We start from the raw sequence: 115343 nt of genomic DNA, 5'->3' as shown, positions 1-115343 counted from the left end.
AACTCAAAATGGGGAGCTTTGCGTGCCGAAATGGGCCATCCCCAGCCTTTTAATCTTAAAATGATTGGTATAGGAAATGAACAATGGGGTCAAGAATATTTTGAGCGTTACGAGAAAATTTCAAAAGCCGTAAAAGCTAAATATCCTGATGTGAAATTAGTATCGGGAACGGGTCCTGCTTCTGATGGAGAGTTATTCGAGCAAGCAGAAAAAGCTTTGCCAAAGTTAAATGCTGAAATTGTAGATGAGCATTATTACAAAGACCCAAAATGGTTTAGAGACAATGCAAAACGCTATGACAACTATGATAGAAACCGGTATAAGATTTTTGCTGGTGAATATGCGGCTCAAAGCCATGCCATAGTTAGTCCCGACAACAAAAACAATTGGGAATGTGCTTTGTCAGAGGCTGCGTTTATGACAGGTTTGGAACGCAATGCTGATGTGGTTTATATGACATCGTATGCACCACTTTTTGCACATGTTAACCGCTGGCAATGGACGCCCGACTTGATTTGGTTCGATAATTTAACAGCCTTTGGTACAGCCAATTATCAAGTTCAAAAACTATACGCCACAAACGCTGGCTCAAGTACTTTGTCTATCAAATCCAATGGAGAAAATTTAACCGGACAGCAGGAGCTGTATGCTACGGCCGCTTTCGATGCTAAAACCAACGAGGTAATCATTAAATTAGTAAACACTTCAGCCACAAATAAAGCTTTGGAGCTAAATATTAAAGGTTTGGCTAAAACCACCTTTGGAAAATCTATAATATTGGCAGATAAAGACCTGAAAAACTTCAACACGATAGACAAACCTAATAAATTTATACCTATTGAATCAACCTCGAGTGTTTTGAATGGTAAAACATTGGTAAATTTGGATGGATATACTTTTCAAATTATTAGAATAAAAAAATGAGTATTAAATATACAATTGGACTAGACTACGGTACGGATTCTGTAAGGGCACTTTTAGTAGACACTAACGGAAATGAAATCTCCTCTCATGTTCACTATTATGCCCGTTGGAAGAAAGGTTTATATTGTGATCCCACCAATTCACAATTCCGTCAACATCCATTGGACTATTTGGAAGGCTTAGAGAATGCCATAAGGGGTGCTTTGCAAGATCAAAGCCAAGGAGTTATCCAAAACATAGTAGGAATTTCGGTAGATACAACAGGCTCAACACCAGTTGCCGTAGATGCAGAAGGAACGCCTTTGGCACTTTTGCCAGAATTTTCCGAAAATCCCAATGGCATGTTTATTCTCTGGAAAGATCATACAGGAAACCACGAAGCCGAGCAAATCAATAAGCTGGCACATGGCTGGAAAGTGGATTATACCAAATACGTTGGTGGCATTTATTCTTCAGAATGGTTTTGGGCAAAAATCTTAAGAACACTCAGAGTTGACCCTAGTATTCGTGAAAAAGCCTTTTCTTGGGTGGAGCATTGCGACTGGATTTCGGCGGTGTTGACCGGAAACACCAATCCGCTAACATTGAAAAGGAGTCGTTGTGCAGCTGGCCACAAAGCCATGTGGCATCCAGAGTTTGATGGCTTGCCATCTGAAGAGTTTCTAAGCACTTTGGATCCTCTTTTGGCAGGTTTAAGAGAAAGATTATTTTCGGAAACCTATACTTCTGACCAAGCCATGGGCAATATATCTGCCGAATGGGCTGAGAAACTAGGTTTACCTAAAAACGTAATTATTGGTGTAGGGGCGTTTGATGCCCACATGGGCGGCGTGGGTGCCGAGATTGAGCCTTACTCACTTGTTCGTGTCATGGGGACATCCACTTGTGATATGTTGATAGCTCCTAATGACGAAGTCGGTCATTTGTTAGTAAAAGGAATTTGTGGTCAGGTTGACGGTTCTATAATACCAGGAATGTTGGGCATGGAAGCGGGTCAATCTGCTTTTGGAGATGTGTATGCTTGGTTCCAGAAAATGATTCTCGGACCAGTTTTTGATTTGTTGGAAAGCCAAGAAGAAAAAGACAAATTGTCAGAAAAGTTAATTCCACATTTATCAGAAAAAGCCGCCCAAATTGTTTTAACAGAAAATGATCCAATCAGTTTGGATTGGTTTAATGGCCGGCGAACACCAGATGCAAATCATACTTTGAAGGGTGCTATTTATGGTCTAAATTTGGGCTCTGATGCAGGTCAGATCTTCAAAGCATTGGTGGAGGCAACAGCCTATGGTTCAAAGGCCATCGTTGAAAGATTTATCAATGAAGGTGTGCCAATCAACCAAGTAATCTCAATTGGTGGTGTAGCTAAAAAATCAACTTTCGTGATGCAAACCCTGGCTAATGTCCTAGATATGCCAATCAAAGTCGCTAGTTCGGATCAAGCATGTGCACTAGGTGCCGCCATGAATGCCGCTACTGCCGCTGGAGTATTCACAAACATAAACGAAGCTCAAAAGGCTATGGGCTCAGGTTTTGATGCAACCTATTTCCCTGAGAAAGAGAAAGTAGAGATTTATAAGAAGCTTTATGAAAAATATTTGTCGTTTGGGCAGTTTATTGAAAATAAGGGATAAGGCATTCAGGCACAAGGGACAAGACCTGAGGCACAATTAAAGATAGAAAGATAAAGAATTTTTAGAATACGATGGATAAAATATTAAGCTACAGGGATTTATTAATATGGCAGAAGTCTATGGATTTAGTTACGGACATATATAGAGCATCTGCTAGATTTCCAAAAGAAGAAGTTTACGGTCTGACTTCCCAAATTAGAAGATCCTCTATTTCTGTACCAAGTAACATAGCTGAAGGTTATGGTAGACGTTCAACTGGTGATTATAAAAGATTCTTAAGTATTTCATTAGGCTCACTTTATGAATTCCAGACTCAATTAGAAGTTTCCAAAAGGTTAAATTATTTAGAGGAAAGTGAATTTGAACCCCTGAATAATCTAAGTAAAGAAATCGAGAAAATGACAAATTCACTAATCTCAAAACTATAGTTAAAAAAAGATTTCTTTAGGTATGACTAAAGCCTTTTGCCTTAGTGCCTAAAATAAACAAAAACATTCACTTATGCCTAATGCCTTTTGCCTTAGTGCCTTTTAAAATAAAAAAAATGATAGACTTAAAACAATACGAAGTTTGGTTTGTAACTGGCAGCCAACATCTTTATGGAGAAGAGACCCTTCGCCAAGTAGATGAGCATTCTAAAATTATTGCTGATGCATTAGATGCTTCTGGTGATATTCCTGTAAAAATAGTTTTTAAGCCTGTTGTTAAAACTCCAGAAGAGATTCTGACGATTTGCAACGAAGCCAATTACGCCAAAAATTGCATTGGAATTATTACTTGGATGCATACTTTTTCTCCATCTAAAATGTGGATAAAAGGACTAACAGCACTTCAAAAACCCCTGCTTCATCTTCATACTCAATTTAACAGAGACATTCCTTACGCAAGTATCGACATGGACTTTATGAATCTTAACCAGTCGGCACATGGCGACCGTGAGCATGGATTTATATTGACCAAAATGAACATTAACCGCAAAACGGTGGTGGGCCATTGGGATGCCCCAAGTGTAAAAGCCAAAATTGGGGTTTGGACAAGGGTGTGTTTAGGTCGCAACGAAATGAAAAATCTCAAAGTGGCTCGTTTTGGTGATAATATGCGTCAGGTGGCGGTAACTGATGGTAACAAAGTATCAGCCGAAGAAAAATTCGGGATGGCTGTAAATACCTATGCAGTAGGAGATTTGGTTAAAATAATCAATCAGTTTTCAGATGCTGAAATAAATGCATTGGTAAAAGAATATGAAGAAACTTATGTGATGATGGATTCTTTAAAGTCCAATGGAAGCATGAGGTCCTCGTTGATAGAAGCGGCCAGAATCGAATTGGGAATCAAGGCGTTTTTGGAAGACGGCGGTTTTGGAGCCTACACCAATACATTTGAAGATTTGCATGGAATGCGTCAATTACCCGGCATTGGCTCGCAACGTATGATGGCCGCAGGTTACGGTTACGGTGGCGAAGGCGACTGGAAAACTTCGGCCATGACCCGTGTAATGAAAGTGATGGCAACAGGATTGAAAGGCGGGACTTCGTTTATGGAAGACTATACCTATCATTTTGACCCATCCAATCCTATGGTTTTGGGTTCGCACATGCTCGAAATATGCCCAAGTATTGCGGTCGATAAAGTAAGTTGCGAAGTACATCCTTTAGGAATTGGTGGTAAAGAAGACCCGGTAAGATTGGTATTTAATGCTTGTGCCGGACCATCGATAAACGTGAGTTTGATAGATTTGGGTAGCAAATACAGATTATTGGTAAATGAAGTGGAGGCAGTTTCGGTAACAGAGAGCTTCCCGAAACTTCCTACCGCAAGAGCACTGTGGAAACCCCTTCCAAACATGGAAACTGGCTTGCAAGCATGGCTTATGGCGGGCGGAGCTCATCATACTGTATTTAGTCAAAACTTGACTACTGAATATCTTGAAGACTTTGCAGAAATGTTTGATATAGAGTTAGTTGTGATAGATGCCGATACTAAGATTCGTGATTTGAGGAATCAGTTGAGGGGATGAGTTTGGCACACGGATTTAAAGGATTGGACACAGATATAGATTAAATTAAGCTAAAAACAATATCGGTGTCAAATCTATCAAATCCGTGTTCTATTAAATATTTAATATCCAAATGAATAATTACAAAGAACTTAAACAAGAATGCTTCGAAGCCAATATGCAACTTCCAAAACTGGGTCTGGTGCTGTTTACTTTTGGTAATGTAAGTGCGGTAGATAGAGCAAATGGCGTTTTTGCCATTAAACCCTCTGGAGTGCCTTATGAAGAATTGAAATGGGAAGATATCGTAATCATGGATTTTGATGCCATGGTAGTTGAAGGTAAAATGCGACCATCTTCTGATACCAAAACCCATGCCTTACTTTATAAAACTTGGGACGATATTGGAGGCATAACGCATACCCACAGCACACATGCAGTCGCTTGGGCTCAGGCGGGTTTAGATATCCCGATTTTCGGAACCACTCACGCCGACCATACCCACCAAGATATCCCTTGTGCACCAGCACTTTCTGACGAAATGATTCAGGGCGATTATGAACACGAGACTGGTAACCAAATTTTTGGTATATTTGAGCAAAAAGGGTTAAGTCATAAAGAAGTAGAAATGGTGCTTTTGCAGAATCACGGGCCGTTTACATGGGGAAAAGACGCTGCAAAGTCTGTTTACAATGCAGCGGTTTTGGAGGAAGTGGCCAAAATGGCAATGTTAACGTTACAAATAAATCCGAATACCGCCAGATTGAAGGATTCTTTGAGAAAAAAACATTATGAAAGAAAACACGGCAAAGATGCTTATTATGGACAAGGATGTTAGTTTTGGAAAATGTAATTATTTAATCGGAACCGTAATGCCAGATTTTCAATTCACTCATAACTCATAACTCATAACTCATAACTATTTTAAAATCAACCCTAAATAAAAACGTATGAAACTTGGATTGGAAACGCTCGATTATCTTATTTTCTTGGTCTATTTTGTGATTGTGGCCAGTTACGGCTATTGGGTCTACAAAAACAAAGGCAAACAAACCGCTGACTCAAAGGACTTTTTCTTGGCCGAAGGCTCTCTTACTTGGTGGGCAATTGGAGCCTCATTGATAGCTTCAAATATCTCCGCAGAGCAGTTTATTGGCATGTCGGGACAAGCTTTTCAACTTGGTTTGGCCATTTCGGTATATGAATTATTGGGCGGTGTGTCATTAATTATTGTGGCAGTATATTTCTTGCCCATGTATCTCAACAACAAGATTTTTACAATGCCTCAGTTTTTGGCTAAACGCTATGATACTCGTTTGGCTACAATAATGGCTGTTTTTTGGTTGTTTCTTTATATTACCGTTAATCTCACTTCAATCATATACCTTGGAGCTTTAAGTTTAGAAAAAATGACTGGCTTTGGTTTTATGCCATGTGCATTTTTCTTGACTATTTTCGCAATAATTATTACTCTTGGAGGCATGAAGGTAATTGGCTACACAGATGTGATTCAGGTAGTATGTTTAGTAATTGGAGGATTGGCTACTACCTATTTGGCTTTGGATTTATTGTCGAATAGGGTAGGTTCTGGCTCGGGAGTATTAGAAGGACTAAGCTTGATTAAAGAAAAAGCAGATAGCCATTTACACATGATGTTTAGTCCTGGGCAATACTCGGTTCATGATGGGAAAGGCGGCTTTATAGATGCATACAAGCAATTGCCGGGTATCATGATGTTTGTCATTGGTGGTCAGTGGGTAAATAATCTTAACTATTTCGGATGTAACCAATACATTACTCAGCGAGCTTTGGGTGCAGATTTGAAAACAGCTAGAAATGGACTTCTTTTCGCTTCTGGTTTAAAAATGTTAATGCCGTTTATTGTGGTGTTGCCTGGTTTGGCGGCTTATGTTTTGTTTCAAGAAAATGCCGATCCTGCCATAGTCAATGGTATTACTCAAAATGGAATAGTTAAACCTGACAATGCCTATCCAGTTTTGTTGAATATTTTGCCTACGGGTCTTAAAGGATTAGCTTTTGCAGCCCTTACGGCGGCTATCGTGGCAAGTTTGGCGGGTAAAGCCAACAGTATATCCACCATTTACGTATTGGATATTCATCAGAAGTTTTTCAACAAAAACATGAGCGAAAAGCAAACGGTGCGTACGGGAAGAATCGCAATTCTAGTTTCTTTTGCTTTGGCCTTGATGATTAGTCCCTTGTTAGCTAATTTCGGGCAAGCTTTTGAATACATTCAAGTGTACACTGGATATATTTCTCCGGGCATTTTGTCCATTTTCCTTCTTGGATTCTTCTGGAAAAAAACCACAGCAAACTCTGCATTGGTTTCTGCTATTTTGAGTATTGCTTTGAGCAGTTTGATAGCCTATGTGTGGCCAGAGTTTCCTTTTATGAACCGTATGGGAGTAGTGTTCTGGATTTGTGCTTTAGTCATGATTGCCATGAGTTTGGTAGAATCTAAGGGCAAAGAAAGTAACAACGCCTTTGAAGTAAACAAAGAATGGTTTAAAGTTACGCCGGAATTTAGATATGGTACAATCGCTATTGTCACAGTATTTTGTATCATCTACTATATATTTTGGTAGAACTCACTAATTTTAAAACAATTTCAACCATAAACATAAACAATGAAAAAATTATTAATCGCAATAACTGCTCTAGCGGCCGTTGCATGTAACAACAATAAAACAAACGAAACGAGTATGTCGGAAACTAATATTTCTGAAGCACCATTTGGTGTTTTGGCATCAGGAGATAGTGTGAAACTTTACACTTTAAAAAACGCCAGCGGAATGGAAGTAGCCATTTCGGATTTGGGTGGAACCATTATCAAATGGACTGCTCCAGACAAAAACGGTAAATTTGAAGATATCACATTGGGTTCAAACAATCCAGAAGATTATCTTTCAAATACCAAATACCTTGGTGCTTTAATAGGTAGATTTGGAAACAGAATTGCTAAAGGAAAATTTTCGTTAGACGGCAAAGAATATACACTAGCCATAAACAATGGTCCTAATTCTCTACATGGAGGCTCGAACGGTTTCAACGCAGCCATTTGGACAGCTACGCCCATCGAAGGAGCAGAACCAGCATTGAAACTTACTTATTTGTCTAAAGATGGAGAAGAAGGTTATCCTGGAAACTTAAATGTGGAAGTGGTTTATACTTTGAAAAATGACAATTCCCTTTCCATTGATTACAAGGCTACAACTGATAAGAGCACAGTGGTGAATTTAACTAATCATGCTTATTTCAACTTGAAAGGCGAAGGCAATGGCGACATTACGGATCACGAAATCACCATTAATGCTGATAAGTTTTTGCCAACTGATGCAGGATTGATTCCGACAGGTGAATTGAAACCAGTAAAGGGAACGCCATTTGATTTCACAACAGCTCATTTGATTGGAGAAAGAATCAACGACACCACAGATATTGATATTAAATTGGGTGGAGGTTATGACCATTGCTGGGTATTCACAGATCAAACCAATAAGCTAAAGTCTGTTGCCAATGTTCTTGAGCCAGTTTCAGGAAGAACAATGGAAGTATTTACTACCGAGCCTGCAGTTCAGTTTTATACAGGAAATTTCTTAAACGGAAAAGCAACAGGAAAATCAGGCAAAAAGTATGAATTCAGATACGGTTTTTGCTTGGAAACCCAGCATTTTCCAGATGCTCCAAACCAATCAGCATTCCCAACAACAACCTTGAAGCCAGGCGAAACCTATACTTCTACGACTGTTTATAAGTTTGGAGTAAAGAAATAAAAATACGGTCAGACGATAGTCGGACCCGAAATCAAATACTTGCCACGATAACGCGAAATTATTTTCAGTTGTCGTGGCTTTTTTTCATTAGTGCGGTCAGACGCTAGTCGGACCTGAAAATATATTTTCTTATCATCCTAGAACTCAACTCCAAAAGCTCTCAGTTCATTCCAGAAAAAGCTTAAAAACAAAAAAAGCAGTAGAAATATAAATCTCTACTGCTTTTCATATAAACTTTATTATCTAATCAATGACCTCCTTTCACATTGGCTACTTCCTTGTCAAAATCAATATTTTGTTTTCTGAGTACTTGTTGTACTCTAATGCCAAACCAGAAAAGGTAAGCAAAACAAGCTACAGCTAACAAATACGAAGTTTGAATACCCACAGTATCAGCAATAACTCCTTGTAAAACAGGAATAATCGCCCCCCCCAAAATCATCATAATCATAAATGCCGAACCTTGGTTGGTGTATTTTCCGAGTCCTGCAGTTCCTAGTGAAAATATACTTGGCCACAAAATAGAACAGAAAAGTCCACCACTTATCAAACTAAACAATGCAATTTTTCCTTCTGTAAAAACACCAATTAAAGTCATAATCGCTCCAACGCCGGTATAAATCAACAAAGTTCTAACTGGCTTTTCTTTTGCCATAAAAAACGATACAATCATCACAATAACGCAAAAACCGTAAGGATATAGGTCGCTCACATCGCCACTCATAATAGAGTTTACATACAATACTATTCCAAAAGCTACAAAAGGCACCACTACCCAAAGAATTTTCTTTATACTATCTGATAACCCAAAGTTTCCAACCGATGCGGTCCAGCGACCCACCATCATACTTCCCCAAAAAAGCGAAACATATTTAGATACTTGCGAAGAAACCAAGCCCTGCGTTTCTTTTAAATACTCAGGTAAGTTACTCCCAATCGTTACCTCCACACCAACATAGACAAATATGGCACTCATACCCAATATCAACTGGGGATATTTTAACGCACCAAGTCCAGCTTCCACATGTTCATCGTTGGTTATTCTTGGTAATTTAGAAATCCAAAAAAACACCGCTACCAAAACAAACAAGCCGCCAAGTAACAAATAAGGCACTTTTACCGACTCTATGGTTGCACTCAGGGCCGCCTCAGGCGAAATAGACCCGAAAATGGCGTAAGAAACAATCAGTGGCCCAATGGTACCTCCAAAGTTATTTACTGCACCTCCAAGGTTGATTCTTGTAGCCCCTGTTTCTGGAGGTCCTAAGGCTATCATGAACGGTTGAGTTGCTGTTTGTTGTAATGAAAATCCTAAACCAACCACAAACAAAGCTGTCAAAAGTAAAAAGTAAGATTTTGTTTCTGCTGCTGGATAAAATATCAATGAGCCGACAGCTGAAATTATCAAACCATAAATAATTCCGTTTTTGTAACCAATTTTGTTCAAAATGTCGGTTTTCATTATGCTAGATAGTAACAAATAGAGCACCGAGCCCACAAAATATGCTGCATAAAAAGCAAAATCTACTAGCTGAGCTTGCCATTGTTGAAGTTCAAATTTTTCTTTAAAAAGCGGAATCAATATTCCGTTTGATGCTGCCACAAAACTCCAGAAAAACCAAACGGTCATCAAAGTATAAAGTGCAGGTAAATTGGTTGAGTTGCTTTTGTTCTCCATTGTTTAGGGTTATTATTAGTTTACTTCTGATTCATCTTGCCATTCATAAAACACGTTTTTTGCAGCGTCCCAATTGGGGTAAATCTCAAAATGCTTTTCTTTTACAAGTTTAAAAATTACGTCTCGCAATTCTGCAATATTTTCATTTTTTGTAGCTGAAATAAAAACAACATTTTCTGCGTTTTTCTTCAAATATCCAGTCTTAAGTCTTTCAAGATTTATTTTCAGGTCTTCTTCAGTTGCTAAGTGCCTGTCTAATCCTTCCACAGATAAAGGTTTAAACTGGTCTAATTTATTAAAAATGATAACTGTAGGTTTGTCTTTGGCTTCGATATCAGCCAGTGTTGCGTTTACAACATCTATTTGTTCTTCAAACGAATCATGTGAAATGTCTACAACATGCAACAAAATATCGGCTTCTCTTATTTCATCTAAAGTAGACTTAAAAGATTCTATAAGGGTAGTTGGCAGTTTTCTAATAAACCCAACCGTGTCAGTTATTAAAAAAGGGATATTCCCCAAAACCATTTTTCTAACAGTAGAGTCTATAGTTGCAAATAATTTGTTTTCCGCAAAAACTTCGGTTTTAGCAAGTTTTTGCATCAGTGTAGATTTACCAACATTGGTATATCCCACTAAGGCCACTCTTACTAATTGACTCCTTTCCTTTCTTCGTGTGGCCGACTGTTTGTCTATTTTCTCCAATTTTTCTTTTAGAAGAGCTATTCGATCTTGAACTATCCGCTTATCCGTTTCAAGCTCTTTTTCTCCTGGGCCTCTCATACCTATACCTCCTTTTTGCTTACTCAAGTGCGACCACATTCTAGTTAGTCTTGGCAACAAATATTTATATTGAGCTAACTCTACCTGTCTTTTGGCCTGATCTGATTGTGCTCTCTGCGAGAAAATATTTAAAATCAATAAGCTCCTATCTAAAACTTTAATATTTTCGAAAGCTTTTTCAAGGTTTCTCACTTGCGACGGGCTCAACTCATCATCGAAAATGATGGTATCAACTGGATTTATGGTTATCCAAGCCTGTATTTCTTCCAATTTGCCCTTACCCACAAAAGTCTTTTGGTCGGCGTAGTTTAACCTTTGAACAAACACTTTCATAGTTTTCACACCAGATGTTTCAGCTAAAAACGCCAATTCATCAAGATATTCTTTTGTCTTTTCGGCATTTTGCTTTTGTGAAATTAATCCCACCAATATGGCAGTTTCTTGCGGTTTAGTAGTAGATATAAGAGGTTTGTTTTGCAATTCTTGAGTTTTTATGTTTTGTCTGAGTCCAAATGCTCGCGTTTATGAAAATATAGCTTTGTTAATGTCATTATTCAACAACATAACTTAAAATGAAGTTTTCCTATGAATATTTCTAATATTGAGTTGAGAAAGAAGAAATCATTCGATTTTATTTTTTAATACAAATTAAGACAATATTAGCGATTTTTTTGTTCAACTGGTAATTCTTCACTCTCTAAACTTTGGCACAGGACATTCGCAAAGCTTTAAAAATCTAAGAGTCAAATCTAATGATTTTTGTAAAGTGTTATAAATCAATCTTTTATTTCTTTAGAGTAGATTTTTTTTATTTTTTTTAATGATTTACAAAAATACTGGCACAGTATTGGTAATGCATAATAGCATAACGCAAAGTTATTAAACGGATAGAAACATCGTCATAAATACTTTGTAATGTTAAAAAACGTAGATTTGATTGGAATTTTATTTTTCGCTTTTTACATTTGCTAACTAGAATCAAACACGACCAAAGATATTAGAGCTTAGCTCTTAAAGATTTAATCCCTCGTAACGGCCAGTGGCCAGCACATGGATTATTAGGAAAGCACGTAAGTCGGAATCCCTGTCACTATCATTGAGGCAGGGATTTTTTTTGTTACTTTTGTATCCCAATTATTTTTCTATTGCAATGAAGTTCGTCAAAACTACAGACATATCTAACAAAAAAGCCCGCTTCGAGTTTTTCTTTCTTGAAGAATATTCCGCAGGTATGGTACTCTCAGGGACCGAGATAAAGTCTATCAGAGAAGGGAAAGTGAGCATGGCCGATGCCTATTGTTTTTTTCAAAAGAACGAACTTTACGTTAAAAACCTCAACATATCTAAATACGACAATGGCACTTATAACAACCATGAGCCACTACGTGAGCGTAAATTGCTCCTCAACCGAAAAGAGATAAAAAAACTAATCAATAAACTTACCGACAAAGGCCTCACCATCATACCAACCCGAATCTACATAAACGAAGGTGGCCTTGCCAAGCTCGATATAGCCTTGGCAAAAGGCAAAAAACTCTACGATAAACGTGAAAGCATTAAAGAAAAAGACGTTTCAAGAGACAGAAGTAGAGGCGAATAGGTTTTATAGAACTATATACCTAACACTCTAGTATTTAAAGAATTGACCACTCAATATTATTTTCTGATTAATTTCATTTCTTAGGTTCATATTTCAGAAAGAATTCATTAAATTGCCTGACAATTAGTCTATTATTCAAAAACCTAATTGTTTATGGGGCGGAAAGTGTTAATCCTAAATGCCGACTACAGAGCCATCAGTATCTGTACAGTTCCAAAGGCATTCTTGTTGGTATATCTTAATAAAGCAGAAATGGTAGCTGAAAATCCAAAAGATAAAATCAGAACTATTAATAAAAACTACCCCCTTCCATCCATCATTCGTCTTAATTCTTATGTCTCAGTGCCATTTCGAAATGTGGTAATGACCCGTCAAAATATATTTAAACGTGACAACAACACATGTGCTTATTGTGGTAAGCAAAATGATTTAACATTAGACCACGTAATGCCAAAATCCCGTGGAGGCAAAACACATTGGGAAAACCTAGTCACTGCCTGCAAACGTTGCAATTCCGAGAAAGGCAGCTACACGCCCGAAGAGGCAAAGATGCACTTAAAAGTGAAACCTTTCAAGCCCACCTTCCTGATGTTTGTAAGAGATTGCTCGGGTAACTTGGAAGAAAATTGGCTGCCGTTTTTGAGTAAGAGTAGATAGGCTTCTGCCAGAATGCTCCAATTACAAGTTGTTCTGGTAATCAGACAATTCCCTTTGTGCAACTTCGTTGAATTTTGTGTATTTTCTGCAATAGTTTTTCAAAGGTATTCAATACGGCCGGATTTTGACGAAATCTCACAATAACCGAGAGTTGGGCCAATGGTGGCTGAGCGGAGTCGATGATGGCTAAGCGGAGTCGATGGTGGTTGAGCGGAGTCGATGGTGGCTGAGATAGCTAAGGTAATTACAAATAAAACTGCAATTATTATGCTACCTTTTTGTACTGAAAAGACTCGTCATACTGAATTCCTGTTCTCACTACCGAAAATACGGTTTGAACAAGTTTATTCTTTATGTTATTCATTATGACAAAACCTTTTTTACCTTCTTTTTTCTTTTTTATATGATATTCTTTTATTCTAGAACTGGATTTTATAGCAGACATTGCAGCTGAATGGAGTATGCCTTTCAAGAACTTATGTGCATGGTTGCTCACATGTGTCCCTTTTCTTACCGAACTTCCAGAGCTTTCCTCGAAAGGTGCTATTCCAACCAATGAAGCAAACTGCCTGGCGTTGATTTTTGAGCTAAAGTTTTTCGTATAAACCATCATCCAAAGACCAACAATTTTACCTATTCCTTTTACCGAGGTCACCAATTCCATTCTTTCTTTCCATCCCTCAACTTCTTCTATAAGCTCGTCAATCATTTGCTCGATTTCCTTAATGGATTTCATTAAACCATCGATTGCAGACTTGCAAGCTTTTAGAAGCATATCATACGATTCTTTACCTCCATGTTCCTTCATTTCGTTAATTGGCGTTGTAAGCCTTTTAAGGTCTACTACGAGTCGATTTCTGGTTGTCATTAAATCATGTAACTTTATGATATTCAAATCATAATGCTCTGCAATCTTTAGTTTAAACTTGTTACTGAGTGCATATTCCGCTATTCTGTACGCATCAATTTTGTCATTCTTCCCTTTTAAAATACCACCAGAGTGCTTGATAACATATCCAGATTCCATACACACCGAAAAGCCTTCATCTTGTAAAAACATACTTAATAATCGACTATAAATGCCAGTATGTTCTAAACAAAAGATTACTTGACCATCTTGGTAAAACTCCCGCAACCACTCTAAGCAAGAATCAAAACCAAATTGATTATTTGTAAATTTTCTATGCCCAATTTTTTTACCAAAATCGTTTATAATTGCGGAGTCAATAGTTTTCTTAGATACATCAATTCCAATAAATAATTTGTAATTCAATTGCTCTTCTAACTTCATAATGTTTAAATTTACAGTGAAAAGAAAAACTTGGCCTAAGTAAACTCAATTCTGCGAAAGCCTTTAATAGGATTATCGTCTACCAACGATTCCTCAATAGCTAAATAGCGTTGAATAGAGTGAGGGAAGCAGGGCCTTAATCTCAGTATAAGTTTATTCTTACGGAGTCGAATAGGTTTCTCCTGTTTCCCACTTAGGACAAATTACCGTCGTAAAATTATCCTAATTACTCAATAGTTTTTTCATCTCACAAATCTAAAGGCGGAGTCGAAGCCTGATTTTTAACTGTTTACCCAAAAAATCTCCGCACTTTCCTTGCATATTTTCTCAAATTCCCTACCTTTGCACTCCTTTTTAACGAGGAATTATCAATTTTTAATCAATTTCAGTAGAAAAGCTCGGTCTATTGATGTAATAATGAGCATTTTAATTCATTTATGACAAATCAAACATTTCCTGATTTCGATTGGGAGAAAGTAACAAAAAAAGGCATTGGTGGAGGATACACCGCTGCCGAGAAAGCAGATTTAGAAGCAGTTTACGGTGAAACTTTCGCCGCAATTGAAGAAAAAGACGTAGTAGATGCCCTAGTGGTAGGTATTACAGACAGAGAAGTTTTATTAAACATCGGATTCAAATCAGATGGTATCGTTTCTCGTTCAGAATTCCGCGATTTGCCTGACCTTAAAGTGGGTGACAAAGTGGAGGTTTTTATCGAAAAACAAGAAGATGCTCTAGGACAATTGGTTATTTCTCGTAAAAAAGCCAGAATCCTTACAGCTTGGTCTAAAATTGAAGGTGCTCTTGAGACTGACATTATAGTTGATGCTTTGATTAAGCGTCGTACAAAAGGTGGTCTTATTGTAGATATTTTTGGTATTGAGGCATTCTTGCCAGGTTCACAAATCGACGTTAAACCTATCAGAGACTTTGATGTGTTTGTAGGAAAACGTATGGAAGTGAAAGTGGTTAAAATCAACCATACCAACGACAACGTAGTAGTATCACACAAAGTGTTGATCGAGAAAGACCTTGAGTCGCAACGTCAGCAAATCCTTACTAACCTTGAAAAAGGTCAAGTATTGGAAGGTGTGGTTAAAAACATCACTAACTTCGGTGTATTCATCGACCTTGGTGGCGTAGATGGTTTACTACACATCACGGATATCTCGTGGGGTAGAGTAAATCACCCGAACGAAGTATTGAATCTTGACGATAAAATCAAAGTGGTTGTTCTTGACTTTGATGACGACAAGAAACGTATTTCATTGGGTATGAAACAATTGGAGTCGCATCCTTGGGATTCATTAGCTGAAGGCCTAGAAGTAGGTTCTAAAGTGAGCGGAAAAATCGTAAACATCGCTGATTACGGTGCATTCCTTGAGCTTAAGCCAGGTGTTGAGGGTCTTATCCACGTTTCAGAAATGTCATGGTCGCAACACTTGAGAAACCCATCAGATTTCTTGCAAATCGGAGACGATATCTCAGCTGTAGTATTGACTATGGACAAAGACGAAAGAAAAATGTCATTGGGTATCAAGCAAATGACAGAAGATCCTTGGACAAAACAAGATCTTTTGGCTAAATATGCTATCGGTACAAAACATAAAGGAACAGTTCGTAATCTTACCAACTTCGGTTTATTCTTAGAACTTGAAGAAGGTATCGACGGTCTAGTTCACGTTTCTGACCTTTCTTGGACAAAGAAAATCAAGCATCCGTCTGATTTTGTAAAAATCGGAGAAGAACTTGAGGTTATCGTTCTTGAATTGGACGTTGACAACAGAAGATTGGCTCTTAGCCATAAACACCTAGAAGAAAACCCTTGGGATACTTTCGAAACAGTATTCGAAGTAGGAACAGTACATGAGTGTAACATCGTTGGTAAAAACGAGAAACAAGTTACCTTGGAACTACCTTACGGTATCGAAGGACAAGCTGGCTTAAAAGCTATCGCTAAAGAAGACGGAACACTTGGCGAAATGGGCGAGAAACTTTCTTTTGAAGTAATCGAGTTCAATAAAGAAGAGAAGAAAATCGTTCTTTCTCACTCAAAAACTTGGGAAGTTCAGAAAGAAGAGCCTAAAGTAGAGAAGAAAAAAGCTCCAGTAAAAGCTACAGATAAAGTAAAATTGCCTGAAATGGAGAAATCTACATTAGGTGACTTGTCAGCTCTTTCGGCGTTGAGAGATCAACTTGAAAGCGAAGAAGCTTCTCCAAAAAAGAAAGTAGTAAAGAAGAAAACAACTGACGAGGCTTAATCTCAGTTTTTCTTAAAAATAATTTTTCTTCAGAAATGGCTGTCTATAAGGCAGCCATTTCATTTTTTAAGAAAAAATTAAGAATATTCTAAAATAATTTTGGCAAAACAGCTATTTGGTCATAAATTTGCATTCCTTTAAATAAGAGGGTCCTGTGGCCGAGCGGCTAGGCAGAGCTCTGCAAAAGCTTCTACAGCGGTTCGAATCCGCTCGGGACCTCAATTTTTGAAAAAGTTCAAAAACTAAAATTAGTACCATTTGATAGGTTAGTACAAACTACTTTTCAAATGGTATTTTTTATTCTAAATAATTCATTTTCAATAAGTTGTATTCTTATTTAAAATGATTCTAAATTTTTTGAATTCAAAAAAAATCACATTACATATTTTGATAAAAAGCATTCCTCCCTTAGCTTTGTAGTCTCAAAAATTGCAATATTATAATTTAAAATGATAAATAATATTTCGAAAAAATTACTCACTCTCGTAGCCCTCGTTTTTGTTCTTACATTAAACACTTTCGCCCAAGATGGTGATGCCGCTGCAGGGGAAACTCTTTTCAAAAATAACTGTGCTCAATGTCACGCTACTGACGCTTCTGTAGTTGTAGGTCCTGGTTTGGCTGGAATCGAAGACAGAAGAGATGCGGCTTGGTTGAAAAAATGGATTAACAATCCAGCTGCTGTTATCTCTAGTGGAGACAAATACGCAGTTGAATTGTATGAAAAATTCAATAAAACGCAGATGACGGCCTTTCCTGCTTATGGTGATGCGGAAATCAAAAACATTCTAGCTTATGTGAAAACGGCGAATGCAGCTCCCGCAGCCGCAGCTCCTGGTGCAGCAGTTGCTGCTCCGGCTCAAGAAACCTCAGGTGGCAAATTTTTCAACATTGTTTTAGTGGCGTTGTTGGTAATCATGGCATTAGTACTTGTGGCATTGTTGGCAGTGTTAAGATTGCTTTCGACAGTAGCAAAGGGCGAGTCATTAGAAGATGTGCCATCTGCTATGGACAGTTTGAAGTCTACATTGAAAAGCTTGTCGGCTAACAAAACCATCGTAACAGCCGTTATTTGGATGTTTGTTTTGTTAGGCACAAAAGCAACATTAGACGGATTGTACAAAATAGGAGTTCACCAAGGATATGCACCAACACAGCCTATCAACTTTTCTCATAAGCTTCACGCTGGAGATATGGAAATCAATTGTGCGTACTGTCACACAGGAGTTTACAAAGGAAAACAATCGGGTATTCCTTCTTCAAGCATTTGTATGAACTGCCACAATACCATTAAGAGAGAATCGCCTGAAATTCAGAAAATATACACTGCGATAGAGAAAAATCAACCGATTGAGTGGGTACGTGTTCACAACTTACCTGACTTGGCTTATTTTAATCACTCTCAACATACCAACGTGGCTGGTCTAGATTGTGAAAATTGTCACGGAGATATCAAAAATATGGAAGTAGTACAACAACGCCATACACTTACTATGGGCTGGTGTATAGATTGTCATAGAAAAACTGATGTGAACTCAAAAGGAAATGCGTACTATGATGCGTTGCTGACAGCTCACAACAGCACTTCGAAAGAGGCTATGAAAGTAGAAGACATAGGCGGCTTAGAATGTGCTAAATGTCATTATTAATTATTTTTTTCAAGTAATAAAGAGAATTTTATATATACATACTCATGGAGAATACTAATAAAAGGTATTGGAAAGGTATTGAAGAGTTGAAAAACGATATCAGCGTTGTTAAAAACGCAGATAAAGAATTTAATTTAGAGGGATTGGAAGGCGGAACTTACCGTCGTGATTTCTTGAAGATGTTGGGATTTGGAGTTGCTGCAGTTTCTTTGGCCGCTTGTAATGCTCCAGTTAGACATACAATTCCATATTTGAATAAGCCTGAAGACATCGAGCCTGGTATTCCTAATTATTATGCTTCAACTTTTGCTCAAGCGGGCAGCTACTGTAGTATTTTAGTAAAAACAAGAGAGGGCAGACCTGTTAAAATAGAAGGTAACAAAATGTCAGGTGTGACCAAAGGTGGCGTAAATGCCCAAGTTCACGCTTCTTTATTGTCTTTATATGATAACGAAAGATTAAAAGAGCCCACCAAAGGCGGAAAGAAAATAACTTGGGCTGAATTAGATAAGGAAGTTTCTGCGGCTTTGGCTTCTTCATCTAACATCAGAGTGGTTTCAAATACCATTCTTTCTCCAAGTACTAAATCAGTCTTAGCAGATTTTGCTTCAAAATATCCTTCTGCAAAACATGTGACTTATGATTCTAACTCAGCTTCGGCTTTGATAGAGGCTAATGGAACAAGTTTTGGAAAAGCGGCTATTCCTTCTTATTTGTTCAATAAGGCTAACGTTATTGTTGGTATCAACTGTGATTTCTTAGGAACTTGGCTTTCTCCAATCGAGCATGCAGCACAGTGGGCAGAAACAAGAAGATTGAGCAGTGCCAAAGGGGGTAAAAAAACTATGTCAAGACATTATCAGTTTGAAACTGGAATGAGCATGACAGGTGCAAATGCTGACTACAGAGGAATGTTCAAACCTTCTCAAGAAGGAGTTTTTGTAGCAAACCTTTACAATAGGATTTCAGGTATTATGGGAGTTGGTTCTCAACTTTCTGTTGCCAAAGGCGATTTTGAAAACATTGATAAATGTGCCAAAGACTTGGTTGCTGCTAAAGGAGCTAGTTTAGTGGTTTCAGGTTCTAATGATGTGTCTGTTCAGACGATTGTTAACGGTATCAATAGCCTTTTAGGAAACTTAGGAAACACAATAGATTTCGGAACAACCGTAAACTACAAGCAAGGTAGTGATGCTGCAATGAACCAATTCGTTGCTGAATTGAAATCAGGTGCAGTAGATGCAGTTATATTTTTAGATTCAAATCCTGTTTATGACCATTTATTGGGTGCTGACATTGCAGAAGGTTTGAAAAAAGCGAAGTTGAGTGTAGCCATTGCTGATAGAGCAAACGAAACGGCTTCATTGTGTACTTATTTAGCCCTCAATACACATTACTTAGAGTCATGGGGTGATGCCTCACCAAAGGCAGGTTATTATTCACTTACACAGCCAGTAATTTCTAATATTTTTAATTCTCGTCAAGGCGAGTCCAGTTTATTGGCTTGGGCTGGCAAGTCTTCAGACTATCAAGCTTATGTGAAAAATGTTTGGAGTTCAGGCATTTTGAATGGCAAAACTTGGATTCAGGCTCTTCACGATGGAGTTTATGAGTCGCCAAATACAACTGTAGCTGGTGCTTCTTTCTCTGGAAACTTGGCTGATGCAGCTGCAAAAGTTTCTTCAGTAAAATCTTCAGGAATCGAATTATATGTTTTTGAAAATGTAACTATTGGTACAGGTATTCAAGCAAACAATCCTTGGTTGCAAGAAACACCAGATCCAGTTTCTAAAGTTACTTGGGAAAACACCGCAGCATTTTCGCAAAAAACTGCAGCTGATTTAGGTTTAGAAGTCGGAGATTGGGTAAATCTTACTATCGGAGTTAACACTGTTGAGCTTCCAATATTGATACAACCAGGTCAGGCAAACGATACCGTTACAGTAGCGATGGGCTACGGACGTACTGCTGCTGGAAAAGCAGGTAATGTAGGTGTCGCCATGTTGCCATTACTAAAAGGTGCTGCCACAGCAAGTAATCTTTGGGTGGGAGGAGCAAAAATTGAGAAAACTAAAAGCGGATATACATTAGCACAAACACAAACACACGAAACATACATGGGTCGTGAGGCAGTTGTACAGGAATCTGTGTTGAGCGAATACGTGAAAAATTCTAAAGCTGGAAGATTTGAGCCGATGATTGCTACCTCGGATGGTTTGAAAAAACCATATTCAATTACGCTTTGGAACGGGCACGAGAAGAAAAACCATAGTTGGGGTATGGTAATTGACCTAAATACATGTACAGGTTGTGCTGCTTGTGTGGTTAGTTGTCAGGCTGAAAACAACGTTTCAGTTGTAGGTAAAGCTGAAGTGGCTCGTGCAAGAGAAATGCATTGGATTAGAATTGATAGATATTATAGTTCAGACGCTCCAGAGGAAGAAGGATACAGTGTTTCTGGTTACAAGGCTATGGAAACAGCTTCTGCAAATCCTGAAGTAGTATTTCAGCCATTGATGTGTCAGCATTGTTCAAATGCACCTTGTGAGACTGTTTGTCCAGTTTTGGCAACAACTCACAGCTCGGAAGGATTAAATCAAATGACTTACAACAGATGTGTGGGTACAAGATATTGTGCAAACAACTGTCCATACAAAGTAAGAAGATTCAACTGGTTTAAGTATTTTGAGAACGATAACTTCGATTTCCACTTTAACAATGAGTTGGGAAGAATGGTAATCAACCCAGACGTAACAGTTAGATCGAGGGGAGTTATCGAGAAATGTTCAATGTGTGTTCAGAGAATTCAGGCAGGTAAACTTACTGCCAAGAAAGAGAAGCGTCGTCCGGTGGATGGAGAGATTGAAACTGCATGTTCTCAGTCTTGCCCAACCAACGCCATTACTTTTGGAGACATGTTGGATCCTGAATCGAGAGTTTCTAAACTTTTGGTACAAGAAGAAGAAGGAAGAAGATTCCAATTGTTAGAAGAAATCAACGTAATTCCGCAAGTAAACTATCTTGTTAAAATCAGAAACAAGGATGGTGTGAAAAAAGCAGAAGCTGTGGCACACACAGACCATGCGGAGCATGCAGGTCATTGATTTTGATATTTTTTGTAATTAATTTTTAAATAAATAAAGTTCCTAAATATTTCTAGGATATAATTATGTCAGTAGTTTCACCAATAAGAGAACATCTAGTAACCGGGGGCAAAACCTACCACGATGTTACTGAGGATATTTGCAGACATGTAGAATCTAAGCCTACCAAAGAATGGAAGATAGCTTTTGCTATATCTGTTTTAGTTTTGCTTTATGGCGGTGGTTGGGTTTTATGGACATGGTGGGAAGGCCTTGGTGTATGGGGTCTTAACAAAACAGTAGGTTGGGCATGGGATATCACCAACTTTGTATGGTGGGTTGGTATCGGCCATGCTGGTACACTTATTTCTGCCATTCTATTATTGTTCCGCCAGAAATGGAGAACATCCATTAACCGTGCTGCTGAAGCGATGACTATCTTTGCGGTTCTTTGTGCGGCTTCGTTCATTTTGATGCACATGGGTCGTCCTTGGTTAGCCTACTGGGCTTTGCCACTTCCCAATACTTTTGGTTCTTTGTGGGTAAACTTTAACTCACCTTTGGTTTGGGACGTTTTTGCGATCTCCACTTATTTTTCGGTTTCATGTTTGTTTTGGTTCATAGGTTTGATTCCTGATTTGGCTACGATTAGAGATAGAGCTACGGGTATTCGTAAAACTATATATGGTGCACTTTCATTAGGGTGGACAGGTGGAGCAAAAACTTGGGCTCGTTATGAAGACGTTTCTTTGATACTTGCAGGTTTGTCTACACCACTTGTACTTTCAGTACACACTATTGTATCATTTGACTTTGCTACTTCAGTTATTCCAGGATGGCACACTACCATCTTCCCTCCATATTTTGTTGCGGGTGCTATTTTCTCAGGCTTTGCGATGGTTCAAAACTTGATGTTGGTTACAAGAGTTGTTTACAAACTTGAGGATTACATCACTTTAGAGCACATTTCTTTAATGAATAAGATCATTACCTTAACAGGGTCAATTGTTGGGGTGGCATATATAACTGAGTTTTTTATAGCCGCTTACTCAGGTGTAGAATACGAAAAATATGCTTTTATCAATAGAGCAACAGGTCCATTGTGGTGGTCATATTTTGGTATGATGTTTTGCAATGTGATGTCACCTCAGGTGTTTTGGTTTAAGAAATTAAGAGAGAACATAGTTGTATCGTTTGTTATAGCAGTAGTGGTAAACATAGGTATGTGGTTTGAGCGTTTTGTAATTATCGTTACTTCATTGCATAGAGATTACCTACCCTCTAGCTGGACATATTTTACTCCTAGAATGGGTGATATTGGAGATTATTTGTTCTCGTTTGGATTTTTCTTTACTTGTTTCTTCTTATTCTCTAAGTTTTTGCCAGTGATAAATATGGCAGAGGTGAAGGCAGTTTTGAAATCATCATCAGAAAAGAAATCTAACCATTAATTAATTCCGAATAAGATTAATTGTTCTTAAAATGACAGATAAAAAATATATAGTAGGCATTTTTAACGACGAAGACGTGGTTATGGATGCAGTTCAAAAAATCAGAAGTAAAGGAATTAAAATCCACGAGGTTTTTTGTCCATATCCTGTTCATGGTCTTGACCATGCTTTAGGATATGAAAGACCAAGAATGGGGGTTCCAGCTTTTTTATTCGGTATTACTGGTACTTGTTTAGCATTTTTGCTTACATTTTGGACATTGGGGATAGACTGGCCTATGAACATTGGTGGTAAGAATTTCTTTCCTTTTCCAACCAACATTCCAATCGTGTTTGAATTAACAGTACTTTTGGCTGCATTTGGTATGTCATTTACTTTCTTTTTTATGGAAGGATTGGGACCAAGTGTAAAGCCAATTATATTTGATATTAGAAGTACAGATGATAAGTTTGCAATGGCTATTGATTTAAACAAAAACACTGTTTCTGATTCAGAAATTAAGGCGTTTTTAAGCGAGGTCGGTGCCAAAGAAGTAAATGTTAAGGAAGTTTAATAAAATCTTAAAATGAAAAACAGTAAAATATATTTTAAACTTGTTTTAAGCGGAATTTTAGGTCTTTCCTTGGTTTCATGCGATTCTAAAAACGATACAGGTTGGGAGTTTGCTCCTAACATGTATAATTCTTTGGGCTATGAAGCTCAAACCCAGATTGAGCCAAATGCTATCAATCCAAACGGAATGAACATGCGTTATCCAGTAGCTGGAACGGTTTCAAGAAGAAATTATAAGACAAGTTTTGTTCAAGACGATAGTACGGTCATCAACGATTTGATGATTTATGGTTTGGGAAAAGATGATTTGGCAGCCGCTGAAACACTTAAAAATCCAATTCCATGGTCTGAAGCTGCTGAAGAAGAAGGAAAGGTTCTGTATGAAAGAAATTGTCAGCATTGTCATGGTGCTGGTGGTGCTGGAGACGGAAAAGTAGCGGCTAAATACAAAGGTGTTCCTAATTACGCCGCTGATGCTTATAAGAATATGACGATGGGTCATGTTTTTCATGTAATTACACATGGGAAAGGAAGAATGTGGTCGCATGGTGCTCAAGTGTTGCCAGAAGAAAGATGGAAAATAACCCATTATGTACAGAGATTACAGATTGGTGGTTAATATAGATAAGTTTTAATTGTAAATAATAATAATATAATGGCTCACAAGCACGAAACACCTTCACTAGACGAATCGTTTGATTTTAGTCCTGAATTAAGGAAAAAGCTTATTATTTCAGCAATCATTGGTATAGCTATGGTTGCTTTGGGTGCCTTTCTGATAAAAAATCATTGGAGTATTGGAGTATGGGATGCAGGACATGGAGCTGAGCATGCGGCTGAAGGACATGGAGGTGGCGAACATCACGGTGCAACACTTTTTTCTAGAATTGTTGCTAATCTTTGGATGAATAGCGTATATTTTTTAGGTATTTCCGTAGTTGGGGTTTTCTTTTTGTCTTATAACTATGTTGCTAAGGCTGGTTGGTATGCTTCGTTTAAAAGAGTTCCTGAGGCATTTCCTTCATTTATTATAGTTCCGGCTTTGGTAATGTTAGCTTTATTTTTGTATCCAGATACAAGAAATATTATATTTCACTGGACACATCATGGTATCATGGAAGTAGGCAGTGAAAATTATGATAAAATTATAGCTGGAAAGTCGTGGTACTTAAATTTTCCTTTCTTCTTGGTAAGAATGGTTGCTTATTTTGGAGTTTGGTACTACTTGTGGACTCAAATCAGAAAATACTCTTTGTTGGAAGACGAAACAAACGATTTGGCTTATTACTACAAGAGCAGAAACTATGCAAAAATGTTCTTAATCTTTTTTGCTGTAACATCATCTACTGCTGCTTGGGATTTCTCTATGTCCATAGATACCCACTGGTTTTCGACAATGTTCGGATGGTATCATTTGGCTTCATGGCACGTGGCTGGTTTAGCTGCTATGATGTTGACTATTCTTCTACTAAAAGATAAAGGTTACTTGAAAGCAGTTACTTTCAGTTCAATCCATGATTTGGGTAAATTGATGTTTGGTTTCTCTGTATTCTGGACTTATGTTTGGTTTAGCCAATTCCTATTAATTTTCTATGCTAACCTTCCAGAAGAAACAATTTACTTCCGTGAGAGGTTTAGTGGACATGGGGGTAGATATTTTGCTCCGTTTATTATAAACCTTATTCTTAATTTCGTGTTTCCATTTTTGATACTAATGGCTCGTGAATCTAAAAGAAATATGACATTTTTGAAGTTGGCTTGTGGTTCAATACTTGTTGGTCACTGGTTTGATTTTTACCAGATTCAAATGCCAGGAATAGCCAAGGATCAAGGAGGTATAGGTATAATAGAGTGGGGTACTACCTTGACATTTGCATCATTGTTTATATACTTTGTTGCTAATCAGCTTTCTAAAGCAAACTTGATTCCAAAGAATCATCCATTTATTGAAGAAAGTTTACATCACGACATTTAATTTCATTAAAAAGATAATATATTAAAAAATGACTTTATTAATAGCTATTCTATCGATACTGTTTATTGTTTTGACCTTCTTGGTTGTTTCAAAAACACAGGCTATATTAAAAGGACTTACTAAATCAGAGGGCGAAGAGTCTGAATATTTAGGAGCACCAGATAAGTTTAACTCTGCAAATGGAGTAGGGCTGTTTGCTTTTTGGATAATAAGTATTGTTGGCATTGTGTGGTCTTTTATTATCTATAAAAAAGACTTTTTGCCGGAGGCTTCTTCAATTCATGGTAGAGAAACTGATTATTGGTTTTGGGTTTCTATGATAGTGATAATGATTGGTTTTTTCATTGTTAATACATTTTTGTTTTTGTTTAGCTACTTATACCGCTACAAAAAGAATAGAAAGGTTACTTTCTATACCCATAACAATAATTTGGAAATTATCTGGACTACTGTTCCTGCGATTGTGATGGCTGGTTTGGTATTTTCAGGTTTGAGAGTTTGGACTAAAATTACTTCTGAAGCTCCAGCGAATGCTGAGCAAATAGACATAATGGGTAAGCAGTTTGGATGGACAGTGAGATACGCTGGTGTGGATGACAATCAGTTCGGTAAGTACAATTACAAACTAATGGACGATGCAGGCGGAAACCCTATGGGAGTTGATTTCTCTGATCCAAATTCGTTCGACGATTTTGCAAATGCAAGTGAAATGCACATTCCAAAGGGTAAGCCGGTTTTGTTGAAAATCAGAGCTCGTGATGTATTGCACAGTGTATTTATTCCTCACATGAGAGTGAAGATGGATGCTGTTCCTGGTATGCCAACTAAGTTTTGGTTTGTGGCTGATAAGTCTACAGCAGATATGAGAACTGAATTAGGAAAGCCAGACTTTAACTATGAGATAGCGTGTACTGAAATTTGTGGGCGTTCACATTTTGGTATGAAGTTGCTTCTAGTTGTAGATGAGCCTGCTGATTATGAAAAGTGGAAAAAGAGCCAAAAGCCTCTTCTTACCGAGAATCCTGATTTGCTAAGTAAAGTTCCTGATAATCTGAAAGCTAAGGCACAAAAGTATTCTGAGCCTGTTTCTGTAGAGGTTACTCCAGAGGTTGTTGCAACAAATGTTTTAGGAAATTCAAGTAAAGTTTTAAAATAATAAAAATATGTCAGCTGTTTCTCAAGTAGAAGTACACGAACATAGTGAGCATGCTCACGAAGAACACCACGAGTTGGGATTTATCAGGAAGTATATATTTTCTGAAGATCACAAAGTTATAGCAAAACAATATTTGATTTCAGGTATAGTTTGGGCTGTTTTGGGTGCTTTGATGTCATTGGTTTTCCGTCTACAACTGGGTTTTCCAGAAATGGATATGGCTTGGATGAAGCCTTTTTTGGGTGATTGGATAAGCCTTGATGACAAAGGATTGGGTAAATTGGATCCTAATTTTTACCTTGCCTTAGTTACCATGCATGGTACAATTATGGTTTTTTTTGTATTGACTGCCGGTTTGAGTGGAACATTCTCAAACTTTTTAATTCCTCTACAGATTGGTGCAAGAGATATGGCGTCTGGGTTTATGAACATGTTGTCATATTGGATTTTCTTTATTTCAAGTGTGATCATGTTTGTTTCTTTGTTTGTAAAAACTGGGCCAGCTGGAGGTAGTTGGGTTATTTACCCTCCCCTTAGTGCTTTGAAGCAAGCGAATCCAGGTTCTGGAGATGGTATGACACTTTGGTTGGTTTCAATGGCTCTTTTTATAGTTTCAAGTTTGCTGGGTGGTATAAACTATGTGACCACTGTAATAAACCTAAGAACAAAGGGTATGTCTATGGACAAACTGCCTTTAACTATTTGGGCGTTTACGTTTACAGCTATTTTGGGTATTCTTTCTTTCCCTGTGTTGTTATCTGCTGCTTTGTTGTTGATTTTTGATAGAAGTTTTGGAACGAGCTTTTACCTTTCTGATATATACATTAATGGTCAGGCATTGCCTAACCAAGGCGGTAGCCCAATTTTATTCCAGCATTTGTTCTGGTTCTTGGGGCATCCGGAGGTATATATTGTGATTTTACCAGCTTTGGGTTTAACATCAGAAATTATAGCTACAAACTCGAGAAAGCCGATTTTTGGTTATAAAGCTATGATTTTCTCTATGGCGGGTATTATGTTCTTGGCATTTATCGTTTGGGCTCATCACATGTTTATTACTGGTATGAACCCATTCTTGGGCTCCGTATTTATGTTATTGACATTGATTATAGCAGTGCCTTCAGCGGTGAAAGGATTTAACTACATCACCACTTTGTGGAAAGGAAATATCATCTTTACTCCAGCCATGTTGTTTGCTATTGGTTTGGTTTCATTCTTTATTTCGGGTGGATTAACAGGTATAATTTTGGGTAATTCTGCTCTAGACATTCAATTGCACGATACTTATTTTGTAGTAGCACACTTTCACTTGGTAATGGGATCTGCGGCTATATTTGGTATGTTGGCGGGTGTTTATCACTGGTTTCCAAAGATGTTCGGTAGAATGATGAACAACGCCTTGGGCTATATTCACTTCTGGATTACATTCATAGGTGTTTATTTGGTCTTTTTCCCAATGCACTATATTGGTATTGCTGGTTTTCCACGTAGATATTATCAGTGGTCTGGCTTTGAGACATTCAGTACTTACATGGATTTGAATGCCTTCATAACAATTGCGGCTATAATAACAGTATTTGCACAAGCGGTATTTATTTTTAACTTTATTTATTCTATTTTCTGGGGTAAGAAAGCTACTCAAAACCCTTGGAAATCGAATACTTTAGAGTGGACTACTCCTATAAACCCTGGTCATGGAAACTGGCCTGGTGAAATACCAACGGTTTACAGATGGCCTTATGATTATTCTAAACCAGGTGCTCCTGATGATTTCATTCCTCAGAATGTTCCTTATTCAGCTACTCCAGAGTCTAACTTGCCTGAAGAAGAAGAATTGGTGGCTAAAGAGAAAGAAATCAACAGTATCAAATATGATACTTCGCTTCACGATTAAGAAAATAATATTTTAATGAAGTACAATGAGGAGATTCTCTTCATTGTACTTTTTTTGCATAAAGTGGTTCAATTATTTAGAAAATTTGGTTTATTGACAATTTTGGCCGTAATAGGTCTCATATTTGTTGGAGGATTCGTGAGAGCTTCTGGAGCAGGTATGGGTTGTCCTGACTGGCCAAAATGCTTCGGAATGTGGATTCCACCTACCTCTATAGACCAACTACCAGTAGATTATCAGACTATTTTTGGGGCTAAACTAAAAGGAGAAGTTGAGTTCAATGTGGTGAAAACTTGGATTGAATACATTAATCGTCTACTTGGTGTTTTGGTTGGATTTTTTATATTTCTGACCTTGATCTTTTCTTATAGAGCTTATTTTAACTCCAATCGTTCTGTTTTCCATTTGAGTTTTGCGGCTTTTGTTTTGGTTCTATTTGAAGGTTGGTTGGGAGCTAAAGTAGTTTCTTCAGAATTATTGCCAGGCTTGATTACCGTTCACATGATAGTGGCGGTTCTTATTTTGGGTATTTTGGTTTTTGCTATTCTGAAAACATATTTTTTAGAGGGATTTATTAAAGAATTGGATAACACCAGAGACATCAGATTTTTAATTTTTATAGTGTTATTGCTCAGTATAGGACAACTGATTTTCGGAACGCAGATCAGAGAAGGAATAGATTTGGCTCAAAAGTCTTTAGGATATAATAATCGACATTTATGGATAGACTCAGTAATTGGGAAAGTAAATTTTCATGCTTTGCTTGGTTTAATCATATTGGTTTTACAGTTTTTAATAAACAGTAAAATTAAGGGACGTTTTGAAGGCATGATGATAAGTTCTTTCTCCACTAAGACATTAATTTTTATTGTATTGAGTATATTTACAGGAACCATATTAAGATTCTTTGGTTTCCCGGCTTTTGCACAGCCACTTCATCTCACTTTGGGTGTAGTAGTTTTAACGTTTCAATTTGTGTTGTTATTCCTTACTAAACCTCAAATTGCTCAGTATGGAAAGTAGTATGAAAATTTCTCTCGCTCAAAAACTAAGAGCATATTTCGATTTAACAAAGTTTCGGTTATCGTTAACGGTTGTTTTCTCTAGTTGTTTTGGATACAGTTTATTTTCCAATGATATAAATTTTTCTTACCTCGCAATTTTTGGTTTGGCAGCATTTTGCGTTACAGCGGCAGCCAATATTATCAATCAAATAAAAGAGATAGAACTGGATAAACTGATGACTAGGACTGAAAATCGTCCATTGCCATCTGGTAAACTGAGTATTTCTGAAGCTGCTCTTTTTGGGTTTGTTTTGGGGGCTTTTGGTCTAAGTACCATTGCTTTTTTGTTTAATATTTCTGCTGGTTTATTGTCGTTATTGTCTTTGATTCTTTATGGATTTGTTTATACACCATTGAAAAGGGTAGGGCCTATAGCCGTTGCGGTTGGTGCTTTGCCGGGGGCTTTCCCTCCAATGATTGGTTGGGTGGCGGCTTCAGGACACTTTGGACTTGAACCAGGCATTTTGTTTGCTATACAGTTTTTTTGGCAGTTTCCCCACTTTTGGGCGATTGCTTGGGTTTTGGATGATGATTATAAAAAAGCTGGCTTTAAATTGCTTCCGTCAAAAGGCGGAAAGGATTTAAACTCGGCTATCCAAATAATGATTTATACTTTGTTTTTATTGCCTCTATGTTGGGTACCCTACTATTTGCAAATGACAAGGATAGACTCTGCCGTGATAGCTATGCTTTGTAGCATTTTGTTTCTAGCTCAGACACTTTATTTGATGAAAGAACGAACGAAGAAAGCAGCGATGGGTTTAATGTTTGGGTCATTTTTGTATTTGCCTATTGTGCAAATAGCTTATTTAATGAATAAATTTTAATGAAAAAAGATATAGAAATTACTAAGCCTATATTGACGGTAAACAAATGGAAGTTTATTGTTTGGCTTTTTATTGTTACAATCATCATGTTTTTTGCTGCTTTTACAAGTGCTTATTTGGTAAGGAGAGCAGAGGGCAATTGGACAGAATTTGAAATACCCACCATATTTTATTACAGCACAGCCGTTTTATTGATAAGCAGTGTTTTCATGCATCTTGGCTTTAAAGCTGCTCAGAAAGATAACTTTGGGAGTCTTAAGGTGTATATTTCTGTAACATTTGTGGCTGGGGTTATTTTCCTGATCATGCAATATTTCGGCTGGACTATTTTGCAGAAAGAAGGCGTATTTTTAAAGGGTAATCCAGCGGAGTCTTTTTATTACATACTGACAGGATTACATGGTTTTCATTTAATAACAGGACTAGTAGTTTTGTTTTTCTCTTTTCTAGAAGCTTTTAAGATGAATATTCACTCTAAGAACCTGATTAGAATAGAGGTATGTGCCACTTATTGGCATTTTTTAGATATTCTCTGGGTTTATTTGCTTTTGTTTTTGGTGTTTTTTAGATAAAAATTTCAAGCAGATTCAATTTTTATAAGACTTTTACGAAATCATTTTTTAAATTTGTTCGATAATTTAAACTAATTTGTTTTTATGGCTGTTGCGAATGCTCCTGTGAATCCGGATCATCTTACTTGGCAAGGTGGTACTCAACCAATGAAAGTTGGTTATGGAAAGTTAATGATGTGGATATTCTTGTTATCTGACACATTTACTTTTTCAGCATTACTTATCTCTTATGGCCTAGTAAGGTTCAGTTTTCCTACTTTTAAAGATGTCATTCCTGACATGACTTATAAGACTTTTGAATTGTCACAGCAATATTGGCCAATTCCAGAGAGGGTATTTGAATCAGTTCCTTTTTTACACGGTATATCCCTTCCCTTGGTGTTTGTGGGTTTGATGACTTTCATTTTGATATTTAGTTCTGTTACTATGGTATTAGCCGTTGAGGCTGGTCATAGAAAAGATAAAGCCGATGTGGAAAAATGGATGCTTTGGACTATTCTTGGAGGCTTTATGTTTTTGGGTTCTCAAGCATGGGAATGGGCTCACTTCATACATGGTTCTGAAGGAGGATTAACTTTGGCTAATGGAGCAAAGATTTTTGGAGCAAATTTGGTTCAAAATGAATATGGACCAGCTGCATTTGCAGATTTCTTCTTTTTCATAACAGGATTTCACGGTACACACGTTCTTTCGGGAGTAGTTTTGAATATCATGATATTTTATAACGCCACAAATGGAGTTTATGAGAAACGTGGGCACTATGAGATGGTAGAAAAAGTAGGTCTTTATTGGCACTTTGTAGACTTGGTTTGGGTGTTTGTATTTACGTTTTTTTATTTGGTTTAAATTTTTTTAAAAGATATTTAAGATGGGACATTCAGTAGAAAATTCAACAGAAAGACAAAAACCACAAACCAAGGAATTGTGGAAAGTATTCTGGATTCTTTTGGCCATAACGGCGGTAGAATTTATCATAGCATTTCAAATAAGTTCAGATAATAATTTCGGGAAGTGGCTTAAGATAACTTTGTTTATATTGTTAACTTTCGTGAAATCATTCTACATTGTAGGAAACTTTATGCACTTACGTCATGAGGTGAAGTCTATGATATGGACGATAGTGATACCTGTTGTGTTTGTAGTTTGGCTGTTGGCTGCGTTGGTTTATTTTGAAGGTGGTTACATAGGAAGCGTTAGATAAATGCTAAAAAAATATATTAAGACCGGAATACTCCTCATTGTTTTGGGTGTTCCGGTTTTTGTTTTTATCTTTTTGAAGGTTTTCGGAGAAAATAAATTCGATTTGCCACATTATTTTCCAGAGTTAGATGCCTCTGGTGAAGTTAAAGTCGTGAATGGAGATACTACATTTATTGTTATTCCAGATTTTAAATTCACAGATCAATCGAGTAAGAGTTTTGAATATAATAAAGAGAAATTAACGGTTGTAAGTTTCTTTTTTAGTAGATGTGGCACCATTTGCCCAATCACCAATAAAAATCTACTTAGAGTGGCTGAAACATTCAAATTGAATGATTCTATACAGATTTTATCATTAACAGTTGATCCTGTATATGACACGCCTGAAGTTTTGAATAAATATGCAAACGAGTTGGGAGGTATTTACAAAAATTGGAGATTTTTGACCGGTGACAAAAAGTATACTTACGACTTGGCTATTAAGGGTATGAAATTGCCTGTATCAGACGCATCTGATTATGACAAAAATATTGTAGACATTGACCAAACTTTTATTCACTCTGACAAGTTATTACTTATAGATACCAAGGGAAATATTAGGGGTATTTACGAAGGTACAAACAAGTCTGATATAGAAAGATTGGTTGTTGAAATAAAGGTTTTATTAAAAAATAAGTGAAAGTGCAGAAAAAGGGTTTGTTTAGTACAATTAATGTCATTTCAGTAGCAATTCCTTTGGTGGTGGCTATTTTGTTGGGAATAAGGACTAAGTTAGATTTGGGCTCTTGGACGCAAAATTTACCTTTTGTAAATGCCATTATCAATTCTGCGACTGCCATATTGTTGATTCTGGGACTGGTACTTATTAAAGGTAGAAATATAAATGCCCACAAATCTGTAATGTCTTTGGCATTTGGTCTAGGAGGTTTGTTTTTAGTTTTTTACGTAATTTATCATATAAGTAATCAGTCTACACCATTTGGTGGTCAGGGTTTTATAAGATATTTCTATTATTTCAATTTGATTACGCACATAGGTGCCTCTTTGATAGTTTTGCCGTTTGTATTGCGAGCTTATTATTTCGGATGGAACAGAATGGATACAGAGCATAGAAAAGTAGTAAAAATTGCTTACCCGATTTGGCTTTACGTTTCCATAACAGGTGTTTTGGCTTATTTGATGATTTCGCCTTATTATAGTTTTTGAGATGAAAAAAGTATTTGTATTTACATTTATCGTACTTTCTCTATTGTCAGTAGAGAGTTTTGGCCAATGTGCCATGTGTAGAGCCACAGTAGAAAGCAACCTTAGCGAAGGCCGTGGTACTATCGGAACTGGCTTAAATTTTGGTATTTTGTATTTACTTTCTACCCCATACATATTGGTAGCTGCCTTGATATTTTTCTGGATTAGGGTGGGAAGAAAAGAGCTAAAGGCTCGACAAGAGTTAGAAAACAGATTGTCTGAAATTTATAAAAAGTAAATCGTCGCTTTTTGTTTACAGCCTCCTTTATTTAGTGTTTGTTTTACCTTACTAGGTTCTAAGTATTATTCAATTTCCCTTTTTCTTAAAAACATTGCTTAACCACTTAAGCAAATGCAATATTTTTTGATATTTATTAAAAAATATTATTAATTTTAAAGGTCTCTTTTTGTATTTATTAAAGAAGAAATTGTACATGTTGATTTTGCAATTTTGTTTCTTTTCCGATTTTTACAGATTGAGTTATTTTCAATTTGCCAAATATTAGATCATTTGGTTTTGAAATCATTTATTCAACCTTTAAAATCTTACTGTGAAACCAATCGTTCAAATTTCACTTGACCTCACCAATATTGATGAGGCTCTAGAGACTGCTGCAATGGCTCTAAGAGCTGGTGTTGACTGGCTTGAAGCGGGCACTCCGCTTATTTTGGCTGAAGGGCTGAACGGTGTAAGAAAACTCCGAGAAGCATTCCCAAGAATTCCGATTGTGGCCGATTTAAAAACTATGGATGGCGGTTATCTTGAGGCTGAAATGATGGCCAAGGCCGGAGCCACTCACGTGGTGGTTATGGCTCGTGCACACGAGGAGACTATTAAAGTAGTGGTGCAAGCGGGAAAGGATTATGGAATAAAAGTGATGGGAGACAATCTGGGTTGCCCTGATATGGTTGCAGGTGCAAAATGGTTGGAAGATTTGGGCTGCGATTTTGTAATCCATCACATCGGGTATGACGAAAGAAGAGGAATAGCCGTCCAAGGACATAGAATGCCAAGTCCAATGGATCAATTGCGAGAAGTTGTGAATGCCGTAAAAGTACCCGTGCAAGCTGTGGGAGGCTTAACACTGGAACAGGCAATTGCTTGCCCAGCCTACGGAGCACCTTTGGTAGTTTTGGGAGCTCCTTTGACTATTGACGCTGATTCATTCAAAACGGCCGAAGGAGATTTGGAAAGCTCATTGAGACTTATTTGCCAGAAAATTCATGCCTACGTCGAAATTCCAACCAAAATATAATATGAAAAACGCCGCAGTAGTAAATTATTCTATAGAAAAAGGAAGTGTAGAAATACGAGAAATAGAAAAGCCAATAATTGGAGAAGATGATATTTTGTTAGAAGTAGCAAATGTAGGAGTTTGTGGAAGTGATTTACATCAGTGGACTTCAGATCACAGCTGGCCAGTAAATTATCCAGTGGTTTTGGGACATGAGTTTGGCGGAAACATTGTTGAGCTTGGAAAGAATGTAAAAACTTGGAAAGAAGGAGATAGGGTAGTAAGCGAAACTGCAGCTATAATCAATCCATTTAGTCCAATGTCGCGGCAGGGTTTATATAATCTTGATCCAAGTCGGAAAGGATTTGGTTACGGTGTGAATGGAGCAATGACCCGCTTTGTGAAAGTTCCTGCACGCTGTCTTCATGCTGTACCTGACAATTTATCTTTTGAGCAAGCTTGTCTCACTGAGCCGAGTTCTGTTGCTTATAATTCTGTGGTGGTAAATTCCAACATTAAACCTGGAGATAGAGTAATTGTTTTAGGTCCAGGTACAATCGGCATTTTGTGTGCTGCTATGGCTCGATTGTGTGGAGCTCAAGTAGCTGTAGTAGGTTTAGAAAGTGATAGGTCCAGACTTGAAATTGCTAAGCAGTATGGTTGTGAAGGAATAATAGGAGATGCCTCAGAGTGGGCATTCAGACAGGATGGATTGGGTGCGGATACGATAATTGATGCTGCAGGTGCTAGTATTACATTAAAAATGGCTTTAGATTTGGTTAGACCAAACGGACAGATAACTAAAGTAGGCTGGGGGCCGCAACCGCTTGGATTTTCACTTGATCAATTGGTGCAAAAAAACGTGAGATTACAAGGTAGTTTCAGTCACAATTGGCCGATTTGGGAAAAAGTAATTACGTTAATGAGCAGCAACCAACTTGACGTAAAACCAATAATAGGCGGAGTATGGGCCATCACAGATTGGAAGGAAGCATTCGAACAGATGCATTCAGGTAAAGTAGTAAAAAGCGTTTTAAAACCCGTTTAAAATGCAGTTAAAAGATAAAGTAATAATTGTGACTGGTGCTTGCACTGGAATAGGAAAAGCAATTGCAATAAAATGTGTAAATGAAGGAGCAAAAGTAATTATCAACGGTCTTGAAGAGACTCAAGGAAAACAATTGATAACATCTTTGGGAGTTGAAAACGCGGCCTTGCACATAGCTGATATTACCCACAATGAAACTCCGAAAGCATTGGTTGAGAAAGCCATACAAACTTTTGGAAAATTAGATGCAATTGTGAACAATGCAGCTTTTATAGCCACGTCAGACATTGACAATACTGTTTTGCCGTTTTTTGAAAAAATGTTAAGCGTAAACACCATAGCTCCGTTCTCTATTATCCAAGCAGCTACTCATGAGCTTTCAAAAACCAAAGGCAATGTTCTCAATATTGGCTCTATTAACGCTTGGGGTGGTGAACCACATCTTTTGGCTTACAGTGTTTCCAAAGGGGCACTTATGACTTTAACCAGAAACTTGGGTGATTCGCTTTTCAGACAAAAAGGAATTCGAGTTAATCAGATAAATCCAGGATGGGTTTTGACAGAGAAAGAAAAACTCAATAAAAAGGAACAAGGAATGAAGGAAAACTGGTACGAAGACATTTCGGATTATTTTGCTCCATCTGGTCGAATTTTCAAACCTGAAGAGATAGCTAACATGGCCGTGTTCATACTGAGTGACAATTGTGGACCTATCAGCAGTCAAGTATTTGACATGGAACAGTTTCCAATGATTGGCAGAAACATGCCAAAGGATATAAATATTTCATAAAAGTAAAAAATAAAATATGCCAAGGTTAGCTGCATTTCCAAAAGCATTTATGCAAGAGCTTTGCAAAGACGGCTCTATGAAAGTTTTTGAATGGATAGAATTGGCCTCTAAGCTCGACATTGAAGGTTTAGAATGGTACGCTGGTTTTTTGGAAATGGCTGATGAACAAAACTGGGGAAAATTTAGAAAAGAAGTCGCATCAAAAGGAAAGCAAATACCAATGTTATGTTGCTCACCTGATTTTACACATCCTGACATAGATTTCAGAGCTAAAGAGGTAGAAAAACAGAAAACTTGGATAAAAATGTGCAACACTTTAGGTGGGCAATTTTGTAGAGTTTTGTCTGGGCAACGACGCCCTGAACTTAGTCCTGAGCAAGGAATTTCCTATGCTGTTGAATGTATTGAGCAATGTTTGCCGTTTGCAAAAGAAAATAATGTAACTTTAATTATCGAAAATCATTATAAAGATGATTTTTGGGAATTTCCAGAATTTGCCCAAAAGATGGATGTTTTTTGTGAATTAGTAAGCCGTATTCACCATCCAAACTTTGGAGTAAACTATGACCCAAGCAACACTTTCTTAGCCGGAGAAGATCCACTAGAATTATTATACAGAGTATCGGATAGAGTAGTAACTATGCACGCAAGCGATAGATACTTAATAGAAGGAACCATAGAAGATCTCAGGAAAGAAGAAGGAGGGTCTGTAGGATATGCTAAAAGACTACGTCATGGTGAAATTGGTAAAGGATTAAACGACTACGACGCTATATTTGCGGAGTTAAAGAGAGTTGGCTTTGATGGTTGGATTAGTATAGAAGATGGAATAGAAGGAATGGAGCAATTAGAACGAAGTGTAGCATTTTTGAAAAAGAAAATTGCGAAATACTGGCCCATAAATAATTAGGTAAAAATTTAGTTTGTCATTTTATATTCAAATAAATAATATATTTTTTAAAACGTATTCAATCAAAATAATACAATATGAGCAAAAAAGAAAACTCTAGGAGGTCTTTTATAAAGAATGGAGCTATTGCTTCGTCGTTTTTTATAGTGCCCCGAAACGTACTAGGTGGTTTAGGTTTTATTTCCCCAAGCGATCAATTAAACATTGCAGCAATAGGAGCTGGAGGTAAAGGAAGAAGCGATATTAAAAATGCCTCTGTTAATGGACGCGAAAGAGTAACAGCACTTTGTGATGTTGATTTTTCAGGCTCAGCCGCAGAAAGCGTTAAACTTTTCCCCAATGCCAAACGATTTGCTGACTATCGAGATATGCTTGACAACATGAAAGATATCGACGCAGTTACAATTTCTACGCCAGACCATGTGCATGGGCCAGCTGCCAAATACGCTATGGAAAGAGGCAAGCATGTGTATGTGCAGAAACCCATGACGCATAATATTCGTGAGGCTAGATTGCTTACTCAAATGGCTAGAACTAACAAAATAGTGAGCCAAATGGGTAATCAAGGAGCATCTAATCCATTATTAAAAACTGTACAAAAATGGGTGGATTCTGGCAAACTCGGCAAAATTGGCAAAGTTCAAATTTGGACGAACCGTCCAGTTTGGCCGCAAGGAAATGCAATGCCGAGCCCCGATGACAGTTTAAAACCAAAAGACCTAGATTGGAATTTGTGGCTTGGGCCGTCGGAATTTAAACCTTATACGCCTAACATGCATCCATTCAATTGGCGTGGATGGTGGGATTATGGCACAGGAGCTTTAGGAGATGTAGGCTGTCACTTGATAGATATTCCTTTCAGAACTTTGGGTCTTAAATACCCAACCGATGCGGAGTGCAGTGTGGCTTCGGTATATTCAAAAATGTGGACGGCCGATTATAATCCTGAAGGTTGTCCAGCGTCGTCGTTTATTACACTTCACTTCGGAGAAACAGTAAAGAGCAAATCTAAAATAGAAATGACTTGGAGTGATGGAGGTATAAGGCCTTCGCATCCTGATATTATTCCAGCCAATGAAGACATAGGCGGTACAAATAGTGCCAACGGCGTAATGATTATTGGTGAAAAAGGAATAATCACGACCAATATCAATGATAGCTCTCCAATGATGCCGAAACTGTTTTTAAACGATGGCACGAAAGAATTGGGTCCTGATTTGCCAAAAGACATGGAGTCTGAGTATGGACACCAGCGTTTATGGGTAGATGCATGTAAGGCAGGTTTTAAAAGCAAAGAGCATTTGGCATTGACTTCATCATTTGATTATGCCGGGCCTATGACAGAGACGGTATTAATGGGCAATTTAGCCATAAGAAGTTATATGCTTAGAAAAGAAGATAGCAAAGGTAAATTGGAGTTTTTTGCTCGTAAGAAATTGCTTTGGGATGGAGAAAACACAAGAATAACCAATCTTGAAGAGGCTAACCAATTTGTAGGAAGAAACTATCGCAAAGGCTGGGAAGTTTAGTCCGCTTCTTTTTGTATAATCAAAAGCGTCTTAAAGAAATTCAAGACGCTTTTTTGTTGTGTTTATTTTAAATTTTGAAGAATTGATAGGCATAAAAAAAGCGACTCGAAAGTCGCTTTTTTCAATATCTTTAGAGAGAATATTACTTCAATAAGAATTCTGTTCTAGAACCAGATTTAGCTCCAGTAGCATTGGTGTAAGAAGCATTAGGGTCTTCATCACCAAAACCATCATAAGACATTCTAGCTTTAGAAACACATTTTTTCTTCATGAAATAAGTATATATAGCACAAGCTCTAAGTTTAGCCAATCTTATGTTTTGAGAGCTGCTTCCTCCATCATTGTAAGTATTGATAGTCAAATTAGCATCTTTACATCTTCCAAGTACATCACAAACTCTTTGTAGAGATTTGTAAGATGATGGCTTCAATTTATTTGTTCCAGGATAGAACTCAATTCCCTGAGCTGCAAAGCTCAACTGCTCAAGTTCTGTAGCAGTAATAATACATCCACTTGCAGATTTGTAACCTCTCATTGGAGCTACTCCATTCACATATCCTTCTGGACAACCTTGGTTGCTCATTAGGCCGGGTACAGAAGGGCACAAATCTTTATTGTCAGGCACACCGTCTCCATCGCTATCTGGACATCCGTTTGCCGAAGCTAAGCCTTTTACATTTATACAATCATCATTTGTATCTGCAATTCCGTCACCATCTGTATCTGGACATCCATTAAGGGCAGCAGGACCTGCAGCGTTTGGACAAGCATCGTCTTTATCTGCAATGCCATCACCGTCAGTGTCAGGACAACCTTTAAGTTCTTTTACACCAGCAACATCTGGACAAGCATCATCTTTATCAGCAACACCGTCAAAGTCTTTGTCAGGGCAGCCTTTCAAGTAGGCCGGGCCAACTAAAGTTGGACAAGCATCGTCTTTGTCAGCAATTCCATCACCATCTGAGTCTGGACATCCTTTCAAACCAATTGGGCCTGCTACGGTTGGGCATTCATCATCTTTATCAGGGACACCGTCACCGTCAGTGTCAGGGCAACCTTGGAATTTTGGAAGACCAGGCTCATTTACACATACATCACATTTATCAACAACCCCGTCTTTATCTGTGTCTTTGTCTCCGAATCTATACGAGCCTAAAACGTTTGCAAGGAAATATCCATCTTTTCTGTCTGCATTCCCTGCTAGGCTTAGGCCATCAAGGTAGTCAGATGTAGAAAAGCGGTATCCAGCTTCGGCACCAATTGTAAAACGCTTTGCGATATTGTATTTTAAACCTAAACCTACTGGAATAACGGCGGCTATTCTATTTCCAAAAGTAGAAGTATGAGCTCTGTCGGCATCTAAGTCTCTTTGTAAAACAGGAAACTGAGCACCTGGTTCTTGATAAATTGTAGGGTTGCTGTAAGTAGCACCTATACCTGCAAAAATATAAGGAGAAAGAGTTTTTTTCATGAAACCATCACAGGTAAATTTCCTTTCTTTTAACGGATAGAATTCACCTAGAACAGCAGCCTCGATAAATGGAGTGGAAGAGAACTTCAATCTTCTATAGTCCCAGAGGCCATCAGGATTGTCAAGGTCTCTGCCCGCTAACTTACCGACTAAAATTTGAGGTCTAACAGCGAAATAATCACTGATATGCCTTCTTACAAATACACCGCCCATAAAATTATTTTGGGAAGCATAAGGCTTACTGCAGTGCATGTCACCGAAATATTGGTTTATTCCTAGCGGAATTCCGATTTCCCATTTGTAAGGCTTACAGACAGCACATGAATCTTGTGCCTTTGTTGTAATGGAGCCAAAAGCTAAGAAAGCTAAAATTAAAAATGTTACCTTCTTCATTTGATTTAAGTAATTTTATAAAAAAATTTGAATGAATTTACTACAAAAAATATTGCTACACAATCATTCAATGCATATTGTTATACAAAAATATGATAAAATACATTTAAATAAAACATTTTATGGGTTTATTAAAAGTATTAATTCAATTTATCAGATATGTCTAATATGAATGAATACATCAGAGCGGTGTTTTTAAGAGCTGAAAATCTTCCCGAAGCACCGCCGTGACCAGAAGTCATATCTGTATGCATTAGCAAAACATTATCATCTTTTTTGAGATCTCTCAGTTTTGCAACCCATTTGGCTGGCTCCCAGTACTGTACTTGGCTGTCGTGTAATCCTGTAGTTACAAGTAGGTTAGGGTATTTTTGTTTTTGCACATTGTCGTAAGGAGAATAGGAAAGCATATAGTCGTAAGATGCTTTGTTTTTTGGATTCCCCCATTCTTCAAATTCACCTGTAGTCAACGGAATGGATTCATCGAGCATGGTAGTTATAACATCTACAAACGGTACTGCGGCCACTACACCTTTGTATAATTCAGGTGCTTGATTTATAATAGCTCCCATCAAAAGTCCTCCAGCACTGCCTCCCATGGCGAAGAGTTTGTCTTTTGCTGCATATTTTAGGTTGATTAAAGTTCTTGAGCAGTCTACGAAATCGTTGAAAGTATTAACTTTTTTGAACATTTTTCCATCTTCATACCATTGTCTACCCATTTCTTGCCCACCTCTTATATGGCAAATAGCATAGACGAAACCTCTATTCAAAAGACTTAGTCGAGAAGAACTAAATGATGCGTCCATAGAGGAGCCATATGAGCCATAAGCATATTGAAGTAGTGGTGAGGTTCCATCTAGTTTAGTATCTTTGTGGTAAACAATTGATATAGGTACTTTTATGCCATCTCTTGAAATTGCATATATTCTTTCAGTTTTGTAGTTTTTTTTGTCAAATCCTCCTAAAATTTCTTGCTGTTTTTTTAGAATTTTAGTCTTTTCAATCATGTTATAATCGTAGGTAGAATTTGGGGTTGTCATAGAATTGTAGCCAAATCTGAGTATTTGAGTATCGAATTCAAGATTTGTGCCGATGTAAGCATCATAAGTAGGTTCTCCAAAATCTAAAAAATGCTCTTTATTTGTTTTTTGGTCAATGATTTTCAGATGTATCAACCCTTCTTTTCTTTCTTGAATGACTAAATGATTTTTAAAAACTTCAATTCCCTCAAAAAATACATCAGCCCTGTGAGCGATTTTTGTCTTCCAGTTTTTGGGATTTCCTCCAAGACTTTCAGCCACTTCCATCAGTTGATAGTTAGGCGAATTGTTAAAATTGGTTCTTACAAAAAACTTGTTTTCGTAATGTTCTAGATAATATTCCAATCCATTTTTTCTTTTCAAAAAAGTTTTAGGCGTTTCGTTAGGTTGAGAAGCTTTAATAAGTTGATATTCAGTAGATATTCCATTTTGTTCAGAAAAAATAGCAATATATTTTTTTGATTTCATTCGACCAATACCCATATAGTATTGGTTGTTTTTTTCTTCAAAAACCAATACATCAGACTTTTCATCAGTTCCTAAAACGTGTCTATATACTTTGTTGCCTAAAAGCGTTTGTTGGTCTCGAATAACATAAAAAAAAGTCTTATTATCTGCTGCCCATGCGTAGCTTCCACCTTCCGTGTTTTCGATACTTTCAGGGTATACATAACCGGTCTTTAAATTTTTAAACTTTAAAGTATAATTCCTCCTACTTATGGTATCTTCGCTGTAAGCTATGATGTCTTCGTTATCGGAGATTTCAAAGCCCCCAATTTGAAAATAACTTTTCCCTTTTGCCATTGCATTGCCATCCAGCATCACTTCTTCGAGTGCATCAAGAGTCTTATATTTTCTACAATAAACGGGATATTCACCACCTAGTTCAAATTTTGTGTAATAAAAATATGATCCATCTTTGTAAGGCACTGACTCATCTTTCTCTTTTATACGAGCTTTCATTTCTTCAAAAAGGCCTTCTTGCTTTTGAGCAATAGGTGACATTGCTCTTTCTGTGTATGAGTTTTCGGCATTTAGATAGTTTATGACCTCTTGGTTTTCTCGGTTATTTAGCCAATAGTAGTCGTCTATTCTTGTGTGACCATGAATAGTCATTGGATATGGTTTTTTTTGTGCTGTTGGTGCTACTAGCCCCTCAGTTGTTATTTTTTGTGCCATTACTGCATTAATTGCTGCTAAATTTAATAAGAGTAAAATTGTTTTTTTCATCCAAGAGAAGATTTAAAAACTGAAATAAAAAAAAATATTTATATTTATGTTTTGATTTACCTAAACACAAAGCAAATCTAAGCTTCAAACCATTATACTTCCTATTAACAGGCAATCATTATGAAAAATTATTTTATTGGATTTCTATTTTTTACAATAGGAATAACAGCTTTTACTTTTAAAAGTGACGATTTAAAAGCCGTTTTTTTTAGAATAAACGAAGACGTACTTAAAAACGGTAAAGTTTATGAAACTTTGGGTGAGGCTACCTCAAGTATCGGTCATAGACTTACAGGAAGTACCAACGGTAAAAAAGCTGAGGAATATGCTTATAACTTATTTAAAAAATATGGATTTCCCAATACGCAGTATCAGCCGTTTGTGGTGGAGTCTTGGTCGCGAGATACGGTAAGTTTGACTTTGGTACCCGAGAAAAGCGACAACTATGTTGATTATGAGGTTGTTGCTTTAGCTCACTCACCAGTGTCATCACATATTACAGGTAAAATTGTAGACTGTGGAGATGGTTTAGAGGAAGATTTTGAAAGAGTAAAAGAAGAGGTAAAAGGGAAAGTAGCCTTGTTCAATATTAACCTTCAATCAGAGACTAACAAAGGAAAGAAGAATCTTCATCGTTCGGAGAAAACGGCGTTGGCCATACAATACGGAGCTACTGGAGTGATAATAGCCAATGCTGTGGAAGGGGGCGTTTTACTAACAGGCACAGCTTCTGTTACCGGGGAATTGATTCCTATACCGGCTGTTTGTGTATCTGTAGAATCAGGCAAAAGTATGAGAAGGTGGATAAGGGATGAAAAAAATATTCTTGCAGTAATAGATATGCGAAATTTTAGTAGGCCAATAAATGCTAGAAATGTCATAGCCACTTTGCCTGGCACTTCAAAAAAACTTAAAAATGAAAAAATAATTATTGGAGGGCATTTAGATTCATGGGATTTGGCCACGGGAGCCATGGATAATGGTATTGGGTCGTTTACTATTTTAGACGTGGCAAGAGTTTTCAAAAACCTTAATCTGAAAACGAAACGCACAATAGAGTTTACCATGTTTATGGGCGAAGAGCAAGGATTATTAGGTTCGAGGTATATGGTTAAAAAATACTTAGAGAGCAATCAGCTAAAAAATGTTAAGCTGATGATGAACCTAGATATGGTGAATAATACTATGGGCTTTAATGCAGGTGGAAATGAGGCCTTGAAAGCTAAAATGGATGAAATTGGAGAGATAATAAAGCAAATTGATTCAGAATATAAAAACACAAATAGAAATGCTGCAGGTTTGCATAGCGACAATCAGCCCTTTATGCTAAGAGGAGTTTCTACATGTTCGCCTTCGGGTAGTTTTCCTGTAAAGGCTTATAACTGTTACCATGCAAATTGTGATAGGTTTGATTTGATAAATAAAGACCAAATCAATAACAATGTAAGGTTTACAGCTATGATGCTTTATGCTTTGGCAAATATGGAAGACCTACCAACCAAGACAATGTCTGAGGAAGAAACCAAGGAATTTTTAACCAAACAAAACCTAAAGAAAGAGCTAATCATAGGAAAAGATTGGCGTTGGGAACAATAATCACTCATAAAAATATGTTATCCACAACATTTGGTGCTGCAGTTTACGGAGTAAGTGCGGCTTTAATTACAGTAGAAGTTAGTGTCTTGAAAGGGGGGTTTGGCGTGAGTGTAGTTGGGTTACCTGATAATGCTGTACGAGAAAGCCTTCAAAGAATAGATGCGGCGTTAAAAAATGGAGGTTTTGAACTCTCCAGATATAAGACCATCATAAACTTGGCCCCAGCAGATATTAGAAAAGAAGGTTCTGCTTATGATTTGCCTATTGCGGTTTGTATGCTTACATCTGGCGGAAAACTCGAATATGAAAAAGATCTCAAAGAATATGTAATTCTCGGTGAGTTATCATTGGACGGAAAGCTGAGGCCAATAAAAGGAGTTTTACCCATTGCTATAGAAGCTAGAGCAAACAAATTAAAAGGTTTTATACTACCCAAAGAAAATGCTCTGGAAGCTTCCATAGTTAATAATTTAGATGTGATTCCGGTTGAAACATTACAAGAAGCGGTAGGTTTTTTGACTGGAGAAATAGATATAAAACCTCTTGTAACCGATACCAGAGATATTTTTTATCATACCATAAACGAATATGAAGCTGATTTTTCTCATGTTCAAGGGCAAGAAAATATAAAAAGAGCTTTAGAAATAGCGGCTGCGGGTGGTCACAATGCCATCATGATTGGCCCTCCAGGAGCAGGCAAGACAATGCTAGCTAAGCGGTTGCCTTCTATTTTGCCACCTTTGACGTTGATGGAAGCCCTAGAAACCACTAAAATACATTCAGTGGCGGGTAAGTTAGACTCTTCGTCTTCGTTGATTGCCAGAAGGCCTTTTAGAAATCCGCACCACACCATTTCTGATGCCGCTCTGGTGGGTGGCGGCAGTTTTCCACAGCCAGGAGAAATATCTTTGGCACATAATGGGGTATTGTTTCTCGACGAATTACCCGAATTCAAACGGACAGTTTTGGAGGTAATGCGGCAACCCTTGGAAGAACGTAAAGTGGTGATATCTAGAACTCGACTGGCGGTAGAATTTCCGTCGAGTTTTATGCTCATTGCAAGCATGAATCCATGTCCTTGTGGGTATTATAATCACCCCGAAAAAGATTGCACCTGCCCGCCAGGAGCTGTAGAAAAGTATTTAAACAAAATATCAGGGCCATTGTTGGATAGAATTGACTTGCATGTGGAGGTCACGCCCGTAAGTTTTGATGAGATATCTTCAACTAGAAAAAATGAGACTTCTTCAGAAATAAGGGAGAGGGTGGTTAAAGCCAGAGAGATTCAGATTGAACGTTTCAAGGCTTTTGAAGAAATACATTCCAACGCCATGATGCCAGCCGAAATGGTAAAGAAAATTTGCGAAATCGGTGATCCCGGGAAGGCACTTCTAAAGAAGGCTATGGAGCGACTTGGCCTTTCCGCAAGAGCATACGACCGTATTTTGAAAGTTTCCAGAACCATTGCTGACTTAGCTGGAACAGAGGAGATACGGATAGAACACCTCGCAGAAGCCATTCAATATAGAAGTTTAGACAGAGAGAATTGGGCCGGATAAGGCAAAAATGAATATTTCTGAACCATTTCCATACTTTTTTCCTTAAAAATTAAGGCTTATAAAAAAAGCATCACAAAATTATATGGAAATCAAACCGCTCAGTTCTTATCAAAAATTCGTAATGGCTTTATTGGCTATCACACAATTTACTGTTGTTTTAGATTTCATGGTGATGTCACCCTTGGGAGATATTTTGATGAAGTCTCTGGTTATCAGTCCAAAGCAATTTGGAGTTGCGGTATCAAGCTATGCTTTCAGTGCGGGTATTTCAGGATTATTGGCAGCTGGTTTTGCAGATAAATATGATAGAAAAAAGCTTTTGGTGTTTTTCTATTTGGGTTTTATAGTGGGCACATTTTTATGTGGAATTGCCCAAACTTATGAAACATTGGTAGCCGCAAGAATATTCACTGGTGTATTTGGAGGAGTGATGGGCTCTATTAGCATGGCTATCATTACAGATATTTTTGAGCTCAATCAGCGTGGTAGAGTGATGGGAATAGTGCAAATGGGTTTTGCTGCAAGTCAAGTATTAGGAATTCCCGTTGGTTTGTATTTCGCTAACCTTTGGGGCTGGCATGCACCATTTATGATGATCGTGGTTTTGGCCATTTTAATTATTTTTGTTTTGATTGTTAAGTTGAAACCAGTTGATGAACATCTAAAAATAAAGTCAGATAGAAACGTTTTGGCACATTTCAGGCATGTTTTATTGTTGAAAAACTATAGAATAGCGTTTCTTTCTACGGCCCTACTCTCAATCGGAGGTTATATGATGATGCCATTTGGAAGTGCTTTTGCTGTAAACAATTTAGGTGTTTCGCAAGCTCAATTACCCATAATTTTTATGTTTACAGGTATTTCATCTTTAGTAGTTATGCCGTTGGTGGGTAAACTAAGTGATAAATACGATAAGTTCAAAATCTTCGTCTTTGGTTCTATTTGGGCAATGGTCTTTATGATAGTCTATACCAATTTAAGCATTACCCCACTTTGGATAATTTGTATACTTAACATTTTGCTTTTTATGGGCATTATGTCGAGAATGATACCGGCTACTACACTTACCTCGGCGGTACCCAATATGCAAGACCGAGGTGCTTTTATGAGTATTAACGCTTCTTTGCAGCAAATGGCAGGCGGTTTAGCCACACTATTAGCGGGGTTAATAATTGTGCAAAAAGACTCGCATAGCCCACTAGAAAACTACCCAATTTTGGGAATCATCGGTGCGGTGGTGATGATAATCGCTGTTTGGTTTATTTTTAGGGTTTATAGGATAGTGAAAAATCAAAAAGCACAACCGAAATAATCAGATTGTGCTTCATTTTTATAGAAAACCAAACTCTTTTACTTAAAACTCGCCGTTCCTTTATCTAAAAACTTAATAAAGTCTGACTCGCTAGAATAGCCCAATGGTTCCAATAATTTTTCGCCGTTAGGGTGTACTATTATATAGTAAGGCTGGGCATTGTTATTATATTTTGTAATCTCTAAATCCATGTTTTTGTCTCCCACAGTAGTTTTCAATTCATTGTCATACGTTGAGGTATACTGTTTTTCTTTTGGTAGCTCTTTCTTGTCGTCAACGTATAAAGACGCTATCACAAATTCCTCTTTTAATCTTTTCAATACTTCAGGCTTTGACCACACGTTTTCTTCCATTTTGCGGCAATTGGCACAGGCATAACCTGTGAAATCTATCAAAATTGGCTTATTTATTTCTTTGGCGTAAGCTTGAGCGTCGTCGAAGTCATAGAACCCAAATAGTTCATGAGGTAATGCTCGCATTTTGTCAGTTGGCAAGTTTGAGTTAGTAGCACCATGCGAAGCTACAGGCATGGGAGGCAATATTCCAGAAAGTAAGGTCAGCGGTTTGTTTGCCACACCAGGAAGCATGTAGGCAGCTAATCCCAAAAAGATGGCCGCAAAAGCTATTCTTAAAAGCCCACGTTTTTCTATTTTATCATCCTTAGAAAAACGAATGAACCCTAAAATGTAAATGCCAGTAATGACGGCTATCACTATCCAAACCACTAAGAAGATGTTTCTATGTAGCAAGTTAAAATTATATGCTAAGTCGATATTGCTCAAGAATTTCAAAGCCAGTGCAAATTCTAAGAAACCAAAAACAGCCTTGAGTTCGTTGAGCCATCCGCCAGACTTTGGAAGGTTTTTGAGCAATTGTGGAAACATGGCCAAACCTGCAAACACTATTGCAAAAGGTGCTCCAAAGGCTAGCATTCCGTATAATGGACGAAGTACTTCGCCTTGAGCGGCAGCAATAAGCAGCGTACCGACCAATGGAACTGTGCAGCTAAATGAAACCAAAACCAAAGTTAGAGCCATAAAAAATATGCCAATTAAGCCTCCTTTATCACCGAGTCTGTCGACTTTGTTTACGGTTGAATGTGGAAGTACTATCTCGAAAGCACCCAAAAGTGAGATTCCGAAAAGTATGAATATTATGAAGAATAATAAATTAGGAGCCCAATGTGTACTGAGAAAGTTAAGAAAAGGTGCCCCAAAAGCCATGGCAACCAGTCCCATTAAACCAAAAATGGCCATAATAGATATACCATAGAAAACTGCTTTTGATTTTCCGTTTTTTTGTTTCGTAAAAAAACTTACTGTCATAGGCATGATAGGGTAGATGCATGGCATAAAGATGGAGGCGAAGCCAACGCCAAATGCCGCCAGTAAAAATTGCCAAAGGCTCTTACTTTCTTCCATAGGTTTTTTTGTAATTTCAGGATTACTAGTTTTTGATATTTCTTTTGCAATGGTCTCATTTGGAAGAACAGCACCAATCGTATCTTGACTCAAAGTGTCTGTTTTTTGCTCTAATTTGGAAGATTCTACTGCCGATACTTTAATGCTAAAAGACTCATTTCCAGGTACACATTTGCCATCAATATCGGTACATGTTTGGTAGGTTATTTTACCAGTTATTACTAGATTTTTCTCGAGGATTTTTACTTTTTGGATAAACTTGCCAGTTCCTTTGAAATAAGTTACATCACCACCCCAAATCTCATCAAACTTTTTTTTCGGATTAAGGGGTTTTATTTTCCCAATAGCCTGAAAACCTTTGGATTTTGGAAAAGTGAACTCAGTAACTGTCGGGCCAAGTTCAGGACTGAAGTCTGACGAATACAAATACCAGTCTTTCTCAATCGTAGCCGTAAACTCTAAATCAACTACATCGCCAACAGATATTTTGTCTTGTAAGACTTTATATTTCCAAGTGGTGGGTTTTTCGATTTGGGCAAACGCCGAAATTGACATGAAAAGTAGAATAAGAACCTTTTTTAAATGCATAAATGGTTTGTTCGTTTGAATATGAATACGTCTATTTATTAGGTTTCGTTTCTTTTCTAACAAAAAGCCCCTCAAATATATTTCAATCTGAGAGGCTTTTTTTAATTCGTACAATATTTTAGAATTTTGGACAAGCCAGTTCTTTCTTCCTTTGTCTTAGGTAAGGGCTTTTGTCATTGTCAAATTTTTCCAATTGATATGAGATAGAAAACTCATGCGAGCCACCTGTTCCTCTTCCTGCTGCCAAACCCGAAATAGTAAAGTCATAGCTATAACCAACTGAAAAATTATCAAATCTAAAACCTACCAATGCTGCTATAGCATCCTGATTGGGGAAATTATCAAACACTTTTTTCAATGGAATTCCTCTATATTGAAGTCCTAATGTCAATGGTGTGTAAGTAGCATAAGCTCCCAAATCCAATTGTGAAAATTGCCCTTGTTTTTTATACAAAAAAGTTGGTGTTATTGTAAACTCTTTGTCCATATTTCCTGAACCTGTTATCAAATGGCTGAGATTAATATTGTAGCCACCATTCACGACAAATTTCCGGGGTATACAATCACCTGAAGCACAACCATCAGCAGTAGAAACACCACTGTATGAAACCGTAGGCTGAGTAATGTGTGTAACTGCTAAACCCATAAATACCTTTGGATTATAAAATAAAACACCTGAGCCTACATCAAAATTTTTAACAGTTCTGTAGTTTGTTAAAGTGGCATAAGGGTCTGAAGATGGGTTGCCAGTGTAACCACTATTTGACAATTGATCACCAAAAATAAGGCCATTTGGATCAAAACCTCTATTGGAGTAGCTTCCCTGAAGTCCCATCCTGACAAAGTTTTTGTCTCCTACTCTTAGTTGATAAGCATAGAGGGCGGTTATTTCCGAGTTTTTAATCCTATTTCCTTGGGCATCACTCATCATAGTTATACCTATACCGCTGTTGGCTTTTTCTATAAAGTGATCGACACTTACTACTGAGGTGATAAAGTTTGCGTTTAGTGAAGGCCACTGATTTCTGTAATTAAAAATTAGCCTTGGAGCATATCCAGAACCAGTGAATGCTGGGTTATGATATAAAGGAGCAGCATAAAATTGAGTAAATTGTGGATCTTGTGCGAACGCCACGTTTGCCAAATTTGCCAATATTAATATTTGAAAAAGTCTTTTCATACAGTTTTTTATGGAACTTTATTTAGTCTTACAAATTTCGTTCCAATTTATTTTCTACTAAAACGCTATTGTTTTTTAAAAGTTGTTGTGCCTTTTTCGAAGTAGTAAGTGCTAAATTTCAACTAAATTTAAATAAAACGAATCGTAAATAGAAACAAAATCGGCAGAGAATGGGTTTTTTAATTTCTTTTATCAAGCGTTTAGGACATAAATCAAAAATAAAAAGTATATTTAGTACGTTTTTTGCGTATATAAATTCATCAAATAAACCTTTTTTGAAAACTTGGGAAAAAATATGTCAAACTTTACTTTTAATATTCTTCATAGGAGTATCTGGTAGTTTGTATGCCCAGTTTTATGTAAGTCCGAAGGTTTGCTTGGCTGATTTGTCGCTAGACCCAGCTACTGGTCAGATGGTAGGTTGCGAAAAACGAACAGCTTTTTTTGATACAGAGCCCTCTTCTGTTTCATGGCTCTGGGATTTTGGTGACGGTAGCCAATCAATATCAAGAAATCCTCAATACGTCTATCAAGCAACTGGTAATTATACAGTTACTCTTACGAGAGGTTTTTCTAGTGGTGCTGTAGAAACCAAAACAAAGCAAATCACAGTTGGTGCTTTTCCTAACCAACCTAAGTTTAACGATAAAATATTGGCTGATACGACAGTTTGTGAATCAAGCAGCTTGGAGCTAAATCCATTTAAGTTGCAGCTTGTTGGCAACGTAAAATATAAATGGTTTCCAACGGGTGATACCACCCGAACAATAACTGTAGATACTACAGGTTGCTATTCTGTAGAGGTCTTTGATGCTACGTCGGGTTGCTCTAGAAGTGCCAAAATAAATGTGAAGTTCTGTTTACAAGAAAGTAGCTCGGGTGGCGGTATTGAAAAGTGGTACTTTGGTAAAGGAGGTAGCTTAGAGTTTGGAATTGAAGGCGACAGCACCGAAAGAGACTCACTCGCTGTTGAAGGAGATTTAAACCCAGACTTACCACTTGAAGACCCGGCATTTAAGCCTGGTGTAACCAATGAAGTAAGTGAGGTAAATACAAGCGGAGCGGTGGCCATGGTTTATGATAAAAACACCAATTTAGTCTTCTATACTGATGGTAACAAATTATTTGCAGGAAGCGATGATACTGAGATTCAAACGGCTAATGGGGGGAACTTTACTGTAGGAAATGTCAGGAGTTCTCAAGGGCTCATGATAGTTCCTAAGTCTAACTGCAATGCTTGTAACTTTACTGAGTACTATGTTTTGTCTCTGAATCCTCTCACTAAACTGTTGTCGTATTCTGTTGTAGACATGCGATATAACAATAAAAAAGGTGCAGTTGTAGAACAGAATATTCCTTTAATGTTTACAGCTTCTGAAAAAATGGCAGGAATAAGGTCAAGCAATGATTCTGCTTTTGTTATGTACGCGTTTGACTATAAAAAGGGAGCATTCAATATACTTACTATAGATTCTACAGGCATAAATACAATGGAGCAAATTATAGGGAGCTCAAATGTAGATAGCTTGTCTTCAGTAGGGTATATTGCTATTTCACCAAACGGCAGAAAACTGGCACATGGAGTAGTTATTGCTGGTAGGAATTATGTAGAAGTTTTTGATAGGAACTTGAATACCAATAGCCTTTCAAATCCAGTATTGATAGACTTAAATGTAGTGGCTCCTCCTGTGGTATATGGAGTAGCTTTTGGTTCGAATAGCGATATTCTTTATACCACCATAAAGGGAAATTCTGGACAGTCATCTTATTTGATTCAACTAGCCCTTTTTCTTGGTGATGGAGCAAGCATATCCGCTCAAAAAGAAATAATTTTACAGCGAAACGACGAATTTGGGGCATTGATGCTCGGACCGGTTTATGGCATTGGAGAGAAATATTTGTATATGAGTGTAAATAATAAAAACTTTTTGCCATATCTACAAAATCCAGATGTTAAAGGAAATGCTGCAGTTGTGGGTCTTACTTATGTAGCAGGTTCTGCTAGTTTTGGTGCACCATTAGATGGCTTGGCCACTTTGGGCTTGCCAAATGTCTTAGCTCCAGCTGTAGAGCAGGAGGGAGAAGGAATTTCAGCAAATTATAGTGGTAACTGTCAAAATTCTCCAACAATTCTTACCACTCAGGGAATATGTAGCCCTATGCGAAATAAAGTGACTTGGTATTTTGACGACGGCACTAAGAAAGAAGGGACTCAAACTTCTTTTACATATACAAAGCCTGGCTGGCACACCATAAAAATGGTTGTGGAGGTTTTTCAGAAGAGCAAAATCAGTAGTGTTGTAAATAATCAGGTAGTAGATAAGCTTACCGAAACAGAGTGTACAGAGGAAGAATACTCTGGTACTATTTATATAAAACCAGCACCAGTCTTGACCATTCCAGATAAGTTGTACATTTGTTTAGAAGAATTTGAAAAAAAACCGTTCAGCCCTAATCCGAAAGGAGGGGATAGTTTTAAGTACTTGTGGACCACCACATTAGATGCTTTTTTGTCAGATAAACCTACTTATGTTTTTGATATTCCAGCCACATACAAACTTGAGGTAACAAATAACTTTGAGTGTGTAGCTAAAGATAAAATAACAGTATTAGAAGGTTGTGAACCCGCGTTGTTTTTGCCAGATGTTTTTACCCCAAATGATGATAATCTGAACAATGATTTTGAGATAATACCTGCCTACATTACAGATTTTGATTTCAAGGTTTTTAACAGATGGGGAGAGTTAGTGTTCAATTCTAAAAACCCAGAAATTAAATGGGATGGAAGGTTCAAAGGTAAGGTTTTTGGCAATCAGCTATATCCATACACTATTAGCTATCGATCAAAGTATTTTCCTGAAAGAGGAGAACTACAAACGCGTGGTTCCATCTTGATTTTAAAATAATACCAAAATCTGTAAAAATTTTACCTTATTCGCATCTATATTTGGTGTTAGGTTACTTTTTCCTATAAATAATACTCTGTACATGCGTCAAGATTTTTTAACTGGAAACGATGAGGGAATGAGCCCAGGAGAAAAGGATTTCGAGAGGGCTTTACGGCCTATTTCGTTTGACGATTTCGCAGGGCAAGATAAAATTTTAGAAAATCTTAAGGTTTTTGTTAAAGCAGCAAAAATGCGAAACGAAGCTTTAGATCATGTGCTTCTACATGGGCCTCCAGGCTTAGGTAAAACAACACTATCCCATATTGTAGCCAATGAGCTGGGAGCAAGCCTTAAAATTACCTCAGGGCCAGTATTGGATAAGCCAAGTGATTTGGCAGGTTTACTTACATCTTTAGATACCAATGATGTGCTTTTCATAGACGAAATTCACCGTCTAAATCCGATTGTTGAAGAATACCTGTATTCGGCCATGGAAGATTATAAGATCGACATCATGTTAGACTCTGGGCCAAATGCCAGGAGCGTTCAGATTGGCCTTAATCCCTTCACTTTGGTTGGAGCCACCACACGTTCAGGCTTACTTACTTCGCCCTTAAGAGCCAGATTTGGTATAAATGCTAGATTGGAATATTATGATGCCGAGCTTTTAAGTAAAATACTTATACGCTCAGCACAAATTTTAAATACACCTATTGACGAAAAAGGAGCTTTTGAAATAGCAAGAAGGAGTAGGGGCACGCCTAGAATTGCAAATAATTTATTGCGTAGAACTAGAGATTTTGCACAAGTAAAAGGTAATGGATTTATAACCATCGCTATTGCAGAAATGGCCCTAACTGCTTTGGAAGTAGATCAAGATGGCCTTGATGAAATGGATAACAGAATATTGCTGACAATTGTAGAGAAATTTAAGGGGGGGCCTGTTGGTTTATCAACAATTGCTACTGCTGTAGGGGAAGAAGCAGAAACAATAGAGGAGGTTTATGAGCCATTTTTGATACAAGAGGGTTTTCTAAAAAGAACCGCCCGAGGCAGAGAAGCCACCGAAAAGGCCTATAGACATCTTAACCTAGTGCCTAAATACAAATTAGGAGAGTTATTTTAGTAGGAAAAAATTTTATTTAACGTTTTTATTTTTATTTTTATCACTGTGTTTAGATTTTTTTGTCTAAAAACAGTGATTTTTTTATTAAATATCTATTAAACAAATCTTTAGACCTTATAACCTGAATTTGATATGCCCATCGGAAAATTAAAAAGAGAACAAGAGGAAACCATTAAAATTGAGAGAAAAACGTCAGCTAAGCCAATTCTTTTTGAAATAGCCTGGGAGGTTTGTAATCAAGTTGGAGGGATTTATACCGTAATACGCTCAAAAGTACCTGCTATGGTAGAGGAGTGGGGAGATAATTATTGTCTTATTGGGCCATACTTTGCTCAAACAGCTGGTATAGAGTTTGAAAGACTAGATAATGACGACTCTATATTTTCAAAAACTGCCCAAGGCTTAAGAGATAAAGGATTGGATGTGTACTACGGTAGGTGGCTAGTAACAGGTAAGCCAAGAATAATACTGATAGATTTTAACTCGAACTTACCAAAAGTTGATAGTCTTAAGTTCGACTTGTGGGAAAGACATAAAATATCAACCATCAATTGTGAAGATTTGGTAAATAGAGTTATCGCTTTTGGTGACCTTGTCAAGCAATATCTTCAATCATTTGTAGAAGATTACAGTAAAAAACAAGAAGTGATTGCTCATTTTCACGAATGGATGGCTTCTACAGCATTGATAGATCTAAGAAAAGACAAGATAAACATTGGAACGGTATTCACCACCCACGCCACCATGTTAGGAAGATATATAGCTGGGAACGTGAACGATTTCTATGAAAAGCTACATCGGTACGATTGGGAAAAAGAAGCTAAAAATTATGGAATAGAAGCTCAAGCTGGAATAGAAAGACAGTCGGCTCAACTTTCACATGTGCTAACTACTGTAAGCGATGTGACAGCTAAAGAATGTGAGGTGTTTTTCGGTAGAGTATGTGATTTGATATTGCCAAATGGCCTAAATATTACCCGATTTGCTGCCACTCACGAATTTCAGAATTTGCATCTAAAATACAAACAGAAAATAAATCAGTTTGTGATGGGGCATTTCTTTCAGAGTTACTCTTGGGATCTCGACAATACTTTATACTTCTTTACATCAGGAAGATACGAGTTTAAGAACAAAGGCTATGACCTTACTTTAGAAGCCCTTAAGAGACTTAATTTTAAGATTGTGCAGTCGGGGTTGGATATGACCGTAGTAATGTTTATGATTACTAAAAATCCGATACATTCTATAGATCCTCAGGTGCTCCAGTCGAGAGCAGTAATGGAAGAAATACGACAGACTTGCGAGTCAATGGAAAAAGAAATAGGAGAGCATTTGTTTCATGCTTCAGCATCCAACGAAGACGTAAACCTCCCAGATCTCAATAATTTTGTGAGCGAATATTGGAGGCTGAGATTGCGTAGAACTATTCAGACATGGAGAACAAAAACACTCCCTCGTACTGTAACTCACTTATTAAAGCAGCCTGATGATATAACTGATTTTTTTGAGAAGACAAATCTCATGAATCACCAACAAGACAGAGTGAAGTTTGTATATCATCCAGACTTTATTTCACCTACCAATCCGCTTTTTGGTCTAGAATACAGCCAGTTTGTTAGAGGATGCCATTTGGGAGTGTTCCCTAGTTATTATGAGCCTTGGGGGTATACGCCGCTTGAGTGTGTAGTAAGAGGTATTCCGACGGTCACGAGTGACCTATCAGGGTTTGGAGACTTTATGATGCAGCTTATGGATGACTATGAAAACGTGGGCGTATATGTGGTAAACCGTAAAGACCAAAACTTCGATAAGGCAGCTGATCAATTGGCTAATATCATGTTTAAGTTTGTGACTATGACTAGGAGAGATAGAATTATGCAAAGAAATAGAGTAGAAAATATATCTGATGTATTTGACTGGACCAACCTTCGGGCATATTATGACACTGCCCACGACTTGGCCCTGAAGAAAAAAGGTTTAGGGAAAAGTTAAAAACTTACTTTTTGTAAATTACTGTAAGTTAGTCATTTGTAATCATTTTTGGTTTTTTGGTATTAAAATCGTGCAATTTTGTATTTTTGCATAATAATATTCAAAAGACCGAATGTACTTGAAAATTGGCGTTTTTGTTTTAGCATATTTGATGGGCTCAATCCCAACAGCTTATTGGTATGCGAAGTACTTTCATGGAATAGACATCAGGGAGCACGGTAGCGGTAATGTTGGGGCTACAAATTCGCTAAGAGTCTTAGGAAAAAAAGCAGGAATAATCGTATTGATATTTGATTTGCTGAAGGGGCTGTCTCCTGTATTGTTGAGTAGGTATTTGGGTTTTTCAGAAGAAGAAACTTTCTTGGTAGGTATTACCAGTATTTTAGGTCATGTCTGGTCAATATTTGCCGACTTTAAGGGAGGAAAGGGTATAGCAACATCGCTTGGTGTAATTTTGGCAGTGGCACCAGCAGGGGCAGGTATAAGCGTTTTGGTTTTTGTATCGGTGGTTTATTTTACTAAATATGTGTCTCTTGGCTCTTTGTTGGCTGGATTGACGTTTGTTTTCTATTATCTAATTTTTTATTCTAGTCAAACTACCATGTCTTTAATAGCATTCTCGCTATTTATACTTTTAGTTTATACACATCGTGAGAATATCAAGAAACTACTAAAAGGAACAGAAAATAAACTTTCCTCAAAAAAATAAGCTACTCTAAGACTTCTTTAAGAATGCTCATAGAGCGGAGATTTCCAAACCCCTCTACATGAATTTTATAGTAAACAAGCATTAGTTCAAGGGCTTTTATTCTCAACGACTTGCTGATTTGTAATTTAGCACCAAAGTCTTGCCCTATGAGTTCTTTTATGAGCTTTTTTTCCTCATTATTTACTGGTATGGCATGTTCTTGAAGTTGACTCACTACGTCGTCTTCGTTGTCAGGGCCAAAACCTAGATAAAAGCAGTAGTTGATAAGGAAATACAAATGAAAGTTCTCAATTTGTTCTTCGTGCTGGTCTAAGTATCTCAACGAATCTTCTAGGAAATTAAAAAGTGGCGTATTCTCAGAATGCTCTTTGAGGCTGTTGTTTAGAACCTCATTAATGAAAATCCCGATACTAGATTTTTTTATATCGACAGTAACGGTGTGATATGGATAAAGACATTTTATTTCGGATATTCGATTTATTTCTTTTTTTGTGTCGTGATAAACCACCAAGTCGAGTAGTGTAAGTGGCTGAAAAAGAGCAATTTTGTTTTTCCCTTTGGCACTTCTGACCCCATTTTCTATATATGTTTGAATGCCAAACGCTTCTGTATATATTTTTACAATAATCGAGGTTTCCTTGTACTTAACAAAACTGATGACTATTCCCTTGGTTTTATGTAGCATGATACAACAAAAATAAGAAAATTAATAGCCAAAGTAGATCTAAAAAATGCCAATAAATATAAATAAGTTTGAAATTTAGTTGATTCGGTGGGTTGACACTATACACAAATGAATCAACATAAGATTTATTTCTAAAAACCTTGGCCACCGTTAATGAAAGAGCCACAATGCCGCCAAAAGTATGCAGAATATGTAAACCAGAAAGTATATACAAAAACGAAACCCCGGTGTGATTTGCCATAGTAAAGCCTCTATTTGCCAATTCCATCCATCCACTAATTTGTAATACCAAAAAGAGCAAACCTAACAAATAGGTGATTCCTAAGTAACTTTTGTAGGAGACAAATTTTTGGCTAAAAAGCTGTTTTTTAGCTAGATATATGGTGATACTACTCAAAATTATTACCAGCGAACTCACCCAAAAAGTTTTGGGGATTATCAAAGGAATGTTTTGATTAACAAATTCTTTTTTCAAGAAAACAAGAAACACCGCCAAAAACAATATGCTGCTGCCGAACATGGCCAAATACAACATAAACGCAAAAGGCTCCCTTCTCTTACTAAATTTGTTCTCGTTCATCGTTAGTTTCTCAGCTTCGTTCAGTATCTTCGTACGTAGAGTTTACTCTAATTACAGAACAATGGTTTTACATAAAAGTTTGATGTATTTGAATTTTAGCATCTATACCTTTAGAAAAGACTTTAAGTACTTATTTTTAGCTATTCTTTTTTTTAGTTTCCAGAAACTTAAATCTCAGGATTTATGTCAACAAACGTCTTATGCAAAAGGTGATTTTGATTTAAGTAGTCTTACTTTGTGTTTACCCCAAATCCTGACGGTAACAAATACTTCTACTGCAATTTCCGTAAAGTATATATTTGATTATCAGGGAGAAGATATTGATGAGGCTAGGTTTCTGGCAACAAATCAGGCCTCATTTAATTATTCATCTAGAGTAAAAAGGCCCGAAATTATCACTGTTTTGCAAATTGGAGACATAAATGGCAAAACATCAATAGCTTGTAAAAATCTTACAGTAAGGCCTAGCAATGTTCCAGTGTATAGTTATACCACCTGCACCAATAACAATTTGGTGGTAAACCTCCCACAAAACCCCTTAAACGATTTCGACGAATACGAAATTAGTATCAACAATAGCGTAACTACAATTACTCAAAGTCAGCTGCCATTCGAAGCTATAAAAAATACTCCTTTACCAGCACAGCTTATAGTACAAGGCAAATATTTGGACCCAGCTAAAGGCTGCCAAACTCCGGTTGCAGTTGAAAATGTATCTTCCTACTTGGCTAGTTTAGGTGGGATAGAGAGGCCATACCATCCGAATATTTCAAAACTTAGGCTAGACACACCTACAAAAGCATCATTCACATTTACAGGAGCATATCATGCGTCTAATCAGACTACCGACCAATACAAGTTATATGTCTATCCAAGTGGCTCATTACCCAACCCAAGCAGTGTTACTATGGTAAATATTTTACCTGGCAACTATACTTCAATTATCTCAGACAGTACCAAGTCATACTGTTTCTTTGTGAAAAGGGAGACGAGTGTTTGTGGCTTAGTTCCTGAACAATCTGCGGAGATTTGCACTATTCCGCTAAAAAAAGCAGCTTTTGTGCCTTATCGTTATGATTTAGAATGGGTTAAATACCCCAGTTTATTATTTGGATTAGGGAGTTCAGGATTAAGTAATTTATCAATAAATCAACAAATTATGAGGATCGAAAACAGCTCTAATCTTCATACTATTCTACTTTCTTCGAATGCATTTACTCACTCTGATTATACCATAAATTGTAAAAAAAAGTACTGCTATCGGCTAAAAGTAAATACCACCGGCCAATTTGATTTTTTCAAATTTACAGGTCAAAGTATTTCAAATATGATTTGTGTAGATAGGTCAGCAATTATACCAAACGCCACTTCGGAGGTTTATGTAAGTACAAATCCAAATAATCAAAATGCGGTTTTTTTTAATAAACAGCCAGCTTGGCCAATAGAAATAGATAGGTGGATTTTGTATAAAAATGATGGAGGAGCCTATACCAAATTTGATAGTCTTTCACATCCAACAGACTTTGTTTCGGATACCTCTTTGGTTTCAAAGTCAGAGTCTTACAAAATATCTTATGTAGATAAATGCGAAAGCCAATCAATTCTTTCAGACTCCGTAGCGTCAACATTTTTATCATTTAGAGAGCCCAATCAATTGACTTGGAACATTGAGCTACCATTTGACAATTCAGGCATCGGACTTTATGAGGTTTTGTACTTCAATGAGAACTCAAATACAATTCAGCTTATAAAACAAGAGTCTAATAACCAGCACGAAATAAGTTTTAAGGAGTATGATCTTAAAGCAAAATTTAGATTAAAAACTATTTCAGATGACTCACCTTTGAGCTTTAGTTATTCAAATACTATAATAGTTGATGTTCCAGGGAGTTTAAATTTGCCCAATATATTTACCCCAAACGGCGATCTAATAAATGATAGATTAGCTGTAAAGGGAGATTCTGACAATCTGTTGACTTTCAGTTTGGAAATATTCAATAGATTTGGAGAGAAAATTGCTCAAATCTCAAATCCGAAAGAAAGCTGGGATGGAAGAATAAAAGGAAAGGTGGCCTCAGTCGGTATATATTTATACAGATTATCAGCAATTTTGAAAAACGGAGAAACCCTTACTAAAGATGGAATCATAGAACTTATGAGATAAACGCTGTTTTTTAAAGCTTTTTTGATTCATTTTTGTAAATACCCACCACTCTAATACTATTTTATGGCGTTTTTCTTCGACCTTTGCAACGAGAAAAATACCAGATGAAAACAAAAGGAAATCGTAAGTCGAAAATAAATATAGTAACACTAGGTTGTTCCAAGAACTTAGTAGATTCAGAGATATTGTATACACAACTTAAAGGAAATGGTTTAAGTGTATCTCATGAAGCAGAAAAAGACGATGCCCAAATAGTGGTAATCAACACTTGTGGATTTATAGACAATGCTAAGCAAGAAAGTATAGACACCATACTAAGATATGTAGAAGCCAAAGAGGCAGGGCATGTCGAAAAAGTAATTGTTACAGGTTGTTTATCACACCGTTACAAAGACGAGTTGGAGAAGGAAATTCCCTTAGTAGATTCTTGGTTTGGAACTAACGAGTTGCCTCGTTTACTCAAAACTCTCAAGGCAGATTATAAAAAAGAATTGGTTGGTGAGCGGCTTTTGACAACTCCTGCTCACTATGCTTATCTCAAGATTGCCGAGGGTTGCGACAGGCCTTGTAGTTTTTGTGCAATTCCCCTCATGCGAGGCAAGCATGAGTCTCGACCTATGGAAGAATTACTACTTTCGGCCAAAAACTTGGCTGCAAAAGGCACTAAAGAAATCATCCTTATAGCCCAGGACCTCACTTACTATGGCTTAGATATTTACAAAAAACGTAATCTAGCAGAGTTTTTAGATAGATTATCAGACATTGAGGGTATCGATTGGATTCGGTTACAATATGCTTATCCATCTGGTTTCCCGATGGATATTTTGGATATAATGGCCAAGAAACCAAATATTTGTAAATATCTCGACATGCCCCTCCAGCATGGTTCTTCAGAAATGTTGAAGATTATGCGTAGAGGAATCGACAGACCTAAAACCGAGCAGCTTTTGGCAGAAATCAGAAATAAAGTTCCAGATATAGCCATCCGTACGACGCTAATTGCGGGTCATCCTGGCGAAACAGAGGAGAGATTTGAGGAAATGTATGAGTTTGTGAAAGAACAAAGATTTGATAGATTGGGTGTTTTTCAATACTCGCACGAAGACGACACGCATTCATATCAGATGGAAGATGACATTCCAGCCGAAGAAAAACAAGAGAGAGTAGATATCATCATGGAGCTTCAACAAGGAATCTCAGAAGAACTCAACCAAAAGAAAGTAGGAAACACTTACAAGGTGCTTTTTGATAGAAAAGAAAGCGGTTATTTCATAGGAAGAACCCAGTTTGATTCTCCAGAAGTTGACAACGAAGTTTTGGTCTCAGCTGACGAATATGTTCGTCTGGGAGACTTTGCCAATGTTAAAATCAACAGTGCTGCCGAGTTTGACTTATACGGATCTTTGGTGAAATAAAGGTCAGAAAAATCTAAGTTTTTATCTTAAATACATTGGGAATCTTGTAAAACGCAAACCAATCGTAAAATCCAATCTGTTGAGATTTATGGGTGTTGGTAGTGCTAGTTTTTCCACTTTGTTGTCAATGGTCGTTATCTGGCCATAATTGTAGCCTCCTTCTAGACTAAGGACAATGTCTCTACCAAAAATATCATTACCCAACAAGAAATCTAAACCTAAGGTAGCTGCGGCACCGTAGGCTTGACCTTTGAAATTAAAAGCGGAGTTGTTGGTAAGGCCTTTATCCGAATACAAATGCATACCAGGGCTTAAAGTTAATATTGCAAAAGTCTTGTAGTCTATACTCTTTCTAAACAAGAAAGTAGGGCCAAGAAATTTGTGTGAGACTTTATTGGACAGTTGCCCATTTTTAATTGGCTCCTGAGAAAATAAATCTGGATAATCCAAGCTAGTACTTGAGTTCCTTGCTTGATAGTTGGTGTATGTTGCCCCTATGCCTATGTTATCGCCGAAAAAGTATGCAGCATCAACACCAAACATCCAACCTCTCAAAAGTTTTTCTTTGTATAAGCCGTATGGAGATGTATCAGAGTTAGGAGCTATAATATTTCCCAACCCACCTTTTGCTCCAATTCTATACTTTAGATAATTTTTGAACTCAGAAACTGGCTCTGGGTCTGCCAAAGGCGATATTTCTTCTTTTTGCTTTTTCGTTTCTAACTTATCTGTTTTTTCATCAGTATTTTCAGTTCCATTTTCAGACTTAGCATTTTTTATAGGCTTTTCGTCTGTTAGTGGCATATTGCTGTCACTGTTTTTTTTTATTTCAGTGGCGTTAGCCTTAGATTTATCAATACTACTTTTAGTTAATTCACTATTGGGCTTTTGGGCTACTTCATTACTATTTTTAGTATCTACAGAAGCTTCCATATTCTTTTTTGTGGTCTCTTTTGCAGCCGCAGGTTGTTTTTCTTCTGAAGATTTCAATGGCACACCTCTGTTCGACTGTCCAGACTTGGTTTTTTCTATAAGTTTATCATTCTGCAAAACATCAGTAGGGTAGTAACTATACTTAAATGATGAAACTAAATTTTTGAAAATCTCATTTCTAAGAATCTTGTTTTTGGGGCCTAAATAAGCATATACAAATCTAGTAGGGGTTTCATCAAGAATTTTACATCTGATTTCTTCACCTGCTTGAGTAACAATCAAGTCTTTTTGTGCGTAGGTTTTTGAACCTATAACTATAAGTGCAAAAACCACAATAACCCTAAATAAAAGTCTGGTCATTTTAATGTCTGATAAATTTAATTTATATTAATTTCTTATGCATCGAAATGCAAAAATAATCAAAAACTATCTAAAACTTTGGAAAGAACGTTTCTGTACCTCTCAATAATTAATCTCGTGTACACAGTTTACAATAATCGTACCGAATTGATTTTTCTTCTTACCAAACGTCAAAAGGGATTTTAATTTATAGTTTATGCGAAATTTAGCCTTAAACTAACTTTGGAATAGTTTTTGTAGTAATTTCATTAGATTTTTCAAAAAAATATTGTTTCAATGAAGTGCATTAACTTACCGTTAACTAATTTTTTTTGACCAAAATTTCACTTTTAAAAATTTATTGTTTTATATTTCGAAAAAATTAATTCTTCAATTTAAAAACCCCTGATAGTACAATATGGTATAAAACTCTACGTTAACTAATCTGAAAATACATAATGGAAAAAATCCTAGTTAACGAAAGTGAGCTTATATCAGCGTACATCCGTGGAGACGAAAAGGCATTCGCCACGCTTGTTAATCGATACAAGTCCAAAGTTTACACTACTATTTACCTTGTTGTGAAAGACAGTTACGTCGCTGAAGACCTAACTCAAGATACCTTTATTAAGGCCATAAAGACTTTAAAAGAAGGTAGGTACAACGAAGAGGGCAAGTTTTTGCCTTGGATTCTTCGCATAGCCCACAATTTGGCCATTGACTATTTTCGTAGGGCAAAACGTTATCCTAACGTAGTTTTTGAGGATGGAAGTAGTGTGTTCAACTCTCTCAATTTCGCAGAAGATTCTATTGAGTCAGCTCAAATCAAAAAGGAATCTTACGAGCATCTGAGGAGTATGATCAAGAAGTTGCCGGAGCAACAACGCGAAGTATTGGTAATGAGGCATTACGAAGACCTCAGTTTCCAGGAAATAGCCGAAGCTACGGGCGTGAGTATCAATACTGCATTGGGTCGTATGCGTTATGCTCTTATCAATCTAAGAAAATTGATGAGTAAAACAAAATATGCCTATGACACAAACCTGTACATCAACGCAGAATGAGATTATCCGTTATATTTATAACGAAACGTCAAGTTCTGAAAATGTTATCATTGAGACCTCTTTAGTTTATGACAATGATTTGTTGGAGTTCTACCTCGATTGCCTCGAGTTAAAAGAAGAAATGAACCAGATAAATCTAAGTCCGAGAGAATCAACGATACAAAACATCTTAAATTTTTCTAAAAGCTTTAGACCTGCGATTTAATCGCAGGTTTTTTTCTTTTAAAACAACAATTGTTTCCTCACCATATTCCATCTAAGACCAAACGAAAAAATGCTCTCGGTTTCGGCTTCAAAGTAAGTGTCTTTACGCCTTTGATACATAAGGTCTGCAAACAAGTTATGCTTTATCATTACTGAGGCCACCACTTCAGTGTTTTTTATGCGGTTTTCGAAGCCCTGGCCTATATAGTTGTCGTAATCAGATATTCTTCCAATACGATTGTTGAGCTTGATATTTCCGCCGTAATTGCTGCTGTCTTTGTCTTCCCCTTTTAATGCACTCATGGCCACAAACGATAGAAAGACTTTGGCGTGCGGTTGGTATTTAACAGAAACAATATTTTCTTTAAAATTAGCTCCTAATGGATGGGCCATGGGGAGGTTGTAATTTACATAGTTGGTATAATCTGTAAAGTGAGAATACATGTATGGCCTGGCTCTGTTGAGTTCATAGTGGAAGTCAAGGTTCTTGATTTTGAATACGTCAAAATACTTCGCACCCATCTGCCAAGCATATTTTTTAGACCACCAGCCGTCTTTTTTGAATTCTTTTGAGTTGTATTCATCCAAAAAATATTGTCCGTAAGCAGTAAAGGTTTTGAAAAGATTTACCTTGAAGTCAGCACCTACCATGGCATTGTCAGAACTGCCTAAGTAGCCCTCCACAAACCTGTAGAAAATAACTGGATTAAGGTAATTTAGCTCAAAACCTGTTTTACGAGGCCCGTACATTACACTCTCAAACAAACCTATGTTTAGAGTTTTGGTTAAGTTGATGTTTAGATGATGAAACGCCATATATTTGGGAGCGTTTGTGATCTGACTAAAGGGAGGGTTTACTACTTGCAAGTTGGTCATTTGACCTAGAATGGACAAATATTGAAGTTTACCAATTCTCAGGTCTGTTTTTAGTTGTAAATACGGAGCACTAAAATCACTCAAAACCATTGATCTGATACCCGAACCTACAAAGTTTTTGTCATGCCCAAACGCCACTGTGAGGTTTTTGATAGGCTTAAATGCAAAGTATCCGATAGCTGTAAAATAATCTCCTTGTAACAAGTTGTAGTCATCATTTTTTACTTTTACGAGCGATTGATAAGGATAGCCAAGGTATATTTTGTAGAAATTTACCATAAAGTTTGGGCTGGAGCCTTGGTTATCAGTAACCATTGTGTAAAAACCCAGTTTTTTATTAATATTTCCACGTATTTCTATGCCTCTGGAATTGATAAAGGTAGATTTTGATTTTAAGTTTCCATGAGCCGAATTACTGCCAAATCCAATATTTAGAACTGGGGAAACGTGTATGTCAAAATCATCTGATTTGACAAAATACATGTCTGATTTGTTTTTATAAAGATGCCTAAAAATTGGTTTTTTGCTCAGATTTTTGACACTGTCTTTTGTATGCAAATACTCCCAGTTGTCTACTTGCAGATATTCAAAGTTTCTTTTATCGGTTTTTGAAAGTTTCTTAAAAGTGACACTATCTATTGCGGCCAGAAAATCTCCAATTTGTTGTCTTGTGAAAGGTTTAATATTTGTGTGAAATGAGTTGGAGAGTACTCCTGACTTTACCTCAAGCCTTTCTACAAAGCTCTCGGATATTTGGGAAATAGAACTATTAGCACTTTGAGAAAAACCATAATTGAGGTTTGATAAAAAAAACAGTAGGAACAATTTTCGCCTCATGTGCTATTAAATATTAGGAAGAAAGGTGCGAAAATAATTAATAATTAGCACTAATAAGCAGATTAATTAATAATTTTGGAACAAAGCAATGATGCATTAAGTTTTCAAAATAACGAAAACCAATTGAATGAAGACATTTGAGATTCCGCAGATATACAGAAGTTCCATAATTTCCAGTATTAAAGAGAAACGTCGGGTAAAGGATAAGTTAAAAAAGGATTTTAGCCCAACCGTTTTAGACTTTGAGAATGTTAAAGTATTGATTGCAAGGCATTTTGGCTTTTGTTATGGTGTTGAGAACGCAGTAGAAATAGCATATAATGTTTTGAACGAAAACGAGGGGAAAAGAATATTCCTTTTAAGCGAAATGATTCACAATCCAGATGTGAACGCAGATTTATTGTCGAGAGGAATAACGTTTTTAATGGATACAAAGGGCAATAGACTAAGTGCCTTCAGAGACTTAAAGTCTGATGATATAGTGATTGTACCTGCATTTGGTACTACTATAGAAATTCAAGACGAGTTGGCCTCTCTCGGAATAAATACATATGAATATGATACTACCTGTCCATTTGTCGAAAAAGTTTGGAATCGAGCTCAGCAAATCGGAGAGCGAGGATACAGTGTAATTGTTCATGGCAAACCCAACCATGAAGAAACAAGGGCTACATTTTCTCACAGTCAAGCAAAGACTCCAACGGTAGTTGTGAAAGATATGTCAGAAGCGGTTCTCTTGGCAGGATACATTCGAAAGGAGAAGCCCTCAGAATCTTTTTTTAAGGAGTTTTCCGGTAGATTTTCTGAAGGTTTTAATCCCGAACGAGATTTGTTGCGATTTGGTGTGGTGAACCAAACCACCATGCTTGCTACAGAAACACAGGACATTGCGAATTATTTAAAGGAAGAGTTGATTAAAGCCCAAAATTTAACTGAGTTGGAGGTGCCTGCATATTTTGCAAGTACTAGGGACACACTTTGCTATGCAACTAATGACAATCAAGATGCCACCTATGCTTTGATGAAAGAGAAGGCCGACTTAGCAATTGTAGTTGGGGGATATAACAGTTCCAATACTACCCACCTGGTGGAATTACTGGAAACCTCAATGTCGACCTATTTTATTCAGACGGAGTTAAATTTAAAATCTAGAGATTGCGTTTCTCATTTTGATATTCATTCTCATGTTGAAAAGGAAAGTTTTGGAGTGCTAAATTTTGAACAAAAACCTACAATTGTACTTACCTGTGGAGCGTCTTGCCCAGATGCGGTGGTGGAAGCAGTTCTTAGAAAAATCGTTGGATTTTTTGAAGAAGACGTGGTTTTAGAGCAGGTTTTGGAGTCTTTATGAATTCATAATTTGTATTAAAAAGCGATTAATATTTTGATATTTTAAAAGAATTTGAATAACTTAACGTTACATAAAGACATAAACATATTACCCATGAACATGCTTGAGTATATAAAAATGATCTTAGACAAAGTTAGCTTTGATAAAGTGCTTTTCGAAAAGGAATTAAAAAAAGGCCTGAAGGAATTACTGCCAGCTGAAATGAAAGAATTAAAAAACTGGTGCTATGAAAAGTTCGGAAAAGTTTATCAAACTATGCTAAATAAGGTTTTCAGAAGAGTAGAGCTTGCGTAAATGAAAACAAAAATGTCGCCTCCAAAGAAGCGACATTTTTGTTTATTTTCTATTGAACAATAATCTTTTCCCCGATTTTTTGTCACTAAATTTTCCTTCGTCATAAAGCATTTCTCCCGAAACAAAAGTCTTGACTACACTTGAGCCAAAAGTTTTACCTTCAAATGGCGACCAGCCCGCTTTGTATAAAATATTTTCTTTCGAAACAGTATATGATTTGTTTATATCTACCAGCACCAAATCTGCCCAATATCCTTCTCTAATGTATCCTCTGCCGTCTATTTTGAAACATTCTGCTGGTGCATGGCACATTTTCTCAACGATTTTCTCAAAGCTTATTTTACCTTTCGCATAGAAGTCGAGCATCACCTGCAAACTATTTTGAATGAGGGGCAATCCCGAAGGAGCATTCCAATAGTCTTGGGCTTTTTCTTCGGCAGTGTGTGGTGCGTGGTCGGTGGCAATGATGTCTAGCTTGTCATTTAGCAATCCTTCCAATAGCTTTTCTCTGTGATTGTGTTTGATGGCCGGGTTACATTTTATTTTGGTTCCAAGAGTTTTGTAGTCTTCTGCATCAAAATAGAGATGATGCACACAAACTTCAGAGGTAATTCTCTTTTCTGATAAAGGAATGGTGTTTTCAAATAATTCAAGTTCTTCCCCAGTCGAGATGTGCAAAATGTGTAGTCTTGTATTGTGTTTTTTTGCTAAGCCTACTGCCATTGAACTTGAGATATAACACGCTTTTTCGTTTCTTATGAGAGCATGAATATCATAAGGAACTTCGGTGTCATTATATTTTTCTTTATAGAATTCTAAATTGGCTCTAACAGTACTTTCATCTTCACAATGTGTGGCTATAAGGCCTGAGAAATTACCAAAAATACCTTCAAGTGTTTTTTCATTATCAACAAGCATATTTCCTGTAGAACTTCCCATAAACAACTTAAGTCCACATACTTGGCTTAAATCTGTTCTCATAGCTTCGTCGTAGTTGTCGTTAGAGCCACCCATAAAAAACGAGTAGTTTGTCCAGCTAGATCTGGCCGCTATTTGATATTTGTCCTCAAGGAGTTCTTGAGTAAGGGCATTTGGTACCGTATTAGGCATTTCCATAAAACTCGTAGTACCACCAGCCAAGGCCGCTCTGGATTCACTTTCAATCGTGGCTTTGTGTGTGAGGCCAGGCTCCCTAAAATGTACTTGGTCGTCTATTATGCCTGGTACTAAATATAGACCTTCTGCGTCAATAATTTCGTGGGCAATGATATGGCTTAAATCTTTTCCTATTCTCTCGATTTTTCCATTTTTTATAAATACATCAAGCTCTTGGATTTTTCCTTCATTTACAACTTTTGCATTTAATATCAGTGAAGAAGACATAATGATAATTTATGATATTTTTTTCAATTCAGTTTTTGCAGCATTCACTACCCAATCATACTCGGATATTTTCAAGCATTCTTTATAAAAAGCTTTGGCCTTGCTTATATCCTTTTGTTTTGCAAATATACGAGCCATTCCCAAATATGCCATTCCATGATATTCTTTCGTGTATCTGTCATCGTGTGGAATCTTTAGGGCTTTAGCATAGTTAATGAACGCACTTTGTGTGTTTTTTCTTGAATGCTCATCGGCATATGCCTCAAAAACTAATGCCGATAGCTGGCTCACTTTATCTTTTTTGAGTTTTAGTTGGTCGTTGAGTTTTATGGCCTCATCAAACTCACTGTTGAGCAACAAACTCTCTATATGCTTTATTTTAAAAATATAATTATTTGGATATTTTGAGTTGAGAATGGATGAGTATGTCAGTGCCTTTTTGAAATTCGATTCGTATTTAATATTGATATTAATTAGATAAAGAGCGGCTTCTGTTCTGCTAAAAATTGATTTTTTATATGAGTTCTCCAATTCTTGAAGTCCAAGTTTTTTGTTTCCGTCTTCAAAAAACATCATAACGGGCTTTACAATTGGGTGTGACTCGGGGTATTGAATCCGATAAAAATTATAGAGGCCAGTTGCAAACAGAAATTCTGGATTCTCATTTTTGTATTTCTTTCCTTCATTAAAGAACGAGTGTGCTTTTTTGGCTTCGCTGGCAGCTTCAAAATATTCTTTCTGATAGTTATTAGACAAAGCTATAAATCCGTGTGCGGCAAGGAGAAAAAAAGTAGCTTCTTTTTTATGTTTTGTATTTTTATAAATATTTTTAGATGCAGATACGCATTTGTTCAGTTCCAAGATATATCTCTTTAGTGCTTCTTGGTTTTTATCTATCGGTATATTTTCCCATTGGAGCTCGATAGCGTTTAGTAAATATTTAACAGGATGCAAAGGATAAGCTGTTTTTACAGAGCTTAATACTTCCTTTGCTTGATCAAACTGCTGATTGTAAAGTAAGTCCAATCCTTTAATAGTTAGGTCTTTGTTTTTTTCATCTTCCAAAAATTGAGCGTTTGCTTGAAGGTGGAAGATGACAGCAATTAACAGTATGAATTTAGATTTCATAAAATAAAAAAACCCTTTCGCTGGTTGCAGTGAAAGGGTTTTAGTTTGTTAAGATATTAATATTATAAGCTAGTGCTTAAGAAGTTCATAACTTCTTTGTAATTTTTCATGTCAACACCACTTTTCTCAAGAGAAGCACCAACAGTTTTTGAAGTAACAACAACATCAAATGTTAGGTCGCCATTTGGTTTGTAAGCAGTTGAACCATTCGTTCCAAACAATTGAGATTGCATTCTGTAAAACAATTCTACTTGGCCTGTCTTATATCCATAGTCTAAACGCTCAACAGAATTGTCAAAATCTTTTGTGTAAAGAATAGGAAGAGCTTTGAGGGTTTCACCATTTTTAACGAAAACCATCACAAATTTATCAGTAGATACTAAAGCGTTAGCAATTGCAACTCCGCCCCATTTGCTAGATACGCCATTGCCTACGCCGGTAACGTCTACTTCTTTCCAATCAGTAGCTTTTACCGTTGCTTGGAAACTTTGAACGTTTGCATTTCCATTTATTCCATCTTTACCGTTAGTTCCATTAGTACCATTAGTTCCGTTAGTTCCATTAGTTCCAGCGGTACCCTGTGGGCCAGCTGGCCCGATTGGTCCTTGAATACCTTGATCACCTTTACAAGACCATAATGAAACAGTTGTAGCTAGTGCAAAAATTGATAGTAGCTTTACTAATTTGTTCATAATTTTAAGAATTAAGATTTATTTGACTTCGAGATTTTTAGCAATATTATTCAAAATTGAACAACTTTGCAAGATAATTCAATTGAATATTTATTTTACGGTAATATTTTTTCAAATAACATAATTAAAAACAAAATGGACAAACTCGATTGCCTAAATCAAGTGGCTGATTTTCATACAACATTTCATCATCCAATAGAAAAAGTACCTGTAATTCCCGCTCAGAAACGTTGTGAGCTTAGGGTTGAGCTCATTTCGGAAGAACTTAAAGAACTGGCAGAGGCTATTCAAAATAATGACTTAATTGAGGTAGCAGACGCCCTTTGTGATATCCAATATGTATTGTCCGGAGCTGTTTTAGAATTTGGACTTGGAGATAAATTCAGAGAACTTTTTGATGAAGTTCAAAGATCAAACATGAGCAAAGCTTGTGCAAATGTAGCGGAGGCTGAAGCTACTGTGGAGCATTACACCAAGAAAGGATTTGAGTGTTATTTTAAAAAAGATGGTGACAGGTATTTGGTTTACAGAACGGCTGACAATAAGACACTTAAAAACATTAACTATTCACCCGCTGATTTGAAATCTATTCTTGAAAAATGATGATAAATCTAAAGGATGCACTTCTCGATAGGTTTTTGAGGTATGTAAAGATTGACACGCAGTCTGATCCGGAAAGTCATTCGAGTCCATCGACTGAAAAGCAGAAGAATTTGGGCAAACTTTTGGTTGAAGAATTGATTTCGTTAGGCATAAACAATGCCGAGATAGATGGGTTTGGCGTTGTTTATGCCACTTTAGATACCAATTCAAAGAAAGTAGATATTCCTAAAATCATGTTTTGTTCTCACATGGATACTTCGCCAGATTGTTCGGGTGAAAACGTAATACCTATTATTCATGAAAATTACCAAGGGCAAGATTTGGTTTTGCCAGATGATAATTCTCAGATAATTAGAATGTCTGAACACCCTGACTTAAAACATCAGCTTGGAAATGACATCATTACGGCCTCAGGAACTACACTTTTGGGAGCCGATAATAAAGCTGGTTTGGGGGCAATAATGACTGCATTGGAATATTTGAAAAAAAATCCTACTATCAAACATGGCGATATAAAAATCCTTTTCACTCCTGATGAAGAAGTGGGACGAGGTACTGAAAATGTGGATTTGAAGCGTTTGGATGCAGATTTCGGATATACTGTAGACGGAGAAACCTTGGGTTCTATTGAAAACGAGACTTTCTCAGCCGATGGGGTTGAAATTAAGATTCATGGTGTGAGTACTCATCCTGGTTTTGCCAAGGGAAAAATGCAAAATGCACTCAAAATTGGTGCTGAAATCATAGCAAAATTGCCTAAGGAAATACTTTCGCCTGAAACGACAGAAAACAAAGAGGGATTCATTCATCCGACTGATATTCAAGGAAATGTCGAGTTCTGTAAGTTAAGTTTTATCATCCGGGATTTTGATGAATCTGGACTTTTGGAGAAAGAAAATCTGCTCAAAGAAATAGTTGAAGGTGTGCTTAAAGAACACAACAATTCGAGCTTTGAGTTTATAGTGAAAGAACAATACCGTAATATGAAAGTGGTATTGGGCGATCATCCACAAGTGACCGAAAATGCTATTGAGGCCATAAAAAGAGCAGGAATTGAACCCAAGTTGCAAAGCATACGAGGCGGTACAGACGGTTCTAGGTTATCGTTCATGGGTTTGCCTTGCCCGAATATTTTTGCAGGAGAGCATGCTTTTCATTCCAAATTAGAGTGGGTTTCGGTGCAGGATATGCTTAAAGCGGCGGAAGTTATTGTAAATTTGGCCATAATTTATGAAGAAAGGGCATGACGGAAGTTCAGGAAAATATAACAAATCTTAAAAGTCAAATTCCGTCCGGTGTAAAACTGGTTGCGGTTTCGAAATTTAAGCCAAAAGAATTGCTTTTGGAGGCTTACGAAATTGGCTTCAGTGCTTTTGGGGAAAACTATGTGCAAGAATTGGTGGATAAATACGAAGTCCTACCGAAGGATATTCAATGGCATTTTATAGGGCATTTACAGACAAATAAGGTCAAATATATTGCTCCTTTTGTACATTTGATTCACTCCGTGGATAGTTTTAAACTTTTGAAGGAGATAGATAAGCAAGCCGCGAGAAATGAGCGTGTTATTGAATGTTTGATACAAATATACATAGCTAAAGAGGATTCAAAAACTGGCATGGATAAGGCTGAGTACTTGGAAATGCTGGAATCACAGGAGTTTAAGTCACTAAAAAACGTTAAGGTAAAAGGTTTGATGGGTATGAGTACTTTTACCGATAATATGAATTTGGTTCGAGAAGAATTTAGAAGCCTGAAAGACCTTTTTGAACAAACTCGAAGCCTAAAAGTAGATAATTTTTCATTAGAAGAAATTTCAATGGGAATGAGTGGTGACTGGCAATTGGCAGTGGAAGAAGGTAGCACAATGATAAGAGTTGGGAGTTCTATTTTTGGTAGTCGAGGTTAATTTGTTAATTTGCTAATTATTAATGTATTAATGATGTTGTTAGTTTCCGATTTTCAGATTCAAACAAAATTTAAAAAAATCACTTTATGAATAAGTTTTTTCTTCTTTCCGGTTCGGTTTTAGGTCTTTTGGGCGTGGCAATTGGTGCTTTTGGTGCTCATGCTTTGAAGGCAATGTTAGAGGCGTCCGGCCGAGCGGATACCTTCGAAACAGGGGTGCGTTATATGTTTTATCATGCTATAGCATTAGTATTAGTTGGGATATTAAGCAAAGAATTCCCCGGAAATACCATCAACTGGAGCGGAAATACCTTCCTTTTGGGTACTTTGATTTTTTCGGGTAGTTTGTTTTTGATTTGTTTTACAGGTATTAATGTATTTGGTGCAGTGGCTCCAATCGGTGGTACTTTGCTGGTAATTGGCTGGGGCTTGTTATTTTGGAGTGTTTTGAAAGGTTGATTTACAATCCCTGCATGGTCACCAATTTTCGATAATATCCGTTTTCTTCATCGAAAAGACTTTGGTGAGTGCCTTGCTCCACCACTTCACCGTTTTGAATAACATAGATTTTGTCAGCGTTTTGAATGGTACTGAGTCTGTGAGCTATCACTAACGAAGTTCTGTTTTTCATCAAATTGGCCAAAGCATCTTGCACAAGTTTTTCGGATTCTGTATCGAGGGCTGAGGTGGCTTCGTCCAAAATAAGTATGGGCGGATTTTGCAAAATGGCACGAGCTATAGAAAGTCGTTGTTTTTGTCCTCCTGATAGTTTTGTACCTCTGTCGCCGATGTTGGTTTCGTATCCTTCGGGTTGATTTATGATAAATTCGTGGGCGTTTGCAATTTTAGCTGCGTTCTGGATTTCCTCCAAACTTGCATTTCTTCCAAAGGCTATGTTATTTAAAATGGAATCATTGTAAAGCATCGGCTCTTGGGTAACCACTCCAATATGTTCTCTAAGGCTTTTCTGACTGATGTTTTTAATATTTTGGTCATCTATTAATATCTCGCCTTTTTGCACATCGTAAAACCTTATCAACAAGTCTGCTATGGTAGATTTTCCCCCTCCAGAAGCACCGACCAAGGCCACTGTTTGCCCTTTTTTGATTTCTAGACTTATATTTTTCAGGATTTCTTTATCTTCAATGTATGAAAATCCAACATTTTTGAATTCTATTTTGGAGTTAAAACTCTCTAAAACCTTAGCGTCTTTATCATCCACAATATCCGCCTTTTGGTCAATCAATTCCATCACTCTTTCGCTGGATGCTAAACCTCTTTGAGCTGTACTAATGGCCTGAGAAATTTCTTTGGCTGGTCTAATGACTTGAGAAAATATGGCAATGTAAGAGATAAAAGTTGAGGCCGTGAGTGAGCCAGTGCCTTCCAAAATCAGGCTGCCACCAAAATAAAGTAAGGAAGCCACCATACTTATTCCGATAAATTCCGAAAATGGGTTGGCCATTTCTCTTTTTGAGGCGTATGCAAACATAGACTTTCGGTAGGCTGTGTTTTGATCAAAAAATCTTCTCGAAATAAATCCTTCAGCCAAAAAACCCTTCACTACACGCATACTCCCAAAGGCTTCGTCCATTATACTTATAAGATTACTAAGGCGTTGCTGACTGTCGCCTGCATTGTGTCGCATTCTTTTCAGTACAATTCCAAGAAAAGCCCCAGTAACAGGAATTACAATCAATGAAAACAGTGTTAGTTTCCATGAAATATAAAAAAGGGCTACCAAGTAAGCGGCCAACAGTATGAATTCTTTGATAGCTGCCGAAAAAGAGTTGGCTATCGAATTTTCTACTTCTTGTACATCTGTTGTGATTCTTGAGATGAGTTCGCCCTTTTTTTCGTTGGAATAAAAACTCAAATGTAAGTGTAAAGTGTGCTCAAAAACTGCCTGACGAAGGTTGGCCACCATGTTGGTTTTGAATCTTTCGAGCAACCTCAAACTAAAATATCTCGAAACATTGGCGACAAAACTAACTCCTAGAATGGTAAAACAGACGAATTTTAACCCACCGAGTTTGCCATCAGAAAGTATAGCTTCAGCAAAAAACTTTTGGTACCAATCGAGATATTGAAATTTATCTGGCGTTTTGTTGGCCATTTCAACAATCACACTGTCAGCTACTTGGCCAAAAAGTACATCAAGCAGAGGTTTTAGTAAAACCAAGTTTAAAACACCAAAAACTCCGGCAATGAGAGAGGTGAATACGAAAGGAACCACAAAACTTCGGAGGCTACCAGCGTATTTTAATATTTTGAAATATATGTTCATTGTGAGCAAAATTAGAAAAGGAATTCTGGATAAACCTTATTTTTTTGATTTAGGTTTGTAACCGCTAAGGTTTTTAAGGGTTCTTGGTTCGAACCTACTTTTGATAGAACACGGATTACATGGATTTGAAACGGATTTTTTATTTTCTTCTAGTTTTATTATTTGCCAGTTGCAAATCTGAAAATGCACCGAAAGATTTACAGCGAGCGGTGTATTTTTGGAAGACTAATTTTGAGTTAAGTCAAAAGGAGAAGGTGTTTTTGGAGGAAAATGAGATAAAGAAAATTTATTTAAGATTTTTTGATGTGGATATGCTTCAAAATGAGGCCATTCCGAAAGGAATTGTCTCGATAAAAACTAAGGTAAATCAAGAAATTGTACCCACTGTCTTTATAACCAACCGCGTTTTTGAAAGGCTGAAGTTTGAGCAAATCGAAGTTTTATCGACCAATGTATTGGGCCAAATCAATAAAATATCAAATGCACATAAAGAAATTCAGTTCGATTGCGACTGGACTTTAAGTACAAAAAACAAGTATTTTTTCTTTTTGGAGAACATAAAGGAGAAGTCACCAAAAAGCATGAAATTCTCTGCCACTATTCGTTTACATCAAATAAAATTTTATGAAAAAACTGGCATTCCACCTGTTGATGAAGGTGTTTTGATGCTCTATAATACCGGCGATTGGCGAAAATTGTCCGCCGAAAATTCACTTTTTGATGCCCAAACAACAATGAATTATTTGGACAATCTCTCCGAGTATCGGATAAATTTGACTTTTGCTTTTCCGTTTTTTCAACAAGTTTTGGCCTATCGAAATGGGATTTTCTATACTTTTATAAAAAATTGTACGCTCAGTGAAATCAAGGTCAATGAGGCCTTTGAAAAAACGAAAACAGAAAATCAATTTTTGTGTAAAAAGGACGTTCAGTTCAAAAATATTTCGTTTCGAGAAAACGATATTTTGAAATTCGAGAACTCAGAATTTGAAAAAGTAAACAAGACAAAAAATAGAATTTTACAGAAAACAAAAGCCCTAAAAACTACCATAATTCTTTATCATTTAGATGAAAAAAGCCTTTCAAACTACAATCAAAGACAGATTCAGGAGTTTTTCTCCCAAAACTAAAACTTTCATAAAGTTGTGTGCGGTTATGGCCATATTGGCTTGTGGCCCAAGTCCGATGGACTATGCGGAGTACTTTTCGTTGTTTTACCCCGAAAACGCCAGCACGCCTGCGGCTACCAAGCCCTATTATTTTTCAACAAATTTCTTGAACGAAGAGCCGTATTTTTATGAAGAAACCCCGTCTCCAAAAGCCGAAACGGTAGAGGAAACCGAAAATATAAATGCATGGGAGGCTTATTTAAAGTCCAAGGTTTCGAGAGATGTGATAAAGTCTTCGTTATATGGCGAGTCCAAATTGAGCTTGTTGGCTTCAAAAGTTTCAGCCTTCGACAAAGTTGCGAGTCTTTATCTGGTTTTTGCTCAAGAGGCAGAAGCCGCCACTCCGCATAAAGTCAACTATTGGGAGGAGAGTCCTGCAGTCGATTCGATCAAAATAGTGGATTTGATAGATAAGGCCGATGAAGGATTTCAAAATGCCACAAATGATTTTCTGAAAGAAAGATATCTTTTTCAGAAAATTAAGCTAAGTGGCGAAATCGGTCGGTATGATAATCTTATTGATGATTTTGCGGCAAATTCTCGTGCCATAAAACGAAAATCGTTCATTTCTGATTGGTCAAAAAGCAGGGTTGCAGGGGCAACTATGGCTCTTGGAGATACCGCCAATGCGGTTTTTATGTTTGCTCAGATTTTTAACGATTGCCCTTCAAGACGATTTGCAGCAGATTTAAGTGTCAGAAGAATCAGTCCAAAGTTTTTTGCAGAAGCTCTTGAACTCGCTACAAAAAGTGACGAAAAAGCCAATGTTTTAGCATTACAAGGAATTCAGCCGCTTCAGGACGGACTTGAAATTTTGGATAAAATTTATGATTTGAACCCTAAACATCCACTTTTGGAGTTGGTTTTTGCGAGGGAAATCAACAAGAACGAAATGGCGTTTTTTGCTGAGAAAAACAGTACAGTTTACGGTAATTTCGATAATTATTACGACGATAATTATAAAATTGACCAAGCCAAAGTAGATGCTCAACACAAAAAAGGAGAGACGTATTTGGAAAAATTATTGAGTTTTTCTGAAAAATTGAGTTCTGACGGAAAAGTAGAAAACCCTCCGTTTTGGAACTTATCAACGGCCTATTTCCTCTACCTCAAAAACGATACAAAAGCTGCCTTGGAATTATTAAATGGCATGAAAGTAGATGGAAATGCCAAACTCAAAAAACAAGTAGAATTTTTGACTTTCGAGATGATGGATAAAACACCATCAGACGAGACAGAACAAAAAATGCTTAATACAGTTGCTTCATTCACAGATATTAAAGAGTTCAGGAACAACAATTTGCTCTTGAAAATGAGCGAAACATTGGCCAATTATTACGCCAACAAGAAGGAAGAAGAGAAAAGTGGGTGGTTTTGGTCGTGTTCCGATGATAAAGCTGGTGGTCAGGGTAATGCGGTGAAGGCATTTTTGGCTCACAGTATTGCGGCGGGTTCTGATTATGGCAGTGGCTACCAAATAGGTACTAGTCACAATGCTTTGATAGACACTTGTTCGTCAGATTTCTTGCAAAAACTAATAGCTTTTACTCAAAGTAAAGACTTGAATATCAATGATAAAAAGCTTGTTGAGCTGTCCAACCTAAAGCCTGATTACATGAATTTGGCTCTGGCAAGAAGACAAGTCTCGGAGTCAAAATTTGCTGAAGCGTCAGAAACTTTTAAACTTGTTTCGGCCCAAACGCTAACTGACAATGGTTTTGATGAAAATTTTGAAAGTATTTCAAATGATATAAGATTAGGTAGTGCCGGTAGCGAGGATTCTCCGAAAGTATTTTTAGAGAAACTGGCGGATTTAAAAACTAAGGTTGGCGAAAAAAATGCTACGGCCATAGACTGCTACGAATACGGCAAAGGATTATATAACCTCAGCTATTATGGCCAAGGATGGATACTAACCCAAAGGGGCAAGAGCACGGCCGATTTGGAATACAATGATGAGCTAAAATCGGATTATTATCTTACTGAAAACGCCAGAAAAGCGTTCGAAGAGGCACTTTCTCTAAGCCCTGAAAAGGAACTTGCCGCCAAAATATGTTACGCGGGAGCACTTTGTGAGCGTAATCAGTACTTGGTGAAATATTATTCCGAGAGGCCCGATGATTACTCTCAGGAAGAGTCGTATACGGCCAAAATGCGAAAGAATGAGTTGCCAAAGTATCGCACTTTTTTCACCAAACTTTTGAAGAATTACCAAGATACTCAGTACCAAAAGATGGTATTGAAAGAATGTGAAACTTACGCCAATTTTGTAAAATAAGTTATGTTGTATTTAGCTTTAAGTATTTTATTTTCAGTGCTTTTGTTGGTCAATTTCAGGGTTTTTCCGAGATTCAACATTAGCACTTTTCAGGCTATTGCCATCAATTATCCTGTCTGTTTTCTTACAGGTATGTTGCTCATGCCTGAAGGCCAAAGTTTTCGTTTGGATTTATTGCAAAATTGGACATGGTATAGCCTCGCTTTGGGCGTTGGGTTTATTATTACGTTTATTTTGAGTGGATTGGCTACTCAAAAAATCGGAATGACCATTACTTCTATGGCCAATAATGTTTCGTTGGTTATTCCAGTTTTGTTCAGTTTACTGGTTTTTGGGAGTGGAGGCAAGACTTTCGACTGGATCAATTACTTCGGACTTTTGTTGGCAGTGGTCTCTGTTGCTATTGCTACTTTCAAATCGGAGTCTAGTGTAAAAGCCAATTTTTGGTTACAAGGAGGATTGGCCTTGGCGGTTTTTTTGATGTATGGCATTACCAATACGGCTATAAACTATTTGAATATCACATATATAGCTGATGCCAGCAGGGTGGTTCTTGTAACACTTGTAATGGTTCTTGGAGCATCAATTTCTGGAATTATTCTACTGATTATCAGGGTAATAAAAGGATTTGAGAAGATTGAAATAAAAAATATTGCTGCTGCATTTACGCTTGGGGTTCCCAATTTTCTATCTTTTTACTTTTTGATTCTCACACTGGGATATTTCGGCAATAGTGGTGCATTTGTTTACCCTATCTACAACATGGGTGTTATTTTGGTTTCTGCATTTGTGGCCATTTTGTTTTTCAAAGAAAAAGTATCTAACCTGAATAAACTCGGGCTTTTCTTGGCCGTTATCGCCATCTTGATGATTTCTTGGCAAGAGGTTTTAGGATGACAAAATAGACAACTTTTGGAAAGTTGTCAACTGTAAATCAATCATTTTTTCACCCCTCTTTCTATGTTTTTCTTTCCAGTATCCTCATTTTTTCCTATCTTTGCATCCTTTTTGATTTTTCGAAAAGGCTGATAATAAAATATTTATATAAAAAGAGGGATAAGTTATATGTCGAATATAGTAGCAATAGTAGGTAGGCCAAACGTAGGGAAGTCTACATTATTTAACAGACTGATAGAGGAGCGTGTGGCTATTACTGACAACCAATCGGGCGTGACACGTGATAGGCACTACGGAAATGCGTTTTGGTTGCAAAAGAACTTTACGGTTATAGATACAGGTGGTTATGTGGTTGGCTCAGATGATACTTTTGAAGAGGCCATCAGAAGTCAGGTAGAATTGGCTTTGGATGAAGCGACTGCTATACTTTTTGTGGTGGATACCAAACAAGGATTAACAGAGTTGGATGAAGAATTTGCCAACGTTTTGCGTAGGTCTAAAAAACCAATTTTTGTAGTAGCTAACAAAGCTGAAACTTTCGAAAGAGCCAATTTGGTGGCTTCGGAGTTTTATGGAATGGGGCTTTCAAGTGAGGTTTACCCAATTTCGGCAGCAGATGGCTCAGGAACGGGTGAATTGCTAGATGAAGTCGTAAAATATCTTGAGTTTGACCAAGAAGAAAATCCGAATGAAGGAATACCAAGAATATCAATTTTAGGACGTCCGAATGTAGGAAAGTCGTCATTTTTAAATGCATTATTGGGTAAGGAAAGAAGTATAGTGACTGACATAGCCGGAACAACCAGAGATGCCATTGATACGCACTACAAGATGTTTGGCAAAGATTTTATCTTGACGGACACCGCTGGTATCAGGAAAAAAGCCAAGGTAAATGAGGATATTGAATTTTATTCGGTTTTGAGGTCCATAAAAGCCCTGGATAATTCGGATGTTTGTATTGTGCTTTTGGATGCAACTTTAGGACTTGAATCGCAAGATGTGAGTATTATTGCTCAAGCCCACAATGCCAAAAAAGGAATTGTAATAATGGTGAACAAATGGGATGCTTTGGAGAAAGACTCTAAAACTGCCGATACCATGAAAAAGGATATTTTAGAAAGACTGGCTCCAATGAATTATATGCCCATTATTTTTGCTTCGGCTTTGGAAAAGCAACGTATTTTCCAAGTTATAGAAAAGGCTATGGAAGTTTATGATGTTAGAAAATCTCAGATTTCGACCTCGAAATTAAATGATATTCTACTGCCAATCATTGAGAACTATCCGCCACCTTCAATGAAAGGTAAAATGGTTAGAATCAAATATATCGTGCAGGTACCAACCCCATCGCCGACGTTTGTGTTTTTCTGTAATTTGCCTCAGTACGTTATGGAATCTTACCAAAGATTTTTGCAAAATAAAATTCGTGAACACTTTGGATTTGAAGGTGTGGCAATAACGACGTTTTTTAGAAAAAAATGATAAATCGGGCACAGCCCCGATTTATTAAAAGAATAGATATTTTTAGTGTTTAAGGTGGTTTTAAGTATCAAACAGCAAATTTCTTTTAGAAAAATGTATATTTGTTGAAAGAAGTACGAAAAATGAAGACAATACATTTGCAAGTTCCGGATGATTTAGATTTGAAAGAGTATGATTTTTCGATGATAATAGCATCCAAATTATTTGAAGAAGGTAAACTTTCGTCTGGACAAGCCGCCGAAATGGTGGGTTTGTCGAAAGGAGCTTTTTTAGAAGTTATTGGCAAATATGGAGTTTCTGTTTTTAGCAATTCCTTGACAGACTTGTATTCAGATATTTCCAATGCCTAATATTGTAATTTCCGATACCAGTTGTTTGATTTTGTTTCAAAAAATAAATCACCTAGAAATTCTTCTCAAAGTTTATCAAACTGTTATTACCACTCCTCAAATAGCAACTGAATTTAACGAAACTTTGCCTTCTTGGATTAAAATCGTTTCCGTAAAAGATCAAAAATATTTGGTTTTTCTTTCAACCGAGGTTGACATTGGTGAAGCAAGTGAAATAGCATTGGCAAAGGAATTGGATGATCCGCTGGTAATTTTGGACGAGCTAAAAGGTAGGAAATTGGCTAAAAAATTGGGCTTGAAAGTAACTGGTTCGCTTGGAGTTATTCACAAAGCCAAAGAATTGGGAGTAATTTCGGCCATCAAACCAATACTTGATAAAATTGGAGAAACAAATTTCAGAATTTCTGATAAGATTTTGGCCGAACTCCTTTTACTGAACAACGAAAGTTAATACTATAATATTCAAGAAATCAAATGGCAAAACACACCTTACTAATGGAAGGTCCTGATGCGAAGGGGCTTATTTTTCATGTGACGAGTGTTCTTTTTAACAACGAATGCAACATTTTAAGGCAGGATGAATATGTAAGTCCGAATGGCTGGTTTTTTATGCGTACCGAATTTGTGAGTGCTGATGATTTCGATACTCAGAAAGTTTTAGTTGATTTGCGAGTGAAAGTGCCCAGTGAGGAAATACAGTTCAGGCTAAATACTCAAAAGAAAAAAGATATAGTGTTGCTTTGTACCAAAGAACACCACTGTTTGTCCGAAATTTTGATTCGTTATGCTTTTGAAGAACTCAATGCTAACGTACTGGCTGTAGTCAGTAATTACAATACTTTGGAGCCCTTTGTAAGTAAATTTGGTATTCCTTTTCACCATGTTTCGGCAGAAGAAAAAACCAGAGAAGAACACGAAGCCGCTGTTTTGAATACATTGGACATATACAATCCTGAGCTTTTGGTTTTAGCTAAATATATGCGAATTCTTTCCCCAGATTTTGTATCCAAATATTCGAATAAGATCGTCAATATTCATCATTCTTTCTTGCCAGCCTTTATTGGAGCCAATCCTTACAAACAAGCTTTTGAACGTGGAGTAAAAGTTATCGGAGCCACGGCACATTTTGTAAATAATCACCTCGACGAAGGTCCGATCATTGCCCAAGATACCAGAGAGGTAGACCATCGTTACTCAGCAGCAGACATGGCCCGTGATGGCCGAGACGTAGAAAAAATGGTGCTGATAAAAGCTTTGAAACTTGTTTTGGATGATCGAGTTTTTATTTTTGGGAATCGGACGGTGATTCTTTAAAAGAAATATCCAATCCGAATCACGAACGGAGAACCACTGCCACCGAAAGTTTGCATACTTCTGTAGCCAAAGCTTGGAGCACCAATGTTATACATTACTGATATAAAACTTCCCCGTTGTTCGGCATTGCGACCTTGGTAGAAACCTATTCCAACAAGCGGTGAGCCGCCCCATTTCCTTGCAGGTCCATCTACTTCCCAATTGTAAAAGTTGGTTTCGGTATTGGGTGCATTCATAAATTCGTATTCTGCTTGGGCAAATATAGGCCTCCAAACCTTCTGCCTTACAAATGCTCTTCCTCCAACAGCTATGTTGTTGTTTTTTTGACCATATACACTTGAACCTTGATATATAAATGAAGCTCCTAAACCCATTATGGTTCCTTTGTCAGTAACATCATAGCCCACCATCGGCGATACGTCAGCGTACAGTGCCCCCCAAAATTGCACCCAAACATTGCCACCATAATGCATACGTTGTTTCCAAGCTGGTTTAGGTTCTTCAAAAAGGACTGGTTTTTCTTCTTGCTCTTCGGCAGGTTCTTCTTCAATCGGTTCGGCAGGTGGAATTATCTGAGCGGCTAGATTCAGGCTCAAAAACATCAATAATAGGATTCTATACATACACTTGGTTATATTCTTCTTCAAAAGTAGGCAGTTTAATGTTTTCAATCATCTGATTTTCCAACATTTTTGCCCATTCTTTCATGTAAACGACTACATCGTCTTTTTGATTGTGACTCAAAGTGTATTTTTTGTCACCCAAGCCTTCCAATATCTTCGGGTCTGAGAGTTTTTCGAGATGTTTTAAATCATCTGTTGTAAATCCGAAGGTCAACAATTCGAAAATTATCAAATCTATTGGCATTTCGGTTTGACCACAGTAGTGATTTACTTGCTCATTCCAGTCACCATGCCCTTGCATGGCATAGGCGTGTATTTCAGCTTTGGTTCTTTGAGTTACTACTTGAGCTAAGTTTCCACAGTTACACGAACCCATGTGTCCCCACATATATGGAGAGCCGTTTTCTATGCTGTCTGCTGTTTTTTTCAATGCCTCTATTACTTCAATACTTGCTTTAGCCATGATTATGAATGTTTTATTTCATTTAAAAACCAACAATAATAAAAAAAGTTTTGGGTATTTCAATCCAAAAATTGAAGGGGGGCGTAATTAAACCAAACAAATTTAAAAAAGAACAAACAATGAAAAAATTACTTAAAACTTTAGGATTAGCGGTTGGCTTTGCATTATTGGGATCTTCGGCATTTGCACAAAGCGGAACAGTTACAGTAGGCGGAGAAGCTATGTATCCAAAGAAAAACATCGTTGAAAATGCCGTAAATTCAAAAGATCACACCACGCTTGTGGCAGCAGTAAAAGCAGCTGGATTGGTAGATGCTTTGATGGGAGCAGGTCCTTTTACAGTTTTTGCACCAGTAAACTCGGCTTTTGATAAATTGCCTGCAGGAACAGTAGCAACTCTACTAAAACCTGAAAACAAAAGCACACTTTCGAAGGTTTTAACCTACCATGTAGTGGCAGGTAAACTGGATGCAAAAGACATGATGAAATTAATCGAAAAAGGTAACGGAATGGCGAAGCTGAAGACGCTTTCTGGCGGAACATTGGTGGCCAAAATGAATGGCGACATGAACATTTCCATCACGGACGAAAAAGGCGGAGTAGCCAATATCGCTATCTACAATGTTTATCAGTCAAACGGCGTGATACACACTTTAGATACCGTTCTATTGCCAATGTAATTCTTTAAGTTTTGCACAAATTATTGAAAATCAAAAACTGAACCCTTTAAAATCCCTCTCCCGCGGAGAGGGATGGAGGGTAAGGTTAAAAAAAAAAGACCTTGATATCAAAGTATTCCTCCAATATGTGTTTTGATATTAATTTTTATGTATTTTTAAAAAACCTCTAAACAAATTTTATTTTGACAACGCAAATTTCAGAAGAAGAATTGGTGAGGTCGCTCAAACAAAATAGCCAAAAGGCCTTCGAATATTTGTATGATAACTACTCGGGAAGTTTGATGGGAGTTATCATAAAAATAATCAAGGACACAGAAAAATCAGAAGATATCCTGCAAGATGCATTCTTGAAAATATGGCGAAAAATTGGCGACTATGACCCATCAAAAGGCCGACTATTTACCTGGATGGTAAACATAGCCCGCAACACAGCCATTGATCAATTCCGGAAGGATAAAAACATTTGGCTTGAAGACATTGACGAATCTATCGGAGCAGTGGACAAAAAGGCGAGTTTTCAGCCTGAAATGTCGCTTTTCGATATAAAAGGACTAACAGATAAACTAAAGACAGACAGGAAAGTGTTGATAGATATGGTTTATTTTCAAGGTTATACGCAAGAAGAGGCGGCGGATATTTTACAGATACCGCTCGGAACGGCCAAATCGAGGATAAGGACAGCTCTTCAAGACCTAAAAACTATTTTTAAGATATGAATACCAGCGAATATATAGCATCCGGTATATTGGAAGCATACGTGCTTGGCTCGGTTACACCCCAGGAAAAACAAGAAGTGGAGTGTTTATCGAAAATATACCCAGAGATAAAAACAGAACTAACGACGATAGAGGAAACGATGGAAACTTATGCTAAAATGCACGAAGTAAAACCATCTGCTCAACTTAAATCTAAGATATTTGCCCAAATGAATTTTGATCAGGAGATTGAAGAAGGTGGAAATGTTTTGGAAAATGAAACGCAAGAGGAAATAATAGAAAGGGAAGTAAAAGTGATACCGATGTGGTCTAAAATTGCAGTGGCAGCATCAGTAGTCTTTGGATTATTGTTAGGTTGGACATTTCAAAACTCAAGAGAGATTTCTAATGAGTTAGCTGCTACCAAAGCCCAAATGGAATCAGAAAAGGCACTTAGTTCCAAATCAGAAGGTTTGTTGGCTTTGTATAAAGACTCCAAAAACGTGCCGATGGAGCTTAAAGGTGTAGAAAAATCGCCTGATAGCAAAGTGATGGCTTTTTGGAACAAAGAAACTGAGGAAATGAAACTCATGGTAGAAAATTTACCAGCCGTACCCAAAGGTAAGCAATACCAAGTATGGGGCATAGTAGATGGCAAACCTGTAGATATGGGTATGATTGACCTCAATTTTGAAAATAAAATATTGGCCATGAAAGTGCCCAAAGGCAATATAGCAGCGTTTGCGATTACGCTCGAAAAACAAGGGGGAAGTCCTACACCTACATTAGAGGAAATGTATGTGATTGGGAACGTTTAGAGGTAAAGTGTGAGAGCCCTTAACACCATTGTCGGCGGACAGTGGTGTTTTTCTGTGTATGCAGATTGCCTTTCAACGTTCCAATATCACTGTTTAAATAATTTTTTTTGGAGGTCAAGGAAAATTGTCATTGCTTTGTCAAAATTAAAATTTTGAATAAATGAAAAACCTAGTTTTGCCTTTACTTTTGGTCTTTTCGATAGCAACTAAAGCTCAAGAAACTACGCCAAAAATGGTTATTGATAAATATTTAGAATCTATCGGTGGGAAAGCCGCCATTGACGGTATCAAAGACTTCTCTATGGATCTGACCGCGGATGTGCAAGGACAGGCCATGAGTATGGTAGTGAGAAAAAAAATGCCTAATAAGTTTCTGACAATAGTCAAAATCGACGGAATGGGTGAGGTAAACAATACGGTTTTTGACGGAACTAAAGGTAAAATGACCCAAATGGGCCAAGATCAGATGATTGAGGGCGAAGCCGCAAAAGGTTTAGAAGCTCAGTCTAACATCATCGGAGAGGTGGTTTATTTGACAGATTTGGGAAAACTAACTTATATGGGTAAAGAAACGCTAGACGGTGTTGAATGCCACAAACTTAAAGTTTTGAATGCTGCTGGTGAAGCAGAGGAGTTTTATGAAGTAATTTCTGGATTAAAAAAACGCCAGATAAACGAAGTAGAATCTCCAATGGGAAAAATGAAAATAACGATAGATTACGCTGATTATAAACAAGTAGGAAGTGTTAAATTTCCTCATTCACTGAAACAAGACATGGGTATGATGGCTTTTGAACTTAAGGCGACTGAAATAAAAGTAAATTCTGGTTTGGAAGATACTTTGTTTGAGGTAAAATAAAATACAATTGTTGGATTTATTGAAAAAGCAGTCATTTATGGCTGCTTTTTTTGTTGTAGATTGCATAAAAAACTTGATCATGATGAAAGCCATTCTTCTAAAAGGCCCCAACGATTGGGAATTATCTGAAATACCAAAACCAGTTCCTGTCAAAGGTCAAGTATTGGTAAAGATGGCCTTTGCACCTATCAATCCCTCAGATTTAGCCTTTTTAACGGGCAATTATGGTCTGAAAAAGCCCTTTCCTGTAGTGCCAGGTTTGGAAGGAAGTGGAGTAGTGGTGGAGTCGGGCGGTGATTTTATGGCCAACAGATTATTGAACAAAAACGTGGCTTGTACCGCTCCCAATACCGGCAATGGCACATGGGCCGAATATATGCTCACAGATGCCAACAAATGCATGGATTTGAGTAAAAGTGTGAGTTTGGAGCAAGGTTCTATGTTGTTTGTAAATCCATTGACTGCCCTTTCTTTTACCAAAAAAGCAAAGAAAATGAGTGCTGACCTCATCGTGTTTTCTGCTGCCGGAAGTGCACTGGGACAAATGGTTACACATTTTGCAAACGAAATAGATGTCCCAGTTTTTGGTTTAATACGCAAAGAAAACCTCAAAGATGAAACATTGAAAAAGGGATTTTCTAAGGTCTTTTGTACTGAAAATAATGATTATCTGAAAGAATTAAACTTAGCTGCAAAATCATACAAAAAGGTGATATTTTTCGATGCCGTTGGCGGAGGCTCTATACCGTACCAAATATTAAATGCATTGCCAGACAATACCAGAATGGTGATTTACGGTAGACTTGATCAAAATCCCAGTGATTTTTCTCCTCAAAATATCCTATTTAAACAAAACACGGTTGAAGGCTACTGGCTTAGCAAAGAAGCACAGAAAAAGTCCATCGTGGAAGTAATATTGGACGTCAGAAAAATCCAAAAAATGCTCTCAAAAGGATTTGAAACACAGATTCAGAAAAAAGTAAAATTGTCAGAATTGAATTCTGGATTAGAAACTTACGTAAAAGGAATGTCGGCGGGTAAGGTTTTGATTGATTGTCACTTCGACTCACTCAGTGACCATAGTTGACTCATTGAGCTTCTTGAATTGTCACTCTGAGCCTGTCGAAGGGACGTGCAGTATTTCAGCAAATCTTGATAACCAATTGGAGCGTGGCTTCGATAAGCTCAGCCTGACAGTCTTGTCGCCCTGAGCTTGTTGAAGGGAAGTCTCATCACTGAGCGAAGCCGAAGTGTGGTCACTGAGCGAAGCCGAAGTGAGCCCACTTATTCATCCCCAAAACCATTAATGCTGTCGTGTAAGCCTCTGATTTGAAGTGTAAAACATTCCTAACCACCGTTCCGCCTGAAAAGAAAACGCCACCATTCCAAGAGCCGTCCTCGTTTTGATGTTTTAGCAAATAGCTCATCGTAAGGTCAATTCGGCCTTTGGGTACTTCATAGCCAAGTTCCTTTAGGTTCAATAGACTTGTAAGTCCATAAACCGTCGATTGCAGAATATCTCTTTTGTTCACTTTTCTACGGCTCTCAAAATGTCCATCTGGGAATTGGGTATTGAGCAAATGAGACAGAATGGCTTTTCCATTTGCACTTATTTTATCTTTCCCAGCCACCATACTTCGGCTTACTGCATAATGAAAATGGTATTTATTGGGATAATACATGCCCGCTCTGCTCCATCGCCCACGATTTATCTGATAATTGATCAATTTTTCGGCACCTCTTCGGCCTTTTGAGTTTTCTAATTGTTGGGTTGAACCTAAGTAGGTTAGAATATTGGCATTCACCACTGCGTCTATATCGTTGGCTCCCCATGGAATATAAGGCACAAACGGCCTTGGATTCGCAATGCTTGATGGCAAATAAAATACCAAATTGTGCATGGCAGCTTTGAAAAAATTCCAGCGTTTAAATTCTCTTTCTTTTCCCTGCCAGGTCAAAAAAGCACTGGTTTCTCTTGGTATTTTTACCAAATAATTGTGCCAATGGTAGGCCTTTCGGTTGCTGTCTAAATATTTGTCAAAAGCATCATAACTAACATTTTGATGTTGATTTTCACCAAATATTTTAGAATAATAATAGAGAGACAAATTGCCCATGGAGGTGTCGTCATTGTCAAAAGCTACATTGGCGGCGTTGTTGATAAACCTCGTTTTGAGTTTATAATGGGTTGGCCTTCTCACTAAAAGACCTTCGGGATTATTGGTTTTTCTTGATAAATCTCTGTTTGGAGGCAGCAATTTCCAAAAATTAAAAAGCGAATCTTTTCTGTAGCTAAGTAGTTCAGGATAAGCATTTTTTAGCATGTTCTTGATTTCTACTTGCGAAGTATCTTGCAAATATGCTTCCGCCAAGGCATTAAAAACTCCAGTCATGTTGAAACAGTTGGAGTCTCGATATTTTTCGGATTTCCCGAGCAGCACAAAAGCATTGGTCATGTGCATGTAGGCGGGCCATTCTCCAGCAAAAGTTTTGTTTTCGGTTCTGGTTTTTATTTGTGAATTTTCAAGGTATCGCAGAGCTTTTTGTTTATGAGTTTCTATTTGTTCTAAAGAAATTTCTTGTCCACAAAGGCTTAGACTTAAAAAACTTAGGAAAACCATGAAGACTCTTTTCATAGCTTATTGTAGAGCGTCAGCTATCTTGCGGTCGTTGGCAAGTCTTGGCACTTTGTTTTGACCGCCCAGTTTCCCTATCGACCGCATATAATCTATGAATGCGTTGTTTTTTAAGGGTTTTATGACCAGTGGTCTAAGTATATTACCATCAATCAAATCTTGGTAATAAACATTCAATTCAACCATTTTCTGGTCCAAATCTCTTGCAAATTGTTCGGGATTGTAAGGAGGTCTCGCAAATTCCACCAACCATTCGTGATAAGGCAATCCTTCAGCTGGTGCAACCATCGGTGCAACGGTAAACTCTACAATTTCTACCTCTGGGTGAATATGGCAAGCATGTTTCATTGCTTTTTCTACTTCTTCGCCTATCACATGCTCGCCAAATGCCGATATAAAATGCTTTATTCTGCCCGAAACTACTATTCGGTGTGGATTCAAAGAAACAAATTTCACTGTATCTCCAATAGAATAGCCCCAAAGACCAGCATTACTATTGATCACCAATGCATAGTTTTTGTTTAATTCTACCTGCCCAATATGCAGTCGGGTTGGGTTTTCGTCGAAATATTCTTCGGCTGGTATAAACTCGAAGAAAATACCTGTATCGAGCAATAATAACATTCCAGGCTCTTTTTGGGAATCTTGATAAGCTATGAATCCCTCTGAGGCAGGATAAAGCTCTATTGAGTCTATCTTTTTGCCCAATGATTCGAAAAGCTTGGCTTTGTAAGGTTCAAAATTTACGCCGCCATAAATAAACAGCTCAAAATTCGGAAAAACGTCCTTGATTTTTTTGCCAGTACGCTCTTGTATTCTGTCAAAATACATTTGTACCCACGGCGGAATGCCCGAAATCAAACCCATGGGCTGATCAATAGTTTCGTCAATGATTTTGTCAAGCTTGGTTTCCCAGTCTTCTATACAATTGGTTTCATAGCTAGGCAGTTGGTTGGTTCTCAAATACCCTGGTACGTGGTGATTGGATATACCCGAAAGTCGGCCAGTTAAAATCCCCGCTTTTTTGTCTAATTCTGGGCTTCCAGACAGGAAAATGAGTTTTTTGTCTAAAAAATCAGCCTTACCTGTTTCATGAACATAAGCCAAAATGGCATTTTTGGCGGAGTTGATGTGGTTATGAATCGATTCTTTTGATATTGGAATGTACTTTACGCCTGAGGTTGTGCCAGAAGTTTTGGCCAAATAAAGCGGTTTGTCTTTCCACAGAATATCCGACTCTCCTTTTACAACTCGTTCTATATAAGGTTTTAGGTCTTCGTAGTCTCTAACGGGTACTTTCTTTTTGAAGTCTTCGTAAGTTTTTACTTCACCAAAGCCATGGTCCTTCCCAAAAGCCGTGTATTGGGCTTCAGTTACCAGTTTTTGCATCCAGTTGGTTTGCGTTTTCTCTGGATTCGCTAACCATTTTTTGGTTTGATACGCCGCCAAAGCAGCCAGGGGTTTACTAAAAAAAGACCGAATTCCCATAGATAGTTATTTGATACAAAACTAAGTATTTTGAACTGATTTTTTCGGCTTTTATTGTCAAATTCTAATTAAATGCAATAACAAGAGTGCTTGGAGAATAGTATGAATTTGGTCATATATTTTAAGTTCTTAAATCCATAAAGATTGTCCAATTTAATAGATTATTATATTCAAATTCAATTTAAAGTTCTCAAAATCAATCCAATAATACAAATTCTCCCTTTTTTTATAAACAATGTAGTTTGTCATAGTATATTATTGCTATTAGAAATAAATTTGTAAAAAAAAGTATTCTCATGGCAGAAACATTTAATTTATTAGAGTACGGTATAAACCCCAAAGAAGTTATCAGAAATGCGGCACCTGCAAAATTGTATGCCTTGGCCATAAAATACGAGCTTGAGGCTGAGATTACGAGCTCGGGTGCTTTATCCTTGAAGTCGGGTTCTAAAACAGGTCGTAGTCCTAAAGATAAACGTATCATTGAACGTCCTGAAAGTGTGAATGACATTTGGTGGGGCAACGTGAATATTAAAATGGATGAACACACTTTTGATATCAATCGGCAGCGGGCCATCGATTATTTCAATACCAGAACCAGAATTTATGTAATGGATGGTTTTGCGGGCTGGGATCCTAAATATCAGATAAAAGTACGTGTGATTTGCACTCGTCCTTATCACGCACTTTTTATGCACAATATGCTCATCAGACCTACACAGGAGCAATTGGCCACTTTTGGAAAGCCCGACTACGTGATTTATAATGGCGGCGAGTTTCCAGCCAATACCTTTACCTCGCACATGAATTCCCGCACCAGTGTCGATTTGTGTTTTGAGCGAAAAGAGTTTGTAATTCTCGGTACTGAATATGCCGGAGAAATGAAAAAGGGCGTATTTACAGTTATGAACTATATTATGCCCAAGAAAGGTATTATGAGCATGCATTGCTCGGCAAATATGGGTGCTGATAATGCCGATGTTTCGCTTTTCTTTGGACTTAGCGGTACGGGAAAAACTACACTCTCTGCCGATCCTGACCGAAAACTGATTGGAGATGATGAGCATTGTTGGTCTGACGACGGCGTGTTTAACATCGAGGGCGGTTGCTATGCCAAAGCCATTGACCTCTCGGCAGAAAAAGAGCCTGAGATTTTCAATGCCATCAAGTTTGGGACAGTTTTAGAAAATGTGGTACTCAATCCGGTAACTTCCGAAGTGGATTATACCGATGCCAGTATTACCGAAAACACACGAGCTGCATATCCTATCGAGTACATTCCGAACGCTCAGATTCCATGTATTGGTGGACATCCGAATCATATAATTTTCTTGACGGCAGACGCTTATGGTGTGTTGCCGCCTGTGTCAAAACTGAGTCCGGAACAGAGTATGTACCATTTTATAAGTGGTTATACGGCCAAAGTGGCGGGTACTGAAATGGGTGTAACTGAGCCTCAGGCGACGTTTTCGGCTTGTTTTGGTGCGGCATTTATGGTTTGGCATCCAAGCAAATATGCGGAGCTTTTAGCCGAAAAAATCAAAAAACACGATACCAAAGTTTGGTTGGTGAATACGGGTTGGATTGGTGGGGCTTATGGAGTAGGAAGTAGGATAAAACTAAAATATACGCGTGCCATCATCCATGCCATTCATAGTGGAGCTTTGGAAAATGTGGAAACGAAAAAGGACGAACGATTTGGATTTGAAATACCAACTTCTTGTCCAGAAGTACCTTCTGAGCTGCTGATTCCATCAAATACTTGGGCTGATAAGGCTGCTTACGAAGCTCAAGCCAAGCATTTGGCAGGCTTATTTGTTGAAAACTTCAAGAAATTTGAAGAAGGAAGTTCGGAGGCAATTATTGCAGCTGGGCCGAAAGTTTGATGTTTATATCGAACAGATAACACTGAATTTCACGAAAAATTTTTTCGGAGTAATATTTCTGTGTGATTCAGTGTAGTTCCGTGCGACAAATTATAAATTAGATATTCATTCCGTTCCCAACCACCTGAAAGCATTGATAATCATTTGATTCTGTGTTTCGTTCTGAAACTGAAATGACAGTTCTTTGTTGGTTTTGTTTTCGTAGTCTATGTCGTTGTGGCCCATGTTTACGTAGAGCATTTTGTATTTGGTGTTGGTCCAGACTACCGGATAGTCGCCGCTGTGCCATATTTCGTGTGCTTTGGGACCAGTGCCGAGCGGAAAACTGCTTGGGTCTATAGAAAGTAGCACTTTTATGTCCTTGTTTTTTCGCAAATCGTGCTGCCATCTGTACCATTCGTTGGGGGAAGACTTGAAGGTTTCGGGCAAGTCTTTGGCTATGGGGTGTTTTCGGTCTTCTATTTTCAGAATGGCCGAAGTGGGTCGCCAAGTGTTGCTTTTGTATTGGCCTGAACCTAGGAAATCGTTGTGATACCAGTCCCAATCTTGGTTAAACTTGGAGTTGTTGAGTGCAAAACCCGCAAAATGAAAGCCCAACCAAGCACCGCCATTTTCCATATATTTTTGAAAAGCCTTTCTCTGATTCGCATCTTCTGGGCGTGTGTCTAAAAATATAACGAGCTGATATTTAGCCAGAAACTCGTCATTCAAGTTAGCCCAATTGTCGGTAGAATCATAAGTGAAGTTATTCTTTGCCGCCACCTCAGGAAACCACTGATTGGCCTCATGCACAAAACTGATATGTGCCTGATCGTTTTTGGCCGTATAAAAAGCTATCGCTTTGAAGGGTTTGGGTTTTTGGGCAGTGGTGGCGTAAAAATTAAGTAACAATAAGAGAAAAGTGACAAGTATTTTCATCGTATTGGTTTTATAATAAGGCATTTAGAGGTAAATTTATTATAAATTTATAGGTATTAAAGTCTTTAGTTTGGAGGATTGTTTTCAGATTGAGTAACATAAGTAAACCCAGGACCCCAATTGCTTTTTGCCAACTCCAAATGTCTGGATTTGATATTATGCATATGATAAGTATTTTTTTTCGCTAAATCATTTATGAACGCTTCATAATTTTCTTCTAAATTTTTCCATTCTTTTTCTAGTCGGTTTTTATGTCCGTAAACACTTTCATACTGATGTGGCAGAGGAGGCATTTTGGTTATACTCATATTTGTGGCGTTTAATTGCTTTGTTTGCTCTTGAAACTTTCTTTCAAATTCAATATTTGTTTTTAAGTCATCTAAAACTCCTGAAAGCCAGTTTACTCTATCTTTTAGGTCAATTAAATCCAAGTCTCTTGAGTCAATAAATATTGACCTGATTTGGTATTCTGATTTAGAAAAACGATAATAAAACTCAAGTAGTTTACTTGAGCTTAGGATTAGTAAATCAGTCTTATTAGTATCAGCTTTATGATAATTGTCTAAAATTTTCAAATCAGTCTTTTTTAAAAATTCCGAGATCTTCTTGATTTTAATAAAAACGATTTTCTGTAACGTACGTTCATTATTTACATTTTCAAGAAATATTTCAACGTTATCAACTATTCTAAAGAGTGTATTATAAAAATCGGAAATTGTGGTTTTTGATATTTTAAAGATATTCCTTTCGTAAAACAGGTTTTGTATGATGTTTTGGAGAGTTACTTCCTGATTAACATTAAAATTAGTATTTGATTTTTGTTGAAGAATTTCCAATTCATTTATTGAAAGCTTAAGGTCACTTATTACTTCTTCAAAAATTAATCTTTCTTCTCGTTCAACTTTTTCCTTTTCAAACTGCTCTTGAATTAAATTATTAGCCTTAATTTGTTCCCTGAGAGCCAAATACACTAAAATTGAACTGATTAAGCCTATAAAAGGCCCTAAAATTCCGCCTAGAGCATCACCAATCTCATTGGCAGCATTAACTTCTAAGGAGTATCCAAGGGTGCATTGAGTAACTAAATATGGTAATCCTAAAATTCCCGCCAAAGCAGCTATTCCAAGCCAAAAGGCTCTTTTATCCATCCTTTTCAATGAAACCTCAGACCTTTTTTTCTTATTTTCCATAATGCCAAATTAAACAAAAAATTCACCAAAGCCAATTATACCTCAATTCCTCCTAGCAGCATTCACCCTAGGCAACACCGGCAAACTTTCATGTCCCTTTACACCCACAGCTTGTACCGCAAATATGTAATTGTCTTTGGAGTAGGGTAGTTTGAGTTCGAGGTTTTCGGTGTAAAATTTCTTTTGCCAAAACGACTGGTGTGTTTCACGTATCAATACATAGTATCCTGCTGCTTTGCCTTGTTTCGGGGCTGACCAATGCAGGTTGGTGGCATTTCCGAGACCTTGAACGTCTATCATTACGTCTTCGGGTACGGCAGGAGCGGAGGCCAAATTGGCCAAGGTTGCCAAGTTTACGGCCACATTTTTTCTCAAATATTCAAAGTCCATAAATTTGGCTAAGTCGCCATATTCTACACCGTTTTCTGTTCTGAGGTCTTGGTGTTGGTGCAGGAAATTCTCGTTCATTTCTGACATTCTCACGGCCGCAAAACCTTCGGTTACAAAAGGCGTATGGTCGCCACCACGAAGAAATCTGTCGTTTCTGTAAATCATCACCACTTCGAGGTTGTCCACATATCGCTCGCCGATTTCTTTCACATATCTGGCCACTTGGCGAGAATATCCGTCGTTTTCATAGCCAAATTGTCTGATAGCACCCACTTTTTTGTCGGTTTCGAAAGCTGGAATTCCCTCGCTGAACACACGTACCCGTGTATTGTCTATGATATTCGTTTCGTTGGAATTGTTGCTGCCCATGATGTCGTTGTTGAGCAAAGCCACCAAGTTCCAGTTTTCGGACTTGGCTTTTTTGGCCAAATAATTTGCTCCCAAAAGGCCTTGTTCTTCACCACTAAAAACCGTAAAAATCACCGTGGCTGGAAATTTTGAAGCGGCTAAAACTCGTGCCAATTCTATAACGGCCACAGTGCCGCTTCCGTCGTCGTTGGCTCCCGGAGCCTCGGATGTACGATTCATTACATCTGTTACCCGGCTGTCTATGTGCCCACTCACCATAAATATTCGGTTATCGGTTTGGTCGGTGCCTTTCATTACGGCCATCACGTTTTCCATTTCTACTTTGGCATCTATGCGTCGACCGTCTGGTTCAAGTGTCCATTTGTCGAGATAAGCCGTCATTCGCCCATCAGATTTTTTCGAGAATTCGAGAAATTTTTCCAAGACCCATTTTCTCGAGGCACCAATACCCGTTTTCGGGTCTGTGGTATTGCTGAGGGTACTTCTGGTGCCAAAGTTCACAAGTTTGCTTACATATTTGCTGAGCGTATCGCTCGATATCTGGGTGATAAATGCCGAAATGACAGGGTCTCTTTTCACGATTTCTTGTGCAGAAATGGACGCGGAAAACGTAATGGCAATCAGAACAGAGCCAATTAGGGTTTTTAGATTTTTCACTGGTTTTTTGGTTAATGTTAAAGCTAAAATAGCTTAAAAAATCAAAAAACCGTTGAAGAAGTAGACCTTTGTGGTTTTCTGGTAGATGCGGCGGTGCCTAGACTAAAGTCAGGAGTTATTTCTTCGCCTTCTCGAAACAGGAACAACCGTTCCGTTGGAAAGTAAAACTTCGGCTGGATAAATAGCCACCACATGCTCCATGTTTACCATATAGGTGCGGTGTACCCGCCTGAAATTGTGATTTTGGAGCAAATGCTCGTATTTTTTGAGTGTGTAGGAGCAAATTTTGCTTTTACTATTGAGCATATTAAACTCAGTGTAGTTTACGTGCGACTTTAGAAACAGGATAAGGCTTGTGTCTATCTGCGATTTTGTGTCTAGATTTATAAGCATCGGGCTCGGAAGTTTTCAGACCACCAAGTAACGGTTTTATCTGATACCCCGCTTCTGTTTTTTTGTAAAACCGCCTATTTTTTTTGTGAAATCGATTGGGTAGAAAAAATATTGATATTTAGTCACTTGGGTGGATATTTGTCTTTATTTTAGCACAGAATAATCATTTTATGAGGGTCTTTTTTTTAATCCTGTTCCTACTGTTTGCCAAGTTTTCTTTTTCCCAAACCAAGCTTACTATGGAGGAGGAGAAGAAGCAATTGGCCTATAAAATACTAACTGAGGCCATTGCCAACAACGACTCCCTAAAAATGGCCGATGGATATTATGAAATGGGCAAGTATGAGTCGGGGATTGGGAATTTTATATCGGGGAATGTCTGGTATCGAAAATCATTACCTCTCTATAAAAGACAGAATAGATATTTTGAATATGGAAGGATTTACCAAAGAATAGCCGAAAATGAAGCTTCCAGAAAGGATTACTTGCAAGTTAAAATCTACTCTGATAGTGCGGTTGCTATTTTCAAGAAATATGATTTGGCCAAAGGATTAATTTCAAATTATCTGTTTACTTGTGATTTCAACTATAAAATTCTTAGAAAAGCACCTTCGGAAGTTCTCCGAAATTTTGACGAAATGTTGGTATACGCAAAAAAACATGATTTAGAAGTGGAGCATACATTTTTACATCAAATGAGAGGTCATATTCTAAGTGATTCAGACCCTGTCGCAGCCCTTAAGTCGTTGGAACTTTCGAAAATTTATATGAAAAAATACGGTTTTGAGAGATTGTATACAGGTTTAAACGCTGTTATGGCCTTGTGTTATGCTCGGTTGGGGCAACCTGCCAAAGCAAGGGAATTGTTGGAAAGCAACGTTCCGCTTGAGCTCAATTCGAAAAAAGATCGATTTCTATCCTATAGAGTGCAGAGGAATTTGGCTGAAATTGAAATATATAAAGCAGAAAAAAACTGGGAGAAGGCTTATGAGAAACAAGCTGAATACACGGAATTGCAGAATGAGATTCATATTTCGGAAGAAAGCAAGTTAACATCAATTGAAAATTCGCTTGATATTTCGGCACTAAGCAAAAGCCAAGAGAGAGAGCTTCTACTGCAATCACAAATCTTGCAGGACAACAAAAAGCTGCTTATTGTTTTGATATTTGCTGGGGCCATGTTTCTGATTTTGGGAGTTTTACTATTTTTTCAGAATAGCAAAAACCAGAGTTTAGCAAGAAAATACCTCCATCTAAGCCAGAAAAACGAACTTCTGATAAAAGAACAAAGTCACCGGGTTAAGAACAATCTACAACTGATTTCGAGTTTGATTGGCCTACAAAGAAATAGGTTGAAGGATGCCAAAGTAAAGGATTCATTGGAAGAAATGCAGGGTAGGATAGATGTGATGAGCGTGTTGCAGCAATTATTTTATGAATCTACCGATTCTAAAGATATTCGAATCGGCGATTATTTTGAGCAAATTCTGAACAAAACAGAAATTATTTTTGATAAACACATCAGCAGAAAATTGTCGGTCGATAGGTCGCACCTAGACCCTGACTTGGCCATTCATTTGGGAATTGTTTTCAATGAGTTGCTCACCAATAGCTTTAAATATGCCTTCGGATTTGATAATCCTCAACCCGCCATGGAGCTTGTATTTTTTGTAAAAAACGGCGAGCTGAATTTTGAATACAAAGACAACGGACAAAACCCCGATTTACTAATTTTTGAAAGGGACTTTTACACCACATCAAGGTCCTTTGGGCTAAGTTTGATACGGCTAAAGTCTATTGAGCTGGGCGGTGAATACAGTTTTGAGTATGCAGATGGATTGAGGTTTAAACTTAAATGCTCCTACAATGAAAGCAAAGGTGTTAATAGTTGAAGATGAGCTTATTACGGCCATGGAATTTAAGGAGGCCTTGGTTGAGGCCAACTTTGAAGTGCCGGTTCTGGCCGATAGACTATCAAAAGCTCATGCTGCTTTCGAAGCCATAGTGTTTGATTTAATTTTGCTAGATATTACACTCAAATATGACGAACTCAACGGGCTCGATTTTGCCGAAATGGTAAGGAAAACTTCGAGTGTTCCCATTATGTTCATCACCGGCGATACGAATGAGACCATGCTCAAAAAAATTAATTCCCTGGGCAACTGCAATTATATGATGAAAGCAGTGCGGACACCCGAGCTTATTTTTAAGTCTAAACTGATGATTGGAAACAAGGAGACCGCTCGTTCAGAAAAGCCATCTGGTCAGGATTTCGTCTTGCTCCCTATCAATAAATCACACCAAAAAATAAAGAAAGCAGACATCGTGGCTATCAAAGGAAATGGGTCATATACAGATATTTATATAGCTACTGAAACACACTATCACACCTTGTCCATGAACATGAAAAAACTCTTGGAAGGTTTGGATTATCCCGATTTTTTTCGGCTTAATCGTTCCAATATCATCAATGTCAACTTTATAGAGAGGATAGAAAAAGACCAGCTTTACCTAAATAGTCATAATCTTAAATTCACTTTGGCCAAAGGCATTAAAAAGGAAATTTTAGAACTTTTGCCAAATGTAAAGACCTGAAAATTAGCATTTTTTGTTTTTGAAGATTGGTTTAGATATTTTATTCTCAATTCTTATCAACGTCGAAGATTAAATTATTCATTTGGTTTAGAATCTACGTCTGAATCACACCCACATTGTAACGTTCGGTTATGGGAGCGTGGTTGGCGGCTTCTATGCCCATGCTTATGATATTTCTGGTTTCGGCCGGGTCAATTACTCCGTCGACCCATAGTCGTGCAGCTGCATAATAGGGGCTAAGTTGCTGATTGTATTGGGCTAAAATTTTGTCGAGCAATTCTTTTTTGGTTTCTGGATTAATTTCTACTCCTTTTGCTTTTAGGGCAGCTTCCTGAATTTGCAGTAAAGTATTACCAGCCGCATTTCCACTCATTACAGCCATTTGTGCTGTAGGCCAAGCATATATCAGCCGTGGATCGTATGCTTTTCCACACATGGCATAATTGCCTGCACCATACGAGTTGCCCACAATAAAAGTAAATTTAGGAACCACCGAATTTGCCATGGCATTTACCATTTTAGCTCCATCTTTTATGATTCCTCCTTGTTCTGATCGACTTCCAACCATAAAGCCCGTCACATCTTGAAAAAACACCAAAGGAATTTTTTGTTGATTACAATTCATTATAAATCTAGCAGCTTTATCGGCGGAATCGCTGTATATCACCCCGCCCATCTGCAATTCTGGTTTTCCACCAGGCTTTTTGGCTTTCACCATTTCACGTTGATTGGCTACTATGCCTACTGCCCAACCATCAATTCTTGCCAAGCCACAAATTATCGTTTTGCCATAATCTTTTTTGTAAGGCTCAAAAGTGCCATTATCGACAATTGATTCTATAATCGGGTGAAAATCGTATGGTTTGGTTCGGTCCAATGGTAATATTTCATGAATTTTTTCAGATGGAAATTGAGGTAAAACAGTTGCTTTTCTATCAAATCCGGCTTTGGTTTCATGTCCCATTTTGTCCATCACATTTTTTATGGCATCCAAACAGGCCTCATCATTGGGATATTTATTGTCTGTCACCCCCGAGATTTCACTGTGTGTAGATGCCCCACCTAGGGTTTCAGCGTCCACATCTTCGCCTATGGAGGATTTTACGAGGTACGGGCCAGCCAAAAATACAGAACCAGTGCCTTCTACAATAAATGCATAGTCAGACATAATCGGCAAATAGGCACCTCCAGCTACGCAGCTTCCCATTATGGCTGCTATCTGCGGAATTCCCATCGATGACATCCTCGCATTGTTCCTAAATATTCTTCCAAAGTGCTCTTTGTCAGGAAAAATATCTTCTTGCATAGGCAAATAAACACCCGCAGAATCCACCAAATAGATAATCGGCAGTCGATTTTCCATTGCAACTTCCTGAGCTCTGAGGTTTTTTTTACCAGAAATAGGAAACCAAGCCCCAGCTTTTACAGTAGCATCGTTCGAAACCACCACACAAAGTCTTCCTTTTACATAACCCATCACACATGCGGCTCCGCCGTTCGGGCATCCACCGTCCTCCATGTACATTCCTTCACCCGCAAACATCCCAATTTCAAGGTATGGTGCATCAACATCTAGTAAATAAAAAATCCTTTCCCAAGCTGTAAGTTTCCCTTTTTCTTTGTGCTTTTTGATTTTACTTAGTCCACCACCCAGTTTTAGAGCCTCTCTTTTCTTTTTTAATTCTTCTAGTAAAACTTTCATAATAATATTTTCTAAAGTGATGAGGTGACCATTATAATTTCAAAATTCAGATTTATTTAAACGCATCATATCTCTCTTTGCCTGAGGATATTGGCTTAATCTGATAAAAATATATCAAAGGTATTTGAAATAGAAACCAATAATTCGCAAATATGAGTATAATTGTGATATTTAGAGAAAAAATTGTGATATTTGTTTAAGTAATTATTAGCAAAGCAACCTTTTATCAACAATTATATGTTTAATTTCCACGACATGGCCATCATCAGGCAAAGTGCCAGAGATTTTGCCGAAACTCATATAAGACCCATGATAATGCAATGGGATGAAGAGCAAATTTTTCCAGTTGAGTTGTTTAAAAAACTTGGAGAACAAGGTTTTATGGGCATTTTGGTCCCAGAAAAATACAATGGTTCTGGTTTAACTTACCAAGAATACATCACCATTCTCGATGAAATATCCAAAGTATGTGGTTCGATTGGTTTATCATTGGCCGCTCACAACTCACTTTGCACCAACCACATATTGAGCTTTGCAAATGAAACACAGAAAGAAAAGTACCTGCCAAAACTCGCTACCGGTGAATGGATTGGAGCTTGGGGGCTGACAGAAACAGGCTCAGGGTCTGATGCTGGCGGATTGACAACTGTGGCCAAAAAAGAAGGTGATTATTATGTTTTAAATGGCTCGAAAAACTTCATTACACATGCCATCAGCTCGAATGTGGCCGTGGTTATAGCTAGAACGGGAGAAAAAGGGGATAGTCATGGAATGACCGCCTTTATCATTGAAAAAGACACAGAGGGTTTTTCTGCCGGGAAAAAAGAAAACAAGCTGGGCATGCGGGCTTCCGAAACTGCCTGTTTATTCTTTGACAATTGTCGCATTCATAAAGATCAGGTAATTGGTAACGAAGGCGATGGATTTGTTCAAGCTCTAAAACTTTTGGATGGAGGGAGGATTTCCATAGCAGCACTTTCGCTGGGGATAGCTCGTGGGGCTTATGAGTGTGCCTTAAAATATGCCAACGAAAGAGAACAATTTAATCAAAAAATATTTGATTTTCAGTCGGTTGGCTTTAAATTAGCTGAAATGGCCACTAAAGTTGAGGCCTCGGAATTGCTCACACGTCAGGCTGGCGTGATGAAAGACCGAGGAGAAAAAGTTACGAAAATGAGTGCGATGGCAAAACTTTTCGCCTCAGAGACTGCTGTTGAAGTTTCAAACGAAAGTGTTCAAATATTTGGAGGATATGGATTTACAAAGGATTTTCCAGCTGAAAAATTCTTTCGGGACGCCAAATTGTGTACAATTGGTGAAGGAACGTCGAGTATTCAGAAAATGGTGATTTCAAGAGAAATAAAGAAAGATGCCTAAAAAAAGTGAAGAAATAATATTGGTGGATTGCCCCAGAGATGCTATTCAGGGCATTTCGCGTCCTATTTCAGCCCAGAAAAAAGCGGATCATATCAATAAACTTCTGGAAAGTGAAGCTTTTGATTGGATAGATTTTGGGAGTTTTGTCTCGCCTAAGGCTGTTCCGCAAATGTCGGATACGGCAGAAGTTTTGAAGCTTTTGGATTTTAAAAACAAAAAAACGAAGCTTCTTGCTATAGTAGTAAACGAAAAAGGAGCAGAAACGGCATCACTATTCCCTGAAGTTACCTATTTGGGATACCCTTTTTCTATTTCTGAGAGTTTCCAAAAAAGAAATACCAATGCGGGCATTGAAGAATCATTTATTCGATTGAAAAACATCAATGAAATAGCAAAAAATGCTGGTAAAGAAGTGGTTGTGTACATATCCATGGCCTTCGGAAATCCTTACGGAGATGTTTGGAGCCAAGAGTTAGTTGTAGAGTGGATTGGAAAAATCACGGCTTTGGGCATTAAAGAGTTTTCGTTGGCAGATACTACTGCGGAGGCAGAAATATTGGATATCACAACTTTGTTCAAGAAATGTATTCATGAGTTTCCAGAGCTTAGAATTGGTTCACATTTTCATTCAAAAAAGGAAGATAGTTTAGTAAAAATAAAAGCGGCTTACGCAGCGGGCTGTAGAAAATTCGATGGGGCTTTGATGGGCTATGGCGGGTGTCCATTTGCAAAAGACGATTTGGTAGGAAACATTCCTTCGGAAGAGTTATTAGATTTTTTTGAAAGAAAAACAGATATTTTAGCTCTAAAAAACAGCTTTATGCATCTCATATCATGACCTATAATTTCATAAAAACCAAAACCGAAAAACATGTCTTTACCTTAACTTTGGCAAGGCCAGAGAAAAGAAACACATTTACACCAACGATGGTCAATGAGGTAAATCATGCTTTGGAATTTGCCAATTCCGAAAAAGAAATTCGGCTGGTGGTCATCAATGCCGAAGAGCCAGTTTTCTGTGCTGGCATGGATCTCAAGACTTTTGAAAACCCTGAATTAGACCATAAAAATCCTGAAATTGAAAACCAGGATATCTCTTTGGCCAAGGCCATTTCGCAGTTGAATAAACCAAGCATAGCCATAGTGGAAGGTGATGTGATGGCAGGAGGTTTTTTGATAATTTTGGAATGTACCTACGTTTTTGCAAAAAAAGACATTAAGTTTTCTCTTCCAGAAGTAAAAAGAGGTATTTTCCCCTTCCAAGTACTTGGTTCTTTGTTAAAAATAATGCCACAAAATAAGGCAATGGATTTATGCATTTCGGCAAAGACTTTTGATACGGAGGAGGCAAAAAAGCTGGGAATAGTTTATGATTTTTATTCGAAAGAAAACTTTGAAAGTCTACAATCCACCATACTGTCAAATGCTCCATTGGCTATAACAAAGGGATTTGAAGCTCTGAAAAAATTACAAGAGCTTCAAGAAAAGGAGAAACTTAACTATCTGTTAGAAACACTAGCCGAACTAAAAACTTCAAAAGATGCCCAAGAAGGGATAGCCGCTTTTTTCGAAAAAAGGCCTCCGATTTGGCAAAATGAGTGATCCAAGATTGTCTTTGGGACTGATATGTAAGTAAACCGAATTTGTGAAACAATAGATAACAAAAAAAGCAACCATTTCTGATTGCTTTTTTTAAAATGCTCCCGAAGCTGGGCTCGAATCGATACGTCGAACCGCAGCGACCCAACTGATTTCCAGTCAAAAAAGACATAAAAAAAGCAACCATTTCTGATTGCTTTTCTTTAAATGCTCCCGAAGCTGGAGGAAAAAGAAACATTATAAAGTACTGAAAATTAGATAGATATGGTGAATGCAAAATGATGTGTTCCGAAAAATGTATCAAAATAAAATGTGAGATAAAAATCTATTCATACTTTAAATGCCTTTATTTCAATAATTTAATGGTGGTAATTATATAAAAATTAATACCTATTTATTTTTCCTCCACTTGCAGTATAGACCCCCGAATTTGTTCTAGCATTTGGGTCTTTAATAAATAAATTTCTATCAAATTTATTTATATCTGATTTAGCATCCAGTTTGATAAATTTATTGTAGTCCATTAGTTTCTTAAACTTCCCTTTTGTCAGTATATTTATTTCTCTAGCTTTATCATCCCAATCGTCTTCACCATAATAAAATACAAAAACACCTTTATTAAGCGAATTAGCACTTTGTGGTTCAATTTCAGAAATAGAACTGAAAAAAGTATCAAAATGAGAATGGTCTGTTTCCCCTATTGAATGACCGAAAAAGACCACATTCATACTTTCCTTAAATTTATTATTTATATTGATGTTTTGAAATTTAATATTTTGAAATTTAACCAAAAAAGGAAAATCTAAAGCTTTATCAAAACTCTCATCAACTCCAATTACAATATTGTCGTCTTTTAGACTACCGTGGACATAGTGTAGCCTTTTGTCAATTTCTGCTCTTTCAACTTTTAAAATTTTTTCCAGAATATATTCAACTGATTTGGTGTAATTAAAATTTAAAATTTCGTATGATTTAGTCCAAACAATTTCTTCTAGAACTCTGTAAGATTTGGTTTCTTGAATTTTTGATATTGGAATTTCTTCTATTGAATTATCAACATCATCTAGATATTCCTTAATAAGTTGAACCAATTCTATAAACTCAGGTTTTTGAAAATGATGATATCTAGCAACAAATTTTTTTAATTCCTTTTCTACGTCTATCCAATTTTGAAATAATCGGGCCTCTTTTAAATGAGGAAAAATACTTGCCCCACTAGAAGAATTTCCTTTCTCCATAATTTTATTGGATTTTCTCATAAAATCTGAGAAACTAGTTTCTAATTCTAACCCAATATCAAAACCATTACCAATTACAAGTGTAACCTCATTTTTCATTTTTTATCCCTTTTTTCAATAGCAACCTTATTACTTTCAGGTACCTTTTCATCATAAAACTCACTAATTAAATTCATATGGGTTATTTGGTTTTCACAAATTATATTAATAAAAGTAAATAAACTTAATACAGTTTTTATGTCATCTTTTAGGTCAATTTGGCCTGGATGAACAGCCTTGTTTCCAATAACTCTAATACTATCTAAAGCTTTTTGAATTTTTAAAGGCAGACCATTGGCAACCAAAAGGCCAATATTTGTATTTAAATCATCGTTTTCTTTTCCTAATATTTTACACAATTTTTCAATCGCTAATCGAAGCAGTGCTGCTGCACCTCTAGGTGAATCATTACAAATTCTCCTAGCTTCTTCGAAATCAGATTTTACTATATCAGGCATGTCTGAGTTTGGTAAAGGGGCGATGATTTCATATGGGTAAACCAATTTTCCATCATGCCAAATAGAAAAATCCTCGCAAGAATTGCATTTTGCAAACCAAAATTCTTCGAAAACTTCTGGTGGAACTTGATATGTACGCAAAATTACGTCATGCCAAATTTGATTGGAAAAAGCCAAGCAATTAGGGCAATCAAATGCATTTAATTTAAATTGTGGAATTCTTTCTGTTTTCATGATTTACCTTGTAAAATATTAATAGTCCTTTCTTGCATTTCAATCATTTTCATTTTGTCTTCAATTGTCTTCTCTTTTTCTTGAATTATTAAATCCTTATGGGCTAACTTTTCAGAAATTGACTCTTCCAACTGTTTGATTTTTTCAACTAATACTTTGTTTTTAGCTTTTAAAATATCGATTTCACTATTATACTTTCTGTAATCGTCGGTACTAGATTCATCATATTCCTCAATTTGTTTCTTTAAATTTTCAATTGTTTTTTCAAGTTTTTGCGAGTACTTAAAGTAATACTCCACATCCTCTTTGAAATCAATAGGATTCTCTTTATTATAATTCAAAATTGCTTCAACAGACATTTCAAAAATATCTGCAATATTCTCTAATCGCTCTATTGTGAGTTGAGTTTGGCCTCTTTCAAGTCTAGTATAATTACCTTGGGTCATACTCAATTTCTCAGCAATCTCTTCCTGAGTTATTCCCTTAGCCGTTCTAATGGCCTTGATAATAGTATATAATTTGTTCATAACACAAAGATACAATACGTTTAAAACTAATAAAAGAGTAAAATAAAACTAATAAATATTTGCAATTAATACTTTTAGTAATAATTTTGTGCATCAAATACATAAAAAAAATATGCATATTATGAATACAATTGGAAAGGAAATAGAAATGAGATTTGGGAGGATTAAGCCAAACATTCCTCAAAATATCTACAACGATACTTTAATGATACCAAAGAAAACTTTTGGTAAGTACATTAGGAATGAATCACAACCACGATTAGATGAACTGGAAAGAATAGCCAAATGGCTCAACAAAAACCCGAAAGACTTATTCTAAAAAAATGCCCTTTCAACTTGCAATTGAAAGGGCTAAAATTCAATGTTTTCAAACGACAAAAACAAAAAACTATGACAAAAGTAAAAAGAAAATTTGAAATGCCTAACGATTTAGAATCGTTAAGGAATTCACTTTCAGAAAGTAAGACTACTAGAGTTCCAAAACTTGGTGTTTCATTTTCAGAAAGATTTGATAAAACCCAAAAGAATCAATCTGTTATTTATTTAACAGTTACATATCTTGGTAGAGCCTACAAAAAGAGTTTGGCAATAAGGTGTAAAACGGGTTCATTAAACCGAAAAACCTTTGAAATCAAAAACGAGGAATCTAAATCACAGCTACTAAAAGCGATTGAAAGCAAGATTCAAGAACTTGCAACAAATCTAAGGATTACTGGAAAGCGAATTGAGCCACAAAGGTTAATAGAGAGCGTTTTAACTAAAAACAATATCATCAATCAAACACCATCTTTTAATGATATTTGTTACATAATATCAGAAGAGGTAAAACAATCTTATCTACATAAGGATCTTTCAAAGAAGTCATTTCAAAGGTATTTAATAAATATAGAGCGAATAACTGATTTTTTTGAATTCTACTTCAACAAAAGCCGAATTGAGTTAGACGAAATCAATAGCCATTCAATTGAAAGGCTTATTTTTTATTTAAAAAAAGAAAAAGACTTTCAGCCTGAAACAATAAGAAAGGTTCTTCAAATAGGGAATAGGGCTTACAGAATAGCCCAAATGAATAAGTATTATGAATACAATCCATTTATAAATATTAGACTTGATAGGTCTAAATCTACTTTACAAAACCACTTAACTAAAGATGAAATCCAAAAGATTTATAAACTGGAATTAAACAATAAAATATATTCTGATATCAGAGATTTTTTTGTTTTTCAATGTTACTCTAGTTTGGCATATACTGACCTTAAAAACCTCAAACATGAGCATTTGGTAGAGGTTGAGGGTAAAAAAACAATAAGAAAAGCAAGGGAAAAGACTACCAATTTTCAAACTATTCATTTGTATCCTATTGCAATTGAAATTTTAGAAAAGCATTTCAATCCAAAATCAAAATTTTGTTTCAAAGTTTATTCAAATACCCACCACAATAGGGTATTAAAGGAAATTGCTCAAATAGCGAACATAAATAAGCCAATCAGTACGCACTGGGGGCGAAAAAGCTTTTCCCAAATGATGGTAAGAAATGGATTGAGCAAAGAAAGCTTACAAGGAGTTTTGGGCCATAGTTCTATGAAAACTACTGAAAAACACTATGCTAATATTTCCACCGAAAGAACACTTATAGAAATGGAATCTTTAACAATTAAAATTATATAATTATGCAATTAAGCGAAGAGAAGCAAGCCGCAATTTTGGAAGTTTTTGGAGGATTTTTGGGTGAAGACATAGTGAGAGGGGCAAATGGAGAAGCTTTACATTTTCATATTTTAAAGAAGCTAGATTTTGCAATTCTTACACTGGTTGAATCAACTGATGCAGATATACAAGCAGCTGGGTTAAAGACATCGTTAACACATCTTTTGGCTGTTAGGAATACTCTTTTTTATGGCAATCCTTTTGTTGACTTAGATTTATATCAAAAGTAATCAGTATGCTATGAGTGAAGAAAAGAATAAAGAGAAGTCTAAAATAGAAAGGCTTGAATACTATCTAAATTCAAAGTATGATTTAAGAATCAATGAAATTACCAATGAATTAGAGGGTAAATTAAAGAAAGAACTGGAGTTTAAATCTATCAATATGAGCGATTTAAATTATGAATTGATGCACGTTGGTTTCACTCGATTTAAGGAAGAAATGAACGTTTTGATTAACTCTTCTAAAATTGAAAGATTCGACCCATTCAAGGCATATTTCAAGCAATTAAAGCCATTTGACCCAATCATTGAACCTGATTACATTTTAGAACTCACCAAGTTTATTGAAACCGATGAACAACATTGGTTTGAAAGAATATTTAAGAAATTTTTGGTTCAAATGGTCGGTCAAGGCATAGGAGAAATAGATTTCAACAAACATTGTTTGACATTTGTTGGAAAACAACATGATGGAAAAACTACCTTTTTAGAATGGCTCGTTCCTCCAAAACTGAAAACTTACCTCAAAAAAGGTTTTGATTTCGGTGGCAGAAAGGAAGCGAAATTTTCATTAGTTCAAAACTTCCTCATAAATCTTGATGAACTAGCAAGCTTTGATAAAAAAGAACTCAATAATGAGTTTAAAAGCGTCTTGTCTGAAAGCTTAGTCAAGTTTAGACCTCTTTATTCCAATCAAGAAGTTTCCTTCAGAAGGAGGGCTTCATTTGTGGCCAGTACAAACCAAATGGAATTTTTAACCGATGAAACTGGGAATGTTAGGTGGTTGGTTTTTCAAATCATAAAAATAAACCACGACAACGGCGGAAAAGATGGGTACAACAAAAGTACTTACATTGAAAATATTTGGAGACAAGCCTATTTTTTATTCAATAACAAATTTGAATTCATTCTTACCAAAGAAGATGTGGCAAAACAAGAAATGCACAATAGAAAATACATAAAAACAACCGATGAAATGGAGTATATAAGAAAGTATTTCGAAGCATCGGAAGAAACAGACCCCAAAGCTGATTTTATGACAACTGGTCAAATTACTGACTGGCTTATAAGAGCAGGTTTATTGCGAACAAATAGAAACTTTGTAGGTAAAGCTTTAAAAACTGAGGGTTTTATTATTTCGAGTAAATACAATGCTGAAAGGAAATTTTCGGAAAAAGGCTATTATATAATTATCAAAGCTATTTCTAATAATTAGTTACTCGTTACTCGAAAAGTATATAAAGTATTATAAATCAATATTTTGTAACACATAAAAACGAGTAACTAAAAATGAATCTCAATTACTCGTTACTCGAAAAAACAGAAAAGTAGTTACTCGATTACTCGATTTATTTAATTGTTTATCAGGTATTTAAGCCAAAGAGTAACGAGTAACAATGTTTTGAAAACTGTTTTAAACCGCTAAAAGAAAAGGAATGAAGGACTTTAAAAAAATACCAATTGTGGCTTACTTAGAATCACTCGGAATTCATCCAGTAAATAAAGTTGGTAACCAATTTTTGTATTATTCACCATTATCTAATGAGAATACACCTTCATTTTTTGTGGAACTTACCAAGAATGTGTTTTTTGACTGGTCTAATGGCTTAAATGGTGATATTATAGACCTCATAAGAGAAAAAGAAAAACTAAGCTTCAAACAAGCTTTAAATAAACTTTCAGAATTCAACGAAACCCATTCTTTTTCTTTTAGCGGTTTTAAGCCTATTAGCACTCCAAAGAATCAAATCATTATCCTTGAGGTAAAGGAAATTCAAAATTCCAATCTATTCCAATACATTAATTCTAGGTGCATTGATATGGATTTAGCAAAACAGTATTTGAAAGAAGTTCACTATGTGACCAATGAAAGAAAATATTATGCATTAGGATTCAAAAATGATTCAGGAGGTTTTGAATTAAGAAATGGTTTAGGTTTTAAAGGCAAAACTAAAAACGCAATTACAACCATTGAAAACTACTCAAAGAACCTTTCATTATTTGAAGGCTTTTTTGATTTCCTTTCTGCTTTACAGTTTTACAACTTGAATAAACCTCACAATAGTACTATAATACTTAATACAACTAACAATTTGCCATCAATTAAAGAGACTGTAAAAAACTACAATCAAATATTTGCATATCTAGACAACGACAAATCGGGTTTAGTTACTATAAATAAGCTACTTACGTATAATGAAAATACTAAAAACAAGTCTCTAGAAATGTATCCAAATCATAAAGATTTCAATCATTTTTTAGTCTCAAACGGTATCAAATAAGCAATTCGCTTTTTGACCAAAAAATGACCAAAAATTGACCAAATATTTACCGATTATTAACCGAATTAGTAACTAAATTAAATTAATGCGAAATGAAAAAAGAATGTAAAAACTGCAAAAAAACTTTCGTACCTGAAAGAGCAAATCAAATCTATTGTTCGAATTCTTGTAAACAAAAAGCTTTTAAGGAAAGGAAAATTAAGAACCAAAATAATTCAGAGGAGATTATAAAAATGGTATTTAGTATTTCGGATTTTGAATATTGTCAAGATTTGGTTTGTGGCAGAATATACAACGACAATGACTTTGACCTAGACCCAATTATGTATTTTTATCTTATTCAAACTTATAAGGAAGCCGACATTAAAAAGAAGGGAGATTATATTTTGTCAATGTGTCACCATGGAAGAAGTAATTTTGCAAGATTTAGGAAAATGAATGAATTTATTGAATTTGAAAAGAAGTATTTGAATGGTTCATTTGATATAGTTTGAGTATGTTAAGATACCAAAATGGAGACAAAAAAATACCATTTTGGTATCATAATTATAGCATTTGAATAGAGAATTTGTATTAAAAATGCATCAAAAATGTATCACCAAGTGACTTGAAAATATCAAAAAGCTATAAATTTATATCAAAAAACCATTTGAAATGCTAAGTAGTTTACTCATTGATATATCTCGCAATAAAAAGAGTAATTGAAGTCAAAATTCTATTTTTAAAGCTCTTCTTTTTGAGGCTAGATGGTTTTTCTTCCAGACCATTATTTTTTAAACTCTTTATTTTAATAAATCTATCTTTAATACTTTGCACTTGCTCTTTTGTAAAAAGCGTATTTGTTGCGTTAGGTTTAATTTTCTTTTTTAAAATCAAAAATTCATCTAATAGATTTAAATAAGAGTTCAAATAAATCAATTGGGATAAATCTTCAAGTTTTTCAGTTTCTATTTTTTTGAAAGAATTACGATTAAAAAGGTTGATTATTGCTCTACACCTAATTTCAATTTCCTTTAAAATACTTTTGTCATGCTCAATGTCTTGCATAACATTTTTCAGTAAATTTTTAATATCATTTATAATCTTAATAATTGGTCGAATTTGTATTCCATAACTTTTTAATAATTTAGGATTATAAATTATTAAATCAGTTACCAGATTAAAAGAGTTTTCATTTTGAAATGATTGAAAGAAATCAGTCTCTCTCAAATAATCATCTTCATCGTAATAATCACTATATGAGAAAGGGTGGTAATTTTCAATACTGCTCAAAATCTTATCTAATTGCTCCAAGTAAACATTTTTAATGACTTTTTCAACTTTTTCAGAGCTTTTAGTATTTATTTGGTCTCCAAGGATTTTGTTAGCTTTAATTTGCTCTCTCAATGCTAAGTAAATTAAAATGGCACTCATATAACCAACAAATGGGGAAAGGACACCACCTATTGAATCTCCAATTTCATTAGCTTTTGAAACACCCAAATTCCATTTTTCACTATTAATTTGAGTTACCACCAACGGCAAAGAAAACATTCCAATTAATCCTAATGACAATACTGTTATTGCAATCCAATCTGTTTTAGTTAATTCAGCATACCATCTATTTTTCTTCACAATTAATTGTTTTTTTTCAATCAAAAATACACAAAAAACCCACCCTTCAAAACTTTGAAAGGTGGGTTAATCATTTTGTAAATTTAACTTGCTTATTTTCAGTTATTTACTGTAAAACACTCCGTTAGCTGTGCAAATAAATACCTAAATAATTATGCCTTTAATAACAGTTTTAGTACATCCAAATATTGGAAATCTATTTGTTTAATACCCTTTTCCGACATTACGAGATTATATAGTTTCCTGAAATTTAAATGCAAGTCATAAATTTCATTTGACATTTCAATATATTCTTCAATTTCAGAATTAAATATTTCATCTGGAGGAATTAAAATAGGAATTTTTGTGAATCTAAAATAAAAAATCTTTATATATGATTTACTTAAATCTGGATGGTCAAGAAAAAAACTCAGTAATTGGTTAATATCAGTCAAAATATTAATAAACTCCCTTTCTTTGAATTTAGCTTTCTTTTCTTTACGATAACTTTTATAATCAGAATTTGAAGAATATGAAAATTCTAAAAAATTAGCTATTGCTCTACTTCCAGTTTCACCGTTAATACTAAAAGGATTTTTAAAAGAAAATTCAATCAGTGATGTAATAAGTAGATTTAATATATGGTAAGTTTTTTCAAACAATAATTCTTCATTTTTTGATTTCTCTTGAGCATAAAATTGGTTTTGAATTAATTCATTAGCTTTAATTTGTTCGTTTAACGCTAAATAAACCAAAATTGCCCCTAAAAAATTAATAAATGGGGCAGTAATTCCTCCTATTGTATCGCCAATTACACCAGTATTTGCATCAAAGGCCAATGATTCACATCCTCTTATTGAGAAAATTATTGGCATTATCATGATAACTAAAAATAAACCTAAAAATATGGTTAGTATTTTAGGCCTAATCCCAATATTTAGTCTTAATCCCTCATAAAACTCAATAAGTCTTAGTCTTATTTTGGATCAATCCAAAAAGTTGGGGGGAGGTTAAGCATATATTTTCTGTAATCTAAATAGGAAAAAACTTATGTCTCTTACTCCTCTGAATTGGCTTCTTAGTGCTTTTACTTTTGCGTTAAAAGACTCTGCTGAAGCATTTGTACTTCTATTGTCGAAATAATTTAGGATATATTCATAATTGTTCTGAATAGTTCTAGCGATGGTATTGAAGGTTTTCACCTCAAACTTTTCTACTGAATTATACCATAAGGCCAGTTTTTTAAAAGCTACTAATCTATTCTTTGACTGGTGGAAAATATTGGATAGTTCCATGCTGAGGTCGTATGCCTGCTTTAAGTCAGGATATAGTCTAAATAAAACCTCAGACCTATGTACTTGAGAAGCAGACCATTTACTTTCTCTTTGATGCAAAAGAAATCTACTTCTGATTAATAGTTGTTTTAAGGTATCACCGTTTTCTAAAACTTCTGGAACGTACCTCTTCTTCAGTTCTTTAGCATATTCTATTTCTTTATTTTCTTGATCTATTGCCGCCCAACGATGTTTGATTCTGATTTCTTGTACTGCATCACTGGCTAGCTTTTGGACATGAAACCTATCTGAAACCAGCTTAGCCTTAGGAAAGCTACGTTTAGCAATTCGCTCCATGGTTGGAGCAAGGTCCAATGTTATTTCCTTCACCTTTTTCCTCTTTGACTCTGGAATTTTGTGTAGAACCTCAATGACTGTATCACTGACAGTACCTTTGACCATCGCAATTAAAGCTCCTTTTTTGCCTTTTGCAGCCTTGTTGGTCAATATGGTATATAAATCACCATTTGAAAGACAGGTCTCATCCAGAGATAGATTTTCGCCAATATTTTCGGGATAAAGTATCCATTGTTGGGCATGTTCAAGCTGTTTCCAAGATGTATATCCACTCAGGTGGGCTGCATATTGTTCTTGCAAGCGTTTGCCGTCTAATTGAAACAATTCACCTATAACTTTGCAGCTAATTGGCGTATTATCCAAGAGCTCCTTTTAAAAAAGCCGCAAATTCCGATGTCATTCGCGTTCCTGAGGCTACTAAATTCCAGTTTCTATAGACTATTTTTCCACTATCATGATTGAGCCATTTACGTCGCTTGATTTTTAGAAAACAAGCCTTGCCACGAAGTGGGAAATCCCTAACTGTTTCTTCCTCA

Annotated in this window: 101 protein-coding genes, 1 tRNA gene and 1 pseudogene (1 of these 103 running past the window's edge); 72 read left to right on the top strand and 31 right to left on the bottom strand. The window is 36.8% G+C overall.

Annotated features, from left to right (window positions below):
• The 7 genes from EGI26_RS11450 to EGI26_RS11420 all read left to right on the top strand — a co-directional run.
• On the top strand, positions 1-924 hold the 3' end of the coding sequence (locus tag EGI26_RS11450) for an alpha-L-arabinofuranosidase C-terminal domain-containing protein (protein WP_255078453.1). It extends 1050 nt beyond the left edge of the window; 924 of the gene's 1974 nt are visible here — the last part of the coding sequence; the start codon falls outside the window, past its left edge; the stop codon is at positions 922-924.
• Positions 921-2558 carry a ribulokinase gene (locus EGI26_RS11445; RefSeq protein WP_255078451.1) on the top strand — a complete coding sequence of 546 codons (1638 nt, stop codon included), beginning with the start codon at positions 921-923 and terminating at the stop codon, positions 2556-2558. The genes EGI26_RS11450 and EGI26_RS11445 overlap by 4 nt, the downstream gene beginning before the upstream one ends.
• A 71-nt stretch (positions 2559-2629) precedes the next feature.
• The gene (locus EGI26_RS11440; protein WP_255078449.1) at positions 2630-2986 is read left to right on the top strand and encodes a four helix bundle protein; all 357 of its coding nucleotides are present in this window, start codon (positions 2630-2632) and stop codon (positions 2984-2986) included.
• 116 nt (positions 2987-3102) lie between these two features.
• Positions 3103-4575 (top strand): L-arabinose isomerase, encoded by a 1473-nt coding sequence (gene araA / locus EGI26_RS11435; protein ID WP_255078446.1) that lies wholly within the window; start codon positions 3103-3105, stop codon positions 4573-4575.
• A 112-nt stretch (positions 4576-4687) separates the two neighbouring features.
• Positions 4688-5392 (top strand): L-ribulose-5-phosphate 4-epimerase, encoded by a 705-nt coding sequence (locus EGI26_RS11430; RefSeq protein ID WP_255078445.1) that lies wholly within the window; start codon positions 4688-4690, stop codon positions 5390-5392.
• A gap of 112 nt (positions 5393-5504) precedes the next feature.
• Positions 5505-7160: a sodium/sugar symporter gene (locus EGI26_RS11425; RefSeq protein ID WP_255078443.1), complete on the top strand. Its 1656-nt coding sequence runs from the start codon at positions 5505-5507 to the stop codon at positions 7158-7160.
• Between the two features lie 42 nt (positions 7161-7202).
• A complete protein-coding gene (locus EGI26_RS11420) occupies positions 7203-8348 on the top strand; it encodes an aldose epimerase family protein (RefSeq protein WP_255078442.1) in 1146 nt (381 codons plus the stop codon).
• A gap of 247 nt (positions 8349-8595) precedes the next feature.
• On the opposite strand, the gene EGI26_RS11415 is transcribed toward EGI26_RS11420, so the two are convergent.
• On the bottom strand, positions 8596-10026 hold the full coding sequence (locus tag EGI26_RS11415; protein ID WP_255078440.1) for an MFS transporter: 1431 nt from the start codon (positions 10024-10026) through the stop codon (positions 8596-8598).
• 15 nt (positions 10027-10041) lie between these two features.
• Positions 10042-11289 (bottom strand): GTPase HflX, encoded by a 1248-nt coding sequence (gene hflX, locus EGI26_RS11410; RefSeq protein WP_255078439.1) that lies wholly within the window; start codon positions 11287-11289, stop codon positions 10042-10044.
• Between the two features lie 670 nt (positions 11290-11959).
• Here hflX and smpB point away from each other — a divergent pair.
• Positions 11960-12409, top strand: a complete 450-nt coding sequence (gene smpB, locus EGI26_RS11405; protein WP_255078438.1) for an SsrA-binding protein SmpB — start codon at positions 11960-11962, stop codon at positions 12407-12409.
• Between the two features lie 153 nt (positions 12410-12562).
• Positions 12563-13066, top strand: a complete 504-nt coding sequence (locus tag EGI26_RS11400; RefSeq protein WP_255078434.1) for an HNH endonuclease — start codon at positions 12563-12565, stop codon at positions 13064-13066.
• A 265-nt stretch (positions 13067-13331) separates the two neighbouring features.
• Here EGI26_RS11400 and EGI26_RS11395 read toward each other — a convergent pair whose 3' ends face one another.
• On the bottom strand, positions 13332-14357 hold the full coding sequence (locus EGI26_RS11395) for an IS110 family transposase (protein WP_255078432.1): 1026 nt from the start codon (positions 14355-14357) through the stop codon (positions 13332-13334).
• Positions 14358-14794: 437 nt separating this feature from the next.
• Between EGI26_RS11395 and rpsA the strand changes: the two genes are divergently transcribed.
• The 23 genes from rpsA to EGI26_RS11280 all read left to right on the top strand — a co-directional run bounded on the left by rpsA (position 14795) and on the right by EGI26_RS11280 (position 38798).
• The gene (rpsA, locus tag EGI26_RS11390) at positions 14795-16618 is read left to right on the top strand and encodes a 30S ribosomal protein S1 (RefSeq protein ID WP_255078430.1); all 1824 of its coding nucleotides are present in this window, start codon (positions 14795-14797) and stop codon (positions 16616-16618) included.
• 148 nt (positions 16619-16766) lie between these two features.
• A tRNA-Cys gene (locus tag EGI26_RS11385) sits at positions 16767-16837 on the top strand.
• Between the two features lie 230 nt (positions 16838-17067).
• Entirely contained in the window at positions 17068-18267 is a 1200-nt protein-coding gene (locus tag EGI26_RS11380; protein WP_255078428.1) for a c-type cytochrome, read from the top strand.
• Between the two features lie 44 nt (positions 18268-18311).
• Positions 18312-21371, top strand: coding sequence for a TAT-variant-translocated molybdopterin oxidoreductase (locus EGI26_RS11375; RefSeq protein ID WP_255078427.1), 3060 nt, complete (start codon positions 18312-18314; stop codon positions 21369-21371).
• Positions 21372-21436: 65 nt separating this feature from the next.
• The gene (nrfD, locus tag EGI26_RS11370) at positions 21437-22801 is read left to right on the top strand and encodes an NrfD/PsrC family molybdoenzyme membrane anchor subunit (protein WP_255078426.1); all 1365 of its coding nucleotides are present in this window, start codon (positions 21437-21439) and stop codon (positions 22799-22801) included.
• Between the two features lie 31 nt (positions 22802-22832).
• Positions 22833-23354 carry a DUF3341 domain-containing protein gene (locus EGI26_RS11365; RefSeq protein ID WP_255078425.1) on the top strand — a complete coding sequence of 174 codons (522 nt, stop codon included), beginning with the start codon at positions 22833-22835 and terminating at the stop codon, positions 23352-23354.
• A gap of 12 nt (positions 23355-23366) precedes the next feature.
• The gene (locus EGI26_RS11360; RefSeq protein WP_255078423.1) at positions 23367-23972 is read left to right on the top strand and encodes a cytochrome c; all 606 of its coding nucleotides are present in this window, start codon (positions 23367-23369) and stop codon (positions 23970-23972) included.
• A gap of 36 nt (positions 23973-24008) precedes the next feature.
• Positions 24009-25328, top strand: a complete 1320-nt coding sequence (locus EGI26_RS11355) for a quinol:cytochrome C oxidoreductase (RefSeq protein WP_255078422.1) — start codon at positions 24009-24011, stop codon at positions 25326-25328.
• 28 nt (positions 25329-25356) lie between these two features.
• Complete coding sequence (locus EGI26_RS11350; protein ID WP_255078420.1) at positions 25357-26484, top strand: cytochrome c oxidase subunit II; 1128 nt, start codon at positions 25357-25359, stop codon at positions 26482-26484.
• A gap of 7 nt (positions 26485-26491) precedes the next feature.
• Positions 26492-28378 (top strand): cbb3-type cytochrome c oxidase subunit I, encoded by a 1887-nt coding sequence (locus EGI26_RS11345; RefSeq protein ID WP_255078416.1) that lies wholly within the window; start codon positions 26492-26494, stop codon positions 28376-28378.
• A 15-nt stretch (positions 28379-28393) separates the two neighbouring features.
• Positions 28394-29401 (top strand): heme A synthase, encoded by a 1008-nt coding sequence (locus EGI26_RS11340; protein ID WP_255078415.1) that lies wholly within the window; start codon positions 28394-28396, stop codon positions 29399-29401.
• Positions 29391-30269: a heme o synthase gene (gene cyoE / locus EGI26_RS11335; RefSeq protein WP_255078414.1), complete on the top strand. Its 879-nt coding sequence runs from the start codon at positions 29391-29393 to the stop codon at positions 30267-30269. Before EGI26_RS11340 ends, cyoE begins: the two co-directional genes overlap by 11 nt.
• Positions 30269-30841: a cytochrome c oxidase subunit 3 gene (locus EGI26_RS11330; protein WP_255078410.1), complete on the top strand. Its 573-nt coding sequence runs from the start codon at positions 30269-30271 to the stop codon at positions 30839-30841. The genes cyoE and EGI26_RS11330 overlap by 1 nt, the downstream gene beginning before the upstream one ends.
• A gap of 84 nt (positions 30842-30925) precedes the next feature.
• The gene (locus EGI26_RS11325) at positions 30926-31687 is read left to right on the top strand and encodes a cytochrome c oxidase subunit 3 (RefSeq protein WP_255078408.1); all 762 of its coding nucleotides are present in this window, start codon (positions 30926-30928) and stop codon (positions 31685-31687) included.
• 22 nt (positions 31688-31709) lie between these two features.
• On the top strand, positions 31710-32042 hold the full coding sequence (locus EGI26_RS11320) for a cytochrome C oxidase subunit IV family protein (RefSeq protein ID WP_255078406.1): 333 nt from the start codon (positions 31710-31712) through the stop codon (positions 32040-32042).
• Positions 32043-32720, top strand: a complete 678-nt coding sequence (locus EGI26_RS11315; protein ID WP_255078404.1) for an SCO family protein — start codon at positions 32043-32045, stop codon at positions 32718-32720.
• Between the two features lie 2 nt (positions 32721-32722).
• Positions 32723-33247, top strand: a complete 525-nt coding sequence (locus tag EGI26_RS11310) for a DUF420 domain-containing protein (RefSeq protein ID WP_255078400.1) — start codon at positions 32723-32725, stop codon at positions 33245-33247.
• A gap of 1 nt (position 33248) precedes the next feature.
• A complete protein-coding gene (locus EGI26_RS11305; RefSeq protein ID WP_255078398.1) occupies positions 33249-33524 on the top strand; it encodes a hypothetical protein in 276 nt (91 codons plus the stop codon).
• A gap of 313 nt (positions 33525-33837) precedes the next feature.
• Positions 33838-34542, top strand: coding sequence for an orotidine 5'-phosphate decarboxylase / HUMPS family protein (locus EGI26_RS11300; protein WP_255078396.1), 705 nt, complete (start codon positions 33838-33840; stop codon positions 34540-34542).
• A 1-nt stretch (position 34543) separates the two neighbouring features.
• Complete coding sequence (locus EGI26_RS11295; RefSeq protein WP_255078394.1) at positions 34544-35569, top strand: zinc-binding dehydrogenase; 1026 nt, start codon at positions 34544-34546, stop codon at positions 35567-35569.
• Position 35570: 1 nt separating this feature from the next.
• Entirely contained in the window at positions 35571-36359 is a 789-nt protein-coding gene (locus EGI26_RS11290) for an SDR family oxidoreductase (RefSeq protein WP_255078393.1), read from the top strand.
• Positions 36360-36375: 16 nt separating this feature from the next.
• Complete coding sequence (locus EGI26_RS11285) at positions 36376-37269, top strand: sugar phosphate isomerase/epimerase (protein ID WP_255078391.1); 894 nt, start codon at positions 36376-36378, stop codon at positions 37267-37269.
• A gap of 77 nt (positions 37270-37346) precedes the next feature.
• Complete coding sequence (locus EGI26_RS11280) at positions 37347-38798, top strand: Gfo/Idh/MocA family protein (protein ID WP_255078390.1); 1452 nt, start codon at positions 37347-37349, stop codon at positions 38796-38798.
• A 142-nt stretch (positions 38799-38940) separates the two neighbouring features.
• Here EGI26_RS11280 and EGI26_RS11275 read toward each other — a convergent pair whose 3' ends face one another.
• Both EGI26_RS11275 and EGI26_RS11270 read right to left on the bottom strand, forming a co-directional pair.
• The gene (locus EGI26_RS11275) at positions 38941-40662 is read right to left on the bottom strand and encodes a DUF6089 family protein (protein ID WP_255078388.1); all 1722 of its coding nucleotides are present in this window, start codon (positions 40660-40662) and stop codon (positions 38941-38943) included.
• Positions 40663-40802: 140 nt separating this feature from the next.
• Positions 40803-42884: a S9 family peptidase gene (locus EGI26_RS11270; protein WP_409035364.1), complete on the bottom strand. Its 2082-nt coding sequence runs from the start codon at positions 42882-42884 to the stop codon at positions 40803-40805.
• Between the two features lie 171 nt (positions 42885-43055).
• Between EGI26_RS11270 and EGI26_RS11265 the strand changes: the two genes are divergently transcribed.
• The 3 genes from EGI26_RS11265 (at position 43056) to EGI26_RS11255 (ending at position 47402) form a co-directional block, all read left to right on the top strand.
• Positions 43056-44531, top strand: coding sequence for a M28 family peptidase (locus tag EGI26_RS11265; protein WP_255078385.1), 1476 nt, complete (start codon positions 43056-43058; stop codon positions 44529-44531).
• Positions 44532-44545: 14 nt separating this feature from the next.
• Positions 44546-46090 (top strand): YifB family Mg chelatase-like AAA ATPase, encoded by a 1545-nt coding sequence (locus EGI26_RS11260; RefSeq protein WP_255078384.1) that lies wholly within the window; start codon positions 44546-44548, stop codon positions 46088-46090.
• An 82-nt stretch (positions 46091-46172) separates the two neighbouring features.
• Complete coding sequence (locus tag EGI26_RS11255) at positions 46173-47402, top strand: MFS transporter (RefSeq protein ID WP_255078382.1); 1230 nt, start codon at positions 46173-46175, stop codon at positions 47400-47402.
• A gap of 38 nt (positions 47403-47440) precedes the next feature.
• Here the strand turns inward: EGI26_RS11255 and EGI26_RS11250 are convergent, their stop codons facing one another.
• Both EGI26_RS11250 and EGI26_RS11245 read right to left on the bottom strand, forming a co-directional pair.
• Positions 47441-49411, bottom strand: coding sequence for a protein-disulfide reductase DsbD (locus EGI26_RS11250; protein WP_255078381.1), 1971 nt, complete (start codon positions 49409-49411; stop codon positions 47441-47443).
• A 118-nt stretch (positions 49412-49529) separates the two neighbouring features.
• Complete coding sequence (locus EGI26_RS11245) at positions 49530-50591, bottom strand: type IX secretion system membrane protein PorP/SprF (protein ID WP_255078374.1); 1062 nt, start codon at positions 50589-50591, stop codon at positions 49530-49532.
• A 275-nt stretch (positions 50592-50866) separates the two neighbouring features.
• Between EGI26_RS11245 and EGI26_RS11240 the strand changes: the two genes are divergently transcribed.
• The 4 genes from EGI26_RS11240 (at position 50867) to plsY (ending at position 57306) form a co-directional block, all read left to right on the top strand.
• Positions 50867-53497 carry a PKD domain-containing protein gene (locus EGI26_RS11240; protein WP_255078373.1) on the top strand — a complete coding sequence of 877 codons (2631 nt, stop codon included), beginning with the start codon at positions 50867-50869 and terminating at the stop codon, positions 53495-53497.
• An 82-nt stretch (positions 53498-53579) separates the two neighbouring features.
• Positions 53580-54605: a Holliday junction branch migration DNA helicase RuvB gene (gene ruvB, locus EGI26_RS11235; RefSeq protein WP_255078372.1), complete on the top strand. Its 1026-nt coding sequence runs from the start codon at positions 53580-53582 to the stop codon at positions 54603-54605.
• Positions 54606-54737: 132 nt separating this feature from the next.
• Positions 54738-56597 (top strand): glycogen synthase, encoded by a 1860-nt coding sequence (locus tag EGI26_RS11230; RefSeq protein WP_255078371.1) that lies wholly within the window; start codon positions 54738-54740, stop codon positions 56595-56597.
• A gap of 112 nt (positions 56598-56709) precedes the next feature.
• Positions 56710-57306, top strand: coding sequence for a glycerol-3-phosphate 1-O-acyltransferase PlsY (gene plsY, locus EGI26_RS11225; protein ID WP_255078370.1), 597 nt, complete (start codon positions 56710-56712; stop codon positions 57304-57306).
• Position 57307: 1 nt separating this feature from the next.
• On the opposite strand, the gene recO is transcribed toward plsY, so the two are convergent.
• Entirely contained in the window at positions 57308-57991 is a 684-nt protein-coding gene (gene recO / locus EGI26_RS11220) for a DNA repair protein RecO (protein WP_255078369.1), read from the bottom strand.
• Positions 57981-58571: a cytochrome c oxidase subunit 3 gene (locus tag EGI26_RS11215; RefSeq protein WP_255078368.1), complete on the bottom strand. Its 591-nt coding sequence runs from the start codon at positions 58569-58571 to the stop codon at positions 57981-57983. Before EGI26_RS11215 ends, recO begins: the two co-directional genes overlap by 11 nt.
• Before the next feature lie 61 nt (positions 58572-58632).
• Here EGI26_RS11215 and EGI26_RS11210 point away from each other — a divergent pair, with 61 nt between their 5' ends.
• Together EGI26_RS11210 and rimO are read left to right on the top strand one after the other, a co-directional pair.
• A complete protein-coding gene (locus EGI26_RS11210) occupies positions 58633-60735 on the top strand; it encodes a gliding motility-associated C-terminal domain-containing protein (RefSeq protein ID WP_255078366.1) in 2103 nt (700 codons plus the stop codon).
• Between the two features lie 104 nt (positions 60736-60839).
• Positions 60840-62150, top strand: a complete 1311-nt coding sequence (gene rimO, locus EGI26_RS11205; RefSeq protein ID WP_255078365.1) for a 30S ribosomal protein S12 methylthiotransferase RimO — start codon at positions 60840-60842, stop codon at positions 62148-62150.
• A 21-nt stretch (positions 62151-62171) separates the two neighbouring features.
• Here the strand turns inward: rimO and EGI26_RS11200 are convergent, their stop codons facing one another.
• Positions 62172-63443 (bottom strand): hypothetical protein, encoded by a 1272-nt coding sequence (locus tag EGI26_RS11200; protein WP_255078364.1) that lies wholly within the window; start codon positions 63441-63443, stop codon positions 62172-62174.
• A 437-nt stretch (positions 63444-63880) separates the two neighbouring features.
• On the opposite strand from EGI26_RS11200, the gene EGI26_RS11195 reads away from it, so the two are divergent.
• A complete protein-coding gene (locus EGI26_RS11195; protein ID WP_255035666.1) occupies positions 63881-64486 on the top strand; it encodes an RNA polymerase sigma factor in 606 nt (201 codons plus the stop codon).
• A gap of 222 nt (positions 64487-64708) precedes the next feature.
• Here EGI26_RS11195 and EGI26_RS11190 read toward each other — a convergent pair whose 3' ends face one another.
• Positions 64709-66403, bottom strand: coding sequence for a capsule assembly Wzi family protein (locus EGI26_RS11190; protein WP_255078362.1), 1695 nt, complete (start codon positions 66401-66403; stop codon positions 64709-64711).
• A gap of 127 nt (positions 66404-66530) precedes the next feature.
• On the opposite strand from EGI26_RS11190, the gene EGI26_RS11185 reads away from it, so the two are divergent.
• A complete protein-coding gene (locus EGI26_RS11185) occupies positions 66531-67754 on the top strand; it encodes a 4-hydroxy-3-methylbut-2-enyl diphosphate reductase (protein ID WP_255078361.1) in 1224 nt (407 codons plus the stop codon).
• A gap of 117 nt (positions 67755-67871) precedes the next feature.
• A complete protein-coding gene (locus EGI26_RS11180) occupies positions 67872-68048 on the top strand; it encodes a hypothetical protein (RefSeq protein WP_255078360.1) in 177 nt (58 codons plus the stop codon).
• Between the two features lie 42 nt (positions 68049-68090).
• On the opposite strand, the gene EGI26_RS11175 is transcribed toward EGI26_RS11180, so the two are convergent.
• From EGI26_RS11175 to EGI26_RS11165, 3 genes are all read right to left on the bottom strand, one after another.
• Positions 68091-69431, bottom strand: a complete 1341-nt coding sequence (locus EGI26_RS11175) for a dihydroorotase (RefSeq protein ID WP_255078359.1) — start codon at positions 69429-69431, stop codon at positions 68091-68093.
• 9 nt (positions 69432-69440) lie between these two features.
• Positions 69441-70559, bottom strand: coding sequence for a hypothetical protein (locus tag EGI26_RS11170; protein ID WP_255078356.1), 1119 nt, complete (start codon positions 70557-70559; stop codon positions 69441-69443).
• 62 nt (positions 70560-70621) lie between these two features.
• Positions 70622-71251: a hypothetical protein gene (locus EGI26_RS11165; protein ID WP_255078355.1), complete on the bottom strand. Its 630-nt coding sequence runs from the start codon at positions 71249-71251 to the stop codon at positions 70622-70624.
• A 135-nt stretch (positions 71252-71386) separates the two neighbouring features.
• Between EGI26_RS11165 and EGI26_RS11160 the strand changes: the two genes are divergently transcribed.
• The 4 genes from EGI26_RS11160 to EGI26_RS11145 all read left to right on the top strand — a co-directional run bounded on the left by EGI26_RS11160 (position 71387) and on the right by EGI26_RS11145 (position 74221).
• Positions 71387-71854 (top strand): nucleoside triphosphate pyrophosphohydrolase family protein, encoded by a 468-nt coding sequence (locus tag EGI26_RS11160; protein ID WP_255078354.1) that lies wholly within the window; start codon positions 71387-71389, stop codon positions 71852-71854.
• Positions 71854-73101: a peptidase T gene (gene pepT, locus EGI26_RS11155; protein ID WP_409035363.1), complete on the top strand. Its 1248-nt coding sequence runs from the start codon at positions 71854-71856 to the stop codon at positions 73099-73101. The genes EGI26_RS11160 and pepT overlap by 1 nt, the downstream gene beginning before the upstream one ends.
• Complete coding sequence (locus EGI26_RS11150) at positions 73098-73763, top strand: YggS family pyridoxal phosphate-dependent enzyme (protein ID WP_255078352.1); 666 nt, start codon at positions 73098-73100, stop codon at positions 73761-73763. The genes pepT and EGI26_RS11150 overlap by 4 nt, the downstream gene beginning before the upstream one ends.
• An 86-nt stretch (positions 73764-73849) precedes the next feature.
• Positions 73850-74221 carry a DUF423 domain-containing protein gene (locus EGI26_RS11145; protein ID WP_255078351.1) on the top strand — a complete coding sequence of 124 codons (372 nt, stop codon included), beginning with the start codon at positions 73850-73852 and terminating at the stop codon, positions 74219-74221.
• A gap of 1 nt (position 74222) precedes the next feature.
• On the opposite strand, the gene EGI26_RS11140 is transcribed toward EGI26_RS11145, so the two are convergent.
• A complete protein-coding gene (locus tag EGI26_RS11140; protein ID WP_255078349.1) occupies positions 74223-76049 on the bottom strand; it encodes an ABC transporter ATP-binding protein in 1827 nt (608 codons plus the stop codon).
• Between the two features lie 125 nt (positions 76050-76174).
• Here EGI26_RS11140 and EGI26_RS11135 point away from each other — a divergent pair, with 125 nt between their 5' ends.
• The 7 genes from EGI26_RS11135 (at position 76175) to purU (ending at position 83539) form a co-directional block, all read left to right on the top strand.
• Positions 76175-77179 (top strand): hypothetical protein, encoded by a 1005-nt coding sequence (locus EGI26_RS11135; protein ID WP_255078348.1) that lies wholly within the window; start codon positions 76175-76177, stop codon positions 77177-77179.
• Positions 77118-79496: a hypothetical protein gene (locus EGI26_RS11130; RefSeq protein WP_255078347.1), complete on the top strand. Its 2379-nt coding sequence runs from the start codon at positions 77118-77120 to the stop codon at positions 79494-79496. The genes EGI26_RS11135 and EGI26_RS11130 overlap by 62 nt, the downstream gene beginning before the upstream one ends.
• A gap of 3 nt (positions 79497-79499) precedes the next feature.
• Complete coding sequence (locus EGI26_RS11125; RefSeq protein ID WP_255078345.1) at positions 79500-80393, top strand: EamA/RhaT family transporter; 894 nt, start codon at positions 79500-79502, stop codon at positions 80391-80393.
• 168 nt (positions 80394-80561) lie between these two features.
• Complete coding sequence (gene der / locus EGI26_RS11120; protein ID WP_255078344.1) at positions 80562-81875, top strand: ribosome biogenesis GTPase Der; 1314 nt, start codon at positions 80562-80564, stop codon at positions 81873-81875.
• 122 nt (positions 81876-81997) lie between these two features.
• Complete coding sequence (locus tag EGI26_RS11115; RefSeq protein ID WP_255078343.1) at positions 81998-82225, top strand: UPF0175 family protein; 228 nt, start codon at positions 81998-82000, stop codon at positions 82223-82225.
• Entirely contained in the window at positions 82218-82676 is a 459-nt protein-coding gene (locus EGI26_RS11110; protein ID WP_255078341.1) for a DUF3368 domain-containing protein, read from the top strand. The genes EGI26_RS11115 and EGI26_RS11110 overlap by 8 nt, the downstream gene beginning before the upstream one ends.
• A gap of 23 nt (positions 82677-82699) precedes the next feature.
• Entirely contained in the window at positions 82700-83539 is an 840-nt protein-coding gene (gene purU, locus EGI26_RS11105; RefSeq protein ID WP_255078340.1) for a formyltetrahydrofolate deformylase, read from the top strand.
• Here the strand turns inward: purU and EGI26_RS11100 are convergent.
• Both EGI26_RS11100 and EGI26_RS11095 read right to left on the bottom strand, forming a co-directional pair.
• A complete protein-coding gene (locus tag EGI26_RS11100; protein ID WP_255078338.1) occupies positions 83536-84162 on the bottom strand; it encodes a hypothetical protein in 627 nt (208 codons plus the stop codon). The genes purU and EGI26_RS11100 overlap by 4 nt on opposite strands.
• Positions 84155-84625: a hypothetical protein gene (locus tag EGI26_RS11095; RefSeq protein ID WP_255078337.1), complete on the bottom strand. Its 471-nt coding sequence runs from the start codon at positions 84623-84625 to the stop codon at positions 84155-84157. Before EGI26_RS11095 ends, EGI26_RS11100 begins: the two co-directional genes overlap by 8 nt.
• A gap of 119 nt (positions 84626-84744) precedes the next feature.
• Between EGI26_RS11095 and EGI26_RS11090 the strand changes: the two genes are divergently transcribed.
• From EGI26_RS11090 to EGI26_RS11070, 5 genes are all read left to right on the top strand, one after another.
• Positions 84745-85305 carry a fasciclin domain-containing protein gene (locus tag EGI26_RS11090; protein ID WP_255078336.1) on the top strand — a complete coding sequence of 187 codons (561 nt, stop codon included), beginning with the start codon at positions 84745-84747 and terminating at the stop codon, positions 85303-85305.
• 182 nt (positions 85306-85487) lie between these two features.
• Complete coding sequence (locus EGI26_RS11085; protein ID WP_255078335.1) at positions 85488-86021, top strand: RNA polymerase sigma factor; 534 nt, start codon at positions 85488-85490, stop codon at positions 86019-86021.
• Positions 86018-86818: an anti-sigma factor domain-containing protein gene (locus EGI26_RS11080; RefSeq protein ID WP_255078334.1), complete on the top strand. Its 801-nt coding sequence runs from the start codon at positions 86018-86020 to the stop codon at positions 86816-86818. The genes EGI26_RS11085 and EGI26_RS11080 overlap by 4 nt, the downstream gene beginning before the upstream one ends.
• A 160-nt stretch (positions 86819-86978) precedes the next feature.
• Positions 86979-87677 carry a hypothetical protein gene (locus EGI26_RS11075; protein ID WP_255078333.1) on the top strand — a complete coding sequence of 233 codons (699 nt, stop codon included), beginning with the start codon at positions 86979-86981 and terminating at the stop codon, positions 87675-87677.
• Positions 87678-87756: 79 nt separating this feature from the next.
• The gene (locus tag EGI26_RS11070; RefSeq protein ID WP_255078330.1) at positions 87757-88764 is read left to right on the top strand and encodes an alcohol dehydrogenase catalytic domain-containing protein; all 1008 of its coding nucleotides are present in this window, start codon (positions 87757-87759) and stop codon (positions 88762-88764) included.
• 169 nt (positions 88765-88933) lie between these two features.
• Here the strand turns inward: EGI26_RS11070 and EGI26_RS11065 are convergent, their stop codons facing one another.
• Both EGI26_RS11065 and EGI26_RS11060 read right to left on the bottom strand, forming a co-directional pair.
• Positions 88934-90313: a hypothetical protein gene (locus EGI26_RS11065; RefSeq protein WP_255078329.1), complete on the bottom strand. Its 1380-nt coding sequence runs from the start codon at positions 90311-90313 to the stop codon at positions 88934-88936.
• Between the two features lie 3 nt (positions 90314-90316).
• Positions 90317-91801 (bottom strand): GH3 auxin-responsive promoter family protein, encoded by a 1485-nt coding sequence (locus EGI26_RS11060; RefSeq protein ID WP_255078328.1) that lies wholly within the window; start codon positions 91799-91801, stop codon positions 90317-90319.
• A 296-nt stretch (positions 91802-92097) separates the two neighbouring features.
• Here EGI26_RS11060 and pckA point away from each other — a divergent pair, with 296 nt between their 5' ends.
• The gene (gene pckA / locus EGI26_RS11055; protein ID WP_255078327.1) at positions 92098-93687 is read left to right on the top strand and encodes a phosphoenolpyruvate carboxykinase (ATP); all 1590 of its coding nucleotides are present in this window, start codon (positions 92098-92100) and stop codon (positions 93685-93687) included.
• A gap of 105 nt (positions 93688-93792) precedes the next feature.
• Here pckA and EGI26_RS11050 read toward each other — a convergent pair whose 3' ends face one another.
• The 4 genes from EGI26_RS11050 to EGI26_RS11035 form a co-directional block, all read right to left on the bottom strand.
• Positions 93793-94605 (bottom strand): ThuA domain-containing protein, encoded by an 813-nt coding sequence (locus EGI26_RS11050; protein ID WP_255078325.1) that lies wholly within the window; start codon positions 94603-94605, stop codon positions 93793-93795.
• Positions 94606-94670: 65 nt separating this feature from the next.
• Positions 94671-95795 carry a hypothetical protein gene (locus tag EGI26_RS11045; RefSeq protein WP_255078323.1) on the bottom strand — a complete coding sequence of 375 codons (1125 nt, stop codon included), beginning with the start codon at positions 95793-95795 and terminating at the stop codon, positions 94671-94673.
• A 42-nt stretch (positions 95796-95837) separates the two neighbouring features.
• The gene (locus EGI26_RS11040; RefSeq protein ID WP_409035362.1) at positions 95838-97211 is read right to left on the bottom strand and encodes a M28 family peptidase; all 1374 of its coding nucleotides are present in this window, start codon (positions 97209-97211) and stop codon (positions 95838-95840) included.
• Positions 97212-97319: 108 nt separating this feature from the next.
• Complete coding sequence (locus EGI26_RS11035; RefSeq protein WP_255078322.1) at positions 97320-97604, bottom strand: LytTR family DNA-binding domain-containing protein; 285 nt, start codon at positions 97602-97604, stop codon at positions 97320-97322.
• Positions 97605-97843: 239 nt separating this feature from the next.
• On the opposite strand from EGI26_RS11035, the gene EGI26_RS11030 reads away from it, so the two are divergent.
• Together EGI26_RS11030 and EGI26_RS11025 are read left to right on the top strand one after the other, a co-directional pair.
• Positions 97844-99496 carry a sensor histidine kinase gene (locus EGI26_RS11030; RefSeq protein WP_255078321.1) on the top strand — a complete coding sequence of 551 codons (1653 nt, stop codon included), beginning with the start codon at positions 97844-97846 and terminating at the stop codon, positions 99494-99496.
• Positions 99471-100199, top strand: coding sequence for a LytTR family DNA-binding domain-containing protein (locus tag EGI26_RS11025; RefSeq protein WP_255078320.1), 729 nt, complete (start codon positions 99471-99473; stop codon positions 100197-100199). Before EGI26_RS11030 ends, EGI26_RS11025 begins: the two co-directional genes overlap by 26 nt.
• A gap of 94 nt (positions 100200-100293) precedes the next feature.
• On the opposite strand, the gene EGI26_RS11020 is transcribed toward EGI26_RS11025, so the two are convergent.
• On the bottom strand, positions 100294-101901 hold the full coding sequence (locus EGI26_RS11020; RefSeq protein ID WP_255078319.1) for an acyl-CoA carboxylase subunit beta: 1608 nt from the start codon (positions 101899-101901) through the stop codon (positions 100294-100296).
• 237 nt (positions 101902-102138) lie between these two features.
• Here EGI26_RS11020 and EGI26_RS11015 point away from each other — a divergent pair, with 237 nt between their 5' ends.
• The 3 genes from EGI26_RS11015 to EGI26_RS11005 are packed head-to-tail and all read left to right on the top strand — an operon-like array spanning position 102139 to position 104880.
• A complete protein-coding gene (locus EGI26_RS11015) occupies positions 102139-103278 on the top strand; it encodes an acyl-CoA dehydrogenase family protein (protein ID WP_255078317.1) in 1140 nt (379 codons plus the stop codon).
• Positions 103271-104116, top strand: coding sequence for a hydroxymethylglutaryl-CoA lyase (locus EGI26_RS11010; RefSeq protein ID WP_255078316.1), 846 nt, complete (start codon positions 103271-103273; stop codon positions 104114-104116). The genes EGI26_RS11015 and EGI26_RS11010 overlap by 8 nt, the downstream gene beginning before the upstream one ends.
• Positions 104113-104880, top strand: coding sequence for an enoyl-CoA hydratase/isomerase family protein (locus EGI26_RS11005; RefSeq protein WP_255078314.1), 768 nt, complete (start codon positions 104113-104115; stop codon positions 104878-104880). Before EGI26_RS11010 ends, EGI26_RS11005 begins: the two co-directional genes overlap by 4 nt.
• A 380-nt stretch (positions 104881-105260) precedes the next feature.
• Here EGI26_RS11005 and EGI26_RS11000 read toward each other — a convergent pair whose 3' ends face one another.
• Genes EGI26_RS11000 through EGI26_RS10990 form a run of 3 tightly spaced genes read right to left on the bottom strand, consistent with a single transcriptional unit; the run spans position 105261 to position 107373 of the window.
• The gene (locus EGI26_RS11000) at positions 105261-106214 is read right to left on the bottom strand and encodes an AbiH family protein (RefSeq protein ID WP_255078313.1); all 954 of its coding nucleotides are present in this window, start codon (positions 106212-106214) and stop codon (positions 105261-105263) included.
• The gene (locus EGI26_RS10995) at positions 106211-106846 is read right to left on the bottom strand and encodes a DUF4145 domain-containing protein (RefSeq protein ID WP_255078312.1); all 636 of its coding nucleotides are present in this window, start codon (positions 106844-106846) and stop codon (positions 106211-106213) included. The genes EGI26_RS11000 and EGI26_RS10995 overlap by 4 nt, the downstream gene beginning before the upstream one ends.
• Complete coding sequence (locus EGI26_RS10990) at positions 106843-107373, bottom strand: helix-turn-helix domain-containing protein (RefSeq protein WP_255078311.1); 531 nt, start codon at positions 107371-107373, stop codon at positions 106843-106845. The genes EGI26_RS10995 and EGI26_RS10990 overlap by 4 nt, the downstream gene beginning before the upstream one ends.
• A 121-nt stretch (positions 107374-107494) precedes the next feature.
• Here EGI26_RS10990 and EGI26_RS10985 point away from each other — a divergent pair, with 121 nt between their 5' ends.
• The 6 genes from EGI26_RS10985 to EGI26_RS10960 all read left to right on the top strand — a co-directional run bounded on the left by EGI26_RS10985 (position 107495) and on the right by EGI26_RS10960 (position 112077).
• Positions 107495-107692, top strand: a complete 198-nt coding sequence (locus tag EGI26_RS10985) for a hypothetical protein (protein ID WP_255078309.1) — start codon at positions 107495-107497, stop codon at positions 107690-107692.
• Between the two features lie 71 nt (positions 107693-107763).
• Positions 107764-109041, top strand: coding sequence for a site-specific integrase (locus EGI26_RS10980; RefSeq protein ID WP_255078308.1), 1278 nt, complete (start codon positions 107764-107766; stop codon positions 109039-109041).
• Positions 109042-109043: 2 nt separating this feature from the next.
• Positions 109044-109310, top strand: a complete 267-nt coding sequence (locus tag EGI26_RS10975) for a hypothetical protein (RefSeq protein ID WP_255078307.1) — start codon at positions 109044-109046, stop codon at positions 109308-109310.
• 10 nt (positions 109311-109320) lie between these two features.
• Entirely contained in the window at positions 109321-110517 is a 1197-nt protein-coding gene (locus EGI26_RS10970; RefSeq protein ID WP_255078306.1) for a VapE domain-containing protein, read from the top strand.
• A gap of 220 nt (positions 110518-110737) precedes the next feature.
• Positions 110738-111583 carry a toprim domain-containing protein gene (locus EGI26_RS10965; protein ID WP_255078305.1) on the top strand — a complete coding sequence of 282 codons (846 nt, stop codon included), beginning with the start codon at positions 110738-110740 and terminating at the stop codon, positions 111581-111583.
• Positions 111584-111675: 92 nt separating this feature from the next.
• Positions 111676-112077 carry a hypothetical protein gene (locus EGI26_RS10960; RefSeq protein ID WP_255078304.1) on the top strand — a complete coding sequence of 134 codons (402 nt, stop codon included), beginning with the start codon at positions 111676-111678 and terminating at the stop codon, positions 112075-112077.
• 172 nt (positions 112078-112249) lie between these two features.
• On the opposite strand, the gene EGI26_RS10955 is transcribed toward EGI26_RS10960, so the two are convergent.
• From EGI26_RS10955 to EGI26_RS10940, 4 genes and pseudogenes are all read right to left on the bottom strand, one after another.
• Positions 112250-113197 (bottom strand): hypothetical protein, encoded by a 948-nt coding sequence (locus tag EGI26_RS10955; protein WP_255078302.1) that lies wholly within the window; start codon positions 113195-113197, stop codon positions 112250-112252.
• A gap of 152 nt (positions 113198-113349) precedes the next feature.
• On the bottom strand, positions 113350-114051 hold the full coding sequence (locus EGI26_RS10950; RefSeq protein WP_255078301.1) for a hypothetical protein: 702 nt from the start codon (positions 114049-114051) through the stop codon (positions 113350-113352).
• Positions 114052-114186: 135 nt separating this feature from the next.
• Entirely contained in the window at positions 114187-115107 is a 921-nt protein-coding gene (locus tag EGI26_RS10945; protein WP_255077348.1) for a transposase, read from the bottom strand.
• Between the two features lie 55 nt (positions 115108-115162).
• Positions 115163-115343: pseudogene (locus tag EGI26_RS10940) on the bottom strand (transposase); the annotation flags it as partial.

It is taken from the genome of Lacihabitans sp. CCS-44, from assembly GCF_024343735.1.
Taxonomy (GTDB): domain Bacteria; phylum Bacteroidota; class Bacteroidia; order Cytophagales; family Spirosomataceae; genus Leadbetterella.
The sequence above is the reverse complement of the archived record's forward strand: the minus strand, read 5'-3'. Positions and strand labels throughout refer to the sequence as shown.

Bases quoted from the DNA above. Each gene is read 5' to 3' on its own strand.
- EGI26_RS11445 (WP_255078451.1), top strand. From the start codon at position 921: ATGAGTATTAAATATACAATTGGACTAGACTACGGTACGGATTCTGTA.
- EGI26_RS11440 (WP_255078449.1), top strand. From the start codon at position 2,630: ATGGATAAAATATTAAGCTACAGGGATTTATTAATATGGCAGAAGTCT.
- araA (WP_255078446.1), top strand. From the start codon at position 3,103: ATGATAGACTTAAAACAATACGAAGTTTGGTTTGTAACTGGCAGCCAA.
- EGI26_RS11430 (WP_255078445.1), top strand. From the start codon at position 4,688: ATGAATAATTACAAAGAACTTAAACAAGAATGCTTCGAAGCCAATATG.
- EGI26_RS11425 (WP_255078443.1), top strand. From the start codon at position 5,505: ATGAAACTTGGATTGGAAACGCTCGATTATCTTATTTTCTTGGTCTAT.
- EGI26_RS11420 (WP_255078442.1), top strand. From the start codon at position 7,203: ATGAAAAAATTATTAATCGCAATAACTGCTCTAGCGGCCGTTGCATGT.
- EGI26_RS11415 (WP_255078440.1), bottom strand. From the start codon at position 10,026: ATGGAGAACAAAAGCAACTCAACCAATTTACCTGCACTTTATACTTTG.
- smpB (WP_255078438.1), top strand. From the start codon at position 11,960: ATGAAGTTCGTCAAAACTACAGACATATCTAACAAAAAAGCCCGCTTC.
- EGI26_RS11400 (WP_255078434.1), top strand. From the start codon at position 12,563: ATGGGGCGGAAAGTGTTAATCCTAAATGCCGACTACAGAGCCATCAGT.
- EGI26_RS11395 (WP_255078432.1), bottom strand. From the start codon at position 14,357: ATGAAGTTAGAAGAGCAATTGAATTACAAATTATTTATTGGAATTGAT.
- rpsA (WP_255078430.1), top strand. From the start codon at position 14,795: ATGACAAATCAAACATTTCCTGATTTCGATTGGGAGAAAGTAACAAAA.
- EGI26_RS11380 (WP_255078428.1), top strand. From the start codon at position 17,068: ATGATAAATAATATTTCGAAAAAATTACTCACTCTCGTAGCCCTCGTT.
- EGI26_RS11375 (WP_255078427.1), top strand. From the start codon at position 18,312: ATGGAGAATACTAATAAAAGGTATTGGAAAGGTATTGAAGAGTTGAAA.
- nrfD (WP_255078426.1), top strand. From the start codon at position 21,437: ATGTCAGTAGTTTCACCAATAAGAGAACATCTAGTAACCGGGGGCAAA.
- EGI26_RS11365 (WP_255078425.1), top strand. From the start codon at position 22,833: ATGACAGATAAAAAATATATAGTAGGCATTTTTAACGACGAAGACGTG.
- EGI26_RS11360 (WP_255078423.1), top strand. From the start codon at position 23,367: ATGAAAAACAGTAAAATATATTTTAAACTTGTTTTAAGCGGAATTTTA.
- EGI26_RS11355 (WP_255078422.1), top strand. From the start codon at position 24,009: ATGGCTCACAAGCACGAAACACCTTCACTAGACGAATCGTTTGATTTT.
- EGI26_RS11350 (WP_255078420.1), top strand. From the start codon at position 25,357: ATGACTTTATTAATAGCTATTCTATCGATACTGTTTATTGTTTTGACC.
- EGI26_RS11345 (WP_255078416.1), top strand. From the start codon at position 26,492: ATGTCAGCTGTTTCTCAAGTAGAAGTACACGAACATAGTGAGCATGCT.
- EGI26_RS11340 (WP_255078415.1), top strand. From the start codon at position 28,394: ATGAAGTACAATGAGGAGATTCTCTTCATTGTACTTTTTTTGCATAAA.
- cyoE (WP_255078414.1), top strand. From the start codon at position 29,391: ATGGAAAGTAGTATGAAAATTTCTCTCGCTCAAAAACTAAGAGCATAT.
- EGI26_RS11330 (WP_255078410.1), top strand. From the start codon at position 30,269: ATGAAAAAAGATATAGAAATTACTAAGCCTATATTGACGGTAAACAAA.
- EGI26_RS11325 (WP_255078408.1), top strand. From the start codon at position 30,926: ATGGCTGTTGCGAATGCTCCTGTGAATCCGGATCATCTTACTTGGCAA.
- EGI26_RS11320 (WP_255078406.1), top strand. From the start codon at position 31,710: ATGGGACATTCAGTAGAAAATTCAACAGAAAGACAAAAACCACAAACC.
- EGI26_RS11315 (WP_255078404.1), top strand. From the start codon at position 32,043: ATGCTAAAAAAATATATTAAGACCGGAATACTCCTCATTGTTTTGGGT.
- EGI26_RS11305 (WP_255078398.1), top strand. From the start codon at position 33,249: ATGAAAAAAGTATTTGTATTTACATTTATCGTACTTTCTCTATTGTCA.
- EGI26_RS11295 (WP_255078394.1), top strand. From the start codon at position 34,544: ATGAAAAACGCCGCAGTAGTAAATTATTCTATAGAAAAAGGAAGTGTA.
- EGI26_RS11290 (WP_255078393.1), top strand. From the start codon at position 35,571: ATGCAGTTAAAAGATAAAGTAATAATTGTGACTGGTGCTTGCACTGGA.
- EGI26_RS11285 (WP_255078391.1), top strand. From the start codon at position 36,376: ATGCCAAGGTTAGCTGCATTTCCAAAAGCATTTATGCAAGAGCTTTGC.
- EGI26_RS11280 (WP_255078390.1), top strand. From the start codon at position 37,347: ATGAGCAAAAAAGAAAACTCTAGGAGGTCTTTTATAAAGAATGGAGCT.
- EGI26_RS11275 (WP_255078388.1), bottom strand. From the start codon at position 40,662: ATGAAGAAGGTAACATTTTTAATTTTAGCTTTCTTAGCTTTTGGCTCC.
- EGI26_RS11270 (WP_409035364.1), bottom strand. From the start codon at position 42,884: ATGGCACAAAAAATAACAACTGAGGGGCTAGTAGCACCAACAGCACAA.
- EGI26_RS11265 (WP_255078385.1), top strand. From the start codon at position 43,056: ATGAAAAATTATTTTATTGGATTTCTATTTTTTACAATAGGAATAACA.
- EGI26_RS11260 (WP_255078384.1), top strand. From the start codon at position 44,546: ATGTTATCCACAACATTTGGTGCTGCAGTTTACGGAGTAAGTGCGGCT.
- EGI26_RS11255 (WP_255078382.1), top strand. From the start codon at position 46,173: ATGGAAATCAAACCGCTCAGTTCTTATCAAAAATTCGTAATGGCTTTA.
- EGI26_RS11250 (WP_255078381.1), bottom strand. From the start codon at position 49,411: ATGCATTTAAAAAAGGTTCTTATTCTACTTTTCATGTCAATTTCGGCG.
- EGI26_RS11245 (WP_255078374.1), bottom strand. From the start codon at position 50,591: ATGAAAAGACTTTTTCAAATATTAATATTGGCAAATTTGGCAAACGTG.
- ruvB (WP_255078372.1), top strand. From the start codon at position 53,580: ATGCGTCAAGATTTTTTAACTGGAAACGATGAGGGAATGAGCCCAGGA.
- EGI26_RS11230 (WP_255078371.1), top strand. From the start codon at position 54,738: ATGCCCATCGGAAAATTAAAAAGAGAACAAGAGGAAACCATTAAAATT.
- plsY (WP_255078370.1), top strand. From the start codon at position 56,710: ATGTACTTGAAAATTGGCGTTTTTGTTTTAGCATATTTGATGGGCTCA.
- recO (WP_255078369.1), bottom strand. From the start codon at position 57,991: ATGCTACATAAAACCAAGGGAATAGTCATCAGTTTTGTTAAGTACAAG.
- EGI26_RS11215 (WP_255078368.1), bottom strand. From the start codon at position 58,571: ATGAACGAGAACAAATTTAGTAAGAGAAGGGAGCCTTTTGCGTTTATG.
- EGI26_RS11210 (WP_255078366.1), top strand. From the start codon at position 58,633: ATGGTTTTACATAAAAGTTTGATGTATTTGAATTTTAGCATCTATACC.
- rimO (WP_255078365.1), top strand. From the start codon at position 60,840: ATGAAAACAAAAGGAAATCGTAAGTCGAAAATAAATATAGTAACACTA.
- EGI26_RS11200 (WP_255078364.1), bottom strand. From the start codon at position 63,443: ATGACCAGACTTTTATTTAGGGTTATTGTGGTTTTTGCACTTATAGTT.
- EGI26_RS11195 (WP_255035666.1), top strand. From the start codon at position 63,881: ATGGAAAAAATCCTAGTTAACGAAAGTGAGCTTATATCAGCGTACATC.
- EGI26_RS11190 (WP_255078362.1), bottom strand. From the start codon at position 66,403: ATGAGGCGAAAATTGTTCCTACTGTTTTTTTTATCAAACCTCAATTAT.
- EGI26_RS11185 (WP_255078361.1), top strand. From the start codon at position 66,531: ATGAAGACATTTGAGATTCCGCAGATATACAGAAGTTCCATAATTTCC.
- EGI26_RS11180 (WP_255078360.1), top strand. From the start codon at position 67,872: ATGATCTTAGACAAAGTTAGCTTTGATAAAGTGCTTTTCGAAAAGGAA.
- EGI26_RS11175 (WP_255078359.1), bottom strand. From the start codon at position 69,431: ATGTCTTCTTCACTGATATTAAATGCAAAAGTTGTAAATGAAGGAAAA.
- EGI26_RS11170 (WP_255078356.1), bottom strand. From the start codon at position 70,559: ATGAAATCTAAATTCATACTGTTAATTGCTGTCATCTTCCACCTTCAA.
- EGI26_RS11165 (WP_255078355.1), bottom strand. From the start codon at position 71,251: ATGAACAAATTAGTAAAGCTACTATCAATTTTTGCACTAGCTACAACT.
- EGI26_RS11160 (WP_255078354.1), top strand. From the start codon at position 71,387: ATGGACAAACTCGATTGCCTAAATCAAGTGGCTGATTTTCATACAACA.
- pepT (WP_409035363.1), top strand. From the start codon at position 71,854: ATGATAAATCTAAAGGATGCACTTCTCGATAGGTTTTTGAGGTATGTA.
- EGI26_RS11150 (WP_255078352.1), top strand. From the start codon at position 73,098: ATGACGGAAGTTCAGGAAAATATAACAAATCTTAAAAGTCAAATTCCG.
- EGI26_RS11145 (WP_255078351.1), top strand. From the start codon at position 73,850: ATGAATAAGTTTTTTCTTCTTTCCGGTTCGGTTTTAGGTCTTTTGGGC.
- EGI26_RS11140 (WP_255078349.1), bottom strand. From the start codon at position 76,049: ATGAACATATATTTCAAAATATTAAAATACGCTGGTAGCCTCCGAAGT.
- EGI26_RS11130 (WP_255078347.1), top strand. From the start codon at position 77,118: ATGAAAAAAGCCTTTCAAACTACAATCAAAGACAGATTCAGGAGTTTT.
- EGI26_RS11125 (WP_255078345.1), top strand. From the start codon at position 79,500: ATGTTGTATTTAGCTTTAAGTATTTTATTTTCAGTGCTTTTGTTGGTC.
- der (WP_255078344.1), top strand. From the start codon at position 80,562: ATGTCGAATATAGTAGCAATAGTAGGTAGGCCAAACGTAGGGAAGTCT.
- EGI26_RS11115 (WP_255078343.1), top strand. From the start codon at position 81,998: ATGAAGACAATACATTTGCAAGTTCCGGATGATTTAGATTTGAAAGAG.
- EGI26_RS11110 (WP_255078341.1), top strand. From the start codon at position 82,218: ATGCCTAATATTGTAATTTCCGATACCAGTTGTTTGATTTTGTTTCAA.
- purU (WP_255078340.1), top strand. From the start codon at position 82,700: ATGGCAAAACACACCTTACTAATGGAAGGTCCTGATGCGAAGGGGCTT.
- EGI26_RS11100 (WP_255078338.1), bottom strand. From the start codon at position 84,162: ATGTATAGAATCCTATTATTGATGTTTTTGAGCCTGAATCTAGCCGCT.
- EGI26_RS11095 (WP_255078337.1), bottom strand. From the start codon at position 84,625: ATGGCTAAAGCAAGTATTGAAGTAATAGAGGCATTGAAAAAAACAGCA.
- EGI26_RS11090 (WP_255078336.1), top strand. From the start codon at position 84,745: ATGAAAAAATTACTTAAAACTTTAGGATTAGCGGTTGGCTTTGCATTA.
- EGI26_RS11080 (WP_255078334.1), top strand. From the start codon at position 86,018: ATGAATACCAGCGAATATATAGCATCCGGTATATTGGAAGCATACGTG.
- EGI26_RS11075 (WP_255078333.1), top strand. From the start codon at position 86,979: ATGAAAAACCTAGTTTTGCCTTTACTTTTGGTCTTTTCGATAGCAACT.
- EGI26_RS11070 (WP_255078330.1), top strand. From the start codon at position 87,757: ATGATGAAAGCCATTCTTCTAAAAGGCCCCAACGATTGGGAATTATCT.
- EGI26_RS11065 (WP_255078329.1), bottom strand. From the start codon at position 90,313: ATGAAAAGAGTCTTCATGGTTTTCCTAAGTTTTTTAAGTCTAAGCCTT.
- EGI26_RS11060 (WP_255078328.1), bottom strand. From the start codon at position 91,801: ATGGGAATTCGGTCTTTTTTTAGTAAACCCCTGGCTGCTTTGGCGGCG.
- pckA (WP_255078327.1), top strand. From the start codon at position 92,098: ATGGCAGAAACATTTAATTTATTAGAGTACGGTATAAACCCCAAAGAA.
- EGI26_RS11050 (WP_255078325.1), bottom strand. From the start codon at position 94,605: ATGAAAATACTTGTCACTTTTCTCTTATTGTTACTTAATTTTTACGCC.
- EGI26_RS11045 (WP_255078323.1), bottom strand. From the start codon at position 95,795: ATGGAAAATAAGAAAAAAAGGTCTGAGGTTTCATTGAAAAGGATGGAT.
- EGI26_RS11035 (WP_255078322.1), bottom strand. From the start codon at position 97,604: ATGCTTATAAATCTAGACACAAAATCGCAGATAGACACAAGCCTTATC.
- EGI26_RS11030 (WP_255078321.1), top strand. From the start codon at position 97,844: ATGGAGGAGGAGAAGAAGCAATTGGCCTATAAAATACTAACTGAGGCC.
- EGI26_RS11025 (WP_255078320.1), top strand. From the start codon at position 99,471: ATGAAAGCAAAGGTGTTAATAGTTGAAGATGAGCTTATTACGGCCATG.
- EGI26_RS11020 (WP_255078319.1), bottom strand. From the start codon at position 101,901: ATGAAAGTTTTACTAGAAGAATTAAAAAAGAAAAGAGAGGCTCTAAAA.
- EGI26_RS11015 (WP_255078317.1), top strand. From the start codon at position 102,139: ATGTTTAATTTCCACGACATGGCCATCATCAGGCAAAGTGCCAGAGAT.
- EGI26_RS11010 (WP_255078316.1), top strand. From the start codon at position 103,271: ATGCCTAAAAAAAGTGAAGAAATAATATTGGTGGATTGCCCCAGAGAT.
- EGI26_RS11005 (WP_255078314.1), top strand. From the start codon at position 104,113: ATGACCTATAATTTCATAAAAACCAAAACCGAAAAACATGTCTTTACC.
- EGI26_RS11000 (WP_255078313.1), bottom strand. From the start codon at position 106,214: ATGAAAAATGAGGTTACACTTGTAATTGGTAATGGTTTTGATATTGGG.
- EGI26_RS10995 (WP_255078312.1), bottom strand. From the start codon at position 106,846: ATGAAAACAGAAAGAATTCCACAATTTAAATTAAATGCATTTGATTGC.
- EGI26_RS10990 (WP_255078311.1), bottom strand. From the start codon at position 107,373: ATGAACAAATTATATACTATTATCAAGGCCATTAGAACGGCTAAGGGA.
- EGI26_RS10985 (WP_255078309.1), top strand. From the start codon at position 107,495: ATGAATACAATTGGAAAGGAAATAGAAATGAGATTTGGGAGGATTAAG.
- EGI26_RS10980 (WP_255078308.1), top strand. From the start codon at position 107,764: ATGACAAAAGTAAAAAGAAAATTTGAAATGCCTAACGATTTAGAATCG.
- EGI26_RS10975 (WP_255078307.1), top strand. From the start codon at position 109,044: ATGCAATTAAGCGAAGAGAAGCAAGCCGCAATTTTGGAAGTTTTTGGA.
- EGI26_RS10970 (WP_255078306.1), top strand. From the start codon at position 109,321: ATGAGTGAAGAAAAGAATAAAGAGAAGTCTAAAATAGAAAGGCTTGAA.
- EGI26_RS10965 (WP_255078305.1), top strand. From the start codon at position 110,738: ATGAAGGACTTTAAAAAAATACCAATTGTGGCTTACTTAGAATCACTC.
- EGI26_RS10960 (WP_255078304.1), top strand. From the start codon at position 111,676: ATGAAAAAAGAATGTAAAAACTGCAAAAAAACTTTCGTACCTGAAAGA.
- EGI26_RS10950 (WP_255078301.1), bottom strand. From the start codon at position 114,051: ATGCCAATAATTTTCTCAATAAGAGGATGTGAATCATTGGCCTTTGAT.